This is a genomic window from Leclercia adecarboxylata (assembly GCF_006874705.1).
In the GTDB taxonomy this organism is placed as follows: Bacteria; Pseudomonadota; Gammaproteobacteria; order Enterobacterales; family Enterobacteriaceae; genus Enterobacter; species Enterobacter adecarboxylatus_C.
This window is the reverse complement of the sequence record NZ_CP035382.1, coordinates 976019-1090362: the sequence shown is the minus strand read 5'-3', so window position 1 is coordinate 1090362 and position 114344 is coordinate 976019. Positions and strand designations below refer to the sequence as shown.

Here is a 114344-nt window from a genome sequence, read left to right as displayed (position 1 = left end):
AGTCAGCGGATAGCGCCGTTGGGTGGCGAGCAGCAGCGGCACGATGATGATGACCGGCGTCACCTCCATCAGCCAGGTGGTTCGGTCCGCGGTATAGAGACCGGTATAAATCAGGATCAGCAGTAAAAGCAGCGCGCCGACCTTTAATCCAGAGGAGAGTGCAGTTTGCGTCATGTGAGTTAACTGTTGAGTAAAAACAGACACTATCGACCGACGCGGCGAAAAATACAATGTCTGGCAGCTGAGCATAAAAAAACGGGGCCATTCGTGGCCCCGTTGATCGTTCATAACAATCAGAACGACTTGCGTAAACGCAGACTGAAGGTGTGCGCCTGGTAGCGGTCGCCGGCCTGCAGATCGTAACGCGCGTCGAGGCTCAGATCGTTGGCGTCATACAGGGTGGTGCCCACTGCTACGCCCGCCATATTTTCCACCGGAGAGGCCCCTTTGGTGATAAAGCTGGTTTCACCGATAGCATCGGCGGCGTAGGTCGCATGGCTGCTGACCTGACGGTTATCGTACTGGTGGATCCAGGAGACCTGGGCGAACGGCGTCAGGTTACCCAGGCCGGTGGCGAAGGTCTTCCCGATGCGGGCACCGATATCGCTCACCACAGACTGCGCGTGGGTGCTGCTGACATCCAGCGCCATGCCGTTGCCGCCGGTTTCGCTGTAACCATCCACATGCTGATAGCCGTAGGTCAGGCCCGCCAGCGGGGTCAGGACCACGTCAGCCGGCAGGGCAATTGGATAGCCAAGCTCGCTTTGCAGGGTGATGGACTGACCGTTGAACTTGCCGTGAGCAGCGCCGGAGAAGCCGGTGAAATCAGCGCGACGCACGGAGCTGTAGTTCTGACGGTTCAGACCTGCGGAGAGGTTCAGGTACCACGGATTGCCGGTGTAACCCGCGTAAGCAATTACCCCATAGTTATCGGCGGTAGAGTTGTTGCCGCTCAGGTTGTCTTTACCGTGCACGGAGGTGTTGCTGTAGTTCAGGGCTGCGCCCAGACGCCAGTCGTCACCCAGCGCGCGGTCGGCACCGATGATCAGGCCGCCAAACTTCGCGGTGTAGCCGCTGACGTTGTCGGTGCTGTCCTGGCGAGCGTAACCGCCGAACGGCTGACCCCAGACGATCCAGTTGTTGGCGTAGTCATCACCGGTTGCCACGCCGCTGGCGCCGGAGGCCTGCGGGTTACGTACGGCATCGATGTGAGCACCCACTACGGCCTGAGCAGTAGAGGTCGCAACGGTGGCTGCGGAGCTGGTGTTCAGGTTCTGGCTGGTAGAAAGACGCTCCCCGACGCGGTTCGCTTCCTGTTTATCTTCAATCGCCAGGGAGGCGTTGTACAGATTCAGCAGCTGTGGGGAGGCGATACCGGAGTAGTTCGCCAGCCCGCCGAGTGCCGCCGTGGCGCTCGGAATAGTGGCATAACCCCGTTTGGTCGGCTGAGCAGGTGCAGGTTCCGCTGGCGCAGGCTGCGTCGGCGGCGTTGGCACCGTGACGACCGGGGCAGTGACGTCGGGCTCTGTCACGACCGGCGGGGTGACTTCGGGTGTTGGCTCTGGCTGAGGCTCTACCGGCTCGATGATGACCGGCTCTGCACCCAGGGTTAACACCAGGGCCTTGCTTTCATCCAGTTCAGCGACGCTGCCGTTGACCGTACCGCGATAGCCGAGGGCTTTGTAATTCAGCCGATCGGCGTGGTAATCGGTCTCTGCGCCTGCGGCATTGATGACCACATAACGCTGGCCTTCGGCGAACTGGTAAGTATTGCCGGTGCGCAGCAGATTAACGCTGGAACCCGCATCGATAATAGCATTGCCGGTGACGTTGAGGCGGCCATAGCCGGTATCGGCCAGCAGATCGCCGCGAGCATCCGCCAGATCGGAGACACCGGAAATCAGCGTCGCGGCGGCTTTCTGGTGGTAATCGCCGGCGATGTTGATGCTGTTGTTTACCTGCAGGGAAGCCGCTTCGTTCACCACGGTGCCGTTTGATACAGGCTGCTCATCGCTCATCTGGAGTGACATCAGGCCGAATTCAGGCGTGCTGGTAACGATATTATCGTTCAGCAGCAGCGAGCCGGTGCCGAATATCACGTCGGAACCCTTAATGGTCCCTGTCGCGCCCTCGAGGCCGGTCAGCGTGCCCATGGTGGTGGTGCCACCGTTAATGTTTAATGTTGTCGCGTTTAAGGCGTAAATCTCACCAGCAATAACGCCACTGTTGGTCAGGGTCACGCCATCGCTGCTATTGCTACCGACCAGCAGCGCATAATAGCCGCCCGTTAACAGGCCATTGTTAACAATCTGCGTCGTTGCGCTCTGGTTGTAGTAGTTCCAGATATAGATCCCGCTCGAGTTGCCTGACAGCTCACCGTTGTTGATGATTGAACCAAGGGCGCCGTTGCTATAGATAGCGGTAAAATTGCCGGTGATTTGGCCGTTATTTTCAATGGTGTCGATAGTGCCATAGGTATTAATACCGGCGAAGCTGCCATTAATTTTATTATCATTGACGATGGAATTAATGGTGCTCTGGTTATATATCCCGGAACTGCCGTAATTATCGGTCGCACCACCGTCAATCGTACCGGTGTTGTGCAACGTGCCAATCGTACCGTTATTAAAAATGGCGCTGTTTTGGCCGCTGTTGACGTTATTTTCGGCTGGGGTGAAGGAGATCACACCCGCATTGGCTAAGGTATCAATGGTTCCCTGGTTACTGATGGCGCGGGAACCAGAGATCTTACCTTCTGCGGTATTGATTAAGGTATTAATGGTCCCGGCATTGTCTATCGTGCCATTGTTATAAGAATTGAAGTCGTAGTTATTGTTGTAAGTATTCTGAACGCCCTTCATGGTGCCGCTGTTGGTGAGGGTGTTAATCACCCCCGATGCGCTTACCGCAACCACTTTGCCATTCTGGTACTGATTGAGGCTGGAAATGGTTCCGTTATTGTTAAGCTCACCCACGGTTCCATCAATCTGCACAACACTGCTGCTCAAAAATAATGGAACACTGACAACGTCGCTGATGGTGCCGTCATTGGTAAGCGTTGTGACAGTCACTCCCGAATTAACGGTTAAGGCCGAATCCGGGGCGCCCGTTACGCTCCCCGTCTGGGTGATATGCACTAACTCTTTTGCGTCAGCGATCTGAACGCTGCTTGCCGGTGTGTCGATAATTAATTCATGAGATGTGGCGTAGGCCTGCGCGGTCGTTGATGCCACCAGCAGAGAGATCAGCTGGCTAAGACGTTTCTTTTCCATGGTGTACCATCATAAAGTTGCGATGTTTGTGCAAAATGCAATTGTGATTTCTTCGGATTAATCCGATATCTTCGGGCGCAGAATATACAATTTGTTGCCGAAAACAATAAGCACTGCTTAATTATTTCCGGTTGAATTCATTCCACATATTTGGTCATGTTGATAATTTGAGTTAAGGCTGGTGCGGTATGAGGATATATCCTCACATTTTGCAGGGAACGATATTGATTAGTTTATCTTTATTATTGTCAGGGTGTATTACCGCCGAGCCGCTCAGTGCTGCGCATAAAATAGCCAATGAAAGTGGTCTGATCAGTGAGAAATTTGACACAGATCCATTCCCTGTTGTTACCTGGCACCGGATTACGCCACCAGTGCAATCCCTGCGGGTCTATATCGAAGGAGATGGCTTTGCCTGGAAGAGCCGCACAACGCCCTCTGATAATCCGACGCCGCGTCATCCGATCGGCCTGATGCTGGCCGCGGCGGACAGTCAGGCAAATGTGTTTTATCTTGCCCGGCCCTGCCAGTTCATCGGGCCGCCGCTGCCGGCTAACTGCCGCGTAAATATCTGGACGCAGGAGCGCTTCTCGCCTGCGGTAATAGATGCGATGAACGAGGCGCTCAACCAGATGGTCCTGCGCTATCCGGGCGTGCAGCTCGATATGGTTGGCTACTCCGGGGGCGGCAATATCGCCGCCCTGCTGGCGGAACGCCGGGATGATGTGCGCTCCCTGCGCACGGTAGCAGGCAATCTCGACGTGGCGTATGTTAATGCCCTGCATCGTGTCACCCCGATGCCCGCAGCCGAGAGCGCCATCGATCGTGCTCTCGCGCTTCGCGCCCTGCCGCAGATCCACTACAGCGGCGAAGCCGATACCACCGTGCCACCCGCCGTCGCCCGACGTTTTCAACAGGCGGTGGGGGGAAGATGTGTGCAAACGGAGGTAGTCAGCGGGATGAAGCATGGTTCGGACTGGGCAGCCATCTGGCCGCGACTGCTGGCGCAAGGTTTGCCGGACTGCTGATGTGTGATCAACGTTGAATGACTTCAGGACGAACAATGAAAAAGAAAGAGTTTGTGACCCAGGATCTGCTGAGCAAAATCTATCAGGACACCACGGCGGGGCCACGTAAACTCCCCCCTGAACGGCAGCTGGCCGAAGAGTATGGCGTCTCGCGTTTCACCATCCGCCAGGCGCTGGAAAAACTGGTCAGTATTGGCGTGGTGCGGATCGTGCAGGGATCGGGGATCTGGATCAACGAGCACGCGCGCAATAATCCACTGATCTACAACTCGATCACGGAAAAGCGATTCGATCAGATGCGCTACCGGATGATCAGCCTGCATAAGACGAGGCCAGATCGTGCGGCGCAGCAGATCTTTGGCATCGATGAAGAGAGTTTTATCTGGCACTTTTGCCGCCTGCGCTACGTCGATGACCAGCCCGTACAGCTGGAAGTGTCCAGCATGCCGGCCGCCGATTTTCCCGATCTCAATCAGCAGGCGATTGAGCGTTCCATTCAGCAGTACGTATTAAATAAAGGGATGAACATTTCCCATATGTTGACCACCTACCGGGCGGTCAGCGTCAGCCGCGAGCAGGCGGTGATCCTGGGCTGCAAAAAAGGCAGCCCGGCAATGCATATTAATAATCGCGGGATACTGGAGGGGGGCCGGGTATTTGAGGTAAGCGATATTATCGATATCAACTACACCTGCACCTGGGTCAGCCCCTATAACCGCGATAATTTCGCCTGGCGACAAAATCAGGGCGTATGAAGGGTGCCGTCCGGCAGGCGGCTTTGCGTCCACTCGTGCGGGCGATAGACCACCGGATACGCCAGGGCCAGCTCTTCATTAAAGCCGGTGCCGATGCCGGGCGCTGTCGGCGGATAGACAAACCCGTCCTTCACCTCAGGCGCGCCAGGGAAGACGCTGTCGGTGGACCTGGAACGCGGAATAAATTCCTGAATAGCCGCATTATGCAGGTGAATGTTCAGGTGCGTATTCACCGCCACGCCGATGGGCGTCATATCGCCGGGGCCATGCCAGGCGAGGCGCACGCCAAAGGCCTGACACAGATGCGCCAGCTTCAGTGCCGGGGTGATGCCGCCGATCTGCGAGATGTGGCAGCGAATAAAGTCGATACGGCGATTGACGATCAGGTCGTGCCATTCAGCCGGATTATTGAAGAGTTCGCCCATCGCCAGCGGCACACAGCTCTGCTGGCGAACCTGTTCCAGCCAGGCGCTCTGCTGTGGCGGCAGGATATCCTCGATAAAATAGGGCTGATAAGGCTCAAGCTGTTTTGCCAGCTGCACTGCCTGCTGCGGGAATAAACGCTCGTGAACATCGTGTAAGAAATGGAGCTTCCGGCCATATTTTTCGCGCAGGGCGCGGAACATCTCCACGGTATTTGCCATGTACTCATGCTGATCGAACCAGGCACCCGGCGTCGGGTTCTCCGGGGCATGCAGCGCCGATGGCGTGCCGCCATAAAAACCGAGCTGACAGCGGATATGGCGATAGCCTTGCGCTACAAGTTTATCAACGGAGGCAAAGAGTTCCTCCAGCGTCTCGCCGCTGGCGTGGCTGTAAGCCGGGATCGCATCGCGGGATTTTCCGCCCAGCAGCTGATACAGCGGCATGCCGGCCAGTTGCCCTTTAATATCCCACAGGGCCATATCCACGCCGGAGATCGCGTTGTTCATCGCCGGACCGTTACGCCAGTAGGCGTTCACGTTCATCATTTGCCACAGATCTTCGATGTTATTGGCATCCCGGCCAATCAGCAGCGGTTTGAGATACTCATCCACCAGAGTTTTAACCGCCAGCGGGCGCTGCTGAAAGGTGGCACAGCCGTGTCCGACGGGGCCATGCTCCGTGGTAACGCGAACGGTGACCAGATTATGACGGTCCGGACGGGTAATAAAACACTCGATATTTTTGATAATCACAGGCGTCACGGGAAACTCCTTTGCGGCTCTGTGGAAATATGGAATGGGAATATCATCGCCCTAAAAATGTTTGCCGGTAAACCGTTTTTTTATTATTTATTTTGGTCAGTTATTTGATTCTATTTTAATTAAAAACCATACCAATTTTGGATTGATGGCGGTTTTATGGCTCTTTACATGGTTAAATGTGAGCGATATCAACTTTTATTGGTTTGTTTTGCCTGGTTGGTTTATCTATTCTCGTGGCATCAATAAAACAACAACCATACCGGCAGGAGTCTTTATGGGGACGCAAGAAGCCATCAACAATATTATTCGTCTGGTCGGCGGCCAGGGGAATATTAATAAAGTCTGGCACTGTATGACGCGGCTACGGTTTGATCTCATCGACGATAATAAAGTCGACCAGACCGCGATCAAAAATCTGCCGGGGGTGCTGGGCGCGCAGTTGCAGAGCGATCAGTTTCAGGTGATCATTGGGCCGAAGGTGAACAGCTGGTACGAGCAAATGCTTAATGTGCTCGGTCAGGGAGCTGATACAGCGCCGACGGCGACAAAGGGGCGTAAAAGCCTGGTTTCCCTCTTTATGGATACCGTCTCGGGGGTGTTTGGTCCGATTGTCCCGGCCATTGCCGGTGCCGGGATGATAAAAGGCTTGCTGGCCGGGCTGATCGCGCTGAAGGTGGTGTCGGCGAAAAGCGATACCGTCATGGTTATCGACCTGATTGCCAGCGGCGTCTTCTATTTCCTGCCGTTCTTCCTCGCCGTGTCGGCGGCGAAGATCTTCAAGACCAATGAGTATCTTGCCGCGGCGGTTGCCGCCTGTCTGATGTATCCCTCCTTAATAGAAGCAGCGAAAGCGCTGGCGACGCATCAGGAAGGGGCGGTCAGCGTCCTCTGGTTAATGAATGCGATCCCGGTATCCGTCTTTAACTATGCCTCGAGCGTCATTCCGGTGATCTTCTCAGTGCTGGCATTGAGCTATATCCATCGCTGGGTAGACAGCATCATGCCGGATGTATTGAAAACCGTGTTCACGCCGACGCTTACTCTCTTTATAGGCGCTTTGGCGGCGCTGGTGGTGATCGGTCCGATTGGCATCTGGCTGGGTAAAGGACTCGCCTTCTTTATAGAAGGGCTGTTTGGCGTGTCGGCCAGCTTCGCCGGACTTATCGTCGGGGCCATCCGTCCGGTGGCGATCCTGACCGGTATGCATCACGCGATGACGCCGATTGCCCTGCAGAACTTTAGTGACCGCGGCTACGACATGCTGATGCCGATGATGTTTATGGCCAATATGGCAATTGCCGGGGCGACATTCGCTATCTGGCGTCTGAGCCGGGATCGTCAGGAGAAGACCGTTACGCTGTCGGCGGCCATCTCTGCGCTGCTGGGGATTACCGAACCGGCACTCTTTGGTGTCCTGACGCGCTACAAGAAGGCCTTTATTGCCGCCACGGTGGCCAGCTCGCTGGCATCAGCCTTTATTGCCTTCTTCGGCGTGCGTCTTTATGGCTACATTCTGTCGAGCATCTTCAGTTTGCCTGCTTATATAGGTCCGTACTTTGTCTTTGCATTGGCAGGCGTGGCGATATCTTTGGTTCTCTCCTTTATGTTAACCACCATTCTGGTGAAGAAAGAGCAGGCCGCAGCGTGATTCAGAACCCGTTTTAGCGTATGTGTCGCAGGGAATATCAGCGCGTTTGTGGATAACTCTGTGGGCAAATGCGTATAAGGCGGGGTTTTGCTGGGGAATGCAGCAGTCAGTCATTTTTCTGTCATTTAAGGGTTGCGGCCCCGGGAGAACTCCCTATAATGCGCCTCCATCGACACGGAACAACGGCAAACAAGCCGCCGGGTCAGCAGAGAAAAGCGTGAAATTATCGCTTGACTCTGGAAGAGGAAAGCGTAATATACGCCACCTCGCAACGGTGAGCGAAAGCCGCGTTGCACTGCTCTTTAACAATTTATCAGACAATCTGTGTGGGCACTCAAAGTGACATGGATTCTTAATGTCTTCGGACAATAAATGAATACCAAAGTCTCTGAGTGAACATACGTAATTCATTACGAAGTTTAATTCACGAGCATCAAACTTAAATTGAAGAGTTTGATCATGGCTCAGATTGAACGCTGGCGGCAGGCCTAACACATGCAAGTCGAGCGGTAGCACAGGGAGCTTGCTCCTGGGTGACGAGCGGCGGACGGGTGAGTAATGTCTGGGAAACTGCCTGATGGAGGGGGATAACTACTGGAAACGGTAGCTAATACCGCATAACGTCGCAAGACCAAAGAGGGGGACCTTCGGGCCTCTTGCCATCAGATGTGCCCAGATGGGATTAGCTAGTAGGTGGGGTAATGGCTCACCTAGGCGACGATCCCTAGCTGGTCTGAGAGGATGACCAGCCACACTGGAACTGAGACACGGTCCAGACTCCTACGGGAGGCAGCAGTGGGGAATATTGCACAATGGGCGCAAGCCTGATGCAGCCATGCCGCGTGTATGAAGAAGGCCTTCGGGTTGTAAAGTACTTTCAGCGAGGAGGAAGGCGGTGAGGTTAATAACCTCATCGATTGACGTTACTCGCAGAAGAAGCACCGGCTAACTCCGTGCCAGCAGCCGCGGTAATACGGAGGGTGCAAGCGTTAATCGGAATTACTGGGCGTAAAGCGCACGCAGGCGGTCTGTCAAGTCGGATGTGAAATCCCCGGGCTCAACCTGGGAACTGCATTCGAAACTGGCAGGCTAGAGTCTTGTAGAGGGGGGTAGAATTCCAGGTGTAGCGGTGAAATGCGTAGAGATCTGGAGGAATACCGGTGGCGAAGGCGGCCCCCTGGACAAAGACTGACGCTCAGGTGCGAAAGCGTGGGGAGCAAACAGGATTAGATACCCTGGTAGTCCACGCCGTAAACGATGTCGACTTGGAGGTTGTTCCCTTGAGGAGTGGCTTCCGGAGCTAACGCGTTAAGTCGACCGCCTGGGGAGTACGGCCGCAAGGTTAAAACTCAAATGAATTGACGGGGGCCCGCACAAGCGGTGGAGCATGTGGTTTAATTCGATGCAACGCGAAGAACCTTACCTACTCTTGACATCCAGAGAACTTAGCAGAGATGCTTTGGTGCCTTCGGGAACTCTGAGACAGGTGCTGCATGGCTGTCGTCAGCTCGTGTTGTGAAATGTTGGGTTAAGTCCCGCAACGAGCGCAACCCTTATCCTTTGTTGCCAGCGGTCCGGCCGGGAACTCAAAGGAGACTGCCAGTGATAAACTGGAGGAAGGTGGGGATGACGTCAAGTCATCATGGCCCTTACGAGTAGGGCTACACACGTGCTACAATGGCGCATACAAAGAGAAGCGACCTCGCGAGAGCAAGCGGACCTCATAAAGTGCGTCGTAGTCCGGATTGGAGTCTGCAACTCGACTCCATGAAGTCGGAATCGCTAGTAATCGTAGATCAGAATGCTACGGTGAATACGTTCCCGGGCCTTGTACACACCGCCCGTCACACCATGGGAGTGGGTTGCAAAAGAAGTAGGTAGCTTAACCTTCGGGAGGGCGCTTACCACTTTGTGATTCATGACTGGGGTGAAGTCGTAACAAGGTAACCGTAGGGGAACCTGCGGTTGGATCACCTCCTTACCTTAAAGAACCTGCCTTTGTAGTGTCCACACAGATTGTCTGATGAATGATGAACTTCTAAATGTACTTCCGAGTGCATTGAGAAGTTTTGCTCTTTAAAAATCTGGATCAAGCTGAAAATTGAAACGACACGCCGTGTCTGTTCTCCGTAATAAGAGCAGATAAGCGGTGTGTCAGAGTCTCTCAAATTTTCGCAATCATGAAGTGAAACATCTTCGGGTTGTGAGGTTAAGCGACCAAGCGTACACGGTGGATGCCTAGGCAGTCAGAGGCGATGAAGGACGTGCTAATCTGCGATAAGCGTCGGTAAGGTGATATGAACCGTTATAACCGACGATTTCCGAATGGGGAAACCCAGTGTGTTTCGACACACTATCGTTAAGTGAATACATAGCTTAACGAAGCGAACCAGGGGAACTGAAACATCTAAGTACCCTGAGGAAAAGAAATCAACCGAGATTCCCCCAGTAGCGGCGAGCGAACGGGGAGCAGCCCAGAACCTGAATCAGCGTATGTATTAGTGGAAGCGTCTGGAAAGTCGCAGGGTACAGGGTGATACTCCCGTACACAAAAATACATGCACTGTGAGTTCGAAGAGTAGGGCGGGACACGTGGTATCCTGTCTGAATATGGGGGGACCATCCTCCAAGGCTAAATACTCCTGACTGACCGATAGTGAACCAGTACCGTGAGGGAAAGGCGAAAAGAACCCCGGCGAGGGGAGTGAAAAAGAACCTGAAACCGTGTACGTACAAGCAGTGGGAGCACCCTTGTGGTGTGACTGCGTACCTTTTGTATAATGGGTCAGCGACTTATATTCTGTAGCAAGGTTAACCGTATAGGGGAGCCGAAGGGAAACCGAGTCTTAACTGGGCGTTAAGTTGCAGGGTATAGACCCGAAACCCGGTGATCTAGCCATGGGCAGGTTGAAGGTTGGGTAACACTAACTGGAGGACCGAACCGACTAATGTTGAAAAATTAGCGGATGACCTGTGGCTGGGGGTGAAAGGCCAATCAAACCGGGAGATAGCTGGTTCTCCCCGAAAGCTATTTAGGTAGCGCCTCGTGAATTCATCTCCGGGGGTAGAGCACTGTTTCGGCTAGGGGGCCATCCCGGCTTACCAACCCGATGCAAACTGCGAATACCGGAGAATGTTATCACGGGAGACACACGGCGGGTGCTAACGTCCGTCGTGAAGAGGGAAACAACCCAGACCGCCAGCTAAGGTCCCAAAGTCATGGTTAAGTGGGAAACGATGTGGGAAGGCACAGACAGCCAGGATGTTGGCTTAGAAGCAGCCATCATTTAAAGAAAGCGTAATAGCTCACTGGTCGAGTCGGCCTGCGCGGAAGATGTAACGGGGCTAAACCATGCACCGAAGCTGCGGCAGCGACACTATGTGTTGTTGGGTAGGGGAGCGTTCTGTAAGCCGTCGAAGGTGTGCTGTGAGGCATGCTGGAGGTATCAGAAGTGCGAATGCTGACATAAGTAACGATAAAGCGGGTGAAAAACCCGCTCGCCGGAAGACCAAGGGTTCCTGTCCAACGTTAATCGGGGCAGGGTGAGTCGACCCCTAAGGCGAGGCCGAAAGGCGTAGTCGATGGGAAACAGGTTAATATTCCTGTACTCGGTGTTACTGCGAAGGGGGGACGGAGAAGGCTATGTTGGCCGGGCGACGGTTGTCCCGGTTTAAGCATGTAGGCGGAGGTTCCAGGTAAATCCGGAGCCTTACTAACGCTGAGGTGTGATGACGAGGCACTACGGTGCTGAAGCAACAAATGCCCTGCTTCCAGGAAAAGCCTCTAAGCATCAGGTAACATCAAATCGTACCCCAAACCGACACAGGTGGTCAGGTAGAGAATACCAAGGCGCTTGAGAGAACTCGGGTGAAGGAACTAGGCAAAATGGTGCCGTAACTTCGGGAGAAGGCACGCTGATATGTAGGTGAAGCCCCTGCGGGTGGAGCTGAAATCAGTCGAAGATACCAGCTGGCTGCAACTGTTTATTAAAAACACAGCACTGTGCAAACACGAAAGTGGACGTATACGGTGTGACGCCTGCCCGGTGCCGGAAGGTTAATTGATGGGGTTAGCGGCAACGCGAAGCTCTTGATCGAAGCCCCGGTAAACGGCGGCCGTAACTATAACGGTCCTAAGGTAGCGAAATTCCTTGTCGGGTAAGTTCCGACCTGCACGAATGGCGTAATGATGGCCAGGCTGTCTCCACCCGAGACTCAGTGAAATTGAAATCGCTGTGAAGATGCAGTGTACCCGCGGCAAGACGGAAAGACCCCGTGAACCTTTACTATAGCTTGACACTGAACACTGGTCCTTGATGTGTAGGATAGGTGGGAGGCTTTGAAGCGTGGACGCCAGTCTGCGTGGAGCCATCCTTGAAATACCACCCTTTAATGGCTGGTGTTCTAACGTAGACCCGTAATCCGGGTTGCGGACAGTGTCTGGTGGGTAGTTTGACTGGGGCGGTCTCCTCCTAAAGAGTAACGGAGGAGCACGAAGGTTAGCTAATCCTGGTCGGACATCAGGAGGTTAGTGCAATGGCATAAGCTAGCTTGACTGCGAGAGTGACGGCTCGAGCAGGTGCGAAAGCAGGTCATAGTGATCCGGTGGTTCTGTATGGAAGGGCCATCGCTCAACGGATAAAAGGTACTCCGGGGATAACAGGCTGATACCGCCCAAGAGTTCATATCGACGGCGGTGTTTGGCACCTCGATGTCGGCTCATCACATCCTGGGGCTGAAGTAGGTCCCAAGGGTACGGCTGTTCGCCGTTTAAAGTGGTACGCGAGCTGGGTTTAGAACGTCGTGAGACAGTTCGGTCCCTATCTGCCGTGGGCGCTGGAGAATTGAGGGGGGCTGCTCCTAGTACGAGAGGACCGGAGTGGACGCATCACTGGTGTTCGGGTTGTCATGCCAATGGCACTGCCCGGTAGCTAAATGCGGAAGAGATAAGTGCTGAAAGCATCTAAGCACGAAACTTGCCCCGAGATGAGTTCTCCCTGAGCCTTTAAGGCTCCTGAAGGAACGTTGAAGACGACGACGTTGATAGGTCGGGTGTGTAAGCGCAGCGATGCGTTGAGCTAACCGATACTAATGAACCGTGAGGCTTAACCTTACAACGCCGAAGCTGTTTCGGCGGATTTGAGAGATTTTCAGCTGATACAGATTATTCACTGCGCCTGCGGGTGGGGTGACAACAGAATTTGCCTGGCGGCTGTAGCGCGGTGGTCCCACCTGACCCCATGCCGAACTCAGAAGTGAAACGCCGTAGCGCCGATGGTAGTGTGGGGTCTCCCCATGCGAGAGTAGGGAACTGCCAGGCATCAAACACGCGAAAGCCCATCCTCACGGATGGGCTTTTTGCGTTGCGGCGGAAAAACCCGCCGGGCGGCTGCGCCTTACCCGGCCTACAAGCTATTATCCTTTCTGCAGTAGAGTTACCTTTCATGTAAATGAGATTTATTATCAATAATGCTTTACAGGCGAAACATAAAGATGTATTTTAAATGCATGTTTAAAGCCGGAGGTACTTATGAGCCATCACAGAATTCCCAAAAACTGGACCATCAAACGTTCCACTCCCTTCTTTACTAAAGATAATGTCCCCGCAGCGCTTCTGAGCCATCACAACACCGCAGCCGGAATTTTTGGCCAGCTCTGTGTAATGGAAGGGACTGTAACCTATTACGGCTTCGCCAATGAAGAGGCGACGGAGCCAGAAGTAAAAGTCGTGATTAACGCAGGCACCTTTGCGACCAGCCCACCGCAGTACTGGCACCGTATTGAGATGACCGACGATGCGCAGTTTAATATCAATTTCTGGGCTGAACCGGCGTTCTCCGGTGAAGAAGTTTACAGCGCGAAAAAGGCATAATCCCGATGCTCCCTTATCCTTAATAAGGGAGCCCCTTCATACGGTGTGAAAGCGTTATGATCACTTTCTTCAGACACTCTTCAACGCGGGTCGACTACGGCGAACAGGAATCCTGTGGGGAGCAACTTCTGCTGTACGTGGCTGAATACCAGGAATATCTCTCCTGTGAAGCCCCATTTTTCCCAACCATACCTCACGATCGACTGGCCGATCCTGCTTCAGCGGATCCATTTTCAGGAGGATCGCTGTGAAGATCGTTGCTATTGAGGCCAATATTGCTGCGGGGAAAAGCACCCTGCTGGTACCTCTGGCGGCGGCGTTAACAGAAAAGACAGGCGCAAACTGGAGTGTAATAAAGGAGCCCGTGGATGAAGATCCGGTATTTCTTGAACTGCTTCAGGTGTTCGTTGAGAACCCGCACGATGCTGACGCCAGAGTGGCCTTTCAGCTCTATATCACCGCTTCCCGCCTGCGTCTGTTAAACAACATCCCGGAAGGCAACTACGTTATAGAACGTTCCCTGTTCAGCGACATCGTGTTCTGCCATGTGAATTTCCTGATGACTGAACAGCCATCGGCCCGGTATATGTCTTATTTCTACCAGATTAAGGATAACCTGCAGCGCTATCCGCATATCGATTTGGTGGTCTATATCGATCGCGACGCCACGGCCTGTTTTAACGACTGTATGGCGCGAGCACGGCCTGGGGAGGATAAATACACGCTGGACTACTTTGAGGACGTTAAAGCCTTTCACGACGCCTGTCTGCCGCAAATTACCCGTCAGTATGGCTCAACGCTGCTGACGCATCGGGTTCGGTCGGGGTTTGCATGCCCTGAAGCGCTGGCAGATGCGGTGATAGGGAAGCTGAAGAAGTTATAAGATTCTGTTTCTCCAAAAGCAAAAAACCAGCCCGTAGGCTGGTTTCTTTAAATAGTGGTGCCCGGACTCGGAATCGAACCAAGGACACGGGGATTTTCAATCCCCTGCTCTACCGACTGAGCTATCCGGGCAACGGGGCGAATTAAACCCGATCCGCCTCGTGCCGTCAATGGAATTTGTTGATTTCGCTACTGACCGCACACTCTGTCGCCAGTTTGCTGCGATCTCAGGCAAAAAACGCGGTCCACAGGGCGGAAAGCGGCATGGCGATCACCAGCGCAGGCAGCATATTGACTACCGCAAACATCTTAATTCCGCAGATCCGCAGCCCGGTTGCCAGCAGCAGCAGACCACCAACGGCGGTAAAGTCCGCCATCATTGCCGGCGTGGTCAGCGGTAAGATTAATGTGGCGCAGGTCGCGAGGGCGAGCTGGATAAGCAGCATCGGCACGCAAATCGCGGCAACCGCGATACCCAGGGTGGTCGCAAAAATGGTGGCAGTAAAGAAATCCAGGAAGGCTTTAGCGATAAGAATGCTGGGGTCGCCGGTCATCCCCTCCTGCATCGAGCCAAAAATCCCCGTGCCGCTGGCGCAAAACAGAATGATGATGGCGACATAGTTCTGGATAAACGCGTCGTGTCCACCGCCTTTCTGCTTCCCACGGGAAAGCAGATTTTTCGCTTTGCTGACGGCGCCGTTAATCCCTTTCTCCAGATAGCAGAACTCTCCAATCAACGCTCCGAGCAGCGTTGCCAGCACCATCACCGGCAGGTTGGCGCACTTGATGACCAGCAGAATACCAATCCCCAGTGAGGCGAGGCCAAAGATTGAGGGCATCGAAGAGCGAATACGCTCCGGTAATCGCTGGCTTAGCACCGCGCCAAGTACGCCGCCCAGCAGCACGGCTCCCGCATTAATGAACGGTCCAATAACCACTGTGAACTCCTGTTATTTACTCATTGATATTGCATTATTATTACTCTTTTCAGTGAGTAATCGCCAAGTTAATCCCATATTCTGCATAATGATTCCTTCTTGCGCCCCCTGGCGAAAGGTGACATTATTGCGCGAATTTTCTCCTCTCAGATACGAGGCCGCCAATGCACAGACTCTCTCTCGCTCAAATGGCTGGCCGTATCGACACATCTTATTCTACGCTCACCATGCGGTGAGGGTAACGCAGGCTCACTGCAGGACAACAGTAAAACCAGACGCGTTCTGCTTTTACTGATGTCTGGCGGTCGGAGCTGAACTCCGGTCAGACACATTCGTTGGGCAGGGGGACTCCCTGTCCGGGGCTTTTTCACGCCTTGCACGGGTATTTGCGCTTATGAAATCAATGAAAATTGCCGTCAGCCGCGAGCTGGCGTCCGCCTTATCCACACACCGGGAAGTGGTGACGCTGGATAACACAGATTTTACGGATGTGGCGGCAGTCGTCATTACCGTCGCTGAAAGTCACAGCGGCATCCTCGCATTACTGAAACGAACCGGTTTTAACCTGCCTGTATTTATGTTCTCGCCACAGCCTGTTGAAACCCCTGCGGGTGTCGATGCTGTGATCGATGGCAAAGCGCAGGAGTGGTTAGAGCTGGAAGCCGCGGCCTGTCGCTATGAAGAGAACCTGCTGCCGCCGTTTTTCGACACTCTCAGCCAGTACGTGGCGATGGACAACAGCACCTTTGCCTGCCCGGGGCATCAGCACGGGGCATTCTTTAAGAAACACCCGGCAGGCCGCCAGTTCTTCGATTTCTTTGGTGAGAATGTCTTTCGTGCCGATATGTGCAACGCCGACGTGAAGCTGGGCGATCTGCTGATCCATGAAGGTTCTGCCAAGCATGCGCAAAAGTTCGCCGCGAAGGTATTTAACGCCGACAAAACCTATTTCGTCCTCAACGGCACCTCGGCCGCCAATAAGGTGGTGACCAATGCGCTGCTCACCCGTGGCGATCTGGTGTTGTTTGACCGCAACAACCATAAATCCAACCACCATGGCGCGCTGATCCAGGCCGGAGCGACCCCGGTTTATCTCGAAGCGGCGCGTAACCCGTTTGGCTTTATTGGCGGCATTGATGACCGCTGCTTTGACGAGGCGTACCTGCGGGAGCAGATCCGCGAAGTGGCTCCGGAAAAAGCCCGTGAAGCGCGTCCGTTCCGTCTGGCAGTGATCCAGCTCGGCACCTATGACGGTACCATCTATAACGCCCGCCAGGTGATCGACAAGATCGGCCAGCTGTGTGACTACATCCTGTTTGACTCCGCGTGGGTGGGTTACGAGCAGTTTATCCCGATGATGGCGGACAGCTCGCCGCTGCTGCTGGAGCTCAACGAGAAGGATCCGGGGATTTTTGTCACCCAGTCGGTGCACAAACAGCAGGCCGGGTTCTCCCAGACCTCGCAGATCCACAAAAAGGATAACCATATCCGCGGTCAGGCGCGTTTCTGCCCGCATAAGCGCCTCAACAACGCCTTTATGCTTCACGCTTCCACCAGCCCGTTCTATCCGCTGTTTGCAGCTCTCGACGTTAACGCCAAGATCCATGAAGGGGAGAGCGGACGTCGGCTTTGGGCCGAGTGCGTTGAGCTGGGTATCGAGGCGCGCAAGGCGATTATCGCCAACTGCAAGATGATTAAGCCGTTTATCCCGCCGGTGGTGGCCGGGCGTCCGTGGCAGGATCATCCTACCCATGCGATTGCCAGCGAGCTGCGTTTCTTCAGCTTTGAGCCGGGGGCCAAATGGCACGGCTTTGACGGCTATGCCGAGGAGCAATACTTTGTCGACCCGTGCAAGCTGCTGCTGACCACGCCGGGTATCGATGCTGAAAGCGGGGAGTATACTGACTTTGGCATCCCGGCGACCATTCTGGCGCACTACCTGCGTGAGAAAGGCATCGTTCCGGAGAAGTGCGATCTTAACTCCATTCTGTTCCTGCTCACTCCCGCGGAGAGCGCAGAGAAGATGGCGCAACTGGTGGCGATGCTGGGCCAGTTTGAACAGCACATTGAGGACGACACCCCGCTGGCGGATGTCCTGCCGACCATCTGGAAGAAATACCCGGTGCGCTACCGGGACTACACCCTGCGTCAGCTCTGCCAGGAGATGCACGATCTGTACGTCAGCTTTGACGTGAAGGATTTGCAGAAAGCGATGTTCCGTAAAGAGAGCCTGCCCACCGTGGCGATGAACCCGCAGGATGCTAACCAGGCCTTTATTCGCGGTAACGTCGAGCTGGTGCGCATCAGCGAAGCCGAAGGGCGTATCGCGGCGGAAGGGGCGCTGCCATACCCGCCGGGCGTGCTGTGCGTGGTGCCGGGCGAACTCTGGGGTGGGGCGGTGCAGCGTTACTTCCTGGCGCTGGAAGAGGGCGTCAATTTGCTGCCCGGTTTTTCACCGGAACTGCAGGGCGTTTACAGCGAGAAGGATGCGGACGGGATTAAGCGGTTGTACGGGTATGTACTGAAGTAAAAAAATTCCCCCCTCGCAGGAGGGGGGAACCTAACAGATTAATGCGCGACGGTCTGCGCACCTGTTGGAGTACGAACATGTTTGTACTTGAACAGCGCCATGAAGGCGAAGGCCAGCACCAAAGAGTAGCCTGCGAAGATCAGCCACACCGGCTGCCAGTCAGTAATACCGTTAGTGGTATACATCTCCACAACCTTACCGCTCACCACGCCGCCGAGAATACAGCCGAAGCCGTTGGTCATCATCAGGAACATGCCCTGGGCGCTGGCGCGGATTTCCGGACGAACCTCTTTCTCCACAAACACGGAGCCGGAGATGTTGAAGAAGTCGAAGGCGCAGCCGTAGACAATCATCGACAGCACCAGCAGCACGGTACCGAAGGCTGACGGGTCGCCGTAGGCAAACAGACCGAAGCGCAGCATCCACGCGAAAATACTGATCATCATAACGTTCTTAATGCCGTAGCGGCTCAGGAAGAACGGGATGGTCAGGATGAACAGCGTTTCGGAGATCTGGGAAATCGACATCATCACCGACGCATGCTCTACGATAAAGCTCCCGGAGAACAGCGGGTCGTTATCGAAGCTGTGCAGGAAGGTATTGCCGAACATGTTGGTGATCTGCAGCTCCGCACCCAGCAGCATGGAGAAGATAAAGAAGATCGCCATGCGTTTGTTTTTAAACAGCGCGAAAGCATCCAGGCCGAGCATGGTGCTCCAGCTCTGGTTTTTCTGCTGGTTAGAGACCGGAATGTGCGGCAGGGTCAGGGTGAACAGCGCCAGCACCACGGAGAGTACCGCCCCGATATAGAGCTGCATGTGGCTCAGTTCGAAGCCCGCGAAGCTCACGCCCCACATCGCCATGATAAAGCCGATGGTGCCCCAGATACGGATCGGTGGGAAATCGGTGACGATATCCATACCGGCGTCTTTCAGACGGTAGTAGGAGATGGTGTTGATCAGGCCCAGCGTTGGCATATAGGCCAGCGAGTTAAGCAGGATCACCATAAACATCGCCCCTGGCGTGGTGACCTCGGCCGCCATAAACAGCGTACCCGCCCCCACCAGATGGCAAAGCGCATACACCCACTTGGCGCTTATCCATTTATCCGCCACGATCCCGAGCAGGGTCGGCATAAAGACGGCAGCGATACCCAAAGAGCTATAGACCGCGCCGATAGAGGCACCGTCGAATTTGAGCGTGACAAACATGTAGGAGCCGAGCGTGGTTAGCCAGCTCCCCCACAGACAGAACTGCAGAAACGACAAGATTTTAAGCTGCAGCTTAAGGTTCATGTTACTTTCCTCACAAGAGAGCGGGCTGTATGTTGGTGTAGAAACATTTGGGTTTTGTATTTGATGCAATTCTATCAGCGAGTGGCGTGATGTTTTGTTACCTCCCGCAAAAAAATGCAATCAACATTAATTTGCAGTTTGGATTGTGATGCAAATAACACTTTCCTATGGATGAGGCCTGCACTGCTGGAGAGGATCTTTACCCTCTCCGGGGAGGAGAGGGTAAAAGAGAGAAGGCTACTTTCTACGATAGTTCTTTTGCGCCGTATTGACCTTATAAAGATAGCGGCGTGACTCGGCGGCGGGGTGACGGGTGGTCAGGGTCTGGTAAACATCCCCTGGCGACATGCTGTTGATAATGCTCGCCGCCTTCAGTTTATCGCTGGAGAAGACCCGCAGCACGCTGCCCGCACCGCCGTTATAGGCGGTGATGACCGCATAGCGACGCGAGGTCGGGTTATCAATGCCGCTCAGGTAGACGTTGTTCAGCATCGCCAGATAGGCGGTGCCGGTATCAATATTGCTGGCGGGATCAAAGAGATAACTGCGGCCTGGCATGCCAGATTTTCCCTGCGCGCGGAACACATCTTTTCCGGCGCTGTGCTGAACAACCTGCATCAGGCCCAGGGCGTCGGAGCGGCTCACCGCATACGGGTTAAACGACGATTCGGTCTGCATAATCGCCAGGATCAGCGACTCATCGACACCGTATTTACGCGATGCCTGACGGACCATCCCCACATATTTGTGCGCACGTTTATCGAGGTGGTTTGGCACCAGGTTAATGGTCACGCTGTAGATAACGCGCAGGCCGTTGCTGCGGCTTTTCAGGCGGGTTTGTAGCAGATAGTTGGCAAAGTTGTTGGCACGACCTTCCCAGCGAATGGACTGACCGGTTTGATCCACCACCTGGCCGTACAGGAACGGCTCTTTCGAGATGGTGATGTCGTCGGCGTCGGAGTAAAGGTCGATAGAGCCCGGATCGTCACCCATCAGCAGGGTTTTGACGATCGCCTCACGTAAACGTGCCGCAGGATCGGTTCCGGCGATGGTCTCGACGGTGATGGTACCCTCGTCAAAGTTGATGTGGCTTCGGGTCTGGTAAGCGTCGGTGTATTTAACGTAGTCTTTCGGTCCGGCGATCAGAACTTCGTTAAATCCCCAAATGTTTTCGATGTTGTGGGCAAACTGCCCCATCAGAATGTCAAAACCGTTGGTGTCCTTCACCCAGGCTTCGTTATAGCTATCGCCTTTATTACTGGAGGAACACGAAACAAGTAACGGTGCAACAAGAGCAAGCGCTAAAAATTTTTTCATCATTCCGGGAGTGCGTGTTGTGTTGTTTTTGGGGCTGTTTTGCCGGGTGGCGCTTCGCTTACCCGGCCTGGTTATCGTGGGCCCGTGCAAGCGTAGCGCCGCCGGGCATCAGCCTGCACGATATTATTTTTCCGGTGGCGTGTAGCCTTCGATGTGGACGTCTTTGCCTTCAAACAGGAAATTCACCATCTCCTCTTCCAGCTGCTTGCGGTGTTCAACGTTCATCATGTTGAGCTTGCGCTCGTTAATCAGCATGGTTTGCTTGTGCTGCCACTGCGCCCACGCCTCTTTTGAGATCTCGTTATAGATGCGCTTACCCAGGTCGCCCGGATAGAGCTGGAAGTCCTGGCCTTCTGCGTCGCGTTGCAGGAAGGTACAAAAAATTGTTCTGGCCATACTGATTCCTCTTTGTCGCCCGGAGCTAAACCGTTGCCCCGACACGTAATTGCTGTAACAGGCGCTCTACGGGAGCTGCCAGCCCCACTGACGGCGGTTGCGCTAAGTTATACCAGAGAGCGGTGCCTTCATCCATGCACGAGGTGAATGAGGACACGGGAAGCCACATTGGAACAATATCCAGATGGAAGTGGCTAAAGGTATGGCGAAACGCGTTGAGCTGCACAAGAGTATCGGCAGGGATGCCGCGTTGCGCCAGCCAGTCGCGAAGCCCATCCTCATCTTCAAACTGCGGGAAGCAGAATAAGCCGCCCCATAAACCGCTTGGTGGGCGCTGGGCGAGCCAGACCGTCTCCTCGTGCTGCATCAGCAGAAAATAGCCGGTGCGCTCGGGCAGCGTCTGCTTCGGCTTTTTACCGGGATACTGCGCCCAGCTGTGGTTGGCATAGGCCACACACAGATTATTCAGCGGGCAGAGTTCGCATTTGGGCTTCGAGCGGGTGCAGACCATCGCCCCCAGATCCATCATCGCCTGGTTAAAGCGTTCAACGCCGCGAGCGGGAGTGACCGCCTCGCTGATTTCCCACAGGCGCTTTTCCACCTCCTTCTTGCCCGGCCAGCCGCCAACGGCATAGCAGCGTGCCAGCACGCGCTTCACGTTGCCGTCGAGAATGGGGAAGTGTTTCCCCAGCGAAAGGGAGAGAACGGCCCCGGCGGTAGAGCGGCCGACGCCCGGCAGGGCAGCCACTTCCTCGAAGGTTTCCGGGAATTTACCCCCGTGCAGCGACACCACCTGCTGGGCGGCTTTATGCAGATTGCGGGCGCGGGCGTAGTAGCCGAGCCCGGTCCACAGATGCAGCACCTCATCAAGCGGGGCGTTCGCCAGATCGGTCACGGTGGGAAAACGCGCCATAAAGCGCTCAAAGTAGGGGATAACGGTAGCGACCTGCGTTTGTTGCAACATCACCTCGGAGAGCCATACTTTGTAGGGTGTTTTTTCAGTTTGCCAGGGCAGGGTTTTACGCCCGTATTTGTCGTACCAGTCCAGCACCTGGGCTGAAAATTGAGAGGCTTGCATGGTCTTCGCTTCGCGATATCAGGGACGCAGATTGCAGCACAGCGGCATGCGGCTGTAAACCGGATCTTTCCCATGCTTGCATCCCATCATTAACTTTGGATAATGCCGTTTCCCGAACATTCTCACAAGCAGACTACTCTTTTATGAAAAACGACGTCATATCACCGGAATTTGATGAAAACGGCCGCCCGCTACGCCGTATTCGCAGCTTTGTCCGCCGTCAGGGGCGCCTGACAAAGGGGCAGCAACATGCGCTGGATAACTACTGGCCGGTGATGGGCGTAGAGTTCACCGAACAGCCGCTCGACTTTGTTGAGCTGTTTGGCCGCGACGCGCCGATTACGCTGGAGATCGGTTTCGGCATGGGCGCTTCGCTGGTGACCATGGCAAAAGCGCGTCCGGAGCAGAACTTCCTCGGTATCGAGGTTCACTCACCGGGCGTGGGTGCTTGCCTGGCGACGGCCCATGAAGAGGGCGTCGAGAATCTGCGGGTGATGTGTCATGACGCGGTAGAAGTGCTGCACAAGATGATCCCTGACAATTCTCTGAACATGGTTCAGCTCTTTTTCCCTGACCCATGGCACAAAGCACGTCATAATAAACGCCGTATCGTTCAGGCGCCGTTTGCCGAACTGGTCAAAAGTAAACTGAAGCTGGGTGGCGTTTTCCACATGGCCACCGACTGGGAACAGTATGCGGAGCATATGCTGGAAGTGATGTCGACGCTCGACGGGTATAAAAACCAGTCGGCGAGCAATGATTATGTGCCGCGTCCTGACTCACGTCCGGTAACGAAATTTGAACAGCGTGGCCATCGTCTTGGTCACGGCGTATGGGACTTAATGTTCGAGAGGGTGAAATAATGGCAAAGAACCGTAGCCGTCGTCTGCGTAAGAAAATGCATATCGAAGAATTCCAGGAAATTGGTTTTTCGGTTGCATGGCGTTTCCCGGAAGGCACCAGTGTAGAAAAAATTGATGAAGACGTAGATGCTTTCATCAATGAAGTTATCGAGCCGAACAAGCTGGCATTTGACGGCAGCGGCTACCTGGCGTGGGAAGGTTTGATCTGCAAACAAGAGATCGGCCAGTGCACCGAAGAGCATCAGGCTATCGTACGTAAGTGGCTGGAAGACCACAAATTCGAAGACGTGCGCATCAGCGAACTTTTCGATATTTGGTGGGACTAATAGAGCATCAGGGGCCAGCAATTGCTGGCCCGTTTTGTATGAGGGAGAATATATGATGCGCAAAACGCTGCTCGCTACGGCTTTAATGACCACGGCTCTGACCGCTCACGCAGACTACAAATGCGAAGTCACGCCGCGTGACGACGTGATCTTGAGCCCGCAAACCGTGCAGGTAAAAGGTGAGAACGGCAATCTGGTGATCACTCCGGATGGCAACGTCATGTTTAACGGCAAGCAATACACGCTGAGCGCAGCCCAACGTGAACAGGCGAAAGATTACCAGGCCGATCTGCGCAGCGCGCTACCATGGATCGACGAAGGCGCTCTGACCCGTGTGGAAAAAGGCCGTGTCGCGCTGGATAAGATCATTGCTAAAGAGGTAGGGGAGAGCAGCAATATGCGCTCGCGCCTGACCAAACTGGACGCGCAGTTAAAAGAGCAGATGAACCGGATTATTGAACATCGTACCGATGGCCTGACGTTCCACTATCAGGCGATCGATCAGGTACGTGCCGACGGCCAGCAGCTGGTAAATCAGGCGATGGGCGGCATTCTGCAGGACAGTATCAACGAGATGGGCGCTAAAGCAGTGCTGAAAGGCGGCGGCAACCCGCTGCAGGGCGTGCTGGGTAGTCTGGGCGGGCTGCAAACTTCCATTCAGAACGAGTGGAAGAACCAGGAAGCGGATTTCAAGGAGTTTGGCAAAGACGTGTGTAAACGCGTGGTTTCGCTGGAAGAGAGCCGCAAGGGGCTGGTCAGCGGCCTGAAATAAGCCACATTATCCAGCAAAGGGGATCTCCCTTTGCTGGTCTGAACTACATCAATCCCAACAGTTGCGGGATACACAACGAAATTGCCGGGATGTAGGCGATAAGCATTAGCGCTATCAACAGGGCCGCGTAGAACGGCAATAACGGTTTGATCAGCTGCTGTATATTTACCCCTGAAATTGAACAGCCGACAAACAGCGCACTTCCCACAGGCGGTGTCAGCAGGCCAATACAGAGATTGGCCACCATCATGATGCCAAAATGCACCGGATCCATCCCCAAATCCTGGGCTATAGGCAAGAAGATGGGCGTGAAGATCAGGACCGCAGGGGTCATGTCCATAAAGATCCCCACAATCAGCAGCACGATGTTTATCAACAGCAGAATAATCAGCGGATTATCAGAAATGCCCATAAGGGTATCGCTGATTAAGTAAGGGATATCCGCGTTGGTCATTGCCCATGACATGCCCACGGAAAAGCCGATCAGCAGCAGGACTATGGATGTCATCACCACCGACTCCAGAATAAGCCTGGCTAAATCTCGCCATTTCACTTCACGATAAATCAGCACCGACAGGATGAAGGTGTAGATCACGGCAATGGCTGAGGCTTCGGTAGCCGTAAAGATGCCGCCAAGAATACCCCCCATAACGATGATCACCAGCAGCAGGCTCGGCAGAGCATCGAGCAACGCTTTTAGCGCCTGTGCGCAGGTGGGACGCTTGGCCAGTGGCCGGCCGCGGCGCTTAGCAATGACCGCGCAAACGAGCATAATCGCCAGCCCCATCAGGATCCCCGGCAGATAGCCCGCCATAAATAAAGAGGCTATCGAGACGCCGCCTGCGGTGAGGGAGAAAACAATCAGCACATTGGAAGGCGGAATGAGCAGGCCGGTGATACAGGATGAGACGTTTACCGCGGTGGTGAAGGCGGGATCGTAACCCTGCTTTGTCTGGATGGGATGAAGCGTACCGCCAACGGCCGCGGCCGCCGCAACCGCGGAACCTGAGATAGAGCCAAACATCATATTCGCCAGCACGTTCACATGGCCGAGCGAGCCGGGCACCCGACCCACCATCACCTGCGCCAGCCTGATCAGCCGTATGGCGATCCCGCCGCTGTTCATCAGCGTGCCCGCAAAAATAAAAAAGGGGATCGCCAGCAGCGAGAAATTATCTAAACCGTTCGCCAGGCGCTGGGAAACCGTAATGACGGCGATCTCCCATGGAAACATCAGCAGCATGGAGGCCACGGTGGCGATACCGATTGAAAAAGAGATCGGTATCCCGATGAAAACCAGCACAAAAAAGCTGCCAAAAAGCATCAGCGCTACTGCGTTTTCCATTATATCGTCTCCGGAGATGTACTCTTAAAATGTAGAAAGCTCTGACACACGAAGTTCAGGGCATAAAACATCATCACCATGCCGCTAAGCGGCAGTATGAGATACACGTAACCCATCGGGATCTGCATCGCTGCGGAGACCTGCGCCGTCTCAAAGGTTTTACTTATCAGCCTGATGCCTCCCGTCACGATGACCAGGCCGGCAAAAACAAAAATCATCACATTCACAAACAGGTTCAACAGGGCCTGCTTAGGACGGCTGAGTGATAACGCGAGAAGATCGATTGAGAGGTGTCGCTGAGCGCCAACGGTATAGGCCGCGCCGAGCAACCCAACCCATATCATTAAAAACCGTGCCAGCTCATCGGTGAGTGTGCTGGGCTGGTTAAGGACGTAGCGGCTGATTACCTGCCACACGACACAGACGACCAGTGCAACCATTACTATCACGCAAAAAGCAGCAATGACGCGGTCTACCGCAGCCTTAAGGCGGTTTAATATCATGGCGAATATCCCGTTAAAACAGGGTCTGAACAGACCCTGTGAAAAATTACTGCTTCGCAGCGTTTTCAAACTTCGCCAGCAGGGCGGCTTGTTTGGGATCTTTTTTGAAATCATCGAACAGCGGCTGAACTGCGGCGCGGAAAGGGGCTTTATCCACTTTAACGATTTCACCACCCATCGCTTTTGCCTGAGCGCGGGTATCGGCATCAATCTGCTCCCACAGTTTTTGCTGATAGGTTTGAGAGTTAAGGGCGGCTGTCGCCAGAATGTGTTGTTGTTCAGCTGTCAGGGCATTCCAGGTTTTGGTGGCGATAACCAGAAAGTCCGGGATAGCTGCATGTTCATCCTCAGAGAACACCTTAGCGATTTCAATATGGCGCGTTTGTACCCATGACGGAACGTTATTTTCCGCCCCGTCAACCACACCCTGCTGCATGGCGGTATAGACTTCGCCGAAGGAGACCGGGGTTGGCGAGCCGCCCATTAGCTCCACCATTTTGATCGTGGTTGGGCTTGGCTGAACACGAATTTTGAGCCCCTTCAGATCCGCCGGTTTAGTAATGGGTTTTTTAGCATAGAAACTTCGGGTACCCGCGACATAAGCGGATAAAGCAAAGAAGCCTCTCTCTTTAGTGGATTCCATAATATCTTTGCCGATCTCGCCAAATACAACGGAATTAAAATGCTGCTGATCGTTAAATAAGAAAGGTAAATTATAAATAGCATAAATATTGTCAAAGGATTCCAAATCACTGGCCGATCCTTTGGTCATATCCAGCGCGCCATTTTGTAGGAGCTCCATTGTTTCACGGGCATTCCCCATTTGACTGCTGGGATATATCCGCACGGTCATTTTGCCGTCGGATAACTGGTGTACATCTTTCGCCAGGGCTTCAAATGCGCGATGGACGACGTGGCTGCGTTCAAGGTTATGTGCGAGTTTAAGGGTCACTCTCTCTGCTGCGCTGGCAGGAAAAGTGAATAAGGTCATCAGAAAGGCCCATAACAATAAAAATAGATGCGTTCTTTTTTCCATTATTAAGCTCCATGCTAAAAGATGTCAGAATGAATTCCGTTACGCGATGCTCTTATTTGTATGACAGATTTACAAAGTTGTCGTACATCTGGCGCAATCATAATCACAATTTTCAGCTGGGGTAGTGCTTTATTATTAAAATGTGCGCTGGATTGGAGAAATAAAACGAGAGAGATTAATGGTTTTAGTAATAATATCCGGCAGGCGCCCGGTTATGATTAAAATATCGTGCAGGATAGTCGGTTTTACCGATATATATGAATAATGCGCCCGAAGGCGCATCGAAAATTACTCAGCAAGGAACAGCTCCAGCAGGGAATTGAGAAACAATTTACCCTGCTGAGTGATCTGCCAGTCGTGTTCGCACTCGGTCAGATAACCTTTGGCGATGGCTTCATCCAGCTGAGGACGAATCACCGTTTCAGGTAACCCGGTATACAACGCAAACTCCGCTCGCGGCGCGGCTTCCAGCAGACGGAAGCGGTTCATAAAGAACTCAAACGGCTTATCTTCGGCCTCGACGTCATGGCTGCGCTCCAGATAGCGCCCTTCCATATAGCCACGCGGATGGCGCGTTTTGGCAGTTCGCAGAATGCGACCGTCCGGGAAGGTCACTTTGCCGTGGGCACCGCAGCCAATCCCCAGGTAGTCGCCAAAACGCCAGTAGTTCAGGTTGTGCTGACACTGGTAGCCCGGCTTTGCGTAGGCCGAGGTTTCGTACTGCTGATACCCGGCGGCGGTCAAAAGCCTATGGCCCTGCTCGAAAATATCCCACAGTGCGTCATCATCAGGCAGCACCGGCGGGCGCGAACCAAACAGCGTGTTCGGCTCAATGGTCAGCTGATACCAGGAGAGATGCGGCGGGTTCAGTTCGATGGCCTGGCGCAGATCGTCCAGCGCTTCTTCCAGGGACTGATCCGGCAGGCCGTGCATCAGGTCGAGGTTAAAGCTGCGCAGGCCCAGCCCGGTCGCCAGATGTGCAGCGCGCTTTGCCTCACCCGGGCCATGAATACGCCCCAGACGCTTTAACTTCGGCTCGCTGAAGCTCTGTACCCCAATGGAGATCCGATTTACACCGGCACGCTGATACTCGACAAATCGATCGGCCTCAACCGTACCCGGATTGGCCTCCATGGTAATTTCTGCATCCGCTGCCAGATTGAGGCGCGCACGCACGCCATCCAGCAGCGTCTGCATCGCCGGGCCCGAGAGCAGGCTCGGCGTACCGCCACCAATGAAGATAGTCTTAACTTCACGTCCCTGCGCGTAAGCTACGTCGGCGTCCAGATCGGCAAGCAGATGCTGAACGTAATCGTCATGAGGCACTTCGCCTTTCAGCGCATGCGAATTGAAATCGCAGTACGGGCATTTCTGCACGCACCACGGGATGTGAATATAAAGACTCAGAGGTGGCAAATTAGCCATTACGTAACGCTTCCAGTAACAGTTTCAGTGCGCGCCCACGATGGGAGATCGCGCTTTTCTCTTCGCGGGTCAGTTCCGCAGCGGTTTTGCCCTCGGTCGGGACAAAGAAAATAGGATCGTAGCCAAAACCGCCGTTGCCTGCCGCCTCGCGGGCGATGACACCCGGCCAGCTGCCGTGGCAGACAATCGGGGTAGGATCCTCGGCATGACGCATATAGACCAGCACGCAGTGGAACTGCGCCTGGCGCTGCTCATCCGGTACATCCTTGAGCGCGTCCAGCAGCTTTTCGAGGTTCTGCCGATCGCTGGCATCGACGCCGGAATAGCGGGCGGAGTAGATCCCTGGCGCACCGCCAAGCACGTCCACCGCCAGACCGGAGTCATCGGCAATGGCCGGCAGACCGGTCACCTGCGCCGCGTGGCGCGCCTTCAGAATGGCATTTTCGATAAAGGTCAGGCCGGTCTCTTCGGCCGAGTCCACGCCCAGCTCGGTCTGCGCGACCACATCCAGACCGAAATCATTTAACAGCGAGGCCAGCTCGCGCACCTTACCGGCATTACCGGTAGCGAGAACAACTTTTTGCATGTGTTAATCCTGTTGTATCAGAGCCGCGACTTCCGTCGGGATTTGTTGCGGATTAAGAATTTTGACCTGCTTGTGGCGGCCCAGTTCCCCCTTCTCGATCAGCACCTGGCTTTTCGCGACGCGAAACTGTTTTGCCAGATACTTCACCAGATGGGCATTGGCCTGGCCATCCACAGGAGGGGCGGTGATGGCGACTTTTACTTCGTCGCCATGCAGCCCGATGATAGTGTCGCGGCTGGCTTTCGGCTGAATATACAGCCGTAAAACCAGCCCGTCGGCGCAGGTGCTGACAGCACTCATAACGCCATCCACAGCCCCGGCAGCAGGATGTTGCCCGTGGACTGCAGCAGCTCAGCGATACCCATGTTGATCACGTACAGCAGCAGCACGAGGATCATCGGGGAGAAGTCGATCCCGCCCATGGCAGGCAGCAGGTTACGGATCGGGCGCAGCAGCGGCTCGGTAAGCTGAATAAGGGAATATTCTACCGGGCTACGACCACGGCTGACCCAGCTCATGATCGCCATCACCATTAGCACCCAGAACACCAGCAGGCCGATCGTTTTTAGCAGGATTAACACCGCCGCGATCCAGATGATCGGCTGGAAGGTGATGACCATAAACAGCACGATCGCTTTTACCACGCACAAAATCAGCGCCACCAGCAGAGAGGCGCTGTCAATCGGGCCCATCGGCGGGATCACCCGGCGCAGCGGCCCGATAATCGGCTGGGTCACTTTGACGACAAACTGTGAGAAGGGGTTGTAAAAATCACAACGGGCCCACTGCATCCAGACGCGCAACAAAAGCACCATCGTATACAGTTCAATGACGGTTGAGAGCAGGAAGGTCAACGTCTTCATGGCGTTCCTCAGGTTTCCTTATTATTAGGTGTAATCGCGCGCACCGAAAATTGCTGTGCCGATGCGCACCATGGTGCTGCCAGCCGCAATCGCGGCAGCCATATCGTCCGTCATGCCCAGTGAAAGCGTGTCGACCGTTGGGAAGCGTGTTTTAAGCGCCTCAAATGCTACAGCCATTTGCCGGGCGACGGCAAACTGCCTGTCGTAATCTGACTCCGGGGCCGGGATCGCCATTAACCCGCGAAGCCTGAGGCCAGGCAGCATCGCCACCTGATCCGCCAGTTGTTCCAGTTCCTCCAGAGCAATACCTGACTTGCTGTTTTCATCGCTAATGTTGATTTGAATCAGCACGTTAAGCGGTGGCATCTCTGCCGGGCGCTGCTCGCTCAGACGGCTGGCGATACGCAGACGATCCACCGTATGACACCAGTCAAAATGCTCCGCCACCAGCCGGCTTTTGTTCGACTGTAATGGCCCGATAAAGTGCCACTGCAGATCCGCGGTGCCTTTTTCCCGGAAATGGCGGATTTTTTCCACCCCTTCCTGCACGTAGTTTTCACCGAACATGCGCTGGCCTGCATCGATCGCTTCTGCGATGGCGCTCGCAGGCTTGGTTTTACTGACTGCAAGCAACGTAACTTCTTCTGAACTACGGCCGCAAACTGTTGCCGCGGCTGAGATTTTGTCCCTGACCTGTGCCAGGTTATGCGCAATGTCGTTCATTTTCCGAGGATCATTAAATGGATATGGAAGAAATTGTGGCCCTTAGTGTAAAGCATAACGTGTCGGATCTACACCTGTGCAGTAACGCACCACCGCGCTGGCGGCGGCGAGGAGAAATGGAATTCGCCCCTTTTCCGGGGCCGGATGTGGTGATGCTGCTCAAACGCTGGCTCAGCGACGAACAGCAGGGGGCATGGTGCGCCCAGGGGCAGGTGGACTTTGCCGTTACACTGAAGCACCACCGGCTGCGGGCCAGCGCCTTCGCCCATACGCAAGGGTGTTCGCTGGCGCTCCGGCTGTTGCCCGAAAATTGCCCTCAGCTGTGTACCCTGGACACGCCGCGAGCGATCCCCGAGCTGCTCACCAGCGATAACGGGCTGATTCTGGTAACCGGGGCCACCGGCAGCGGTAAATCCACCACGCTTGCGGCCATGGTCGACTTTCTCAATCACCACAGCGACGGTCATATCCTGACCCTGGAAGATCCGGTGGAGTTTATCCATCAGAGCAAGCGTTGTCTGGTGCAGCAGCGGGAGATTGGCCTGCATTGCCCCTCTTTTGCCGATGGGCTTCGGGCTGCGCTGCGTGAAGATCCTGACGTGATCCTGTTAGGCGAACTGCGCGACAGCGAAACGATCCGCCTTGCGCTCACCGCCGCAGAGACCGGACATCTGGTGCTGGCGACCCTGCATACCCGGGGGGCCGCCCAGGCGATAGAGCGGCTGGTGGATGCCTTCCCGGCCGAGGAGAAAGAGCCGGTACGTAAGCAGCTGGCCGGCAGCCTGCGGGCGGTGCTGGCGCAAAAGCTCGAAAGGGATAACCAGCAGGGACGCGTCGCGCTGTTCGAGCTCCTGGTTAACACCCCTGCGGCGGCCAATTTGATCCGCGAAGGTAAAACCTGGCAACTGCCCGGCGTGATCCAGACCGGGTTGCAGGCAGGGATGCAGAACTTTGAGCAGAGCCGTGCTGAACGCAGGGCACAGGGGCGGCTTTAATACGGCAGAGAATGAATTTCGCGGCCTTGTATCCTTCTCCATGGGCGGTAAAATCGAGCCTCTGATTGCACACCTTGAAAGCGGCTATGTCATCACAACCGAACCAAAGTCTTATCGACGGCATTCGCTGTCTGCAATATCTGGTTTCCAGCGGCCGCGCCATCGGCTGTCGTGAACTTGCGCGGCTAATGGGGATCAACACCACCCGTGTGAACCGTTTGCTGATGACCATGGCCTCTATTGGCCTGACCATGCAAGACGAGCACCGACGCTACCTGCCTGGTCCCGGCATTCATGCCCTGGCGGCCCAGTCAATTCGCGGCTCCGAGCTCTTCTCCCGTGCCTTGCCCCGGCTGGAACGCAATGCGCCACGCGATATCGTGGTGGCGCTGGGCGTGCTGTGGGAGGATCAGGTGATCTATATCTGGCACTCCGTGCCCGGCAGCCAGACCACCCAGGCGCTGGCCGGTTTCCACATGCTGCCTGCCTGGCAATCAGTGATAGGCATGTCGCTGCTGGCGAGTGAGACGGACGAGGCGCTGATACCGCGCTTTACGCCCGAGCAGTGGCAAAACCTTGCCCCGCATGTGGCGCAGCAGCGTCAGCAGGGGCATGTGGTCTGGCACCATGATGACGGCGAAGTGTCGATGGCTATACCCGTGGGCGTGCATCATGCCGCGCTGGCCTTTGCCGGTATGTGGAATGTTGAGGATGAGCATGTCCGCACGCGTCTGGCTGAGCTGACGGCGCTCAACGCCACGTTGCTGGAAGAGTAAGGGGTATTTGCCCGGCGTACCGGGCAAAGGGAAGGGGATCAGTAACCCTGCTCGAAGAAGCTTTCGAGGATAATCACCGCCGAGGCGGAATCGACGCTGCCTTTAGTGAGCGCGCGAAAACCGCCGTGCTCAAACAGGCCGGCGCGGGCTTCTACCGTGCTCAGTCGTTCATCGTGCAGCTTAATCGCCACGCCAAAACGGCCATGAATTTTATTGGCAAAATTGCGTGCGCGTGCAGTCAATGGCTGTTCGGTGCCATCCATATTCAGCGGCAGCCCGACAATCACTACCTCCGGCTGCCACTCTTTCAGCAGACGCTCAATCAGGTTCCAGTCCGGCGTGCCGTTTTGCGCCTTCAGCGCCGTCAGCGGACGGGCGGTGCCGGTGATGCGCTGGCCGATCGCCACGCCGATACTTTTGGTGCCGAAATCAAACGCGAGAAGCGTGCCGCTCATCAGGCATGCCCCGCTACGCCAGGCATGGTCTGGATATCAATGCCAATCAGCTTAGCCGCATCACGCCAGCGATCGGCGATAGGCGTTTTAAACAGGATGTTTAAATCTGCCGGGGCCGTCAGCCAGGCGTTATCCAGGATCTCCTGCTCAAGCTGGCCTTTTTCCCATGAGGAGTAGCCAAGCGCCACCAGCACATCGGCTGGCTGCTTTTCCGTGCCCAGGGTTTCCAGCACGTCGCGGGAGGTGGTGATCACGGTGTTGTCAGAGATACGGATACTGGAGGAAAAACCTGGCGGCGTATGCAGAATAAAGCCGCGATCTTCCGCCAGCGGGCCGCCCAGCATCACCGGTTTGTCGAGACGAATTTCTGGAACTCGTTCGTCCTGGGAAATTTTTAATTTGTCCAGAATGCCTTCAACAGACAGATTTTCCAGCGGTTTATTGATGATAATACCCATCGCGCCATCTTCGCTGTACTCGCAGATGTAAACGACCGCACGACGGAAAATCGGATCCTGGAGAGCAGGCATGGCAATAAGAAAGTGATGCTGTAAATTCATTGTCAGAGGTTCTGTTTCCTGGTTTAAAAAGCGACAGCACCCAGTATGCGTACAAACCTGAATGCTGTCACTAACAGTATTGGCTGGGTTATTACTGCTTCAGACGTTTTTCGATCGCATCCATCAGCATGCCGGTAATAGATACCGGGAACACGGCTTCGATTTCGCGAATACAGGTCGGGCTGGTAACGTTCACTTCCGTCAGGCGATCGCCAATGATGTCGAGGCCAACAAAGATCAGCCCTTTGGCTTTTAACATCGGGCCGACGCGGCGGGCAATTTCCCAGTCGCTTTCGGTCAGCGGACGCGGTTCGCCACGGCCACCGGCCGCCAGGTTACCACGGGTTTCGCCGCCCTGTGGGATACGCGCCAGGCAGTACGGCACCGGCTCACCATCCACCACCAGCACGCGCTTGTCGCCGTCGACAATCGCCGGGATATAGTTCTGCGCCATGCAGTAGCGGGAGCCATGCTCGGTCAGGGTTTCGGCGATCACGCCGAGGTTCGGGTCGCCCTCTTTAACGCGGAAGATAGACGCACCGCCCATGCCGTCCAGCGGTTTCAGGATGATATCGCCGTGTTTCTGCCAGAAGGCTTTCAGCTGCGTTTTGCTGCGCGTCACCAGCGTCTCTGGCGTCAGGTCGGAGAACCAGGCGGTGTAGAGCTTCTCGTTGCAGTCGCGCAGGCTCTGCGGTTTGTTGACGATCAGCGTCCCTTTCTCTTCTGCACGCTCAAGGATATAGGTGCAGTAGATGTATTCGGTGTCGAACGGCGGATCTTTACGCATCAGGATGACGTCGAGTTCGGCGAGGGGCAGATCCTGATCGGAGCCGAATTCGTACCATTTATCGTAATTCTGCTCGACGTTGACGATGCGGGTGCGCGCACGGGCTTCGCCGTTAATCAGATACAGGTCGCTCATCTCCATATAGTGGAGCTGATAGCCGCGACGTTGCGCTTCCAGCAGCATAGCGAAGCTGGAATCTTTCTTGATATTGATGCTTGTGATGGGATCCATCACGATGCCGAGCTTAATCATTGTCTTCTCCGTTAATGCTTCAACCTAAATCGCCAAAACGCACCTGCAGGGCGGTAATGGCGGTTAGCGCGGTGGTCTCAGTACGCAGAACGCGGGGTCCTAACAGAATATCAGTAAACTGGTAGCGTGCGGTCATGGCGATCTCATCCGCCGACAGGCCTCCTTCCGGGCCAATCAACAGCCGCACGCGTTCAACCGGCAGCGGCAGGGTGTTGATGCTGGCGCTGGCGCGAGGATGCAGGTTGAGCTTCAGACCCTGTTCCTCTTCCGCACACCAGGCTTCAAGATCCATTGCCGGGCGGATCTCCGGGACGCGATTGCGGCCACACTGTTCACAGGCGGCAACGGCGATCTTCTGCCACTGCTGGAGCTTCTTATTCAGACGTTCAGCATCCAGTTTAACGCCGCAGCGTTCAGAAAAAAGTGGCGTAATGAGGCTTACACCCAGTTCGATCGATTTCTGGATAGTGAATTCCATTTTTTCGCCGCGCGACATCACCTGGCCTAAGTGAATATGCAGCGGCGATTCACGATCGTCGATTTCGCCACGCAAGATACTCACCTGCACGCTTTTTTTATCGGCGCGGGTGATTTGTGCCTCAAACACCTGGTTTGAACCATCAAACAGCTGAATCGCCTGACCTGCGCCCATGCGCAGCACGCGGCCAACGTGGTTGGCCGCCTCTTCAGAGAGGGCAATTTCACTGCCTGCGACAATCATTTCGGGATGATAAATACGAGGAACACGCATAGTTAAGAAGTCCATCAAGAGCTGAGTCCCTTGCACATTCTGTTCTCTCTTCCCTGTGGGAAGAGGGTGAGAGTGAGGGGTACGCAAAGAAACAATTGCCGCTAGTGTAGGTTAGCTCTTTTGCGCCTGGCAAGCGCGCTGGACGTACGGGTTGTGATTCCCCTGCACTTTGGCAATGCGCTCATCGCGCTGGCACTCCCAGGCGGTCACCGGATAGAGTTTATCCCAGGCGTTAAAGAGCTGGGTTTGCTGGCGGGAGAGATTGAGGTCATAGCGATCGCGCATATAGAAGTAGGTGCGGGCGATGCTGCCCCGGGCGCGGGCTGGCGGTTCGGCGAGCTTCTCTTTGAAATCCACCTTCATCGCACACTGACCATACTGGCCTTCACCGCCGTTCCACTGGCTGTACATAAAGTTGCCGCGATCGCCATTCACTTCGCCCACGGCGGGTTGCAGGTTATGCATATCGCTCTCTATCTGGCGATAGACCGGGTCTTTGGCGCAGTTTTTACGCCCGCCATCCTGCCAGCACTGACGCTGGTGGCCAAACTGCCAGGCCGGGACCACATGTTCCCATTCGATACGGCTGGCGCGGTTCTCATTTTTACGCACTTTGTAGCCGCAGGAGGCCAGATCCACGACCCCTTTTTTGCCCTGCCAGTTAATTTTGCAGCCACAGTAAAAATCGCCCGCGACGTCAGCATTGACCTTCACGCCTGCGGCTTTTGCCCGAGAAAAGCTGTGGATACCTTCGGCCAGCGCATGGCCTGAGAACGCGGTCGTCAGAAACGCGACCGCGAGAGAGAAATTACGGGACATCGTGAACTCCGTGTCAAAACGAGCCCGCAACGTAACGAAAGTTGTTCCTGTATGCAATCAGGTAGAGCAGGAATGTTCCTGATAATTCTGCCGCTTACTCCGCAATAAGGGGTTCGCCGCACTTCACGCAGCGGTAGGTGACTTCGCCGCGCACCACCCGGTTATGGCGACGCACGGTGAGCTGGTGCTGCTGGCACTGGCAGCGGTAAGGGAAGGTATTGCGCCGTACTGAATCAAGCTCGAACAGGTGCGTGCGACGAGCTGGAACGCCCAGCACCGCTTCCATCATCCATTTCCACTCTTTGCCGTGGGGCGCCACGCGGCCAAAGTGCTTCCACACCAGCAGGTGCGCCAGCTCATGCGGGATCACTTCGTCGATAAAAGCCTGCTGGTTTTCCAGCATCAGGACCGGGTTGAGGCGGATCTCATACGCGTCCAGCCAGGCGGTGCCGGCTGCGGTGCCGCGCTGCTGCCAGACCAGTTTCGGTTCAGGGTAGTTCCGGGCGAGCTTAAGGTTGGCCTGCGCCAGGCTGTCACGCAGGCTGCGCATGGCGGCTTGCTGGAGCGCAATGGGGAGACGGGGTGTTTTCATAACGGCAGAGCATAGAGCCTGTAGCGGGGCGGTGCAAGCGGCTTCCTCCCGGACGGGAGGAAGCCGGAAGGATCAGTCGTGAGCGCCGATTTCGCGCAGCGGACGACCTTTCATCAGGTTACGTTCAATACGCTCCAGCGACACATGTTTGGTTTCAGGAACCAGCCACAGCGTCAGTACGATAAACACCACGTTCAGACCGCCGTACACCCAGAAGGTATTGGCATTGCCCAGGGTATCGAGCATGGTCAGGAAGGTTGCGCCGACGATCATGTTGGCGATCCAGTTAGTGGCGGTGGAGCAGGTGATGCCGAAATCGCGTCCTTTCAACGGCTGGATCTCGGAACACAGCACCCAGATCAGCGGGCCTGCGCTCATTGCAAAACCAACGATAAACATCAGCAGCATTCCGACGGCCACGTACTGCATGGCTGGGGATTCGATACCGACATGCAGCATCGTGCCCAGGACGCCCATACCAACGGCCATGACCAGGAAGCCCAGCGTCAGCGTCGGTTTACGGCCCCAGCGATCCACCAGACCGATGGCGATAAAGGTCGCCAGCACGTTGGTCAGACCGACGATCACCGTGCCCCACATCTGCTCGGTGGTGTTGCTGTACCCCGCCAGCTCAAAGATTTTTGGCGCGTAATACATGATGACGTTCATCCCGGTGAACTGCTGCATCACCTGCAGCAGCACGCCAAGGAACACCGCCCGGCGGAAGTTGCTGTTCTCTTTAAACAGCGCCCAGCCACTCTGTTTGACCTTCAGGCTTTCGCGGATCTCTTCCAGCTCGCGTTTCGCTTCTTCACTGGTATCGCGCAGGCGCAGCAGCACGCGCTCCGCATCGTTAAAGCGCCGTTTGGCCGCAAACCAGCGCGGGCTGTCAGGGAGGAAGAAGACGCCGATCAGCAGCAGGATCGCCGGGATAATAATCACCCCCAGCATCCAGCGCCATGCGCCGCTGTAGCTGAACGCGGTATCGGACAGGTAGGCCCCGAGAATACCGATGGTGATCATCAGCTGATACATGGAGATCATGCTGCCGCGAATTTTCTCCGGCGCGATCTCAGACAGGTAAAGCGGGGCGGTGTAAGAGGCGACGCCTACCGCCAGGCCCAGCAGCACGCGGGAGACAATCAGCACTTCCACGTTAGGGGCCGCTGCGGAAAAGAGAGAACCGGCGACAAACAGAATGGCACCAATCATCAGGCTCTTTTTACGCCCGAGCTTGAAGGAGAGCCAGCCGCTGCCGACCGCGCCGACCGCCGCACCGAACATCATCGAGCTCACCACCCACTCCTGGGTGTGGGAGTTGATCTGGAATTCATCCGTTATGAACGGTAAGGCCCCGGCAATGACGCCGATATCAAGACCGAAAAGTAATCCTGCCAGGGCAGCAAGGAAGCAGACGAAGAACGTCATCGTCTTGTTGGACGTCCGCCCCTGTTTTTTATTGTCAGGCATTTTGCCCTCCATTTGGCTTAGCTGTTTCATCAATGTAAAGATTTGATTAGGAAACAGTAAAAGTATGTCAGAGGGGGAGGTGTGACAAAGAGAGTATTCCGAAAGGAGGCTGATTTTATCTGGATGTAAGCGATTTCATGGAGGGCGTTATGTAGCAGAAAACAAAAAGGCCAGCACGGGGCTGGCCTTTCAGGAACGCTGTCAGTCGATTATTTCAGACCGGCAGCGTCACGCAGCTGGGCGGCTTTGTCGGTTTTTTCCCATGGGAAATGTTCGCGACCAAAGTGACCGTATGCAGCAGTTTCTTTGTAGATTGGGTGCAGCAGATCCAGCATCTGAATCAGGCCGTATGGACGCAGGTCGAAGAACTCGCGCACCAGCAGGGTCAGCTGTTCTGAAGGCACTTTCTCAGTACCAAAGGTTTCAACCATGATGGAGGTTGGCTCAGCCACGCCGATGGCGTAGGAGACCTGGATCTCACAGCGGTCAGCCAGACCCGCAGCAACGATGTTTTTCGCAACATAACGTGCTGCATAGGCTGCGGAACGGTCTACTTTAGACGGATCCTTACCGGAGAAGGCGCCGCCACCGTGACGCGCCATGCCGCCGTAGGTATCAACGATGATCTTACGACCGGTCAGACCGCAGTCGCCCATTGGTCCACCGATAACAAAGCGGCCCGTTGGGTTGATGAAGTATTTGGTAGAGGCGTTCAGCCACTCGGTCGGCAGAACCGGCTTGATGATCTCTTCCATCACCGCTTCCTGCAGGGATTTCTGGTCGATATCTTCAGCGTGCTGCGTGGACAGAACCACCGCGTCGATGCCGACAATTTTGCCGTCGTCGTACTGGAAGGTCACCTGGCTTTTCGCATCCGGACGCAGCCACGGCAGAGTGCCGTTTTTACGCACTTCAGCCTGACGCTGCACCAGACGGTGAGCATAGGTGATTGGCGCTGGCATCAGCACGTCGGTTTCGTTGGTGGCGTAGCCAAACATCAGGCCCTGATCGCCCGCGCCCTGCTCAAGCGGATCGGCACGGTCAACGCCCTGGTTGATGTCCGGGGACTGTTTGCCGATGGCGCTCAGTACGGCGCACGAGTTGGCATCAAAGCCCATATCAGAATGCACATAGCCGATTTCACGCACGGTGTTACGGGTGATCTCTTCGATATCAACCCATGCACTGGTGGTGATTTCACCGCCAACCATCACCATGCCGGTTTTGACATAGGTCTCACAGGCGACGCGCGCTTTTGGATCCTGCTCGAGGATCGCATCCAGCACCGCATCAGAGATTTGGTCAGCAATTTTATCAGGATGTCCTTCTGATACGGACTCGGACGTAAACAGGTGTTTTGCCATGTTTTAATTTACCTAAGGAGAATTTGTTTAGCTCAAACTGTCGTGTGGGATAGCCGTGGCAGGGTTTTCCACCAGAACTTGCAGATGATGACACTGGCAGTCTGAGTGTTAATCAGTATGGATGGATTAACATCTGGATGGCTATTTTAGGTCACTTCTTAGCCCCATTTCCAGTTTTTTTTGAATCCATGCGCACGCCATTGAAAACCCGACTGGAAATTTTTGCTGACGGTCCCGGCAATGCGCACATTTATATTTTGCATTTTCCCTGTCTTGTCGGTATAAAACGCGGCGCGCGGCTCATACAAAAAAGCACACGACGATTCTTCGTGTCGCCACTTCCAGCCGGGTAAAGCAGTGAACTTTTAGCTTTAACTTGTCGCGGGTTTGCTTAAGCTTGCGTGGAGGTGATACGAGATAATGAACCGTCGTTTTCCGCTTAGTCAGTTCTGCCTTTCAGGCCGGAACATGTTCCCCGCCATTCGCATTTCTAATCTGCAAACCTGCCGATGTTATACCCATCTCGGCGCTTCTCAGGATTCCAGGGCAGGCACTACGCTTTGTGAAGTCTGAACAAGGGCGCTCTTGTAAATACAAGAGTTTTCTCGTGGTTTCGCCGGACCTTGTCATACAGAGTTCGGATACGTGTTTTACAATGATATGAATAAGAAACCGGTCGCACGCCCCGGCTTTCAGCATTCTGTGCTGGAAATCCGGTCGGATAATGGGTTGTTATCGCAGATTGACGCTGCGATAGTAGTCAACTGTTTTACACTGAATAGTAAGAGTTGAGGTTCGCTATGTCTGACGACATGTCTTCGTTTTCGCCTTCGTCAGCAGGCGAACAGGGTGTACTACGTTCTATGCAGGAGGTTGCGATGAGCTCCCAGGAAGCCAGCAAGATGCTGCGCACTTACAATATTGCCTGGTGGGGCAATAACTACTACGACGTCAACGAACTGGGCCACATCAGCGTTTGCCCGGATCCTGACGTACCGGAAGCGCGCGTCGATCTCGCCAAACTGGTGAAAGCGCGTGAAGCGCAGGGGCAGCGTCTGCCTGCACTGTTCTGCTTCCCGCAGATCCTGCAACACCGTCTGCGTTCCATCAACGCCGCCTTCAAACGCGCGCGAGAATCTTACGGCTACAACGGCGACTATTTCCTGGTCTATCCGATCAAGGTGAACCAGCATCGTCGCGTTATCGAATCCTTAATTCACTCCGGCGAACCGCTGGGGCTGGAAGCCGGCTCCAAAGCAGAGCTGATGGCGGTACTGGCCCATGCCGGCATGACCCGCTCGGTGATCGTCTGTAACGGCTATAAAGACCGTGAATACATTCGTCTGGCGCTGATCGGCGAGAAGATGGGCCACAAGGTCTATCTGGTCATCGAGAAGATGTCCGAAATTAATATCGTGCTGGAAGAGGCCGAGCGTCTGAACGTGGTGCCACGCCTTGGCGTGCGTGCGCGTCTGGCCTCGCAGGGTTCCGGTAAATGGCAGTCCTCCGGCGGCGAAAAATCCAAATTCGGCCTCGCGGCGAATCAGGTTCTGCAGCTGGTCGAAATCATGCGTGAGCGTGGTCGTCTGGACAGCATTCAGCTCCTGCACTTCCACCTCGGTTCCCAGATGGCCAACATCCGCGATATCGCTACCGGCGTGCGTGAGTCGGCCCGGTTCTACGTGGAGCTGCACAAGCTGGGCGTGAACATCCAGTGCTTCGACGTCGGTGGCGGCCTGGGCGTGGACTATGAAGGGACCCGCTCGAAGTCCGACTGCTCGGTGAACTACGGCCTGAACGAATATGCCAACAACATCATCTGGGCGATTGGCGATGCCTGTGAAGAGAACGGTCTGCCGCACCCGACGGTGATCACCGAGTCCGGTCGTGCGGTTACCGCGCACCACACGGTACTGGTGTCTAACATCATTGGCGTTGAGCGCAACGAATACACCGAAGCGACCCCGCCGGAAGACGATGCACCGCGCGCGCTGCAAAGCATGTGGGAAACCTGGATTGAGATGCACGAGCCGGGCACCCGCCGTTCCCTGCGTGAGTGGCTGCACGACAGCCAGATGGACCTGCACGATATTCACACTGGTTATTCATCCGGTACATACAGCCTGCAGGAGCGTGCCTGGGCCGAGCAGCTGTATCTGAACATGTGCCATGAAGTGCAGAAACAGCTCGACCCGAGCAACCGCGCACACCGTCCGATTATCGACGAGCTGCAGGAGCGTATGGCGGACAAGATGTACGTCAACTTCTCGCTGTTCCAGTCGATGCCGGATGCCTGGGGTATCGATCAGCTCTTCCCGGTACTGCCGCTGGAAGGGTTGAATCAGGTACCTGAGCGCCGCGCGGTGCTGCTGGATATCACCTGTGACTCCGACGGGGCTATCGATCACTATATCGACGGTGACGGTATCGCCACCACCATGCCAATGCCGGAGTACGATCCGGAGAACCCGCCAATGCTGGGCTTCTTTATGGTCGGGGCATATCAGGAGATTCTGGGTAACATGCACAACCTGTTCGGGGATACCGAAGCGGTTGACGTGTTTGTCTTCCCTGACGGCAACGTGGAAGTGGAGCTCTCTGACGAGGGTGACACCGTGGCGGATATGCTGCAGTACGTGCAGCTCGATCCGAACAAGCTGCTGACCCAGTTCCGCGATCAGGTGAAAAAGACCGATCTGGACGATACCCTGCAGAAACAGTTCCTGGAAGAGTTCGAAGCCGGGCTGTACGGCTACACGTATCTGGAAGACGAGTAAATGCCGATGCCCGGTGGCGCTACGCTTACCGGGCCTGCGAGCTATACTCACTTGAACCCGTATGAAATAGCGGCGATAATCCGCCGCAACAGGCACTATTCAAATCAATCCCTTCCTCGTCGGGTTTAACGACGCGGAGGGGATTTTTTTTCATCTATTTTTAATGCTTCGACGTTATAAAGAGGTCAGGACATGAGCACTTTAGGACATCAGTACGATAACTCCCTGGTATCTAACGCTTTTGGTTTTTTACGCCTTCCGATGAACTTCCAGCCGTATGAGAGCGATGCGGACTGGGTGATCACCGGGGTGCCATTTGATATGGCGACATCCGGCCGTGCCGGTGGTCGTCATGGCCCGGCGGCCATTCGTCAGGTCTCCACTAACCTGGCCTGGGAGCACAACCGTTTCCCGTGGAACTTCGACATGCGCGAGCGCCTGAACGTGGTTGACTGCGGCGATCTGGTGTATGCCTTCGGTGACGCGCGTGAAATGAGTGAAAAACTGCAGGCCCACGCTGAGAAGCTGCTGGCTGCCGGTAAGCGTATGCTCTCCTTCGGCGGCGACCACTTCGTGACCCTGCCGCTGCTGCGCGCGCACGCGAAGCACTTCGGTAAGATGGCGCTGGTGCATTTCGATGCCCATACCGACACCTACGCGAACGGCTGCGAATTCGACCACGGCACCATGTTCTTCACCGCGCCGAACGAAGGCCTGATCGATCCTAATCACTCGGTGCAGATCGGGATTCGTACCGAGTTCGATAAAGACAATGGCTTCACCGTGCTGGACGCCGGCCAGGTGAACGATCGCGGTGTGGATGACATCATCGCGCAGGTGAAGCAGATCGTTGGCGACATGCCGGTGTACCTGACCTTCGACATCGACTGCCTGGATCCGGCCTTTGCTCCGGGCACCGGTACCCCGGTGATCGGCGGCCTGACCTCCGATCGCGCCATTAAGCTGGTACGCGGCCTGAAGGATCTGAACATCGTTGGCATGGACGTGGTAGAAGTGGCGCCTGCTTACGACCAGTCCGAGATCACCGCGCTGGCCGCGGCGACCCTGGCACTGGAAATGCTCTACATCCAGGCGGCGAAAAAAGGCGAATAATAGAGAGGCCGGGACATGTTGCCCGGCCTGTTTATCGAGGTTACTTAATGCCGTCTGCGGACATGCGATCGCGAATATGCTGCGCACGCGCTGCAGAGGCAGGGTGATCGTCAAACATTGAGCTTTGACGCCCCGCTTCCTGCTGGGCCAGTTTTTCGAAGCTGGTGGCTAAACCTGACGGATTGATGCCGCGTTTGCGCAACAGATCGTAAGAGTAGTCATCGGCTTCAGATTCCTGACGCTGGGAGAACTGGGAGTTGACCAGTTTTTCACCGAGATCGCCAAGCTGCGACTGGGAGAGGCTCCCGACAATGCCGCCGGCAGACGCTGCCGCCACGCGAACGGCGTTGGTGCCAAGCGCAACCTGCATCCCTTTCTTCACGTGGCCAAGCGCAACGTGACCCATTTCATGCCCGATAACCGCTTCGACTTCGTTGTCGTTCATCATGTCCATCAGCCCGCTGTAGACGCGGATGCAGCCGTTGGCCATGGCGAAGGCGTTGACGTCTTTAGCCATGTAGACCTTATAGTTCACCGGCTGGCCATTGATGTTGTCACCAAGAGCAGAAGCAATCTTATCCAGACGCTGAGCGTAAGTGCTGCCTGCCGGCGCGATGGTGGCTTTACCGTCCATCTCCTTACAGGCCTCATCGCTTAATGTTTTAACCTGAGCATCGCTGAGGGAGTAGGCCTGAAAAGCCTCTGCCCCGGAGCTCATCAGACCGCCAGAGTCCATATTCTGACACCCGCTCAGCAGGAGCGTCGTTCCCAGAGCCAGCACTATTGCACGCATTTTCATTAGGTTGCTTCCGCACTCGTTAAACACGATAAATTCTGAAAGTACATCACGGCAGCGAAGCCGGAGTATGGCTAAGTATAAAGAATATAAACGGAGGCGGGCGAGAAGATTGCGCAACGTGCGAGCCTGTTCCAGAGATTTCTTAACCGGCAAAAGAATGGTCCATGTACATGCTTTGTCGCTTGGGTTACATTGTTGGCACTTTTTTCTGGCGTAGCCCAAAACGCGCTGTCGTCAAGCCGAAACGGGTATGGCCTTCAACATCCGATCTGGAGTCAAAATGTCCTCACGTAAAGAGCTTGCCAATGCTATTCGTGCGCTGAGCATGGATGCTGTACAAAAAGCTAAATCCGGTCACCCGGGTGCCCCGATGGGTATGGCTGACATTGCCGAAGTGCTGTGGCGTGATTTCCTGAACCACAACCCGCAGAACCCGGCCTGGGCTGACCGCGACCGCTTCGTGCTGTCCAACGGCCACGGCTCCATGCTGATCTACAGCCTGCTGCACCTCACCGGCTATGACCTGCCAATCGAAGAGCTGAAAAACTTCCGTCAGCTGCACTCCAAAACCCCGGGTCACCCGGAAGTGGGTTACACCGCAGGCGTTGAAACCACTACCGGTCCGCTGGGTCAGGGTATTGCTAACGCAGTGGGCATGGCGATTGCTGAGAAGACGCTGGCGGCGCAGTTCAACCGTCCGGGTCACGACATTGTTGACCACTTCACCTATGCATTCCTCGGCGACGGCTGCATGATGGAAGGTATCTCTCACGAGGTATGCTCCCTGGCCGGTACCCTGAAGCTGGGCAAACTGGTTGCGTTCTATGACGACAACGGCATCTCCATCGACGGCCACGTTGAAGGCTGGTTCACCGACGATACCGCAGCACGTTTCGAAGCCTACGGCTGGCACGTGGTGCGTGGCGTTGACGGCCACGATGCTGAAGCGATTAAACGCGCAGTAGAAGAAGCCCGTGCTGTGACCGACAAACCGTCCCTGCTGATGTGCAAAACCATCATCGGTTTCGGTTCCCCGAACAAAGCCGGTACCCACGACTCACACGGTGCCCCGCTGGGTGACGCTGAGATCGTTCTGACCCGCGAACAGCTGGGCTGGAAACACGCCGCGTTTGAGATCCCGTCTGAGATCTACGCGCAGTGGGATGCAAAAGAAGCCGGCCAGGCCAAAGAAGCGGCCTGGAACGAGAAATTTGCTGCCTACGCGAAAGCCTTCCCGCAGGAAGCGGCTGAATACACCCGTCGTATGAAAGGCGACATGCCGTCTGACTTCGACGCGAAAGCGAACGAGTTCATCGCTAAACTGCAGGCGAACCCGTCCAAAATCGCCAGCCGTAAAGCGTCCCAGAATGCGATCGAAGCTTTCGGCCCGTGGCTGCCAGAGTTCCTCGGCGGCTCCGCTGACCTGGCGCCTTCTAACCTGACTATCTGGTCTGGTTCTAAAGCGATCAATGAAGATGCTGCCGGTAACTACATCCATTACGGTGTACGTGAATTCGGCATGACCGCGATTGCCAACGGTATCTCCCTGCACGGCGGTTTCCTGCCGTACACCTCCACCTTCCTGATGTTCGTGGAATATGCCCGTAACGCAGTGCGTATGGCTGCGCTGATGAAACAGCGTCAGGTGATGGTCTACACCCACGACTCTATCGGTCTGGGCGAAGATGGCCCGACTCACCAGCCGGTTGAGCAGGTCGCTTCCCTGCGTGTTACCCCAAACATGTCTACATGGCGTCCATGTGACCAGGTTGAATCCGCGGTAGCGTGGAAATATGGCGTTGAGCGTCAGGACGGCCCGACCGCACTGATCCTCTCCCGTCAGAACCTGGCTCAGCAGGATCGTACCGAAGAGCAGCTGGCGAACGTCGCCCGCGGCGGTTACGTGCTGAAAGACTGCGACGGTCAGCCACAGGTGATCTTCATCGCGACCGGTTCTGAAGTTGAACTGGCCGTTGCGGCATGGGATCAGCTGGCAGGCGAAGGCGTGAAAGCTCGCGTGGTTTCCATGCCGTCTACCGATACCTTCGACAAGCAGGACGCGGCTTACCGTGAATCCGTGCTGCCGAAAGCCGTTTCTGCCCGTGTTGCTGTCGAAGCGGGTATCGCTGACTACTGGTTCAAATACGTGGGCCTGAACGGCGCTATCGTCGGCATGACCACCTTCGGTGAGTCTGCTCCGGCTGAGCAGCTGTTCGAAGAGTTCGGCTTCACCGTTGAGAACGTGGTCGCGAAAGCGAAAGAACTGCTGTAATTACATAAGCAGAGCACATGAAGGGTCGCGAAAGCGGCCCTTTTTTATGGCAATAACCGACCCGCCTCCAGACGAACCACGCGCGAAAAATGACGTCGGGTAAAGCCCGCGTCATGGCTGATCGCCACGACGCTGGTTCCGCGCTGACGACACACCGTCAGCCAGTTTTCAAATACCGCCAGCCAGTGGGGATCAAAATCCCGGCTGGGTTCATCCAGCAGCAGAACCTCTGGCGCCCTCGCCTCGAGACTGGCGACGGCCACCATCCGCCGTTGTGCCGTGTGTAGATCAAGCGGATGGGCGTCGGCAACCTCCTCTAGCCGGCACAGCTGTAAGGCGTCCTGAGTACGGCGCGCAATGTCAGCCGCCGGTAATTTTTGCAGCTTCAGGCCAAACGCCACCTCTTCGGCAACCCTGCTGTGGAAAATCTGGTTTTCCGCCTCCTGAAACAGCACGCCAATATGACGGGCGCGCTGGCGGTTTTTCAGCTGCGCTATCGGGTCAGCTTTAAAGGTCACCGCGCCAGAGGAGGGGATGAGAAGCCCTGCCATAATGCGCAACAGCGTGGATTTTCCCGCGCCATTATCACCCGTTAGCGCCAGCCATTCGCCCTCCCTGAGCGTAAGCGATATGTTGCGCAGGCACTCATCTGCCGCGCCTGGCCAGCGATATCTGACCTGATTCAGGATTAACATAAGGGATGTAAAGCTCCGTTGCGCAGCTGCCAGACCTGCTGACAGTGGATAATAAAAGGGGAAGGATTGCGCTCGAAAAGCACAATCAGAGAGCGGTGTTCCAGCGCCCAGTGGCGCAGCCGTTCCAGCAGCCTGTCGGCGGCTTGCGAGGTCAGGCGGCTGAAGGCTTCATCGAGAATTAACAGTCTGGGCTGCATGGCGAGCGCGCTGGCGATCACCACGCGCTGGGTTTCGCCGCCGGAGAGCGTGCCGGGATGACGATGGCGCAAAGGCTGACAGTCGGTCAGGGTGAGCGCTGCGTCAATGCGCTGCAAAATTTCCGCTTCGTCGAGGCAGAGGTTTTCCGGGCCAAACGCCACCTCCTCCTCAACGCTGAAAGTACAGCCGGAAAGCTGCAGATAAGGCGACTGCTGCACCAGCTGGATGGCGGATGAACGCTCCACGAGGGATAACTCTCCGACCAGGGTTCCCAGCAGCAGCCCCTTGCCTTCAATCTTGCCGGGCAGGAAGTCCGGATACCAGCCTGCCATAAGCTGCGCCAGAGTGCTTTTTCCGCTGCCGTTATCACCCAAAATTGCCACCATTCCCGGCCCGGAACAGTGGAAATCCAGGCATGAAGGCGAGTGGGTAGCATGGAGGGGGAGAAAGCGAAACTGCTCTAGCGTAACCATAACCAGACCCCCGTTTCCGTCACCATCAGCAGAACCATGCCGTAGCGCGCCAGGCGCTGTAGGGTACTGTCATGCGGAGCCCACAGCGTGGTGCGCGTGCGATGCAGGCGAAAGCCCCGCATATCCAGCGCGGCACCGCGTACGGCTAAATCATTGAGTGCATTGTGGGTGAGCGGCACAATCAGGGCGGGAATTGCGGCAAGACGCTGATACCAGGCTTCGTCCAGCGGTACGCCGCGTGCTCGCTGGGCCTCATGGATTATCGTCAGCTGGCGTTTAAGCTGTTCAACCACCAGCAGCGGGCCGGCAAACAGGTAGGCCACGCCAGGCGGCAGACGGGAGGCAAACAGCGCCCGGATAAATCGTTGAACCGGCACGTATGCCATCCACAGCTGCGACGTCGAGACAATGGCCAGAATGCGCAGCCACAGCGTGATGGCGTGCGCCCAGCGCTGCGGATCGCGAGGCTCGCCGCTGACCCACTCCACCAGCATGCCGCCATGTACCAGCCATAAACCCATTCCAAAAGGGATCATCAGTAAGGCAACATATTTTGCCCGCCGTCGGGTGAGTTTAAGCCCCACCAGGCAGAGAAAAGTGGCCCCGCTGTACACGGGCAGCAGGGTCTGGGGTGGCAGCAGCAAGGTGCTGCAAGCCGCCAGTGCCCATAGGGTTAACGAGGTAAACGGATGCATCTAACGTACGGCTGCCATTGTCGGGAAATGGCGCGTGGTGCGTAGAGGCAGCTGGCGCAGCAGGATCCACACCAGCACTGCGGTAAGCACTTTATCAACCAGATTGGCACCCAGCACGGTGATGGCGACAGACTCCACCAGGTTTTGCCCGACGGCCTGCAACCAGGCGACAAACAGGTCGGCACCGCCACCGGTTACGCCGCCAAAGAGAGCGGTGCGTAACGGCACTGCTACCAGCGTGACGGCGAGGGTAATAACAATCCCGCTAACGACCACTTTCGGCAGGGTGCGAAACCAGCCTGCCCGCGCCAGCCAGCCGGCAACCAGGCCGATCACCATAGCCACAGGCGCAAAGGCAGCGGCAATAGGATCGGTTAACACCCCCCACAGCAGGTTGGTCAGCAGACCGGTCAACATGCCGATAACCGGGCCGAGCAGCACGGCGCTGATCAAGGTGCCGATGGAGTCGAGAAAAATAGGTAGCTTAAGCATGCTGATCAGCTGACCGCCGATCATGTTGATGGCAATAGCGATCACAATCAGGACCAGAGCCTGGCTGGAAAACGGGCGACGGGACATAGAGAAACCTCTTGCTGAGTGGTCAATTAACGGGGGGAGATATGCAGTTCGTCATAGCCGGAAAGCGGGCAGGGCTGGCGGCTGAATACCAGCTCTTTCAGCTCGCCGATCACTAACTCAAGGGTGGTGCGCACGGTACAGCCCGGCATCATATGGCCTCCGAGCATTCTCCCTTGCGGATCTGAAACGCTGAGGTGCAGATGTTCACCGGTCAGCTCGAGCGTGCCATTGAGGGAGATAATTTCCCAGGTACCGGTGAGCAGGGTGGTGGCCTCCTGTCCGGCATAGCGCAGCGCGACGTCGGTCAGGCTACCGGTACAGCCGGCAATCCAGGCGGCGAGTAGTTGATTCTGTTGCACAAAGGCGTGCAACTGCGAAAACATCTCCTGGCCGGGAAGCAGACGAAGGGCATAAAAGCGGGCTTCTGATGAAGAGGCGTGAAGCATAGTCATAATTTGCAGGACTCCGAGACTCGGACGTGCCGCACATAGTATCGGCGCCGGGGGATGTGCTTTCTGATATAAATCAGGATTTACGCCGCGACAACGAAAAGATCTTGCTACGCTTATTCACGATTCTGGAATATGGAATAAAACCGGCGATAATTGCACGCTAAATGTGACGTGCGTCATATAGCTGGCTTATTGGTCTGGACAGAGATTTCCTTTATTCCATGTTTCGCTTATTCTAGCTGAAGCGTTTCAGTCGATTAAACGTTCGACAAATGACCAATCAGTTGGAGTTTGTGACAGGCGAGGATTCCCCTCAGAGCGTTGCTGGATTACTCTGTCAGCCACCTCGAATCAGGGAAAGCTTTGCAGGAGACTTATGACCGTACGCGTAGCGATTAATGGTTTCGGTCGCATCGGACGCAACGTGGTTCGTGCTTTATATGAATCCGGGCGTCGGGCGGAAATGACCGTGGTGGCCATCAATGAACTGGCGGATGCCGCAGGCATGGCGCATTTATTGAAGTATGACACCAGCCATGGGCGCTTTGCCTGGGACGTTCGTCAGGAGAGAGAGCAGCTGTTCGTTGGTGATGACGTGATTCGTGTGCTGCACGAGCAGACGATCGACGCCTTACCTTGGCGTGAGCTGGGCGTGGATGTGGTGCTCGACTGTACCGGCGTCTACGGCAATCGCGGACATGGCGAAGCCCATCTGGCGGCTGGCGCGAAGAAAGTGCTCTTCTCACATCCCGGCAGTAACGATCTCGATGCCACGGTGGTTTACGGCGTTAACCATCATGAGCTGCAAGCGGAACACCGCATCGTCTCCAATGCCTCCTGCACCACCAACTGTATTATTCCGGTCATCAAACTGCTGGACGATGCCTATGGCATTGAATCGGGCACCGTGACCACGATTCATTCCGCCATGCACGATCAGCAGGTCATTGACGCATACCACCCGGATCTGCGACGCACTCGCGCGGCGAGTCAGTCCATTATCCCGGTGGACACCAAACTGGCGGCCGGTATTACCCGAATTTTCCCCCAGTTTGAAGACCGTTTTGAAGCTATCGCCGTGCGTGTTCCTACCATCAACGTGACGGCGATCGACCTCAGCGTGACCGTGAAAAAACCGGTAAAAGCCTGTGAGGTCAACCTGTTGCTGCAAAAAGCGGCACAGCAAGCATTTCATGGTATAGTTGACTATACGGAATTACCGTTGGTCTCAGTAGATTTTAACCACGATCCGCATAGCGCCATTGTTGATGGCACCCAAACGCGCGTGAGTGGGGCGCATCTGATCAAAACGCTGGTCTGGTGCGATAACGAATGGGGCTTTGCTAACAGGATGCTCGACACCACGTTAGCCATGGCCGCACAAGGTTTCAGGTAAGGCGCGTATTGCGTCTGCAAAACTTTAAGAATCAACGAGAGGATTCACCATGTCTGTAATTAAGATGACCGATCTGGATCTGGCAGGTAAACGCGTTTTCATCCGTGCGGATCTGAACGTACCGGTTAAAGATGGGAAAGTGACCAGCGACGCGCGTATCCGTGCATCTCTGCCAACCATCGAACTGGCACTGAAGCAGGGTGCGAAAGTGATGGTAACCTCCCACCTGGGTCGTCCGACCGAAGGCGAGTACAACGAAGAATTCTCTCTGCTGCCGGTTGTTAATTACCTGAAAGACAAACTGTCCAGCCCGGTACGTCTGGTTAAAGACTACCTGGACGGCGTTGAAGTTGCTGAAGGTGAGCTGGTTGTTCTGGAAAACGTTCGCTTTAACAAAGGCGAGAAGAAGGACGACGAAACCCTGTCCAAAAAATACGCTGCCCTGTGCGACGTGTTCGTAATGGATGCTTTCGGTACTGCTCACCGTGCACAGGCTTCTACTCACGGTATCGGTAAATTCGCTGACGTCGCCTGTGCAGGTCCACTGCTGGCTGACGAACTGGAAGCGCTGGGCAAAGCCCTGAAAGAACCAGCTCGTCCAATGGTGGCTATCGTTGGCGGTTCTAAAGTGTCTACCAAACTGACCGTTCTGGACTCTCTGTCCAAAATCGCTGACCAGCTGATCGTCGGTGGCGGTATCGCCAACACCTTCGTTGCCGCTCAGGGCCACAACGTAGGTAAATCCCTGTACGAAGCAGACCTGGTTGACGAAGCAAAACGCCTGCTGACTACCTGTGATATCCCTGTTCCGACTGACGTTCGCGTAGCGACTGAGTTCTCTGAAACCGCAACCGCTGAGCTGAAATCCGTCTCTGACATCAAAAATGAAGAGCAGATTCTGGACCTGGGCGACGCCTCTGCAGAGAAACTGGCTGAAATCCTGAAGAATGCGAAAACCATTCTGTGGAACGGCCCGGTTGGCGTGTTTGAATTCCCGAACTTCCGTAAAGGTACTGAAATCGTGGCTAACGCGATTGCAGACAGCGAAGCATTCTCCATTGCTGGCGGCGGTGATACCCTGGCAGCAATCGATCTGTTCGGTATTTCCGACAAGATCTCCTACATCTCCACTGGCGGCGGCGCATTCCTCGAATTCGTGGAAGGCAAAGTTCTGCCAGCAGTAGCCATGCTCGAAGAGCGCGCTAAGAAGTAAGCCATTTTAGGGCAGGGGAACCTGCCCAATTTTCAGCGCGCTTTTAAGAGCACGCCCCTTTCCAAGGCCGAAGATACAGGACTCGCAACATGTCTAAAATTTTTGATTTCGTAAAACCTGGCGTGATCACTGGTGATGACGTTCAGAAGGTGTTCCAGGTAGCAAAAGAAAACAACTTTGCTCTGCCAGCTGTTAACTGCGTCGGTACCGACTCAATCAACGCCGTACTGGAAGCCGCAGCAAAAGTTAAAGCACCGGTAATCGTTCAGTTCTCCAACGGCGGCGCTGCGTTTATCGCAGGTAAAGGCGTGAAAACTGACGTTCCTCAGGGCGCGGCAATCCTGGGCGCAATCTCTGGCGCACATCACGTACACCAGATGGCTGAACACTACGGTGTTCCGGTTATCCTGCACACCGACCACTGCGCGAAGAAACTGCTGCCGTGGATCGACGGTCTGCTGGACGCGGGTGAAAAACATTTCGCAGCAACCGGTAAACCACTGTTCTCTTCTCACATGATCGACCTGTCTGAAGAGTCTCTGGAAGAGAACATCGAGATCTGCTCCAAATACCTGGCGCGCATGGCCAAAATGGACATGACTCTGGAAATCGAACTGGGTTGCACCGGTGGCGAAGAAGACGGCGTGGACAACAGCCACATGGACGCTTCTGCCCTGTACACTCAGCCAGAAGACGTTGATTACGCTTACACCGAGCTGAGCAAAATCAGCCCGCGTTTCACCATCGCTGCCTCCTTCGGTAACGTACACGGCGTGTACAAACCAGGCAACGTGGTGCTGACCCCAACCATTCTGCGTGATTCTCAGGAATACGTTTCTAAGAAACACAACCTGCCGCACAACAGCCTGAACTTCGTCTTCCACGGCGGTTCCGGTTCTTCTGCTCAGGAAATCAAAGACTCCGTAAGCTACGGTGTTATCAAAATGAACATCGATACCGACACCCAATGGGCAACCTGGGACGGTATCCTGCAGTACTACAAAACCAACGAAGCTTACCTGCAGGGCCAGCTGGGCAACCCGAAAGGCGAAGACCAGCCGAACAAGAAATACTACGATCCGCGCGTGTGGCTGCGTTCAGCCCAGTCCTCTATGGTGACGCGTCTGGAGCAGGCATTCAAAGAGCTGAACGCGGTTGACGTTCTGTAATTTGTGCTGCTAAAAGCCTCAGAAAGCCCGCGTTAATCGCGGGCTTTTTTTATGCTTTTTCAACTGGCTACAGGCACTATTTATGTGATCTGTTTGGCAAAACTCCCCGCTTTTGTTTACCCTTTACTAACTTGCCTGCCTCGATGGGGGATGCATTTTTATGGTCTGGCTTAGATAAGGAATATTGAATGGAAGATCTCGGTGTTGTAGATAGCATCAATAACGCAGGCTCCTGGCTGGTGCGTAACCAGGCATTGCTGTTGAGTTACGCCGTTAACATTGTGGCGGCCATCGCCATTATCGTCGTCGGTATGATCGTGGCGCGCATCATCTCTAATGCGGTTAACCGCGTGATGCGGGCGCGTCATATTGATGCCACGGTGGCGGATTTCCTCTCCGCGCTGGTGCGCTACGGCGTTATCGCGTTTACGCTGATTGCGGCGCTTGGCCGGGTCGGGGTACAAACTGCGTCGGTTATCGCTGTACTGGGTGCCGCCGGTCTGGCCATTGGTCTGGCGCTGCAGGGATCGCTGTCGAACCTGGCGGCCGGGGTACTGCTGGTGACCTTCCGTCCGTTCCGCTCCGGTGAGTATGTCGATCTGGGCGGCGTGGCCGGTACCGTGCTGCAGGTGCAGATCTTCTCAACTACCCTGCGTACCATCGATGGCCGCATCGTGGTGATCCCAAACGGTAAGATCATCGCCAACAACATTATCAACTTCTCCCGTGAGCCGGTGCGTCGTAACGAGTTTATTATCGGGGTGGCCTATGACTCTGATATCGATAAGGTAAAGCAGTTGCTCACCAACATTATCGAGTCTGACGATCGGATTCTGAAGGATCGTGACATGATTGTCCGTCTGAACGAACTGGGCGCTTCATCGATCAACTTTGTGGTGCGCGTCTGGAGCAACAGCAGCGATTTGCAGAATGTCTACTGGGACGTACTGGAGCGCATCAAGCGTGACTTCGATGCCAACGGTATTAGCTTCCCGTATCCGCAGATGGATGTAAACTTTAAGCGCGTGAAAGAATCAGAGGAATAAGGTTTTCCCTGTCACCCGGCAGGCGCAATGCGTGCCGGGTTTATTAGTCCAGCTTATTGCCAATTAATATTATCCATTTCCTCTAATTATCCTGCCGCAGTATAGTCTGCCCTCAAGACAGCTTTCTGAGATTGATTTCTATGTTCTCTTTTTATATTCAAGGCCTTATGATTGGCGCGGCAATGATCCTGCCCCTCGGCCCGCAAAATGCGTTCGTCATGAATCAGGGGATTCGTCGCCAGTATCATCTGATGATTGCGCTGCTCTGCGCGATGAGCGATATGCTCCTGATCTGCGCCGGGATTTTCGGCGGCAGCGCGTTGCTGATGCAATCCCCCTGGCTGCTGGCGCTCGTCACCTGGGGCGGCGTCGCGTTTCTGCTGTGGTACGGCTTTGGTGCCCTGAAAACGGCAATGGGCAGCAATATTGAGCTGGCCAGTGCCGAAGTGATGAAGCAGGGGCGCTGGAAGATTATCGTTACCATGCTGGCGGTAACCTGGCTCAATCCGCACGTCTATCTGGATACCTTCGTGGTGCTGGGTAGCCTGGGAGGACAGCTGGATGCCGAACCGAGGCGCTGGTTTGCGCTGGGTACCGTGAGCGCCTCTTTCCTGTGGTTCTTTGGCCTGGCGCTGCTCGCCGCCTGGCTGGCTCCCCGCCTGCGCACCGCCAAAGCCCAGCGGATTATCAACGGCCTGGTCGGCGTAGTGATGTGGTTTATCGCTTTCCAGCTGGCGAAAGAGGGGATTCATCACATTCGTGAACTATTCTACTAAGCGTTGTCTTATGGACATTCGACCAGCAGCCGCTAAGCTTGCTGGCATGCGCCCTGCTACATGGGCACTCTTCGCAACATGGAGGAATAAAAGTGAAGTTGAATGTAATCGCCCTGGCGGCATTAATGGGTTTAGGCGCAACATCCGTTCAGGCCAGTGAGCTGCCTGACAGTCCGCACATTGTCACCTCCGGCACCGCAAGCGTGGATGCGGCACCGGATATCGCGACCTTAGCCATCGAGGTGAACGTGGCGGCAAAAGATGCGGCCACTGCCAAGAAACAGGCCGACGATCGCGTTGCGCAATATCTCTCTTTCCTGGAGCAGAACGGCGTTGCTAAAAAAGATATCAACTCTGCCAACCTGCGTACCCAGCCGGATTATGACTATAAGGATGGCAAAAGCATCCTGAAAGGTTACCGCGCGGTGCGTAGCGTGGAAGTCACGTTGCGTCAGCTTGATAAGCTCAACTCCCTGCTGGATGGCGCGCTGAAAGCGGGTCTGAACGAAATCCGTTCTGTCTCCCTGGGCGTTGCGCAACCTGAGAAGTATAAAGATGAAGCGCGTAAAGCGGCGATCGATGATGCGGTGCGTCAGGCGCAGCAGCTGGCTTCTGGCTTTAACAGCAAGCTGGGTCCGGTTTACAGCGTGCGTTACCACGTCTCTAACTATCAGCCGAGCCCGATGGTGCGCATGATGAAAGCCGAAGCGGCACCGGTCTCCGCGCAGGATACTTACGAACAGCCAACGATTCAGTTTGACGATCAGGTTGACGTGGTGTTCCAGCTGGAGCCAGCGCAGGGTCAGCAGCAGAATGAGCAGGCTCAGCAGAACCAGCCGGTACAGCAGAATCAGCAACAGGATACGGCGACCAAAGCACCGTAAGTTTTGTTTGTCAGCACCGATAACAGGCCGGGTCAGCGTGAATGCGACCCGGCTTTTTTATTAATCCTGGCGCAGGACTTTATGCCCATGAGCCAGCAGCGCATCGGTGACGTTGCGCATCATCCGGCTTTCCGGCGCAAAGCGGTGCCAGTAGAGCATACGGCGCTGGTGTAAGCCCGGAGTCAGGTCGATCAGCTCGCCGCTGTTCAGCTCTTTCTCGATCTGCAGATGCGGGATCATGCAGCAGGTGGTGCCCTGACGTGCCAGCTGCACGAAGGCTTCGGAGGAGTTAACGATATGGCAGGGTACGCTGCCGGGCGGCAGGTCGAAGTTCTGCTGTAAAAACGCCTGATGCATATCATCCAGATGGTCAAAGGCCACGGCAGGCGCTTTCAGCAGTGCCGCGCGGGTGACGCCGTTCGGGAAGTAACGCTCGGCAAAGGCTTTCGAGCCGACGAAAAGATAATCCAGCGCCCCCAGCTGATCCACCAGACAGCTAGGCAGCGCCTGAGGCTGGATACTGACTGCGCCCACCACTTCACCGCGGCGCAGACGCTCCTGGGTACGGGTTTCATCTTCTACCTGTAAATTCAGACGGATAGGCGAATCGGCCAGCACCGGGGCGAGGGCAGGGAGGAGCCAGGTTGCCAGGCTGTCGGCGTTGACCGCCAGAGAGAGCAGCAGCGGCGTGGAGCCGGTCTGTTCATCCCCCAGCCACTCATCTTCCAGCAGCTCAACCTGCCGCAGCAGCGCCAGCAGCTTTTGCCCCTGTTCGGTTGGACGCGGCGGCACGGTACGAACCAGCAGCGGCTGCCCGAACATATTCTCAAGCTGTTTGATTCGTTGTGAAACCGCGGATTGGGTAATGCACAGCTTTTGGGCTGCGCGTTCGAATCCGCGTTCACGAATAACGGCATCAAGCGCCTGTAATGTTCTGTAGTCCGGACGTTTCATTGCTCTGGCTGACTCCCAAAAAATTCAATACTTCGCACTATGACATAAATTTATGTTTGATACAGACGAAATTGGTGACCTCGCAGATCACATGGCACAGGCGAATGCTCTATAATGCGCGTCACGCAAAATCACCACGGGCAAGAGATCATGACGCAGGATGAACTGAAAAAAGCAGTAGGATGGGCCGCTCTCCAGTATGTACAGCCGGGTGCCATTGTCGGCGTGGGCACAGGGTCAACGGCAGCGCACTTTATTGATGCGCTGGGCACGATGAAAGGCCAAATCGAGGGCGCAGTGTCGAGCTCCGATGCATCCACGGAAAAGCTGAAAAGTCTGGGGATCACCGTTTTCGATCTGAACGAAGTTGACCGTCTGGGGATTTATGTCGACGGCGCGGATGAGATCAATGGCCATATGCAGATGATCAAGGGCGGTGGCGCGGCGCTGACGCGTGAGAAAATCATCGCCTCCGTGGCGGACAAGTTTATCTGTATCGCCGATGCCTCCAAGCAGGTGGATATTCTCGGCAACTTCCCGCTGCCGGTTGAAGTGATCCCGATGGCGCGCAGCGCGGTTGCCCGCGAGCTGGTGAAACTGGGTGGACGCCCGGAATACCGCCAGGGCGTAGTGACGGACAACGGTAACGTGATTCTGGATGTTCATGGTCTGGAGATCCTCGACGCCGTGGCGCTGGAGAATGCCATCAACGGCCTGCCGGGCGTGGTAACTGTAGGGTTATTCGCCAACCGTGGCGCGGATGTCGCCCTGATCGGCACCGCCGATGGCGTTAAAACCATCGTGAAATGATCTGACGGGGGGAGCCTCCCCCCGCTAACTTTTTTTGCAAAAGCGATATTCGGTGACTTGTGTCACATTTCTAACCCTCTCCTGACGATCCTGCCGCTTTCTTAATGCTCTGCAGCATTATTCACTGCCAATTGACGCTGTATGACATTTCTTCAGAGTGCCGACGCAAACGTTCATATTGCTGCAATAGTTTTTTTTGATATGTTGGCTGGAGCGGATTTCAATCCAGCACAACAACAGTTCAGACAATCAGACAGGGTCGGGGAAATGGCAAAGGTATCACTGGAGAAAGACAAGATTAAATTTCTGCTGGTCGAAGGGGTGCATCAGAAAGCACTGGATAACCTTCGTGCGGCAGGTTACACCAACATCGAATTTCACAAAGGCGCGCTGGATACCGAACAGCTGAAAGAGTCGATCCGTGATGCCCACTTCATTGGCCTGCGATCCCGTACCCACCTGACCGAAGATGTGATTGCCGCAGCAGAAAAACTGGTCGCGATTGGCTGCTTCTGTATCGGTACCAACCAGGTTGATCTCAATGCTGCCGCGAAGCGCGGTATTCCGGTGTTCAACGCGCCATTCTCCAATACCCGTTCCGTGGCGGAGCTGGTGATTGGGGAACTCCTGCTGCTGCTGCGTGGCATCCCTGAAGCTAACGCCAAGGCCCACCGTGGGATCTGGAATAAACTGGCGTCCGGCTCTTTTGAGGCGCGTGGTAAAAAACTGGGCATTATCGGCTACGGCCACATCGGCACGCAGCTGGGCATTCTGGCGGAATCGCTGGGGATGCACGTCTTTTTCTACGACATCGAAAACAAGCTGCCGCTGGGTAACGCTACCCAGGTTCAACATCTCTCCGACCTGCTCAACATGAGCGACGTGGTGAGCCTGCACGTGCCGGAAAACGCCTCCACCAGGAACATGATGGGTGCGGAAGAGCTGGCGCTGATGAAGCCGGGCTCGCTGCTGATCAACGCCGCGCGCGGTACGGTAGTGGATATCCCTGCGCTGTGCGAAGCCCTGAAAAGCAAACATCTGGCAGGGGCGGCCATTGACGTCTTCCCGACCGAGCCGGCGACCAACAGCGATCCGTTCAACTCGCCGCTGTGTGAGTTCGACAACGTGATCCTGACTCCGCACATCGGCGGCTCCACTCAGGAAGCGCAGGAAAATATCGGTCTCGAAGTGGCCGGTAAGCTGAGCAAATATTCCGACAACGGTTCAACACTTTCTGCGGTCAACTTCCCGGAAGTGTCTCTGCCGCTGCACGGTGGACGTCGTCTGCTGCACATCCACGAAAACCGTCCGGGCGTGCTGACGGCCATTAACCAGATCTTCGCTGAGCAGGGCGTGAACATCGCCGCACAGTATCTGCAAACTAACGCGCAGATGGGTTATGTGGTTATCGATATCGAAGCGGATGAAGATGTTGCCGAGAAAGCGCTGCAGGGAATGAAGGCCATCCCAGGCACCATTCGCGCGCGTCTGCTTTACTGATCCTGCGGTTTGTGGTGTCGGGTGGCGCTTGCGCTTACCCGACCTACAAAGTCCGAGGGTTTATGTAGGCCGGGTAAGGCGAAGCCGCCACCCGGCTTTTTCACCATTCCCAAAGCTTCGACGGCGTCACCACCGCCGGCAGCGGAATATCCCATTTCTCCACCGGTAGCTTTTCAACGCCCTGACAATCATGCGCGTAGCCTACGGGCTGTAAGCCATGCTGCTGCCAGTTCTGCAGCGTGCGATCGTAAAAACCGCCGCCCATCCCCAGACGTTGACCACTCTCATCAAAGGCCACCAGCGGCGTCACCAGCACGTCCAGCTGCTCAAGCGGCAGCACGTCGCGCACGTCCAGCTTCGGTTCGGTGATTTTCAGACGATTCACCACCAGCTCGCTGTGAGGATGATAGTGCAGGAACAGCAGGTTCCCGGGACTGAAGGGGTGGAGTACCGGCAGATAGACCTTTTTCCCGGTGCGCCAGAGTTCATCGATCAGCGGTTGGGTATCAAGTTCGCCATCAAAAGAGAGGAACAGGGCAACGGTATGCGCCATGACGACGGGCGGATAAGCCATCATGCGGGCCGCGGCCTGCTGGGCGAAATGGGCTTGCTGTTGAGGCGTTAAGGCTCTGCGTTGCTGACGGATAAACTGACGAATGTGTTGGCGTGAGGCAGGGACTTCAGGAAGTTGCGTCATGGTAGTCGCTGGGTAGAAAGGTGAGGGAATCTCCGAGATGCCGCCGCAGGCTGTAACCCTTGAACCCTTGGTTCAAGGTGAATGTGTCGTCATAGTTTTAAGGCTTCTCGGACGAACCGAGCATGCTCACCAACCATGGAGCGCCACATTCTTGTGGTATGAAATATCGGCTCAGGGGACTGGCCCGCATGCGAACATCTCAGAGAAATTTTTCCTTCAGGGTCACTCTACCATAGTAGACCACGAAGTGTTATTCAAAGTTTTGCCCCGGTCTGTCTGTTATGCGACCCTGATCAAGCAATGCCTGTTCAATGGTCTGCTGGAGCATTTTAATACGTTGTTCCATGCTCGCCGCGTAATCGCGGGTCTTCGCTTTTTCCTGAGTCAGTTCATAACTGATGTTCAACGCGGCGATGAAGACCAGCTGCTCAGTATTTGTGACTCTAGTGCGTTCTTTTAAATCTTGCAACCGCTGATTCAAATCATCCGCAGCCTGATTCAAAGCATCCCTTTGTTCAGGCGGACAATTCACTCGCAGCGAACGGCCAAAAATTTGGATATCGACGGGTTGTGCAGACATGCCACCTTCCTGCTGTTTGACTGCGCTGCCTTCACATCCGCTTCCGGGGGCTGCGAAGGGGCGACACTATAGCTACCCTGGCGCGTAGAAACAAGCCCTATTCTGGTTCACCAGGGTCCAAAGTGGTAGCATATCATGAATATTCCTCCCATTGATGATGAATGCTCATGTCTATACAGAACGAAATGCCTGGTTACAACGAAGTCAGCCAGTTACTGAACCAGCAGGGCGTGGGTTTAACCCCGGCTGAAATGCACGGTCTGATCAGCGGGATGCTGTGTGGTGGAAACAACGACAGCTCATGGCTGCCGCTGGTTCACGACCTGACGAACGAGGGTCTGGCGTTCGGTCACGATCTCGCTCAGGCGTTGCGCAATATGCATGGCGCAACCAGCGATGCGCTGGAGGATGACGGCTTCCTTTTTCAGCTTTATCTGCCTGATAGCGACGACGTCAGCGTGTTCGATCGCGCCGATGCGCTGGCAGGCTGGGTCAACCACTACCTGTTAGGTCTGGGCGTAACGCAGCCTAAGCTGGAAAAAGTGACGGGCGAGGCGGGAGAAGCTATCGACGATCTGCGTAACATCGCTCAACTGGGCTACGATGAAGACGAAGACCAGGAAGAGCTGGAGATGTCACTCGAAGAGATCATTGAGTACGTGCGCGTGGCGTCTCTGCTCTGCCACGATACCTTTACGCGCGCAAAACCGACCGCGCCGGAAGTGCGCAAACCAACATTACATTAATAAAAATTCCAGGAGGGTGTCATGACTCAGCAAGAGTATCTTCGCCGCCGTCAGGCATTGCTGGCCACTATGCAGCCGGGCAGCGCCGCGTTGATTTTTGCCGCACCGGAAGCCACGCGCAGCAACGATAGCGAATATCCGTACCGCCAGAGCAGCGATTTCTGGTACTTCACCGGCTTCAACGAGCCGGAGTCGGTGCTGGTGCTGATTAAAAGTCACGATACCCACAACCACAGCGTGCTGTTTAACCGCGTTCGCGATCTCACCGCCGAGATCTGGTTTGGCCGCCGTCTGGGCCAGCAGGCCGCGCCGGAAAAGCTGGGCGTGGATCGCGCTCTGGCGTTCAGCGAAATCAACGATCAGCTCTACCAGTTGCTCAATGGTCTGGATACGGTCTACCACGCGCAGGGTGAATACGCGTATGCCGATGAGATTGTCTTTGCCGCGCTGGATAAGCTACGCAAAGGCTCCCGGCAAAACCTGAAAGCGCCCGCAACCCTCACCGACTGGCGTCCTGCCGTCCACGAGCTGCGCCTGTTTAAATCGGATGAAGAGTTGGATGTCATGCGTAAAGCGGGGGAGATCAGCGCCCTGGCCCATACCCGGGCGATGCAAAAATGCCGTCCGGGGATGTTCGAATATCAGCTGGAAGGCGAAATTCAGCATGAATTTACCCGCCACGGCGCGCGCTTCCCGGCCTACAACACCATCGTCGGCGGGGGTGAAAACGGCTGCATCCTGCATTACACCGAAAACGAGTCTGAATTGCGGGATGGCGATCTGGTGCTGATTGACGCCGGTTGCGAATTTAAAGGCTATGCCGGGGATATCACCCGCACCTTCCCGGTGAACGGCAAATTCACCCCGGCGCAACGCGCCATCTACGACATCGTCCTGCATTCGCTGGACACCGCGCTGATGCTGTTCCGCCCCGGCACCTCCATCCAGGAGGTTACCGGCGAGGTGGTGCGCATTATGGTTAGCGGGCTGGTGGATCTGGGGATTCTTAACGGCGACGTCGATCAGCTGATCGCGGAGAACGCCCACCGTCCCTTCTTTATGCATGGCCTGAGCCACTGGCTGGGGCTGGACGTGCACGACGTGGGCGTCTACGGCCCGGAACGTTCGCGTGTGCTGGAGCCGGGAATGGTGCTGACCGTTGAACCGGGGCTCTATATCGCCCCGGATGCCGATGTGCCCGCCGAGTATCGCGGGATCGGCATCCGTATCGAAGATGATATCGTGATCACCAAATCCGGTAACGAAAACCTGACGGCTTCGGTGGTAAAAAACGCCGACGAGATCGAAGCCCTGATGGCGGCGGCGCGCCCATGAGCATCATCATCGTTGGCGGAGGCATGACGGGCGCCACCCTGGCGCTGGCGATCTCCACCCTGACCCAGGGCAAGCTTCCGGTCCACCTGGTTGAGGCCGTGGCACCGCAGTCGAGTGGCCATCCGGGGTTCGATGGCCGCGCCATCGCCCTGGCTGCGGGCACCTGCCAGCAGCTGGCCCGCAGCGGCATCTGGCAGGCGATTGCCGATTGCGCCACCGCTATCGAAACCGTTCATGTCAGCGATCGGGGACACGCCGGGTTTGTCACCCTCGAAGCGCAGGACTATCGCATTGATGCGCTGGGGCAGGTCGTCGAGCTGCACGACGTGGGTCTGCGCCTGTTCCGCCTGTTGCAGGATGCTCCCGGCGTGACGCTGCATTGCCCGGCGCGCGTGGAGCACTTTACCCGCAGCGAAACCTCGGTCAGCGTTACGCTGGATGACGGCAGTACGCTCGAGGGACAACTGCTGGTGGCGGCCGACGGCTCACGTTCGGCGCTTGGCCAGCAGTGCGGGATCCAGTGGCAGCAGCAGCCTTACCATCAGCTGGCGGTGATCGCCAACGTTGCCACCGCCGAGCCGCACCGTGGCCGCGCCTTTGAACGTTTTACTCAGCATGGCCCGCTGGCCATGTTACCGATGTCGCAGGGGCGCAGCTCGCTGGTCTGGTGCCATCCGCTGGAAAAGGCGGAGGAGGTGAAGGGCTGGTCTGACGAACGCTTCTGCGTCGAGCTGCAAAAAGCCTTTGGCTGGCGACTTGGGCGCATCACCCATGCCGGGAAGCGTTCGGTCTATCCGCTGGCATTAACCACGGCGTCGCAGTCTGTCTCCCATCGCGTCGCGCTGGTGGGCAATGCGGCCCAGACGTTACACCCCATTGCCGGACAGGGCTTTAATCTCGGGCTGCGCGACGTGATGAGCCTTGCCGAAACGCTGGCGCAGGCCTTTGCTCAACAGCAGGATTGCGGCGCGTATTCGGTGCTGGGCCAGTATCAGAAACGACGTCAGGCAGATAAAGAGGCCACCATCGGTGTGACCGACGGGCTGGTACATCTGTTTGCCAATCGCTGGGCGCCGCTGGTTGCAGGGCGTAACCTGGGGTTGATGGCGATGGAATTATTCATTCCGGCACGCGATGTGCTGGCGCAGAGGACTCTCGGTTGGGTCGCTCGCTAAGGAGTAAACAAAGTGCAGAATGTTGATGTTGCCATTGTCGGTGGCGGAATGGTAGGACTGGCGCTGGCCTGCGGTTTGCAGGGCAGCGGTCTGCGCGTGGCGGTACTGGAGCAGAAACAACCTGAGCCTGTCGCTTCCGATGCGCCGCCAGAACTCCGGGTCTCGGCGATTAATGCCGCCAGTGAAAAGCTGCTGACCCGCATCGGCGTCTGGTCAGAAATTGTCGCCCAGCGTGCGAGCTGCTACCACGGGATGGAAGTGTGGGATAAAGACAGCTTCGGGCATATCGCTTTTGATGATGAGAGCATGGGCTACAGCCATCTCGGCCATATCATCGAAAATGCGGTGATTCACCATGCGCTGTGGCAGAAAGCGCAGCAGTGTAGCGACGTCACGCTGATTGCCCCCGCGCAGCTGCAGCAGGTGGCCTGGGGCGAAAACGACGCCTTTATCACCCTGCAAAGCGGCGACATGCTGACCGCGCGCCTGGTGGTGGGGGCCGATGGGGCAAACTCCTGGCTGCGCAACAAAGCCGACATTCCGCTGACGTACTGGGACTACCGCCATCATGCGCTGGTCGCCACCATCCGCACTGCGGAGCCGCATCAGGCCGTGGCCCGACAGATTTTCCATAACGATGGCATCCTCGCCTTCCTGCCGCTCAGCGATCCGCATCTCTGCTCGATTGTCTGGTCGCTTTCCCCCGAGAAGGCCCAGCAGATGCAGGAGGCGTCCGCCGACGAGTTCAATCAGGCCCTGTGCGTGGCCTTTGATAACCGGCTGGGGCTCTGCACCGTCGAAAGCGAGCGTCAGGTATTCCCGTTAACCGGTCGCTATGCGCGCCAGTTTGCGGCGCATCGTCTGGCGCTGGTGGGCGACGCGGCGCACACCATCCATCCGCTGGCCGGGCAGGGGGTGAATCTGGGCTTTATGGACGCCGCCGAGCTGGTAAATGAATTGCGTCGTCTGCATCGTGACGGCAAAGATATCGGGCAGCATCTTTATCTGCGCCGATACGAACGCAGCCGTAAGCACAGTGCCGCCATGATGCTGGCGGGCATGCAGGGGTTCCGCGAACTCTTTGCCGGTGCCAACCCGGCGAAAAAACTGCTGCGCGATCTCGGCCTGAAGCTGGCTGATACCCTCCCGGGAGTGAAACCGCAACTCCTGCGTCAGGCGATGGGGCTTAACGATCTCCCGGACTGGCTCCGTTAAAATACACTGCATCCTTCAAGCTGCCTCTGCGTTGGCTGCGTCTGCTCACCCCAGTCACTTACTTGTGTAAGCTCCTGGGGACTCTCAGACTTGCCGCCTTGATGCAACTTGAATGACTTTGTGTATTGACCCCCGTCACACTTTATTCTGTCGGCCTGTGGGTCGGCAGAATTCCCTCGTTTGAAATAATCTAATTTCACCGACTTTTTCGCATTAGATTAACTAATCTGGCTGTTTTTATGTTACGGAAATTTCGCGCATTTTTCCGCAGTAAATATCATCCTGTGCTAAATCCCATCTTATCGACTTTGCTTTTGTGCGGAACGATTCGCATTTTTATAGTGAATAACTCTGTACGCTTTGCTGGCATTTTTGACCATAAGCTAATGTGATGGCCCATTCTGCCTTATGGTTAACCACCGTTTTCGGTGGTAAGTTCAGGTAAAAGAGAACGTTTGCGTCGGCGTCCGGGAGCGATGCCGATGCCGGGTTTTATGGTGGATTTTTCAGCATAAAACGCAAGACAGCCCAGCTTATTCAACGAGGAAAAGATGGCTCAACAGACGCCTTTATACGAACAACACACCTTATGCGGTGCGCGCATGGTCGATTTCCACGGCTGGATGATGCCGCTGCATTATGGTTCGCAGATTGATGAGCATCATGCGGTGCGCACCGATGCCGGTATGTTCGACGTCTCGCATATGACCATTGTCGATCTGCACGGTAGCCGCACCCGGGAGTTTCTGCGTTATCTGCTGGCAAACGACGTGGCGAAACTCACGAAGCCCGGCAAAGCGCTCTATTCCGGCATGCTGAATGCCTCTGGCGGCGTGATTGACGACCTGATTGTGTATTACCTCACCGAAGATTTCTTCCGCCTCGTTGTTAACTCCGCCACCCGTGAAAAAGACCTCGCCTGGATCACCCAACACGCTGAACCTTACGCCATCGACATCACCGTGCGTGATGACCTGTCGCTGATTGCGGTGCAGGGGCCGAACGCGCAGGCGAAAGCCGCGTCCCTGTTCACTGATGAGCAGCGCCAGGCCACCGACGGCATGAAGCCGTTCTTTGGCGTGCAGGCGGGCGATCTGTTTGTCGCCACCACCGGCTATACCGGTGAAGCGGGCTATGAAATTGCGATGCCAAACGAAAAAGCGGCCGATTTCTGGCGTGCGCTGGTGGAAGCGGGCGTTAAGCCGGCAGGTCTGGGCGCGCGCGATACGCTGCGTCTGGAAGCCGGGATGAATTTGTACGGCCAGGAGATGGACGAAGGCGTCTCTCCGCTGGCAGCCAACATGGGCTGGACCATTGCGTGGGAACCGGCCGATCGCGACTTTATCGGTCGTGAAGTGCTGGAACAGCAGCGTGAGAAGGGCACCGAACAGCTGGTTGGCCTGGTCATGACCGAGAAGGGCGTGCTGCGCGGCGAGCTGCCGGTGCGTTTCACCGATGCCAATGGCAACCACTGCGAAGGCATTATCACCAGCGGCACCTTCTCCCCGACGCTGGGTTACAGTATTGCTCTGGCACGGGTGCCGGCGGGTATTGGCGAGACTGCCGTGGTGCAGATCCGCAACCGCGAAATGCCGGTCCGCGTGACCAAACCGATTTTTGTTCGCGCCGGTAAGCCGGTCGCCTAATTATTTTTATCAGGAGAAATTCAATGAGCAATGTGCCAGCAGAACTGAAATACAGCAAAGAACACGAGTGGCTGCGCAAAGAAGCCGACGGCACTTACACCGTCGGGATCACCGAACATGCTCAGGAGCTGTTAGGTGACATGGTCTTCGTGGATCTGCCGGAAGTGGGCGCGACCGTTACCGCGGGCGACGACTGCGCCGTGGCCGAGTCGGTAAAAGCGGCTTCTGATATCTATGCGCCAGTGGGCGGCGAAATCGTGGCGGTTAACGATGCCCTGAGCGACTCCCCGGAGCTGGTTAACAGCGAGCCATACGGCGAAGGCTGGATCTTCAAAATTAAAGCCAGCGACGAAGCGGAAGTTGCCGCTCTGCTGGATGCTACTGCGTACGAAGCTTTACTGGAAGACGAGTAAACCTTTCCCTCTCCCCTCTGGGGAGAGGAGAGTCAACGTAGGCCCGGTAAGCGTTATCGCCACCGGGCAACAGAGTTACAAACAACTACGATTCACTGCACGTTTCAGGAACCATCGCTCATGACACAGACTTTAAGCCAGCTTGAAAACCGTGGCGCCTTCATTGAACGTCACATTGGGCCGGATGCTCAACAACAGCAGGAGATGCTGAAGACGGTTGGCGCGGATTCGCTCAACGCACTGATCGGCCAGATCGTGCCAAAGGATATTCAGCTCGCCACCCCGCCACAGGTGGGTGAATCGACCACTGAATACGCTGCACTGGCGGAACTGAAAGGCATTGCCAGCCTGAACAAGCGCTTTAAGTCTTACATTGGCATGGGCTACACCAACGTGCAGTTGCCGCCGGTTATTCTGCGCAACATGCTGGAAAACCCGGGCTGGTATACCGCCTATACCCCATATCAGCCGGAAGTGTCTCAGGGCCGTCTGGAAGCGCTGCTCAATTTCCAGCAGGTCACCCTGGATCTGACCGGTCTGGACATCGCCTCGGCATCGCTGCTGGATGAAGCCACCGCCGCCGCAGAAGCGATGGCAATGGCAAAACGCGTCAGCAAACTGAAGGGCGCAAACCGCTTCTTCGTTGCCGCCGACGTTCACCCGCAAACCCTCGACGTGGTGCGTACCCGTGCTGAGACCTTTGGTTTTGAGGTGATTGTTGATGACGCTGACAAAGTGCTGGATCACCAGGATGTGTTCGGCGTGCTGCTGCAGCAGGTGGGCACCAGCGGTGAGGTCCATGACTACGGCACCCTGATTACCGAACTGAAAGCGCGCAAAATCGTCGTCAGCGTGGCGGCCGATTTTATGGCGCTGGTGCTGTTAACCGCCCCGGGTAAACAGGGCGCAGACATCGTCTTCGGCTCTGCGCAGCGCTTCGGCGTGCCGATGGGCTACGGCGGCCCACACGCGGCCTTCTTCGCCGCGAAAGATGAATTCAAACGCTCCATGCCAGGCCGTATTATCGGCGTATCAAAAGATGCCGCCGGTAACACCGCCCTGCGCATGGCGATGCAGACTCGCGAGCAGCACATTCGTCGCGAGAAAGCGAACTCCAACATCTGTACCTCGCAGGTGCTGCTGGCCAACATTGCCAGCCTGTATGCCGTCTTCCACGGCCCGGTGGGCCTGAAGCGTATCGCCAGCCGTATTCATCGTCTGGCCGATATCCTGGCCTGCGGCCTGCAGCAGAAAGGTCAAAAACTGCGCCACGCGCACTTCTTCGATACCCTGTGTGTCGAAGTGGCCGACAAAGCGGCGGTGCTGGCGCGCGCCGAAGCCGCAGAGATTAACCTGCGCAGCGACATCCTCAATGCGGTGAGCATTACCCTGGATGAGACCACTACTCGTGAAGATATTCAGATCCTGTTCAACGTCCTGCTGGGTGACGACCACGGCCTGAATGTGGATACTCTCGACAAAGAGGTGGCGCATGACAGCCGCTCTATCCAGGCGACCATGCTGCGCGACGACGCGATCCTCGCCCATCCGGTGTTTAACCGCTACCACAGCGAAACCGAGATGATGCGCTACATGCACTCCCTGGAGCGCAAGGATCTGGCGCTGAATCAGGCGATGATCCCGCTGGGCTCCTGCACCATGAAGCTGAACGCCGCCGCCGAGATGATCCCGATCACCTGGCCGGAATTCGCCGAGCTGCACCCGTTCTGTCCGGCAGATCAGGCGGAAGGCTACCATATGATGATTAACCAGCTTTCCGACTGGCTGGTAAAACTAACCGGCTACGACGCCCTCTGCATGCAGCCGAACTCCGGCGCCCAGGGGGAGTACGCGGGTCTGCTGGCAATCCGTCACTATCACGAGAGCCGCAACGAAGGTCATCGTGATATCTGCCTGATCCCAAGCTCTGCCCACGGTACCAACCCGGCCTCTGCCCAGATGGCGGGGATGGAAGTGGTGGTTGTCGCCTGTGATAAGAACGGCAACATCGATCTGGCTGACCTGCGTGCCAAAGCAGAACAGACCAGCGATAAGCTCTCCTGCATCATGGTGACCTATCCGTCCACCCACGGGGTATACGAAGAGACCATCCGTGAAGTGTGCGAGATCGTGCACCAGCACGGCGGCCAGGTTTACCTCGATGGCGCCAACATGAACGCCCAGGTAGGGATCACCACGCCAGGCTTTATCGGCGCGGATGTATCGCACCTGAACCTGCACAAAACCTTCTGCATTCCGCACGGCGGTGGCGGCCCGGGCATGGGTCCGATTGGCGTGAAAGCGCACCTGGCCCCGTTCGTACCGGGTCACAGTGTGGTGCAGATTGAAGGTATGCTGACCCGTCAGGGCGCGGTTTCTGCGGCACCGTTCGGCAGCGCCTCTATCCTGCCAATCAGCTGGATGTATATCCGCATGATGGGTGCAGAAGGACTGAAGCAGGCCAGCCAGGTGGCGATCCTCAATGCTAACTACATCGCGACGCGTCTGAAGTCTGCCTTCCCGGTGCTCTACACCGGTCGCGATGGCCGCGTGGCGCACGAATGTATTCTGGATATTCGTCCGCTGAAGGAACAGACCGGTATCAGCGAGCTCGACATTGCCAAACGTCTGATCGACTACGGCTTCCACGCCCCAACCATGTCGTTCCCGGTCGCGGGCACGCTGATGGTTGAGCCAACCGAATCCGAAAGCAAAGCCGAACTGGACCGCTTTATCGACGCGATGCTGGCGATCCGCATGGAGATCGATCGCGTTCAGGATGGCGAATGGACGCTGGAAGATAACCCGCTGGTCAACGCCCCGCACACCCAGCACGAGATGGTGGCGGAGTGGAATCACGCTTACTCCCGCGAGCTGGCGGTCTTCCCGGCAGGCGTTGCCAACAAGTACTGGCCGACCGTGAAGCGTCTTGATGACGTCTACGGCGACCGTAACCTGTTCTGCTCCTGCGTGCCAATGAGCGAATACCAGTAACCTTTCTGCCATACTGTAGGCCGGGTAAGCGCAAGCGCCACCCGGCTTTTTTTGTTTCTGGAGAGTCTTATGGCAATTGCACTTGTAACCGGCGCCAGCCGCGGAATTGGCAAAGCTACGGCGCTGCAGCTGGCGAGCGAAGGCTATACCGTGGCGGTGAACTATCACCACAACATCAAAGCCGCCACCGACGTGATCGCGCAGATTGTGAAAGAGGGCGGCCGGGCCTTTGCCCTGCGTGCGGACATCAGCGATGAAGCGCAGGTCATGGCGATGTTTGACAGCCTCGATCGTGAAGGCGAGCCCCTCACCGCGCTGGTTAACAACGCCGGCATTCTGTTTGAGCAGAGCACCATCGAAAATCTCTCTGCCGAACGTATTAACCGCGTGCTGGCCACCAACGTGACCGGGTATTTCCTCTGCTGCCGTGAGGCGGTGAAACGCATGGCGCTAAAGCATGGCGGGAAAGGCGGGGCGATTGTGAACGTCTCGTCCGCGGCCTCACGACTCGGCGCGCCGGGGGAGTATGTGGATTACGCGGCATCGAAAGGGGCCGTGGACTCCCTCACTACCGGGCTAGCGCTGGAGGTGGCGGCACAGGGCATTCGGGTTAACTGCGTCCGTCCGGGGCTGATTTATACCGAAATTCATGCTTCCGGCGGGGAGCCAGGACGTGTGGATCGGGTGAAGTCGATGCTGCCGATGCAGCGCGGCGGCCAGCCTGAAGAGGTGGCGCAGGCGATTGTCTGGCTGCTGAGCGAGAAGGCGTCGTACGTGACGGGCAGCTTTATTGAGTTAGCGGGCGGGAAGTAAATCCCACCCGCATCATTTGTAGGCCGGGTAAGGCGAAGCCGCCACCCGGCGTTACAGAATTAAAGCTCCTCGCCGTTGCTGGCGATCACCGCTTTGTACCACTCAAAGCTCTTCTTACGCGAACGGGACATGTCGCCGGTGCCGTCGTCGTGCTTGTTCACGTAGATAAAGCCGTAGCGTTTGCTGTACTGGCCGGTGGTGAAGGACACGCAGTCGATGCAGCCCCACGGGGTGTAGCCCATCAGATCCACGCCATCATGAGTCACGGCTTTTATCATCTCTTCGACGTGGGCGCGCAGGTAGTCGATACGATAGTCATCGTTGATGCTGCCGTCCTCTTCCACTTTGTCGTAAGCGCCGAAGCCGTTTTCCACGATAAACAGCGGCTTCTGATAGCGCTCATACAGCTCGCACAGGGCGTAGCGCAGACCCACCGGGTCGATCTGCCAACCCCAGTCCGACGCTTTCACGTGCGGGTTCGGGACGCTGCCTTCGAAGCCGGAGATCGCATCGCCGGTGCCGCCTTCCGCTTTCACCGCGTTAGTCATGTAGTAGCTGAAGCCCAGATAGTCGCAGGTGCCTTCACGCAGGATCTGCTCATCGCCCGCTTCCATATTGATGGTAAAACCGCGACGCTCCCACTCGTTCAGGACGTAGGACGGGTAGTAGCCACGCAGCTGCACGTCGGTAAAGACATAGCGTTCACGCATCGATTCCTGAGCAAACATCACGTCTTCTGGCTTGCAGGAGAACGGATAGAGCGCCACCATCGCCAGCATGCAGCCGACTTTCATTTCCGGGTTGATACGGCGGGCGGCTTTCACCGCCAGGGCGCTGGCCACGAACTGGTGATGCAGCACCTGATACATGGTCTCTTCCGGGTTCTGATGCTCGGTATAGACCACGCCGGAGCAGCAGTAGCCGAACAGCGGGGCGCGCCAGTTACGCTGGTTGTTGATCTCGTTGAAGGTCATCCAGTATTTGACCTTGCTCTTGTAGCGCTCAAACACCACTTCAGCGAAATTAACGAAGAAGTCCACCACCTTACGGTTGGTCCAGCCGCCGTACTCCTGCACCAGGTGCAGCGGCATTTCGAAGTGGGAGAGGGTGATTACCGGCTCGATGTTGTACTTCAGCAGCTCATCGAACATGTCGTCGTAGAACTTCAGCCCCTCTTCGTTCGGCTGGGTTTCGTCACCTTTCGGAAAGATACGGGTCCAGGCAATGGAGGTGCGGAAGCATTTGAAACCCATCTCGGCAAACAGCTTGATGTCTTCTTTATAGTGACCATGGAAGTCGATGGCTTCATGGTTCGGGTAGTATTTGCCCTCAACCACTTCCTGGGTGATCTCACGCGGTACGCCGTGTGCGCCGCCGGTCAGCACGTCACAAATGCTTGGGCCTTTGCCGCCTTTGTTCCAGCCGCCTTCAACCTGATGCGCCGCGACCGCGCCGCCCCATAAAAAGTCTTTTGGTAAAGTGAGTTTTTTCATCTTTGCTAATCTCATTTATTGTCTTATTTTTGAGTTTAACAAAGGGTAATAAAAAGTCACGATATAACAATTCACAGAAATTGTAATTTGTCACTTCTAAAAAACAGGGTGTTTTATTCTGTTAATTTCTTCGCCAGTTTGCGTCCCAGTGATTCAAGAATATAAATCACCGGGATTTGCGTCGTAATATCGTAGACGCCTGCGATACGCGTTTGGGGTACATGCCAGGAGAGATTAAAGTCCGCCAGTTTCGCCAGCCGCGAATGTTCGTGGCTGGTGATCGACAGAACCTTGCAGTGATGCAGGCTGAACTGGCTGGCGAAGCGCAGGATCTCTTCGGTTTCGCCCGAGACCGAGAGGACAATCGCCAGGGCGTTTTTCGCCATATCGTTGGTGACCGGGAAATAAGGATCGTCGATATGGTTGCTGAATTTACCAATATTGGAAAAGAACCGCGCACCGTATTTTGCCAGCGAGCCAGAAGTGCCTGCGCCGACAAATATAATACGCTCCGACGATAAGATAATATCCACGGCGTTATTTAAAAGCGTATCAAATTCATCGTTGTTTACGCTTTTGAAAAAACTGATAATCTCACTGGCACCAAAATTGGCCTGCTGCGGTTCGTTTTGTTCGAGATATAATTTAAACCGCACGCGGAATTCAGAATAGCCATCGCAATTGAGTTTGCGGCAAAAGCGCAGCACGGTGGTGGTGGAAACCCCTGCCGCATCCGCCAGTTCGCGGATGGTCATGTACATCACTCGATCGCGGTTTTTAATGACGGTGTTGTAGACCATCATCTCCAGATTATTGAGACTGGCAATGGCGGAATGGGAGAACATGCTCACAGTGGCTAAACTCACTCATCAACTTCATCTTCAGGGAATAATAACATGCAGCCAAACGACATTACTTTTTTTCAGCGCTTTCAGGATGACATTCTGGCCGGACGTAAGACCATCACCATCCGTGATGAGAGCGAGGCGCACTTTAAAGCGGGCGATGTTCTGCGGGTGGGGCGTTACGAAGACGACGTCCACTTTTGTACCATTGAGGTGACAACTACCTCGACCGTGACGCTGGAAACGCTGACCGAAAAACATGCTCAGCAAGAGAACATGACCCTGGGAGAACTTAAGCGGGTCATCGCGGAGATCTATCCGAATCAGACTCAGTTTTATGTCATTGATTTTAAATGTCTTTGATTTTTAACCTGAACAGACGTTAGCTGAAAATATCACTCAAATATATGATTATTTTAAATAAATATTCATATGATATTTATTTTAGCTAACAGGTGTTCACTGGAATCATTCTCAGTTAGCATAGTCAGCGATGCAGTATTCACTTATGTTTTCCCGGAGTTCTCTATGGTTAGCAAGCCATTAACCGCACAGGGATATTCGCTGGCTGAGGAAATAGCCAACAGTATTAGTCACGGAGTCGGTCTGGTGTTTGGCATCGTCGGGCTGGTATTGCTGCTGGTCCAGGCCGTCGACACCAACGCCAGCGCGCTGGCGATCACCAGTTACAGCCTGTATGGCGGAAGCATGATTCTGCTGTTCCTGGCCTCCACCCTTTACCATGCCATTCCGCATCAGCGGGCCAAGATCTGGCTGAAAAAATTCGACCACTGCGCCATCTATCTGCTGATTGCCGGGACCTATACGCCGTTTTTGCTGGTGGGGCTGAATTCGCCGCTGGCGCGCGGACTAATGATCGTTATCTGGAGCCTGGCGCTGCTGGGGATCCTGTTTAAGCTGACCATTGCGCACCGTTTTAAGGTGCTGTCGCTGGTGACCTATCTGACGATGGGCTGGCTGTCGCTAATTGTGGTCTATCAGCTGGCGGTAAAACTGTCGGCGGGCGGGGTGACGTTGCTGGCGGTGGGCGGAATTGTCTATTCGCTGGGGGTGATTTTTTACGTCTGCAAGCGCATTCCCTATAACCACGCGATCTGGCACGGTTTTGTGCTGGGCGGCAGCGTGTGCCATTTCCTGGCGATTTATTTGTATGTAGGGCAGGTTTAATTAAGATTGTTTTTGCCCGGCGGCGCTACGCTTGCACGGGCCTACGGGTTTCGTAGGCCGGGTAAGGCGAAGCCGCCACCCGGCACTAACACCATCACTCTTCCAGCGAATACGGCAGCGGCTCGATGCTCAGGGTATTCACATCTTCGCGCACGCGGAACACGCTGTCAGGCTCCATATCATTATTCATGACGGCCTGCACCAGCAGACGACCATCATCGAGCTGAACGGCGGCGAGCACGGTGCCGGTCCTGCGCCAGTTCTCACCCATTTTCAGCTCCAGATCTTCACCGGCTTCCGGTACACGGCTGGCCTGGCCCGCCAGATACCACAGCGCACGTTTGTTGGCGCCGCGGAACTTCGCGCGAGCCACCATCTCCTGGCCGGTGTAGCAGCCTTTTTTAAAGCTGATCCCGCCGAGCGCCTGCAGGTTGGTCGCCTGAGGAATAAACTGCCCGCTGTTGGCGGCATCGATTACCGGGATGCCCGCTTCAATGTTCAGCGCCAGCCACTGCTGGCTGTTATTCAGCTGGGCTTCGCCACGCAGGGCCTGGGTCACGCGCTCTGCGGTAGCAACATCGGTTACCAGCAGGAAGCGTTCCGCCGGGTGTTCAAACCACAGCAGCGAGGTGGCGCCGTCGTGAGTCACCTGTTTTTCGGCATCCGGCAGTTCGCTGAACAGATTTTTCAACGCCGCGCGCGCCTGGAACCCGGCTACGCCCAGCAGCACCAGCTCGTCATCGGCAGCGATGGTCACTTTTGAGAACACCGCATACTTTTTCAGCTCCGCGAGCTGCGCGTCGCGCAGGCTGCGGCGTTCGATCAGGGCAAACCCGTCCTGACGGCGAAAGAGGCGCAGGTTGCTCCACATCTTGCCTTTTGGATCGCAGTGCGCAGCCAGCAGGTGTTGGTGTTCGGTCATCTGACTGACATCAGCGGTCACCTGGCCCTGCAGGTACTTTTCGCTGTCCAGGCCGACGAGGGTTGCCAGCGCCCAGTCATCAAGGGTCATAAGCGTCAGCGGCAGACGCGCAGAGGCGACAGGCTGGCGCGGGGAGAAAGGTGTAAATGCCATAGTGAGGTCCTGAATTGCATAACGCTTTGTTAATGCCTAATGGTAAAAGAGACTGTAGCCAATGCAAGCGGTTTCAACAGGCTATTCGTGCCCTCGCGCTGTTCTGCGTAGCACGACGCAAAACGGATGAACACGCTTTTTTGTTGTGGTTTTTTCTGGAAGAGTGCGGCAGGAACGTAATATTCCAGTAATGAAACAGCAAAAAACACGTTACACTAAGAGCCGTTTCTTCCCGGTAGATTCTCTTTCTTAACCGATACGAACGAAACACTGCCTGAACTCAACGTTATGCAGGAAAAATGCACATGGACATTACTAACAAAGCCCGCATTCATTGGGCATGCCGTCGCGGCATGCGCGAACTCGATATCTCCATCATGCCGTTCTTCGAATACGAATACGACACCCTGAGCGATGAGGACAAACAGCTCTTCATCCGTCTGCTGGAGAACGACGATCCTGATTTATTTAACTGGTTGATGAATCACGGCGAACCTGCCGACGCCGAACTGCAACGGATGGTGCTTTTAATTCAAACACGGAATCGGGAACGTGGTCCTGTGGCAATCTGATTTACGCGTCTCGTGGCGCGCCCAGTGGATGTCTCTTTTGCTCCACGGCCTGGTTGCGGCTTGCATTCTGTTGATGCCATGGCCGCTGAGCTACACCCCATTATGGTTAATCTTACTGTCGCTGGTGGTGTTCGACAGCGTGCGCAGTCAACGACGCATTAATTCCCGTCAGGGCGAAATCAAACTGTTCATGGATTCCCGACTGCACTGGCAGGGCAGCGAGTGGGAGATTGTCGGCACGCCGTGGATGCTAAATGCCGGCATGATGCTTCGCTTACGCAAAGGCGACGGGAAACGCTACCAGCATTTGTGGCTGGCGGCAGACAGCATGGACGAAGGGGAGTGGCGGGATCTGCGCCGGATGCTGTCGCAGCAACCGACGCAGGGGCGATAGCGGTTAACTAAACTGCTCCGCCATTTCGCCGAGGATCTGCTCGCACCAGTTTTGCAGGCGCTCTTCGCTCAGATCGTATTGATTAGTCTCATCAAGGGCCAGCCCGACAAACAGCTGGCCGTCGGCAATGATCGGTTTCTTGCTGGTAAACTCATAGCCTTCGGTCGGCCAGTAACCGATGAAGGTCACCCCTTTCGGCGCCAGCTTGTCATGCAGCATCCCCAGCGCGTCGAGGAACCACTCGCCATAGCCTAACTGATCGCCCATGCCGTACAGCGCGATAATTTTGCCTTCCAGCTTCAGGGAATCAAGCTGTTCCCAGATGGCTTCCCAGTCTTCCTGAAGTTCACCAAAATCCCAGGTCGGGATACCCAGGATCAGCACGTCGTACTGTTCCATCATCGTCGGGGCGTCGTCTTTGAGATTATGCAGGGTGACCAGTTCCGGACCGATAATGTCGCGAATTTTCTCTGCGGCCATCTCGGTGTAGCAGGTGCTGGAACCATAAAACAGACCAATATTCATCGCTAAAATGTCTCAATACTTGCTATGACTTTGCGAGTAGTGTACCAGAAACAACCCGCATTCAGGCATAATGCCCCCATTGCAGAACGAAAGAGGCTGACGTGGAAAAGGATCTCGCACTCATCGAGCAGTTTCTCGATGCGCTGTGGCTGGAGAAGAATCTTGCCGAAAATACCCTCAGCGCCTACCGACGCGATCTGGCGATGCTGGTGGCCTGGTTGCATCATCATGACCTCTCTCTTACTACGGCCCAAAGTGACCATTTGCAGGCGCTGCTTGCCGAGCGCATGGAGGGGGGCTATAAGGCTACCAGTTCCGCGCGGCTGCTGAGCGCCATGCGGCGTCTGTTTCAGCACTTGTATCGTGAGAAATTGCGCGCCGACGATCCCAGCGCCGCGCTGGCCTCGCCCAAGCTGCCGCAGCGTCTGCCGAAGGATCTCAGCGAAGCACAAGTTGAGAGATTATTACAGTCGCCGGTGGTTGACCAACCGCTGGAGTTGCGCGATAAAGCGATGCTTGAGGTCTTGTATGCGACGGGGCTGCGCGTCTCTGAGCTGGTCGGGCTGACGATGAGCGATATCAGCCTGCGTCAGGGCGTGGTGCGGGTGATCGGTAAAGGCAACAAAGAGCGTCTGGTGCCGCTGGGTGAAGAGGCGGTGTACTGGCTGGAGAGTTATCTCCAGCATGGACGTCCGTGGTTGCTCAACGGTGTCTCCATTGATGTGTTATTCCCGAGTCAACGTGCGCAACAGATGACGCGTCAAACCTTCTGGCATCGCATCAAACATTACGCCACACTGGCGGGTATCGACAGTGAAAAACTTTCGCCGCACGTTCTGCGTCACGCTTTTGCGACCCACCTTCTGAATCATGGCGCCGACCTGCGCGTGGTCCAGATGCTGCTTGGGCACAGTGACCTTTCAACGACGCAAATCTACACGCATGTCGCGACGGAACGCCTGCGGCAGCTACACCAACAGCATCACCCACGTGCGTGATGACTCGTAACAGGAACCAATATGAAAAAGTCTTTAGTGCTGTTCTCTCTGCTGGCAGCCTCATTATCTGGTCTGGCGCATGCTGACGATGCGGCCATCAAACAGTCTCTGGCGAAGCTTGGCGTTACCGGTAGCGATATTCAGCCTGCGCCGATCGCCGGAATGAAAACCGTGATGACCAGCGGCGGCGTGCTGTACGTCACCGAAGACGGTAAGCACTTTCTGCAGGGGCCGCTGTACGATGTGAGCGGCGCCCAGCCGGTCAACGTCACTAACCAGATGCTGATGAAAAACCTGAATGCGCTGGAAAAAGAGATGATTGTCTACAAAGCGGCGCAGGAAAAGCACGTCATCACCGTGTTCACCGACATCACCTGCGGCTACTGCCACAAGCTGCATGAAGAGATGAAAGACTACAACGCGCTGGGCATCACCGTGCGTTATCTCGCTTTCCCGCGTGCGGGCGTGCAGAGCCAGCCTGAGCAGGACATGAAGGCCATCTGGTGTGCGAAAGATCGCAACAAAGCCTTTGATGACGCCATGAACGGCAAAGGCATTCAGGCCGCTTCCTGCAATATCGACATTGCCAATCACTACGCGCTGGGCGTGCAGTTTGGCGTGACCGGTACGCCAGCCATCGTGCTGAGCAACGGGTATGTCGTGCCGGGCTACCAGGGACCGAAAGAGATGAAAGCGTTCCTTGATGCGCACCAGAAACAGTTTGGCGGTAAATAATTCGCGTGAAATCTTCGATACAACTCCGTCGTCGTGAAGTGGACGACAGCGCCGCCTTACCCGCGGATCTGTCGCCTCTGTTGCGTCGACTGTACGCCAGCCGTGGCGTGAAACATGCAGACGATCTTGAGAAAGGCGTAAAAAATATGCTGCCCTGGCAGCAGCTGAGTGGCGTCGATACGGCCACGGAGCTGCTGTACAACGCCTTTCGTGAAGGAACGCGCATCATCGTGGTGGGGGATTTCGATGCCGATGGCGCCACCAGTACCGCGCTGAGCGTGCTCAGCCTGCGGGCGATGGGGTGCGATAACGTCTCCTACCTGGTGCCTAACCGCTTTGAGGATGGCTACGGCCTGAGCCCGGAAGTGGTCGATCAGGCCCATGCCCGCGGCGCGCAAATGATCCTCACCGTCGACAATGGGATCTCGTCCCATGCCGGTGTCGATCGTGCGCACAAGCTGGGGATCCCGGTGCTGGTCACCGATCACCACCTGCCTGGCGACACGCTGCCGGCGGCGGAAGCGATCATCAACCCCAACCTGCGCGACTGCGACTTCCCGTCAAAATCGCTGGCGGGTGTGGGCGTGGCCTTCTACCTGATGCTGGCGCTGCGTACGAAGCTGCGGGATAAAGGCTGGTTTGAGGCGCAGGGCATTGCCGCACCGAATCTGGCGGAATTCCTCGATCTGGTGGCGCTGGGCACGGTGGCGGACGTGGTGCCGCTGGATGCCAATAACCGTATTCTTACCTGGCAGGGCTTAAACCGCATTCGGGCCGGCAAATGCCGTCCGGGCATTAAGGCGCTGCTGGAGATCTCCAACCGGGATCAGCAGCGGCTGGCGGCCAGCGATCTGGGCTTTGCCCTCGGCCCGCGTCTCAACGCCGCCGGGCGTCTGGATGATATGTCGGTGGGCGTGGCGCTATTGCTGTGCGACAACATCGGCGAAGCGCGCGTGCTGGCCAACGAGCTGGACGCCCTGAACCAGACCCGCAAAGAGATCGAGCAGGGGATGCAGGCCGAAGCCCTGATCCTGTGCGAAAAGCTGGAGCGCAGCGGCGAAACGCTGCCTGGGGGGCTGGCGATGTATCACCCGGAGTGGCACCAGGGAGTGGTTGGGATCCTGGCCTCGCGCATCAAAGAGCGTTTTCACCGTCCGGTTATTGCCTTTGCTCCGGCCGGAGACGGCACGCTGAAAGGATCGGGCCGATCCATTCAGGGGCTGCATATGCGCGATGCGCTGGAGCGCCTGCATACGCTGCACCCGGATCTGATGATCAAGTTTGGCGGCCACGCGATGGCGGCGGGCTTGTCGCTGGAAGAGGCGAAATTCGATCGGTTCCAGCGGCTCTTCAGCGAGCTGGTCACCGACTGGCTGGATCCGGCCCTGTTGCAGGGCGAGGTGGTCTCCGACGGTCCGTTAACCCCCGCTGAAATGACCATGGAAGTGGCGCAGATGCTGCGTGATGCCGGTCCGTGGGGGCAGATGTTCCCGGAGCCGCTGTTTGATGGCCGCTTCCGTCTGCTGCAACAGCGGCTGGTGGGTGAACGCCATTTGAAAGTGATGGTAGAACCGGTCGGCGGCGGCCCGCTGCTGGACGGGATCGCCTTTAACGTCGATACCACTATCTGGCCGGACAACGGCGTGCGCGAAGTCGAACTGGCCTACAAACTGGATATCAACGAGTTTCGCGGCAACCGCACGCTGCAAATCATCATCGACCATATCTGGCCACTTTAGCATCACTATTCCGCTATAAAACAGGGCGTGAATCCGGTACAATTCCGCCCTTATCTCCGCATTTTGACTAGTCCATAAAAGAAAACAGACCATGTTTGAAATTAATCCGGTAAAAAACCGCATTCAGGACCTCACGGAGCGCTCCGACGTTCTTAGGGGGTATCTTTGACTACGATGCCAAGAAAGAGCGTCTCGAAGAAGTAAACGCCGAGCTGGAACAGCCGGACGTCTGGAACGAACCTGAACGCGCACAGGCGCTGGGTAAAGAGCGTTCCTCTCTGGAAGCTATCGTCGATACGCTGGATCAGATGGCGCAGGGTCTGGATGACGTGTCCGGCCTGCTGGAGCTGGCCGTTGAGGCCGACGACGAAGAGACCTTCAACGAAGCCGTGGCAGAACTCGACGTGCTGGAAGAGAAGCTGGCCCAGCTGGAATTCCGTCGCATGTTCTCCGGTGAATACGACAGCGCCGACTGCTACCTGGATATCCAGGCCGGTTCCGGCGGCACAGAAGCACAGGACTGGGCCAGCATGCTGACCCGTATGTACCTGCGCTGGGCTGAAGCCCGCGGCTTTAAGACCGAGATCATTGAAGAGTCTGAAGGCGAAGTGGCAGGCCTGAAATCTGTCACCGTTAAAATTATTGGCGATTACGCCTACGGCTGGCTGCGTACCGAAACCGGCGTTCACCGCCTGGTGCGTAAGAGCCCGTTCGATTCCGGCGGCCGTCGTCACACCTCTTTCAGTTCCGCGTTTGTCTATCCGGAAGTGAAGGACGATATCGATATCGAAATCAACCCGGCGGATCTGCGTATCGACGTTTACCGCGCCTCCGGTGCGGGCGGTCAGCACGTTAACCGTACGGAATCCGCGGTGCGTATTACTCACCTGCCGACCGGGCTGGTAACACAGTGCCAGAACGACCGTTCCCAGCATAAAAACAAAGATCAGGCCATGAAGCAGATGAAAGCGAAGCTTTATGAACTGGAGATGCAAAAGAAAAATGCTGAGAAGCAGGCGATGGAAGATAACAAATCTGACATCGGCTGGGGCAGCCAGATCCGTTCTTACGTCCTTGATGACTCCCGCATCAAAGACCTGCGTACCGGTGTCGAAACCCGTAACACGCAGGCGGTGCTGGATGGCAGCCTGGACCAATTTATCGAAGCAAGTCTGAAAGCAGGGTTATGAGGAACCAACATGTCTGAACAACAAGCACAGGGCGCTGACGCGGTCGTCGATCTTAACAATGAACTGAAAACCCGCCGCGAGAAGCTGGCTGCACTGCGCGAGCAGGGCGTGCCGTTCCCGAACGATTTCCGTCGCGATCGTACCTCAGACCAACTGCACGCTGACTTCGACGCTAAAGAGAACGAAGAGCTGGAAGCGCTGAACATCGAAGTGGCCGTTGCAGGCCGCATGATGACCCGTCGTATCATGGGTAAAGCCTCCTTTATTACGCTGCAGGACGTGGGTGGCCGCATCCAGCTGTACGTTTCCCGCGACGATCTGCCGGAAGGGATCTACAACGAGCAGTTCAAGAAATGGGACCTGGGCGATATCCTCGGCGCTAAAGGCAAGCTGTTCAAAACCAAGACCGGCGAGCTGTCCATTCACTGCACCGAGCTGCGTCTGCTGACAAAAGCCCTGCGCCCGCTGCCGGACAAGTTCCACGGCCTGCAGGATCAGGAAGCGCGCTACCGTCAGCGCTACCTGGATCTCATTTCTAACGATGAATCCCGCAACACCTTCAAAATTCGCTCCCAGATTATGGCTGGCATTCGTCAGTTCATGGTAGCCCGCGACTTTATGGAAGTGGAAACCCCAATGATGCAGGTGATCCCGGGCGGTGCGTCCGCGCGTCCATTCATCACCCATCACAACGCCCTGGACCTCGACATGTACCTGCGTATCGCGCCGGAACTGTACCTGAAGCGTCTGGTGGTTGGTGGTTTCGACCGCGTATTCGAGATCAACCGTAACTTCCGTAACGAAGGCATCTCCGTACGTCATAACCCAGAGTTCACCATGATGGAACTCTATATGGCGTATGCGGATTACAAAGATCTGATCGAGCTGACCGAATCTCTGTTCCGTACTCTGGCGCAGAACATTCTGGGCACCACTGAAGTGCCTTACGGTGAAGAGGTCTTCGATTTCGGCAAGCCGTTCGTTAAGCTGACCATGCGCGAAGCGATCAAGAAGTACCGTCCGGAAACCGAGATGGCCGATCTGGATAACTTCGATTCTGCGAAAGCGATCGCCGAAAGCATCGGTATCAAGGTTGAGAAGAGCTGGGGTCTGGGCCGTATCGTGACCGAGATCTTCGAAGAAGTGGCCGAAGCGCACCTGATTCAGCCGACCTTCATCACCGAGTACCCGGCAGAGGTTTCTCCGCTGGCGCGTCGTAATGACGAGAACCCGGAGATCACCGACCGCTTTGAATTCTTCATCGGTGGCCGCGAAATCGGCAACGGCTTTAGCGAGCTGAACGATGCAGAAGATCAGGCGCAGCGCTTCCAGGACCAAGTTGATGCGAAAGCCGCAGGCGACGACGAAGCGATGTTCTTCGACGAAGACTACGTGACCGCGCTGGAGCACGGCCTGCCGCCAACAGCGGGCCTGGGTATTGGTATCGACCGTATGGTTATGCTGTTCACCAACAGCCACACCATCCGCGACGTGATCCTGTTCCCGGCGATGCGTCCGGTGAAGTAAGCGTTAAGATGTAAAAAAAGCCCCGAAAGGGGCTTTTTTATTGCGCCGCGAAGGCTCTGAGTGCCTCGCGAGCCGTACTCGCTTCCATGACCATCCACGGGCTAAAGGCCCAGGGCGTGGCATCCAGCGCGCGGAATAATGCCTCCAGCTCAACCCACTGATAATCCATCACTTCATCATCATTTATTGTTATTTCATTCGTGATGCGAGCGGCAAATACCGGGCAAATTTCGTTTTCAACAATCCCGGAAGGGTCGATTTTACGGTAGCGAAACTCAGGCGCAACGGGGGTGATATTGGCAATTTCGGCACCCACTTCGAAACGGCAGCGGCGGATTATTGCCTGTTCTGTCTCTTCGCCAGACTGCGGATGGCCGCAGACCGAGTTCGTCCAGACGCCGGGCCAGGCTTTTTTGCTCAGTGCGCGTCGGGTAATCAGGCATTCATCATTGGCGTTAAAGAGCCAGGAGGAGAATGCCAGGTGCAGTGGGGTATGAGAGGTGTGTGCGGCATATTTTTCCTGAGTGCCAATCACCATTCCCTGGTCGTTTACCAAAATAACGTGTTCTTGAATACTCATTCGTGCTCCAGTACCAAACATGCCAGATGGTTCAGCACCATCAGCGGCATTATTATACTGCATTCTTATACGAACGGTTTGTCGCCCAGAGCGGAAAAGGGCTGACCCATATCAGTCGGGGCTGCTATCATAGCGCGGCCATTCACGTTGACCGAGGAACTGTTTTGTTTGCAGGAAGCCCGATGAAAAAACCCGTTTCTGCTCTGTTTTGCCTGATCCTGGCCCTGTTGCTGGCGGGATGCGCGGGCAATCAGGCATCGGATTCTGGTCCTGTGTATACCGTTAAACGCGGCGATACGCTGTACCGCATCTCGCGTACGACCGGCACCAGCGTGAGGGATCTGGCGCGTCTGAATAATATTTCGCCACCTTACACCATTGAAGTGGGACAAAAGCTGAAGGTAAACGGCAGCAGCGCCACGGCCAAAAAATCCTCTTCAAAGAGCAAAGGTAAAACCGCCGCGGTCACGCCTTCTTACGCCGTACCTAAGTCCTCCTGGCCGCCCGTCGGGCAGCGCTGCTGGGTCTGGCCTGCCAGCGGAAAAGTGGTGATACCCTACTCCACCGCAGAAGGGGGAAATAAAGGGATTGATATCGCCGGTACCCGCGGGTCGCCTGTGTATGCTTCTGATGCGGGCAAGGTGGTCTATGTCGGCAACCAGCTGCGCGGTTATGGCAACCTGATCATGATTAAGCATGGCGAGGACTACATCACCGCCTATGCCCATAACGACACTCTGCTGGTGAATAACGGACAAAACGTGAAGGCCGGGCAGAAGATCGCCACCATGGGCAGCACCGGCTCCAATACCGTGGCGCTGCATTTCCAGATCCGTTATAAGGCGACGGCGATCGATCCGGTACGCTATTTACCGGCGCCGGGCGGCAAACCGAAGTGCTAAGTGGTTATTAAATCGCCGGTTAGCGTACGGGAGTCTTGTCAGAAGAGGCGTAAGGTCTATAATGCTTTACGCACCTCAAAGCGGGCGTAGTTCAATGGTAGAACGAGAGCTTCCCAAGCTCTATACGAGGGTTCGATTCCCTTCGCCCGCTCCATAATTCCTTTGTCTGTTCCCTTACTCCCTGCAAACCTACGCCAGTAAGATCTGAATCAGCATCTGTACAAAATAGAGCGCACAGGCGATCTGTATTACCCGAAACCCCCATCTGACATAGCGCCATGCGTTGCGTTCCCTGGCATCAGCGTGTGCAATGGCTGGGTCAGCAGATCGTTTTTTTCGCTTTGTTTTGATTGCGTCCCATGCCCAAAAGGCAAGCAATATAACAACTAATCCTTTCAAATAGAGGGGGTTATCCATCGTCATTCAGGCGCTCCGGGCAGTCTGCTGATAAAGAAAACAGACTACCTTAAAGACAATACAATAAACATGGTTATCAGCGATTTATCGCATTACGCCCAAAAAACCATGGATCCCCATATAAATCCCCACCAGCCCAATCAGCACGCTGGAGAAGTAGGGGGCTCTCCTGGCCATCGTATTAAACCCGCTCCAGCGTTTTGCCACCTGACGTACGCTCACCGCGGCCCCTACGCCAACGGTCACCAGGGTAAGCGCCAGCCCCATGCTGAAACTGACCACCAGCGTTGCGCCCAGGGTTAAGGCTTTCAGCTGGATACAGATAAGCAGTACGGTGATGGCGGCCGGGCAGGGGATCAGACCTCCGGTGAGGCCGAACAGCAGGATCTGCCCGTTAGTTACCTCTCTGCCGGCGAAGCGGCGCTGAATATCATGGGCATGAGCGCGCTCGTGGGCATCCTGATACGCCTTCGAATTGACCTCCAGCCCTTCCAGCTCGGCACGATCGTGTTCGTGTTCGTGATGATGATCATGGTGGTCATGGTCATGGTCATGGTGGTGATCATGGTGGTGGTGGTCAGCATGCCCCTGCGTCTCCTCCAGCCAGCTCTTCTCCCCTTGCCATGTGCGCCAGAACATCCACACCGCGGTGCTCAGAATAACGATCGCAGAGATCACCTGTAGCCAGGGCTCAGCCGATTCCGCGGTGAACCTGTTGCTGAGGTACATCCCGCCAAAGGCAATCAGCCAGACGATGGCGGTATGGGAAATCGTCGCGGCCAGCCCAAGCATCACGGCCTGCCGCACCGTGCCTTTAATGGCGATGATAAAAGCCGCCATCATGGTTTTGGAATGGCCGGGCTCCAGGCCGTGTAAAGCACCTAATAAGATGGCGCTGGGAATAAAAAACCAGGCATTACCTTGCTGAAGAAGAGCGGTAAATTCGTTCATGAGAAGCGTTGTTTGTGAGTTGTTGGTGCCCTGATTCTACTCCCCCCCAGTACAGTATACTACCCCCCAGTAGATCGTCGATGTTACAATCAGCGTTGATTTTTCGGTTAACGAGGTGCCACGTGTCGCATACCATCCGTGATAAACAGAAGCTTAAAGCCCGCACCAATAAAATTCAGGGTCAGGTCGCGGCGCTGAAAAAGATGCTGGACGAGCCGCACGAATGTGCTGCGGTGCTGCAGCAGATCGCGGCGATCCGCGGGGCGGTAAACGGCTTAATGCGGGAAGTGATTAAGGGCCATCTCACTGAGCATATCGTTCATGAAGGCGATGAAGTGAAGCGGGAAGAGGATCTTGATGTCGTGCTGAAGGTGCTGGATTCATACATTAAATAAATGTTAACTTTTTGAAGCTGCACGCCAACGCTATGCTTGTTCCCAAACTCATAATAATTACAGAGGCAATGTCATGGATAACGATCTCCTGCAAGCGGGATACCGGGCCTATACCGGTGAGAAAATTGATGTCTACTTCAATACCGGTATTTGTCAGCACGCGGGAAACTGCGTGCGTGGCAGCGCCAGACTCTTCAACCTGAAACGTAAGCCGTGGATCATCCCTGATGAAGTGGATGTTGATACGGTTGTGCGTGTGATCGATACCTGCCCAAGCGGCGCACTCAAATACCGCCACAAATAAGCGAGAACCCATGGAAATTCAGGAAGGCCATAACAAGTTTTATGTGAATGATGCCGATGGCAACCAGGTCGCGGAAATTGTCTTTGTTCCCACCGGCGAACACCTCAGCATTATTGAGCATACCGATGTCGATCCCAGCCTGAAAGGGCAGGGCGTGGGCAAACAGCTGGTGGCGAAGGTGGTAGAAAAGATGCGCGCAGAGAACCGCAAAATCATCCCTCTGTGCCCGTTTGCGAAACACGAATTTGATAACACCCGCGAGTATGACGATATCCGCGCCTGAAACCGCACGGGTACGGCTCCGGCAATGGCGACCAGAGGATCTGGCGCCATTTGCCGCGCTGAACAGTGACCCGGAGGTGATGGGCTGCTTCCCCGCGCTCCTGAGCCGGGAAGAGAGCGATGCGCTGGCAGAGCGCTTTCACGCGCTCATTGACCTCAACGGCTGGGGATTCTGGGCGGTGGAGGAGAAGGCCAGCGGGACCTTTCTCGGCATGGTCGGCCTGCATCATCAGCCTGACCGTTTTTCATTTTCACCCTGCACTGAAATTGGCTGGCGACTGGCAAAACCGTTCTGGCACAAGGGGTTTGCCTGTGAAGCCGCAACGGCCTGCCTGGCGTATGCCTTTGAGGTGCTGGAGCTGGACGAGGTGGTCTCTTTTACCTCCATCCACAACGTCTCTTCTGAGTCGTTAATGCAACGCCTGGGAATGATTAAACAGGGGCACTTTCTGCACCCGTCGCTGCCGGCCGATCACCGGCTTGCCACTCACGTGCTGTATGGCCTTTCCCGGCAGCGTTATCACACTCATCCCCGCTTTAAGCAATAAACATTACCGACACGCATAACACCCCGACAATCAGCGTCAGCACATTGCCGACGGAGCGGTAAGGCTTCAGGGCCGGGATCAGGAAGGTCGACAGGGTCGGCATGATAAACAGGATCATGGCGATAAGCGGCCCGCTGATGGCGTAGATCATCGAGATGGCATTGGGATTAATGCAGCACACCGCAAAAGTGATCAGAGAGACCCCCATCACCGACACGGCCCGATTAAAGGCCCGGCTTTTCTTCACCCCAACCTGATTTAATCCTGATTTCACTATCTCCGTTGCCCCCTCAATCACGCCAAAATAGGTGCCGAGAAACGACTTCGACATCGCGATGATGGCGACAACAATTCCGGAAATCCCAAGCCAGGAAGGGGAGGAGGGCATCATCGAGAGCGCGGAGAGAATAGTGACTCCTTCCTCTTTGGCGGCGACGATATAGGACGGCGGGATCGACAGCAGGCAGCTGAAGACAAAGAACAGCACGCTCAGGCAGATGATCAGGTACGCCACCTTCATGATGCGGGTGCATTTGCCCATCGCGGCGTCGCCATATTTCTCCTGCCGGTCGACGGCAAAGGTCGAAATAATCGGGGTATGGCTGAAGGCGAACACCATCACCGGAATAGAGATCCACACCTGGTGCAGGGTGTGCTTATCCACCGTCATCTGGCTGGTGAGCAGCGAGGGCTGCCAGCTGTGGGTGAGGTACAGCGACACCAGCAGGAAGTAAGCAATCAGCGGAAAGACCAGAAAGCCCATCACCCGGATGGTGACATGACGCCCCATCAAAAAGATCAGATTCAACGCCAGCACGACGCCCAGACTGACCAGCACCCGCACGGTGGTGTCCACCGTTATATGCTTCGCCAGCTGTTCGGTCAGCGAGTTGGTGATCGCCACGGCGTAGATCTGCACCACCACAAAAAAGGCGACAAAGTAGAGCGTGGTGATTAGATTGCCGATCTTTTTACCGTAGTAGTGGGTGACCGCGCCGGTGATCCCTTCGCTGCCTTTTGTTTTTGCCGAGAGGATGAACTGGCATAGCGCTTTGTGGGGCCAGTAGGTGAATGGATATGCCACAAGGGCGGTGATAAACAGGACGACAGCGCCCGCAGATCCCAGCTGGATGGGCAGAAACAGGGTTCCTGCGCCCACGGCCGTGCCGTACAGGGCAAAGCTCCAGAGGGTCTCTTCTTTAGACCATATTTTCGACATGAGAGAAAAGTATCAACTATAAAACCAACAAAAAGGAGACTATTTTACCATAATCATCAGTTGGCGTGGTGGCTGACGCGGGTTTAAGCAGGCCGGAAAGCATTTCCGGCCGGAGGGATTACCAGGTGGCAGGCTGTCGCTGCTGGCGTCGCTTCATGAGGCGATCGCGCAGGGTGTCGTACGCCCAGTTATAGACCATGGTGTACGGCAGGAAGAAAATAAAGAAGCCAATCTCTAAGGTAAACGCCTGCAACAGGCTTACGCCCAGCACCAGCGACACAATGCCGACGCCGATAAAAATAAACCCGACCTCAAAGCCGAGGGCGTGGAGGGCGCGAACTTTGGCGGTGCGGGTAACGATATGCCGCGGCCACAGTCTGTCAAAACCGGCGTTATAGATGATATTCCAGATCATCGCCGTGGTGGCGAGCAGAATAGTCAATCCGCCCATCTCCAGCACCGGACGCTGCATCAGCCAGGCGGTGGTCGGGGCGAGGATCGCCGTGGCGATGCCCTCGAAACAGACGGCGTGGAAGATACGCTCCGGCAGTTTTCGGTGTTGAATATCGTCGTGCTGCATAACCTGATACCTCATTAACCTGCCAGGATGGGCAGAATCAGGTCGCTATTTTTATCGTTAAAACTGATATATAAAAGTTGGATTCCATCGATAAAGTAGATACATCATGCGCTACTCCCCCGAAGCCTTAACGGCGTTTGTCGAGACGGTTGCCGCCGGCTCGTTCTCCGCTGCCGCCCGCCGCCTGCGCAAAAGTCAGTCCACCATCAGCACCGCCATCGCCCATCTGGAAGATGATCTCGGCTTCGCGCTGTTCGATCGCAGCGCCCGTCAGCCGGTGCTCACCGCCCAGGGTAAACAGGTGCTGGGCTACGTTCAGTCGATCCTCGCCGCCAGCGCGCGGCTTGACGAGCTGGCGGTCTCCCTCAGTGAAGAGACCGAAGCGCGGCTGGCCTTTGTGCTCTCCGACACCCTGCACCCGGACGTGCTGGAGGAGATGCTGTTTCGTTTTGACGAGCGTTTTCCCCATACCGAATTCGAATGCCTCATCGGTGAAGAAGAAGATGTCATCGACCTGCTGCAAAAAGGGCGGGCGCACATCGGCCTCACGGAGGCGCGGGAGAGTTATCCCACCGACATTGCCGCCGTTCGCCTGCCGATGCAGACCCACATGGCGATCTATACCTCCGCCACGCATCCCCTCGCCGCGCAAAAGCGCACTGAAGCTGATGAACTGCACGGCTGGCGGGAGCTGCGCCTGAACACCTATCTGGAGCGCGAACCGGTGCTGGCCCAGGGGCCGGTGTGGTCTGCGCCCAACTACCTGATGTTGCTCAGCATGGCGGTGCAGGGCTTCGGCTGGTGCGCGCTGCCCTGTGCGCTGGTGGCAGAGTTTTCCCCTGCGAAAGCCCTGGTGCAGCTCAACGTGCCGGGCTGGCCGCGTTCGGTAGCGATCGATCTGGTGTGGAATAAGCGCTCTCCGCCGGGGACGGCGGGAAACTGGCTGCGGCACTGGCTTCAGCACCAGGCGGATCCTGTGTGATGAATACGACATTCCCCTGATCGGTACCGAAATCTAAAAGGACTACACTTGATGGGGTGAATTAACCGTCGAGAAGAGACATGGCCGCTAAAAATACCATTACGCCCAGGGTACTGATGCTCTCAGCCAGAGACTGGGTGCCTAATAATCCTCATCTGCCGGTGCTGATCTATAAAGGGGCAATATCGGAAGGCGATTTTGCCAGCCAGTTTGAACAACGGTTTGCCGACAACGGATGGCCGCCCCAGTGGCGCGATGGGATTTTCGACTATCACCATTACCACTCGACTGCTCATGAAGTGTTGGGTGTTGCCCGGGGAACGGCGCGCCTGGTGATTGGCGGTCCTGGGGGTGAAGAGATGGAGGTCGAAGCCGGGGACGCACTTTTATTGCCTGCGGGAACCGGGCACTGCCGCTTATCTGCAACGCTCGATTTTCAGGTAGTAGGGGCGTATCCGCCGGGGATGGAGTTCGATCTGTGTAAGCAGGCGGCAACGCCGGCAATCCTGGCGCGTATCGTGGCGCTGCCGTTTCCTGAGTCGGATCCAATTAATGGCAACGAGCCTGCCTTAACCCAGTACTGGAAATCTCCGCCCTTCAGTGGCTGAAGGGCGGTACACCATTACTTGCCGGTGTAAATATCGAAGCTGAAGTATTGTGAGGCGAGCTTTTTGTAGGTCCCGTCCGCCAGGATCGCCGCGATAGCGCCGTTCAGCTCCTGGCGCAGCTGGTCATCCTCTTTGCGCAGTCCAATGGCCGCCCCGGCGCCAAACAGGGCATCGTCCTGCAGCGCATTGCCGACAAAAGCAAACTCTTTACCCTGCGGCTTATTGAGGAAGCTGTATTCCGCCATCACCCCGGAGAGCACGGCGCCATCAATACGCCCGGACTCGAGGTCGCGGATCACCTGATCGGCACCCTGGTAGGCCACCACGTTAACGCCCTTGCCGCGCCACTGCTCATTGGCATAAGTTTCCTGGGCGGAACCCTGCTCAACGCCAATGGTTTTCCCCTTCAGCTGATCCACGCTGTTGCTGGCGAGGCTGTTTTTACGTGCCACCAGGAAAGCCGGGCCGCTGTAGATCTTGTCGCTGAAGGCAATCTGCTCTTTACGCTTGTCGGTGATGTACATCCCGGAGAGGATGGCATCAAATTTACGCGCCTTCAGGGACGGAATGATGCCGTCGAAGTTGCTTTCAACCCAGACGCATTTCGCCTGCAGTTGCTTACAGATGGCATTGCCCAGATCGATATCAAAACCGACCACCTCGCCCTGCGGATTTTTCGATTCAAAGGGGGCAAAGGTCGGATCCACGCCAAAACGCAGCTCTTTGGTCTCTGCTGCCAGGGCAGACGACGTTGCCAGCAGTGCCACCAGCGGTAAAAGGTATTTTTTCATTATCTGTCCCTGTCTTAACGGCAATAGTTTTCAACCAAACGGGCAAAGAAGGAGGCTCCGGTGGTAATGATCTCATCATTAAAGTCGTAGCCTGGGTTATGCACCATGCAGCCGCCTTTTTCCCCTTTCTCGCCGTTGCCAAGCAGGAAATAGCTGCCCGGACGTTGCTGGAGCATAAAAGCGAAATCTTCACTGCCGTTGGACGGGGAGACGCTCTCGAGTACCGCATCCTCGCCAAAGAATTCGACGGCCAACTGGCGGGCGAAGGCGGTCTGTTCCGCATCGTTCACCAGCACCGGGTAGGAGTCATAGATCTCCACTTCGCTGGTGGCGCCGTAGCTGCGGGCGGTGAAGTCGGTGAGCTCCTGAATCCGGCGGATCAGCAGGTCGCGGATCTCCGGCTTCATCGAACGCACCGTCAGCTCCATCACCGCACTGTCCGGGATCACGTTAGAGGCAATGCCCGCCTGGAAGGTGCCGACGGTCACCACCGCGGTTTCACCCGGCGGCACGTTACGCGCCACAATGCTCTGCAGGGACATGATCAGGGCGGCCCCGGTCACAATCGGATCCACGGTGCGTTCCGGGTGCGCACCGTGACCGCCGTACCCTTGTAGGGTAATTTTCACGGTGTCGGCGGAGGCCATAAAGTTGCCTTCATAGAAACCAAACTTACCGGTCGGCAGATAAGGCATATTGTGCAGGGCGAAAATACGGTCGCAGGGGAAGCGGTCAAACAGCCCGTCTTTAATCATTAAATCCGCGCCGCCAATCGCCTCTTCGGCAGGCTGGAAAATAAGGTGCACGGTGCCGTTAAACTGGCAGGCATCCGAGGCAATGTATTTCGCCGCGGCCAGTAAAATCGCGGTGTGGCCGTCGTGGCCGCAGGCGTGCATTTTGCCCGGTACGGTACTGGCCCACGGCAAATCGGTGGCTTCTAAGATCGGTAAGGCATCCATATCGGCGCGCAGGCCGATGGATTTGCTGCCCTGGCCTTTGCTGAGCGAGCCGACCACGCCGGTCTTTCCGATCTCCCGCGTCACCTGATAGCCCCAGCCTTCCAGCTGGCGAGCCACCAGATTGCTGGTATTAAACTCTTCGAGACTTAATTCGGGATTGGCATGTAAATGACGGCGGATGGCGATGATTTCTTCTTCTGATTCTTTTATTTCTGGAATGATACAGTCGGACATTTGTTACTCCAGTGTAAACGCGTGTTTGCCACTCCTAACTTATCGTCGTGCCGTCATAATGCAAATGCGTTCTCTTATAATTAGCGCGGAAATTATAAGTTGTGTGAATACATGCAGGGCTTTACATCCGGGCCTGCAAAATGAGTGCGCGATCCTTTGTGATAAAACTCACTTTTTTTAAACAATTACATCATTAGTTGATAACAATACTCTACTATGTGCGGTGTCATTTTGCGCAGAGGTTGAGATGAAAGACGTCGTGATAGTGGGTGCGTTGCGCACAGCAATTGGCTGTTTCCAGGGAGCGCTCTCACGCCACTCGGCGGTAGATCTGGGCAGCGTGGTGGTCCGCGCGCTGGTGGAGCGCAGTGGCATTGAGGCCCACGAGATCGACGAGGTGATCCTCGGGCAGGTGCTGACCGCAGGGGCCGGGCAAAACCCTGCCCGTCAGGCCGCGCTGAAAGGGGGATTACCCAACACCGTCTCTGCCATTACCATCAACGACGTCTGTGGCTCCGGGCTTAAGGCGCTGCACCTGGCAACCCAGGCGATCCAGTGCGGTGAAGCCGACGTGGTGATCGCCGGTGGTCAGGAGAACATGAGCCGCGCGCCGCACGTTCTGACCGACAGCCGCACGGGCGCTCAGCTGGGGAACAGCCAGCTTATCGACAGCCTGGTGCACGACGGGCTGTGGGATGCCTTCAACGATTACCATATGGGCGTTACGGCGGAAAACCTGGCGCGGGAATATGGTATCTCCCGTGAACGACAGGACGCCTACGCCCTCAGCTCTCAACATAAGGCCCGGGCCGCCATTGACGCAGGCCGTTTCCGGGATGAGATTGTCCCGGTCAACGCGCAGAAGCAGAACGGTGAATATCTGCTGGTGGATACCGATGAACAGCCGCGTACCGATGCCAGCGCAGAAGGGCTGGCGTTGCTCAATCCTGCCTTTGAACTCACCGGTTCGGTCACCGCCGGGAATGCCTCCTCTATCAACGACGGTGCCGCCGCCGTGATGATGATGAGCGAGAGCAAAGCCGAAGCGCTGAATCTGCCGGTGCTGGCGCGCATTAAAGCCTTTGCCAGCGTCGGCGTGGATCCCGCCTTAATGGGAATCGCCCCGGTGCATGCGACGCGCCGCTGCCTGGAGCGGGCAGGGTGGCAGCTGGCGGATGTCGATCTGATCGAAGTCAATGAAGCCTTTGCTGCCCAGGCGCTTTCGGTAGGGAAAATGCTGGAGTGGGATGAGCGCCGGGTCAATGTCAACGGCGGGGCGATAGCGCTGGGCCACCCCATTGGCGCGTCTGGCTGCCGTATTCTGGTCTCGCTGGTGCATGAGATGGTGAAACGTGATGCCCGCAAAGGGCTGGCGACGTTGTGCATTGGCGGCGGGCAGGGTGTGGCACTCGCCATAGAACGCTAATTCGCTTTGATATATATCAACCTAAATAAGCCTCCCGTCACGGAGGCTTATTCGTTTGTGAGCTCCATCATATTTTTACCCTTGTAAGTAGATTCTCAAACTTCCTCGAAATATTTACCGCATTCGCTGAGTCGCTAATAAAAATTTAGTGTGATCCCGAACCGTTAAATTCCGCTTAAAACCCCTCTTTTGTTGATATTGCTCACGCCTGGCTTTGCCAAAAAAAATGAAACAAATAATTACGATCATGATCACTAAAATTACGTATTTAAAAAAATAAAATGCAATTCCATAAAAACGAAACATCATTTTAAACGAGGGTTTGTCCATGTTTAAGAAATCTCTGGTCCTTGCTTCACTTATTGGCGCTTCTTTCGCAGCTCAGGCTGTCACCGTGGATCTGCGTCACGAATACATTGATACTGGTACCAACGCAGACCGCGTGGCAGTTTCACACCGTTTCGAAAATGGTTTTGGTTTTTCAGTAGAAGCGAAATGGAAATCCGGCGGCGATAAAGCTGACCAGCCGTTTTCCGATGTGGTAGGTAATGGTCACGAAGACCAGATTAGCTGGCGCTGGAAAGCAACCCCGAATATTGCGTTAACACCAGGCTTTACCGTTGAAAGTAAAGACAGTTTCACCATTTATAAACCGTATCTGCATGCGCAATATAGCTTCGATAATGGCTTCTACGTTGCCGCACGTTACCGTTATGACTACACCCGTTATCCGTCAAGCTCGAATAAAGACGACGATAAAGTTAACCGTGGCGATGCGTGGGTTGGCTGGGTGATGGGCGACTGGCGTACCGAGCTCAATTACGTATACGCGAAAAGCTCCGAAGGCACTATCCGTAATAACAACAAAGATTACTCCCAGGAATATAACGTCAAGCTGGCGTACAAAATTGATAAAAACTGGGCCCCATATGGTGAAGTGGGTAACGTCGGTGTGAAAGAGACCGATGAGCGTCAGACCCGTCTCCGTGTCGGTGTCGCATATTCGTTCTAATAACAAGCAGTACCTCCGGGATTAACCGGCTCGAACGAGCCGGTTTTTTTATGCCTGCAATTTATGACTTCACCGATCGACAGATAAAAAAAAGCCCTCCATAAAGAAGGGCAAGGCCAGTTACAGGAACACAAACACAAACTTTTATTCACGCAACAGTTCAGGTTGCTCAGGAAGCTTCGCAATATAGAGAGCAGGTTTGCCGTCTTTATCGGAACTAAACAGGACCGCTTTATCATCCGGGGTAAAGGATGGATGCGGATGGGTCACCTGGCGGCTGTTAGCCACGGTTGCCCAGGAGGTATCGTGACGCGCGACGCGGAAGTAAGCTTTTTTCGCCACGTCAAACGCATACAGGTAAGGATCGTTATCGATGGTATAGCCGCTGGTGTCTTTCACATCAACCGGCGTGCCGGAACCATCACCCACCAGCAGCGTGCCGTCAAAGTTACTCATCAGGTGCGAACAGGCCGGCATCTGCATCACTGCGCTGTTCTCGCCGGTATCCGGATTGAAGCTATACACCGTACGGCCTTGTTGGCCTTTCAGGTAAGAGACATACACCAGCGCCGAGCCGTTCGGTACCCAGAACTCGTGGGTGCAGCTTTCGCCTTCAGCATGCTCTTTAACCTTACGCACGTTGCTGCCGTCTTCGTTAACCAGCCACATGCGGGCATCCACCAGATCGTGCGGGCCTTCATGGCAGAACGCGACGGTGTTGTCATCAAACGGACGGTAGATCGGGTGACCGAGCCAGTTTTTCTCTTCGTGGATCACGCTGCTTTCGCCGGTCTGCAGATCGACGCGCAGCAGGCGGCAGTGCGGCCCTTTATGGAAGAAGTCGTGGAAGATTTTCCAGTCGTTCAGCGGGGTCCAGTCGCTCTTCGCAATTTCGATACCCACCAGTTTGGTACAGTCAGAGTTGGCCACCCAGGTGCCGTAGCCGACCCAGTCGTCGCTCACGCGATACACTTCGCGCTCAACCAGCGTCGTCAGATTGACTTCCAGCAGGGTGCGATCATTCTTAACGTAATAGAGGGATTTATCATCCGGCGACAGGAAGCCGCCAAAGGTGTTGTCGCCCGCGCCTTCGGTTAACTGCACCGCTTCGGCCTTTTTCAGATCCAGCAGATAGTAGTTCCAGTGGCCATCGAATTCACCAGCAAACAGCAGATGACTACCGTCGTTGAAAAAACACTTTTGATAGAAGTAGTTACGATGACAGGTAACTTCAGGGGGGGTCAGGCGGGTGACTTCCACGCCTGTATCCGGATCGCGACTGACCTCATAGTTCAGTTTGACCCGCATGCCTTTTGCCATGATGCACTCCTTGAATTCGACGACAGGGTTTTACCTGCAGTCCGATCGGTAAAATATGAGTTTAAAAACTGGGTGTTAAAATATCAAAACATCGTTTCAGTGTGTGTGACTGGTGGCGCACTTCTGAAGGAAAAGCCCGCGAATTCATCATTCTCTTTACATCTGTTCAGATTTTTATCATCCCGGCGTCAATTTTTTATTCTTTTGTAAGTTATTGTTTAATTTAAAAATTAGAGTGGGAGCTTTAAAAATTAGTTTTAAGAAAGCGATGTCAACTCCCTGACAATCGTGATCGCAACTGCAATTTTGAGATTAACTAACAGAAAAAGTGAAACATCGTTTTAAATGTAATTGAAAACCCATTTCACAGCAGATAATATGTGCTCATCACGAAAACGGAACACCGTTTTGTTAATTATCCTGGCCTTCGGGGCCGATAAATTCTGGAGGTTAATGTGGAAGTCAGACAAAGCATCCACAGCGCGCATGCAAAAACGCTGGATACCCAGGGTCTGCGCGATGAGTTTTTAGTTGAGAAAGTATTTGTCGCTGATCAATACACCATGGTGTACAGCCACATTGACCGCATCATCGTTGGCGGCATCATGCCGGTGGCCAAAACGGTCTCCGTCGGTGGTGAAGTGGGCAAGCAGCTCGGCGTCAGCTTCTTCCTCGAGCGTCGTGAGCTGGGCGTGATTAACATCGGCGGCCCGGGCACCATCACCGTTGACGGTCAGTGCTATGAGATCGGCCATCGCGACGCGCTGTACGTCGGGAAAGGCGCGCAGGAAGTGGTCTTCGCCAGCGTCGATAGCGGCAAACCGGCGAAGTTTTACTACAACTGCGCCCCGGCACACACCACCTATCCGACCAAAAAAGTGACCCCGGCGGAAGTCTCACCGGTCACCCTGGGTGACAACCTCACCAGCAACCGCCGCACCATCAATAAATATTTCGTTCCTGATGTGCTGGAGACCTGCCAGCTCAGCATGGGTCTGACCGAGCTTGAGCCGGGCAACCTGTGGAACACCATGCCGTGCCATACCCACGAGCGCCGCATGGAAGTGTACTTCTACTTCAATATGGAAGAAGACGCCTGTGTATTCCATATGATGGGTCAGCCGCAGGAGACGCGCCATATCGTGATGCATAACGAGCAGGCCGTCATTTCTCCAAGCTGGTCTATTCACTCTGGCGTAGGTACGCGTGCCTATACCTTCATCTGGGGCATGGTGGGTGAAAACCAGGTCTTCGATGATATGGACCACGTAGCCGTTAAGGATCTGCGCTAGTCGCGGGCAGTTAAGCACAAACTTGCCTGTTCGTTCAGGCGCTGAAAGATAAAGGATAAAAAATGATTCTTGATGCATTTTCTCTGCAAGGTAAAGTTGCGGTCGTTACCGGTTGTGATACCGGTCTGGGCCAGGGTATGGCGGTCGGCCTGGCGGAAGCGGGCTGTGACATCGTCGGGATCAACATCGTTGAGCCGCAGGAGACCATCGAGCGTGTGACCGCGCTGGGCCGTCGTTTCCTGAGCCTGACCGCTGATCTGCGCAAAATCGACGCCATTCCTGAGCTGCTGGATCGTGCTGTGGCTGAATTCGGTAAAATCGACATTCTGGTCAACAACGCCGGTCTGATCCGTCGCGAAGACGCGATCAACTTCAGCGAGCAGGACTGGGACGACGTTATGAACCTGAACATCAAGAGCGTGTTCTTCATGTCTCAGGCGGCAGCGAAGCACTTTATCGCGCAGGGCAACGGCGGCAAAATCATCAACATCGCTTCCATGCTCTCCTTCCAGGGTGGCATCCGTGTGCCTTCTTACACCGCCTCCAAAAGCGGCGTAATGGGCGTTACCCGTCTGCTGGCGAACGAATGGGCGCAGCACAACATCAACGTGAACGCCATCGCTCCGGGCTACATGGCTACCAACAACACCCAGCAGCTGCGTGCTGATGAAGAGCGCAGCGCGGCGATCCTTGAGCGTATCCCGGCGGGTCGTTGGGGTCTGCCGAGCGATCTGATGGGGCCGGTTGTGTTCCTGGCTTCCAGCGCGTCTGACTACATCAACGGCTACACCGTCGCGGTTGATGGCGGCTGGCTGGCGCGTTAATTCTCGCCACTGCCGAAAAACCTCTGCCCTGGGCGGAGGTTTTTTTTGCCCTGAATTAGCCATTGTCCATATGAATAAAAGAGGAAAATCCATAAGCATTTTACGAAAATGACAGGTGTCACATATTTATTGTTTATAAATCATGTTTTTAACAAAAAGTGGTGAATATTAACCTCTGTTTTAAAGTGTAATGTCCATCACAGATCGCACCCTACCAGCCGATAAATCCATATTTTCACGTTATACGACCTGACACTTTTTCCGGGTTTCTCGTAATTTCGTTTAACGTCTTACGCTGTTCAGGCAGGAAAATATGACATCTATTAATGACTCTACATTTATGCCCCGTGCCCTTCGTGATACCCGAAGGATGAACCTGTTTGTCTCTGTTTCCGCCGCGGTGGCCGGTCTGCTGTTTGGTCTGGATATCGGCGTTATTGCCGGTGCGCTACCTTTTATCACCGATCACTTTACGCTCAGCAATCGCCTGCAGGAGTGGGTGGTGAGCAGCATGATGCTGGGCGCTGCGGTGGGCGCCTTGTTCAACGGCTGGCTCTCGTTCCGCCTGGGGCGAAAATACAGCCTGATGGTCGGGGCGGTTTTGTTTGTCGCTGGTTCGATTGGCTCTGCGTTCGCCTCAAACGTGGAGGTGCTGCTGCTCTCCCGCGTGCTGCTCGGCGTGGCCGTGGGGATTGCCTCCTACACCGCCCCCCTGTATCTCTCGGAGATGGCGAGCGAAAACGTTCGCGGCAAAATGATCAGCATGTACCAGCTGATGGTGACCCTCGGAATTGTGCTGGCCTTTCTTTCTGATACGTATTTCAGCTACAGCGGCAACTGGCGCGCGATGCTGGGTGTACTGGCATTACCGGCGGTATTGCTGATTGTGCTGGTGATCTTTTTGCCTAACAGTCCACGCTGGCTGGCGCAAAAAGGGCGTCACGTCGAGGCGGAAGAAGTGCTGCGGATGCTGCGCGATACCTCTGAGAAAGCGCGGGAAGAGCTGAACGAGATCCGCGAAAGCCTCAAGCTGAAACAGGGTGGCTGGTCGTTGTTCAAAATAAACCGCAACGTCCGTCGCGCGGTATTTCTCGGCATGCTCCTGCAGGCGATGCAGCAGTTTACCGGCATGAATATCATCATGTATTACGCGCCACGTATTTTCAAAATGGCCGGGTTCACCACTACCGAACAGCAGATGATCGCCACGCTGGTGGTGGGGCTGACCTTTATGTTTGCCACCTTTATTGCGGTGTTTACCGTCGATAAAGCGGGCCGTAAGCCGGCCCTGAAAATTGGTTTTAGCGTGATGGCGCTGGGAACACTGATCCTCGGCTACTGCCTGATGCAGTTTGATAACGGTACGGCGTCCAGCAGCTTATCCTGGCTCTCTGTGGGGATGACGATGATGTGCATCGCGGGATACGCGATGAGCGCCGCGCCGGTGGTGTGGATCCTGTGCTCCGAAATTCAGCCCCTGAAATGCCGCGATTTCGGGATCACCTGTTCCACCACCACTAACTGGGTGTCGAACATGATCATTGGCGCCACCTTCCTGACCCTGCTGGATTCTATCGGCGCGGCAGGGACCTTCTGGCTTTATACGGTGCTGAACGTGGCCTTTATTGGTATCACCTTCTGGCTGATTCCGGAAACCAAAGGTGTCACCCTGGAGCATATTGAGCGCAAGCTGATGTCAGGGGAGAAGTTAAGAAACATCGGCGTGTGAGGGTAATGCCCGGCGGCGCTTTGCTTGCCGGGCCTACAAAACCGTAAGCCGGGTAAGGCGTAGCCGCCACCCGGCTTTTTTCACACCCGGGCGAGATAGAGCGCCGGCATTCCTTCTTCGTCCGAGGTGTACAGCACCCACTTATTGTCCGGTGAAAACGAAGGATGCGGGTGGGTCACCTGGCGATCGCCGTCCAGTACTTTCCAGCTGGTGTTGTGCTGGCAGATGGCGGTTTGCGTGCCTTGTTCAATATCGAATACCCAGATAAAGGGATCGTTGAGGCTGATATCGCCGGTATTGTGCGGCGCGCCGTCACCGACGATCAGCGAGCCATCGTGGTTACTCATCAGGTGAGAGCAGGGCGGGATCGCCATCAGCTGGCGATTCTCCAGCGTTTGCGGATCGGCGCTGAACAGGTAGCGCTGCGGATCGTTCTCCTTGTGCGCCACGTAACAGAGCGCTGAGCCGTCCGGCACCCAGAACTCGTGGGTAAAGCTCTCGCCCGCGGCATGCTGGCGTACCTTGCGCAGATTACTGCCATCTTCGCCGATCAGCCACATCCGGGCATCGATCGCGTCGCGCGGGCCTTCATGACAAAATGCCACGGTGCTGTCGTCGAACGGACGGTAAATCGGATGTCCGAGCCAGCGTTTTTCCTGCAAAATCACCCGCCGTTCACCGGTTTGCAGATCGATGTTGATCAGGCGGCATTCCGGGTTGGTAAAGTAGAACGCGCGGAATTTGCTCCAGTCGGTGAGCGGCTGCCAGTCGCTTTTCTTAATCTCGATGCCCACCAGCTTCGTACAGTCAGAGTTCGCCACCCAGGTGCCGTAGGCCACCCAGTCGTTATCGACCTCATACACCACATACTCTTCAAGACTGTCGAGATCGACGCGCCTGAGTTCGCGGCTATTTTTCACGTACCACAGAGATTTATCGTCCGCGGAGAGGAAACCACCGAAGGTGTTGTCTCCGGCGCCGTCGGTCAGCTGGGTCGCTTTTTGCTGCTCAATGTCCAGCAGGTAGTAGTTCCAGTGGCCCTCAAAGGCGCCGCCAAAGATCAGCTTGCTGCCATCGCGGGTAAAGCATTTCTGATAGAAGTAGTTACGGTGACAGATGATGTGCGGAGGCGTCAGCCGTATCACGTCGTGGCCGGTCTGGCTGTCCTGGCGGGTACGGAAATTCAGGGGGATGATTTTTCCTTTCATAGTATGTTCCTTCAGATAAAAAAATACCCCACCGCATAGCGGTAGGGCATTGATAATCTAAGATAATTAGCGCATTGCGCGTTTCAGGATACGTTCAGCCTGGCGCTGGAAGTCAGCAGCAGTCTCTTCTACCGTTTTCTGACCATAGTCGATGTACTGCAGGGAGGTGCCGAACTGGGCCACGATCTGCGGATCGTCAAAGTATGGCGATACGGAGAGTTTAGCTGGCAGAGACTGCGCCAGGCGCAGACCCGCAACCGCCGGATCGTTCTCTTTGATGGTGCCGTCCTCAGTCAGGTATTTCACCGCCACTTTACTCAACGGTACGCCACGCTCCAGGCCCAGGGTTTCAACGCCTTCTTTGCTGTTCAGCAGGAAGTTGATGACTTTCGCTGCGGCTTCCGGGTTCTTAGTGGATTTCCCGATAGAGAGCATCTGGGCGGGTTTAAAGAACAGACCGGCATCCGTTGCGCCCGGCAGCATTGGATAGCTGCCCAGCTCCAGCTTCGCTGGTGGCTTCAGGTTGTCGGAGTATTTCTTGATGGTGGAGTTCCACATGTAGGTCCCGCCCCATTCACCCTCGATCCACGGCTTCATCTCATACATGTTGCTCTTACCGAAGGACGCGTAGTACTTGGTGTCCGGCATCACGTGGCTGTCGATCAGCTTCTTATAGGTCTGGAAGAACTCAACCCACTGCTCTTTGCTGTAGGAGAATTTCTTCGCCTGCTCGTCGACCGCCGGGATGTTGTACTTCTGGATCATGTAGGAGTTCAGCAGCGCCAGCGTATCCTGGTGCTCCAGCACCACCGGATAGTACTGTTTGCCCAGTTTGCTTTCGAAGGCTTTACCCGCCGCCATCAGCTCATCCCAGGTTTTCGGGTATTCAACGCCCGCTTTTTTCCAGGCTTCATCGTTGAAGTAGAAGACGCGCGCGGTAACGGAGATCGGAATACCGTTCAGCTTGCCGTTCACCGTGGTGGACTGCAGCTCTTTAGGATCGAACTGCGTCAGATCGATAACGTCCTTCATTTTGTTCAGGTCGTAGAAGCCGTCGCCGTTTTTAGAGAAGATCGGCAGCCAGTTCCAGTTGGTCTGCATCACGTCCGGCTCGGTGCCGCCCGCAATCTGCGTGGTCAGACGCGACAGGTGACCATCCCAGCCGGTGTATTCCGCTTTAACGTTAATATCCGGGTTCTGTTTGTGGAACTCTTCCAGAGCTTTCAACGTGACCTGGTGACGGCCATTGCCGCCCCACCAGGACATACGCAGATCGGTGCTGTCCGCAGCAAAAGTGGGTAGGGCACTCATTCCAAAAGTAGCGGAGATAACGGCGCTTAAAAGCACTTTTTTCATTTTTATAACTCCATTAGAGAGAGATGTTCTGTTCAGTTTTCGCGTCAAAGATATGACACTTATTCATGTCGAACTTAAAGTACACCTTACGGTGAAGGCCTTTGTTAATCATCGGCTTAGCTTCATCGGAAGGAATTCGGGCAGTCAGTTCGTACTCGCCAACTTTCAGGTAAACGAAGAATTCATGTCCCATGTTTTCGGCGCGGACCATTTCGCCGCTGCAGCTGCCCTGGGCGAAGGGCTCATCGGAAATTGAGACAAAATCAGGGCGGATACCGTAGAAAATGTCCTGATCAACATGCGCGGCGACTTTCTCTTTCAGCTCCGGACTTAACGGCATGGTCTGGTTGCCGATGGTCAGGGAGAGTTGGCCGTCCTGCTGCACCAGTTTGCTGGCGCGGATGTTCATCTCCGGTGAGCCAATAAAGCCGGCCACGAACATGTTTTTCGGTTTGTGGTACAGGTTGTCCGGGGTATCCACCTGCATGATATGGCCGAGCTTCATCACGCAGATGCGGTCGCCCATGGTCATCGCTTCGGTCTGGTCGTGCGTCACGTAGACGGTGGTCGCCGGTTTGCCGGAGGCCTTCAGCTGCTTGTGCAGATCCGAAATACGGATACGCATCGAGGCACGCAGTTTGGCGTCGAGGTTAGAGAGCGGTTCGTCGAACAGGAACACGTCCGGCTTTTTCACAATCGCACGGCCTACGGCCACACGCTGGGCCTGACCGCCGGAGAGCTGGCGCGGCAGGCGGTCGAGCAGCTCATCCAGCTCGAGGATTTTGGCCGCTTCGTTAACCTGAGCCTCAATCTGCGCTTTTGGCAGCTTGCTCAGCTTCAGGCCAAAGGCCAGGTTTTCACGCACGGTCATATGTGGATAGAGCGCATAGTTCTGGAACACCATCGCAATCCCACGCTCTTTTGGCGCCAGGTTGTTGACGATCTTGTCGCCGATGCGCACTTCGCCGCCGCTGATGGTCTCCAGACCGGCCAGCATACGCAGGGTGGTGGACTTCGCGCAGCCGGACGGGCCGACGATCACCATGAATTCACCTTCAGCGATTTTCAGGTCGATAGCATGTACCGCTTTGAAGCCGTTGGAGTAAACCTTTTCCAGTTTGTTGAAAATAACTTCAGCCATGATATTTCCCTCTTAACCTTTAATTCCGCTGCTGGTTACGCCCTGTACGAAGTAGCGCTGTGCCAGGAAGAAGACAATGATGGATGGCAGAATGGAGATGCTCGCCATTGCCAGAATTTCGTTCCACGGCGCACCTTCGGTGACGTCGATGGACATTTTCAGAGCCAGTGCAATCGGGTATTTGTCCACGCTGTAGACGTAAATCAGCGGCCCGATAAAGTCGTTCATTGACCACATGAACTGGAACAGTGCCACGGAGATGATGGCCGGCTTCAGGATAGGTACCACCACGTACCACAGCACCTGAATGGAGTTACAACCGTCAATCTGCGCCGCCTCTTCCATGTCACGCGGTACGCCGCGCAGGAACTGAATCAGCATGAAGACGAAGAACCCTTGCGTAGCGAAGGCCAGCGGCAGGTACAGTGGCATGTAGCTGTTCAGCATGCCCATTTCACGGAACATCAGGTACTGAGGGATCAGCAGCACGGTGCTTGGCAGCAACATGGTGGTGATCAGCGTTGCGAACCAGAACTTCTTCCACGGGATCTCGAAGCGGGCAAAGCCGTACGCCACGATGGTGGAGGAGATAATGGTCAGGATCACTTTCGGGATCACATACTTGAAGGTGTTCAGCATGTAATGACCGAAGTTGTACTCGGTACCGGTTTTCCAGCCGTTAATGAAGCCGTCCCAGGTAGCGTGTGCCGGCCACAGGCTCAGGGTGGTGAAGATCTCGTGGTTCGGTTTGAACGACGCCGAGAACATCCACACCAGCGGGTAGAGCATCAGCAGGCCAACAAACAGCAGGATCACATAGCGAATGCTGGCGCTAATTTTTTCACGACGCAGCGTCCGCGCCACTTCACGTTCTGCGATGCTTCTCGCCGTGGAGAGTTGTTGAATATCAGCCATTTTTGCCTCCCTTATCGGCGGAGTAGAACACCCAGTATTTCGAAGACTTAAAGGCGATAGCGGCGAAGACAGCGACTACCAGGAACAGGACCCAGGCCAGTGCCGCGCCGTAACCCATGTCAAAGTACTTGAATGCGGTGTCGTAGATGTACAGTGAGAACAGGTAGGTGGAGTAGGTTGGTCCACCGCCGGTAATAACATACGGACCGGTAAATTCCTGGAACGCCTGGGTGGTCTGCATGATGAAGTTAAAGAAGATCACCGGTGTAATCAGCGGCACGGTCACTTTCATGAACATCTGCCACTTGGACGCGCCGTCGATCATCGCCGCTTCATATTGCGACTGCGGGACGTTCTGCAGGGCGGCGAGGAAGATCACCATCGCGGAGCCGAACTGCCATACGCGCAGCAGGGTCACGGACATCAGCGCCAGAGAAGGTTCGCCAAGCCAGTTCACCGCGTCAAAACCAAACACGCCAATAAAGCTGTTAAGCAGGCCATCAATAGCAAACAGGGCGCGCCACAGAACGGCAATGGCCACGGAACTGCCGAGGATCGATGGAATATAGTAAGCGGTACGGAAGAAGCCGATGCCGCGCAGTTTAAAGTTCAGAACAAACGCAATACCCAGCGCAAAGGCCAGTTTCAGTGGGATAGTTAAAAAGACATAGGCAAAGGTCACGCCCATGGATTTCCAGAAGAGGGTGTCTTCCGTAAACATGTAGCGATAGTTCTCTATGCCGTTAAATACCGGCGGGCTCATCAAATCGTACTCAGTAAAACTGAGGAAGAAAGATGAAACAAAGGGGAAGGCGGTGAAAAGTATCAACCCAATTATGTAGGGTGATATCCACGCCAGCCCCAACATCTTGTTTTCATTCATACATACCTACCTGGTAATTAATGGTTTAAAACGGAATCTGTACGGGTGCTGCTGGCCGTTGTTTCAATTTTTTAAAACTTATGAACCACCGTTTTCAATTTGTAAAACGACGTTTTAATTTATTTTATTGTGATTTAAATCCACGTCATTCAATAAATAGTGGAAATGTGATCGCGGTCGAAACAGCGTTTCAATAAGGTGAGATGGATGGCATTTTTATCGACTTGCGCGGAAAGGCGATGAGAAAAAACCAGCTAAACAGAGGACTTTGCTCACATATTCTGGGAATTTTCGTCGGCAGAGACAAACTACTAATATTTGTAGCAAAAATGTAACATGGGAATTAAGGTAGCGAGGATATAGTTAACTTGTTGAATGATTACTTTGCTGAGATAAAGCGAAATGCACTTAAGCAGAAAAAAGGGCGATGCGGTTGCATCGCCCTGTTCATTATTTCAGGAAATCTTCACGAACCGGGGTAAAGGTATCCAGCAGGGTGCCCGGCTTCAGGCAAACGCAGCCGTGCATAATGTGCGGTTGCTTATACAGCGTATCCCCGGCGGTAACGACATGCTTCTCTTCACCGATGGTGAATTCGAATTCACCGGATAACACATAGGTCAGCTGCTCGTGCGGGTGGTTGTGCATCGGGCCTACGGCACCCTGTTCGAAATTGACCTCTACCGCCATCATTTTGCCGTCGTGCGCCAGAATACGGCGGGAGACGCCGTTACCCAGATCTTCAAGTTGAGTTTCTTTGTGGAAAATAAACATGCTCATGTCCTGTTATATAGTGAAACATCGTTTCATTTAATTTATCCCAGTGCCGGGTAAAAGGAAATGTGGAACCAGAGAACTGGAAACTCGATCACAAGTTTGCTTCACTGGGTGAAACCGGAAAGGAGAGCACGATGAAAACGATTGGCCTGTTGGGAGGAATGAGCTGGGAATCCACCATTCCGTATTATCGTCTGATTAACGAGGGGGTGAAACAGCGCCTGGGAGGATTGCACTCGGCCAGCCTGCTGCTGCACAGCGTCGATTTTCATGAGATAGAAGCCTGCCAGTCCAGCGGCGACTGGGAGAAGGCCGGAGAGATCCTCGCTGAGGCAGCGCTGGGATTGCAGGGGGCAGGGGCGGAGGCCATTCTGCTGTGCACCAACACCATGCACAAAGTCGCCGCGCAGATTGAAGCGCGCTGCTCTCTGCCGTTCCTGCATATCGCCGATGCTACCGGGCGGGCCATCACCGCGGCGGGCATGAACCGCGTGGCGCTGCTCGGCACCCGCTACACCATGGAGCAGGATTTCTACCGCGGGCGGCTGACGGCGCAGTATGGCATCGAAAGCCTGATCCCGGACGAGGCAGATCGGGCCCGCATCAATCAGATCATCTTTGAAGAGCTTTGCCTCGGCACCTTTAGCGAGGACTCACGCCAGTATTATCTGAGCGTGATCCAGACGCTCGCCGATCGAGGGGCGCAGGGGGTGATCTTCGGCTGCACCGAGATTGGCCTGCTGATCCCGGCGGATGAAAGCCCGATCCCGGTGTTTGATACCGCCGCGATCCACGCCGCCGATGCGGTGGCGTTTATGCTTTCGTAGCGTGCGAGGTTAACAGCCGCTCCAGCGGATCAATAATGGTATCCAGCCCCTGCTGCAGATGGGCGCTAAAGGTATCCACCAGCGCCGAGGCCGGGCGGTGCAGCGGCCTGATCAGGCTCACCGTAAAGGGCACCGGAATACTGAAGCGGCGGATCGCAATCCCGCTGTCGGCATAGTCCAGCGCCGTCAGCGGGTTCACCACCGAAATCCCCACCCCCGCCCGCACCATGGCGCAGATCGAGGCGGCGCTGTGGGTCTCCACCACCATCCGTCGTTTCACCAGATGCTCGGCAAAGAGCGTGTCCAGCAGCTGCCGGTAACTGTCGGTGCGCGACAGGCTGATGTAGTTCTCGCCCTGAAAATCCGCCGGGGTCAGTACCGCTTTTTCAGCAAGCCGATGTCCGGCAGGCAGGACGCACACCTCATCTAATGAGAGCAGCTCATGGCGGGCGGTACCCGCCGGGGTGGCGAGGGTTTCGGTCAGCCCAAGATCGTGGCGCTGGGCCGAGAGCCACTCCTCCAGCAACGGCGACTCCTGCGGGACGATGGTCAGGTTCACGTCCGGGTAGCGGGCGAGAAACGGCTGCAGCAGGGCGGGCAAAAACGACTGGGAGAAGACCGGCAGGCAGACGATGGACAGCTCGCCCTGGCGAAACTCGCGCAGGCTGTCGGCGGCGCTGACGATGCGGTCCAGCCCGTACCAGGAGCGCTGCACCTCCTCGAACAGCCGCAGCCCCTGCACCGTGGGGTGCAACCGCCCGCGGGTACGCTCGAACAGCGTCAGGCCGATCACCTTCTCGAAGCGAGCCAGCTCGCGGCTCACCGTCGGCTGGGAGGTGTGCAGCAGGCGCGCGGCTTCGGTCAGGTTTCCGGCGGTCATCACCGCGTGGAAAATTTCAATATGGCGTAAATTTACAGCGGGCATGGGAGGCGACCTGGTTGCGCGTAATCCATATCATTTTTGCATAGACTGGCGATAAAACGATATTTTTTATTCTCTTCGCGCTGTGGCGTAATCATAAAAAATCGACTTCCCGGAGAGCACCATGCCACGCCCGCTGAACAACACCGATACCGATCTGAACGCCGACAATTTGCTGCGCCTGCCTGCGGAGTTTGGCTGCCCGGTCTGGGTTTATGACGCGCAGATTATCCGCGACAAAATTGCCGCCCTGCATCAGTTCGACGTGGTGCGTTTTGCCCAGAAAGCCTGCTCCAACATCCATATTCTGCGTCTGATGCGCGAGCAGGGCGTCAAGGTTGACTCCGTATCGCTGGGTGAAATCGAGCGCGCGCTGGCGGCGGGCTACGATCCAAAGATCGACCGCGACGCCATCGTCTTTACCGCCGACCTGATCGACAGCGCCACCCTGGCCCGTGTGCATGAGCTGCAGATCCCGGTCAACGCCGGTTCGGTGGATATGCTGGAGCAGCTGGGACAGGTGTCGCCGGGCCATCGCGTCTGGCTGCGCGTCAACCCGGGCTTTGGTCACGGCCACAGCCAGAAGACCAACACCGGCGGCGAAAACAGCAAACACGGCATCTGGTACAGCGATCTGCCTGCGGCACTGACCGTACTGCAGCGCTATAACCTGAAGCTGGTGGGGATCCATATGCACATTGGCTCCGGCGTGGACTACGGTCACCTTGAGCAGGTGTGCGGCGCGATGGTGCGTCAGGTGATCGAATTCGGTCAGGATCTGGAGGCGATCTCCGCAGGCGGTGGCTTATCTATTCCCTATCGCGAAGGGGAAGAGGCGATCGATACCGATCACTACTATGGCCTGTGGAACGGCGCGCGCGACAAAATTGCCGCTCATCTGGGGCATGCGGTGAAGCTGGAGATCGAGCCGGGGCGTTTCCTGGTGGCGGAATCCGGCGTGCTGGTGTCCCAGGTGCGCAGCGTGAAGGCGATGGGCAGCCGTCACTTCGTGCTGATCGACGCGGGCTTTAACGATCTGATGCGTCCATCCATGTACGGCAGCTATCACCACATTACGGCCCTCGCGGCCGACGGCCGGGATTTAACCCAGGCGCCAGTGGTAGAGACGGTAGTGGCAGGCCCGCTGTGCGAATCCGGGGATGTCTTCACCCAGCAGGAGGGCGGGAAAGTGGAAACCCGCGCGCTGCCGCAGGTTGTGCCCGGGGATTACCTGGTGCTGCACGATACCGGTGCCTACGGCGCGTCCATGTCCTCAAACTACAACAGCCGTCCGCTGCTGCCGGAAGTGCTGTTTGATAAAGGTGAGGCGCGGCTGATCCGCCGTCGTCAGACCATTCAGGAACTGCTCGCCCTCGAACTGTTCTGATCGAACCAGGGTCCCGTCGCTACCGAGTCACGTAACACCAGCGTGCCGGTAAAGGGCGGGATCGCTTCGATCGGCTCGCTTTTCGCCAGCCGGATCGCCTGATCGATGGCGGTGGTGATCATGTTATCGATCGGCAGATAGACGGTAGATAACGCGGGCTCCAGCCACCTGGCGCAGGGCGCGTCATCAAAACCAAATAACGACACATCCTGCGGAATATGCAGCCCGGCCTGGTGCAGTGCCTTCGAGGCCCCCAGCGCCATATCGTCATTACAGGCAAACAGGGCGCTGAAGGGCACCTTGTCGTTCAGTAACTCCTGGCACAGCTCATATCCGCGGGTCATTCCCGAATCGCCATACTTCACCCGGCTCTCATCCCAGGGAATGCCGTGCTTTTCCAGCGCCTTGCGATAGCCGGTCAGACGCGCCTTGCCGGTGGGGGTGTGGATCGGTACCGTCATGCAGGCAATCTCCCGGTGCCCCTGGCTTATCAGGTACTCCACGGCGCTGAAGGCGGCTGCCTGCTGTTCGAAGAACACGCAGCGCTCCCGGGCCTGGCTGACGTCGCGGTTAATCACCACCAGCGGCATCTTGACGCTGTTGATGAGCTTCATGATCGCTTTTTCGCTCATGTAGCGGGTGTAGAGCACGATAGCATCGCACTGGCGATCGGCCAGCATCTGCACCGCTTCCTCTTCCCGCTCCGGGGTATCGTGACCGTCGGTGACAATCAGCTGCTTGCCGTGCGTTTCGGTCTGACGTGAGGCCTGCTGCAGCAGGCGCCCAAAGTAAAAACCGTCAAAGGTCGAAACCACCAGACCAATGCTGTTGCTGGTCCGGTTCGCCAGCGATCGCGCCAGAAAATTGGGGCGGTAGCCCAGCTCTTCCATCGCGTTAAAGACCTGCTGACGGGTACTCTCTTTGACCTGACCTGTGCCGTTCAGTACGCGCGACACCGTGGCTTTCGACACGCCCGCGCGCAGTGAGACATCCAGCATTGTTGCCATTTGCTCTTCCTGCTTCCACGTTATGCACGCAAGTTTATCACAGACGTTCAGCGGCATAAGCCGGGCGGGAGGGGCAAAACCCTCATCAGGATCACGCTTTCTGGCAACGGGTGTGGGGTCAGGCAAAAGTGGCATACCAAAGTGATTATAAATCACACTCTGGGATACCTCTTGCCGCGTTGAGAGCTTAATCACAGAACAATTCGTGACTGGAAGCTATTTTTGGTATGCCAATAGAAGCCGGCTGTACACCTTATCCCAATAAAGGCCCTTTTACTGAGGTATTACCCCATGGCATTACAGGAAAAACTGATCAACTCTCTGGGCAGTTTCGCCACAAAGTTCAACAGTTATCGCTATATCATGGCGATAAAGTCCGCCTTCATCACCTTAATGCCGGTCATCATCGTGGGCGCATTTTCGGTGCTGATCTCCAATATGGTGCTGGATCCGAAAAACGGCTTAGCCAGCTTTCAGTCGCTCTCGTTTCTCGCCACGCTGAAGCCGATCACCAGCGCCCTGAACTATGCCACGCTGAACTTCCTCAATATCGGGGCCGTGTTCCTGATCGGCATCGAACTGGGGCGTATCAACGGCATTAAATCCCTCTTCCCGGGGCTGCTGGCGGTGATCTGCTTTATCTGCGTCACGCCAACTACCGTTGAGATGATGGTCGACGGCGAAATGCACATGGTAAAAGATGTGCTCCTGCGCCAGTTCTCCGATACCCGCAGCCTGTTCCTCGGCATGTTCATCGCCATCCTGTCGGTAGAGATCTACTGCTGGCTGGAAGGCCGGCCGGGGCTGAAGATCAGGATGCCTGACACCGTGCCGCCGAACGTGTCGGCCTCGTTCTCGGCGCTGATCCCGGCGATCATTACCACCACCCTCATCGCCACCTTCGGCTTTGTGTTCCATCAGGTGACCGGCATGTACCTCTACGATGCGGTCTACCAGGTGGTGCAACAGCCGCTGGAGCGGGTGGTGCAAAGCCTGCCGGGGATCCTGCTGCTGATGTTTGTCGCCCAGCTGTTCTGGGTGATCGGTATCCACGGTAACCAGATGATCAAACCGATCCGCGAGCCGCTGCTGCTGGGGGCGATCACCGTCAACATGAGCGCCTTTGAGCAGGGCAAAGAGATCCCGAACATCATCACCATGCCGTTCTGGGACGTCTACATGAGCATCGGCGGCTCGGGTCTGACCATCGGCCTGCTGATCGCGGTGATGATTGGCACCAAACGTAAAGAGATGAAGGAGATCGCCAAGCTCTCCATCGGCCCGGGGATCTTTAACATCAACGAGCCGGTGATCTTCGGTATGCCAATCATGCTCAACCCGATTCTGGCGATCCCGTTCATCATCACCCCATTAGTGACCGGCTCCATCGGCTACTTCGCCACCGTCACCGGCTTTGCCGGTAAAGCCGTGGTGATGGTGCCCTGGACCACGCCGCCGCTGATCAACGCCTGGCTCTCTACCGCCGGTTCGATGGGCGCAGTGGTCACGCAGGGTGTCTGCATTATTACTGCGGTGCTGATCTACCTGCCGTTTGTGAAGATCGCTTCACGCCGTGCCGAGCAGGCCGCGATTCAGGCCGCTAACCAGGAGGCAACGAATAACGCATGACCATTAAACAGATGAAAATCCCCGGGGACTTTATCCTCGGGGCGGCGGCCTCCGCCTGGCAGACCGAGGGCTGGAGCGGCAAGAAAGCGGGGCAGGATTCGTGGATCGATCTCTGGTACAAAAACGATCGTCAGGTGTGGCATAACGGCTACGGTCCGGCAGTCGCTACCGATTTCATTAACCGTTTCCGCGAAGACGTCGCGCTGATGAAGCAGGCCGGGCTGACCCACTACCGCACCTCCATCAACTGGTCGCGTTTTCTCACCGACTATGAAAACGCCACCGTCGATGAGGAGTACGCCGCATATTACGACGCCCTGTTTGCCGAGATGCATCGCCAGGGCATTGAGCCGATGATCTGCCTCGAGCATTACGAGCTGCCGGGCACCTTGCTGGAGACCTACGGCGGCTGGGCGTCGAAGCATGTGGTGGAGCTGTTTGTCCGCTATGCCGAAAAGGTCTTTGCCCGCTATCACCATCTGGTGAAGCGCTGGTTTAGCTTCAACGAGCCGATTGTGGTGCAGACCCGGGTCTATCTCGACGCGCTGCGCTGGCCCTACGAACAGAACACCAGCACCTGGATGCAGTGGAATCACCACAAGGTGCTGGCGACGGCGAAGGTGGTGAAGCTGTTCCGCGAGAAGGGCTACAGCGGCAGCGTGGGCTGCATTCTCAACCCGGAAGTGACCTATCCACGCTCACGTGCGGCCCATGACGTAAAAGCGGCGGAGATCTACGATCTGTTCTACAACCGGGTATTCCTCGATCCGCTGGTGCACGGGCACTACCCGCAGGAACTGTTCACCCTGCTGGAGAAACATCAGGTGCAGTGGGAGTACAGCCCCGAAGAGCTGGCGCTGATTGCCGACAACACCGTTGACGAGCTGGGCATCAACCTCTATTACCCGCACCGGGTAAAGGCTCCGTCCCGGGCCTGGCACCCCGAGACGCCGTTCCACCCGGCGTACTACTACGAGCCGTTTGAACTGCCGGGGCGGCGGATGAACCCTTCCCGCGGGTGGGAGATCGCCCCGCGCATCATTTACGACATGGCGATGCGGATCAAAAACGACTACCGCAACATCGACTGGTTCGTGGCCGAAAGCGGGATGGGAGTTGAAAACGAGGCCCAGTACCGTAACCACGACGGCATCATCGAGGACAACTACCGCATCAACTTTATCAGCGAGCATCTTTATTACACCCTGCTGGCGCGGGAGGAGGGGGCGAACTGCCACGGCTACATGCTGTGGGCCTTCACCGACAACGTCTCGCCGATGAACGCCTTTAAAAACCGCTACGGCCTGATTGAGATCGATCTGGCGGATAACCGCGCCCGACGCGCCAAAAAGTCGGCCAGCTGGTTCCGGCAACTGCGTGATGAGCGCGTCCTGACCCTGACCCTCGATGACGAATGGAAGTAGGCGCAGATCGCGACGCTTCTGGTAACATAGTGCGCAAACTGGCCGCATTAACTCAGAGTACAGGTGATAACGTGGATAAGGCTGTCGTCCCGGCGGAAAAGAAGCAGTACCAGGAGATTGGCGAGGATTTACGCGCCCAGATCATCCAGGGGCATTATCCCGTGGGCTCGCGTCTGCCGCCGGAGCGCAATATTGCGGAAACCTACGGCGTCAGCCGCACCATCGTGCGGGAAGCGCTGCTGATGCTGGAGTTACAGGGCACCGTGGATATCCGTCAGGGCTCCGGCGTCTACGTGATGCGCATTCCCGAAGAGCATGAGAACGAGGAAGAGCGTCTGTTAAAAAGCGACGTTGGC

Annotated in this window: 110 protein-coding genes, 2 tRNA genes, 3 rRNA genes and 1 other RNA gene (2 of these 116 running past the window's edge); 61 read left to right on the top strand and 55 right to left on the bottom strand. The window is 55.7% G+C overall.

Annotated features, from left to right (window positions below; translation table 11 throughout):
- Positions 1-174, bottom strand: the beginning of a protein-coding gene (locus ES815_RS06115; protein WP_142487071.1) for a DUF2238 domain-containing protein. 444 nt of this gene lie to the left of the window's left edge; only the first 174 of its 618 coding nucleotides appear in the window; its start codon is at positions 172-174; its stop codon lies beyond the left edge, outside the window.
- Positions 175-293: 119 nt separating this feature from the next.
- Positions 294-3272 carry an autotransporter outer membrane beta-barrel domain-containing protein gene (locus ES815_RS06110; protein ID WP_142487070.1) on the bottom strand — a complete coding sequence of 993 codons (2979 nt, stop codon included), beginning with the start codon at positions 3270-3272 and terminating at the stop codon, positions 294-296.
- Positions 3273-3646: 374 nt separating this feature from the next.
- Between ES815_RS06110 and ES815_RS06105 the strand changes: the two genes are divergently transcribed.
- Together ES815_RS06105 and ES815_RS06100 are read left to right on the top strand one after the other, a co-directional pair.
- Entirely contained in the window at positions 3647-4300 is a 654-nt protein-coding gene (locus ES815_RS06105) for an alpha/beta hydrolase (RefSeq protein WP_312845907.1), read from the top strand.
- Between the two features lie 35 nt (positions 4301-4335).
- Entirely contained in the window at positions 4336-5055 is a 720-nt protein-coding gene (locus ES815_RS06100) for a GntR family transcriptional regulator (RefSeq protein ID WP_142487068.1), read from the top strand.
- On the opposite strand, the gene ES815_RS06095 is transcribed toward ES815_RS06100, so the two are convergent.
- Entirely contained in the window at positions 5043-6242 is a 1200-nt protein-coding gene (locus ES815_RS06095; RefSeq protein WP_142487067.1) for an enolase C-terminal domain-like protein, read from the bottom strand. The two genes, ES815_RS06100 and ES815_RS06095, sit on opposite strands and share 13 nt — an antisense overlap.
- 274 nt (positions 6243-6516) lie before the next feature.
- On the opposite strand from ES815_RS06095, the gene ES815_RS06090 reads away from it, so the two are divergent.
- The 6 genes from ES815_RS06090 to ES815_RS06060 all read left to right on the top strand — a co-directional run bounded on the left by ES815_RS06090 (position 6517) and on the right by ES815_RS06060 (position 14645).
- The gene (locus ES815_RS06090; RefSeq protein WP_142487066.1) at positions 6517-7890 is read left to right on the top strand and encodes a PTS transporter subunit EIIC; all 1374 of its coding nucleotides are present in this window, start codon (positions 6517-6519) and stop codon (positions 7888-7890) included.
- Positions 7891-8331: 441 nt separating this feature from the next.
- Positions 8332-9871, top strand: a 16S ribosomal RNA gene (locus ES815_RS06080).
- Positions 9872-10097: 226 nt separating this feature from the next.
- A 23S ribosomal RNA gene (locus tag ES815_RS06075) occupies positions 10098-13003 on the top strand.
- 91 nt (positions 13004-13094) lie between these two features.
- Positions 13095-13210, top strand: a 5S ribosomal RNA gene (gene rrf, locus ES815_RS06070).
- The 16S, 23S and 5S rRNA genes sit together here, the layout of an rRNA operon.
- Positions 13211-13420: 210 nt before the next feature.
- The gene (locus tag ES815_RS06065) at positions 13421-13762 is read left to right on the top strand and encodes a DUF1971 domain-containing protein (protein WP_142487064.1); all 342 of its coding nucleotides are present in this window, start codon (positions 13421-13423) and stop codon (positions 13760-13762) included.
- A 247-nt stretch (positions 13763-14009) separates the two neighbouring features.
- The gene (locus ES815_RS06060; protein ID WP_142487063.1) at positions 14010-14645 is read left to right on the top strand and encodes a deoxynucleoside kinase; all 636 of its coding nucleotides are present in this window, start codon (positions 14010-14012) and stop codon (positions 14643-14645) included.
- A gap of 55 nt (positions 14646-14700) precedes the next feature.
- On the opposite strand, the gene ES815_RS06055 is transcribed toward ES815_RS06060, so the two are convergent.
- Both ES815_RS06055 and ES815_RS06050 read right to left on the bottom strand, forming a co-directional pair.
- Positions 14701-14776, bottom strand: a tRNA-Phe gene (locus tag ES815_RS06055).
- 95 nt (positions 14777-14871) lie between these two features.
- Positions 14872-15582: a DUF554 domain-containing protein gene (locus ES815_RS06050; protein WP_142487062.1), complete on the bottom strand. Its 711-nt coding sequence runs from the start codon at positions 15580-15582 to the stop codon at positions 14872-14874.
- Positions 15583-15976: 394 nt separating this feature from the next.
- On the opposite strand from ES815_RS06050, the gene ES815_RS06045 reads away from it, so the two are divergent.
- The gene (locus tag ES815_RS06045) at positions 15977-18112 is read left to right on the top strand and encodes an ornithine decarboxylase (RefSeq protein ID WP_142487061.1); all 2136 of its coding nucleotides are present in this window, start codon (positions 15977-15979) and stop codon (positions 18110-18112) included.
- Between the two features lie 38 nt (positions 18113-18150).
- Here the strand turns inward: ES815_RS06045 and ES815_RS06040 are convergent, their stop codons facing one another.
- From ES815_RS06040 to mutY, 4 genes are all read right to left on the bottom strand, one after another.
- On the bottom strand, positions 18151-19407 hold the full coding sequence (locus ES815_RS06040) for a nucleoside permease (protein ID WP_142487060.1): 1257 nt from the start codon (positions 19405-19407) through the stop codon (positions 18151-18153).
- 237 nt (positions 19408-19644) lie between these two features.
- Positions 19645-20724, bottom strand: coding sequence for a membrane-bound lytic murein transglycosylase MltC (gene mltC, locus ES815_RS06035; RefSeq protein WP_142487059.1), 1080 nt, complete (start codon positions 20722-20724; stop codon positions 19645-19647).
- 123 nt (positions 20725-20847) lie between these two features.
- A complete protein-coding gene (locus ES815_RS06030; protein WP_142487058.1) occupies positions 20848-21120 on the bottom strand; it encodes an oxidative damage protection protein in 273 nt (90 codons plus the stop codon).
- 25 nt (positions 21121-21145) lie between these two features.
- Positions 21146-22198 carry an A/G-specific adenine glycosylase gene (mutY, locus tag ES815_RS06025; protein ID WP_142487057.1) on the bottom strand — a complete coding sequence of 351 codons (1053 nt, stop codon included), beginning with the start codon at positions 22196-22198 and terminating at the stop codon, positions 21146-21148.
- A 143-nt stretch (positions 22199-22341) separates the two neighbouring features.
- Between mutY and trmB the strand changes: the two genes are divergently transcribed.
- The 3 genes from trmB to ES815_RS06010 are packed head-to-tail and all read left to right on the top strand — an operon-like array spanning position 22342 to position 24159.
- Complete coding sequence (trmB, locus tag ES815_RS06020) at positions 22342-23061, top strand: tRNA (guanosine(46)-N7)-methyltransferase TrmB (protein ID WP_142487056.1); 720 nt, start codon at positions 22342-22344, stop codon at positions 23059-23061.
- A complete protein-coding gene (locus tag ES815_RS06015) occupies positions 23061-23387 on the top strand; it encodes a YggL family protein (protein ID WP_142487055.1) in 327 nt (108 codons plus the stop codon). Before trmB ends, ES815_RS06015 begins: the two co-directional genes overlap by 1 nt.
- Before the next feature lie 52 nt (positions 23388-23439).
- A complete protein-coding gene (locus tag ES815_RS06010) occupies positions 23440-24159 on the top strand; it encodes a DUF2884 domain-containing protein (protein WP_142487054.1) in 720 nt (239 codons plus the stop codon).
- A 43-nt stretch (positions 24160-24202) separates the two neighbouring features.
- On the opposite strand, the gene ES815_RS06005 is transcribed toward ES815_RS06010, so the two are convergent.
- The 8 genes from ES815_RS06005 to ES815_RS05970 all read right to left on the bottom strand — a co-directional run bounded on the left by ES815_RS06005 (position 24203) and on the right by ES815_RS05970 (position 30640).
- On the bottom strand, positions 24203-25504 hold the full coding sequence (locus ES815_RS06005; protein WP_142487053.1) for a TRAP transporter large permease: 1302 nt from the start codon (positions 25502-25504) through the stop codon (positions 24203-24205).
- Entirely contained in the window at positions 25504-26007 is a 504-nt protein-coding gene (locus ES815_RS06000; protein WP_142487052.1) for a TRAP transporter small permease, read from the bottom strand. The genes ES815_RS06005 and ES815_RS06000 overlap by 1 nt, the downstream gene beginning before the upstream one ends.
- Positions 26008-26053: 46 nt before the next feature.
- The gene (locus ES815_RS05995; protein ID WP_409518831.1) at positions 26054-26998 is read right to left on the bottom strand and encodes a TRAP transporter substrate-binding protein; all 945 of its coding nucleotides are present in this window, start codon (positions 26996-26998) and stop codon (positions 26054-26056) included.
- 333 nt (positions 26999-27331) lie between these two features.
- Entirely contained in the window at positions 27332-28468 is a 1137-nt protein-coding gene (gene hemW / locus ES815_RS05990) for a radical SAM family heme chaperone HemW (RefSeq protein ID WP_142487050.1), read from the bottom strand.
- A complete protein-coding gene (locus ES815_RS05985) occupies positions 28461-29054 on the bottom strand; it encodes an XTP/dITP diphosphatase (RefSeq protein ID WP_142487049.1) in 594 nt (197 codons plus the stop codon). The genes hemW and ES815_RS05985 overlap by 8 nt, the downstream gene beginning before the upstream one ends.
- 3 nt (positions 29055-29057) lie before the next feature.
- Complete coding sequence (gene yggU / locus ES815_RS05980; RefSeq protein WP_103822821.1) at positions 29058-29354, bottom strand: DUF167 family protein YggU; 297 nt, start codon at positions 29352-29354, stop codon at positions 29058-29060.
- Positions 29351-29917 (bottom strand): YggT family protein, encoded by a 567-nt coding sequence (locus ES815_RS05975; RefSeq protein ID WP_142487048.1) that lies wholly within the window; start codon positions 29915-29917, stop codon positions 29351-29353. The genes yggU and ES815_RS05975 overlap by 4 nt, the downstream gene beginning before the upstream one ends.
- A 24-nt stretch (positions 29918-29941) precedes the next feature.
- Positions 29942-30640 carry a YggS family pyridoxal phosphate-dependent enzyme gene (locus ES815_RS05970; protein WP_142487047.1) on the bottom strand — a complete coding sequence of 233 codons (699 nt, stop codon included), beginning with the start codon at positions 30638-30640 and terminating at the stop codon, positions 29942-29944.
- 17 nt (positions 30641-30657) lie between these two features.
- Here ES815_RS05970 and ES815_RS05965 point away from each other — a divergent pair, with 17 nt between their 5' ends.
- Positions 30658-31635: a type IV pilus twitching motility protein PilT gene (locus ES815_RS05965; RefSeq protein WP_142487046.1), complete on the top strand. Its 978-nt coding sequence runs from the start codon at positions 30658-30660 to the stop codon at positions 31633-31635.
- A gap of 86 nt (positions 31636-31721) precedes the next feature.
- Positions 31722-32411: an IclR family transcriptional regulator gene (locus tag ES815_RS05960; RefSeq protein WP_142487045.1), complete on the top strand. Its 690-nt coding sequence runs from the start codon at positions 31722-31724 to the stop codon at positions 32409-32411.
- Positions 32412-32449: 38 nt separating this feature from the next.
- Here the strand turns inward: ES815_RS05960 and ruvX are convergent, their stop codons facing one another.
- The 8 genes from ruvX to metK form a co-directional block, all read right to left on the bottom strand.
- The gene (ruvX, locus tag ES815_RS05955) at positions 32450-32866 is read right to left on the bottom strand and encodes a Holliday junction resolvase RuvX (RefSeq protein WP_142487044.1); all 417 of its coding nucleotides are present in this window, start codon (positions 32864-32866) and stop codon (positions 32450-32452) included.
- Positions 32866-33426, bottom strand: a complete 561-nt coding sequence (locus ES815_RS05950) for a YqgE/AlgH family protein (RefSeq protein WP_142487043.1) — start codon at positions 33424-33426, stop codon at positions 32866-32868. The genes ruvX and ES815_RS05950 overlap by 1 nt, the downstream gene beginning before the upstream one ends.
- A 91-nt stretch (positions 33427-33517) precedes the next feature.
- Positions 33518-34465 carry a glutathione synthase gene (gene gshB / locus ES815_RS05945; RefSeq protein ID WP_142487042.1) on the bottom strand — a complete coding sequence of 316 codons (948 nt, stop codon included), beginning with the start codon at positions 34463-34465 and terminating at the stop codon, positions 33518-33520.
- Positions 34466-34484: 19 nt separating this feature from the next.
- A complete protein-coding gene (rsmE, locus tag ES815_RS05940; RefSeq protein ID WP_142490023.1) occupies positions 34485-35216 on the bottom strand; it encodes a 16S rRNA (uracil(1498)-N(3))-methyltransferase in 732 nt (243 codons plus the stop codon).
- Positions 35217-35327: 111 nt separating this feature from the next.
- The gene (gene endA / locus ES815_RS05935) at positions 35328-36035 is read right to left on the bottom strand and encodes a deoxyribonuclease I (protein ID WP_142487041.1); all 708 of its coding nucleotides are present in this window, start codon (positions 36033-36035) and stop codon (positions 35328-35330) included.
- A gap of 94 nt (positions 36036-36129) precedes the next feature.
- Entirely contained in the window at positions 36130-36627 is a 498-nt protein-coding gene (locus tag ES815_RS05930) for a SprT family zinc-dependent metalloprotease (protein WP_142487040.1), read from the bottom strand.
- A 72-nt stretch (positions 36628-36699) separates the two neighbouring features.
- Positions 36700-38097: a sugar porter family MFS transporter gene (locus ES815_RS05925; protein WP_142487039.1), complete on the bottom strand. Its 1398-nt coding sequence runs from the start codon at positions 38095-38097 to the stop codon at positions 36700-36702.
- A gap of 209 nt (positions 38098-38306) precedes the next feature.
- Positions 38307-39461, bottom strand: coding sequence for a methionine adenosyltransferase (gene metK, locus ES815_RS05920; RefSeq protein WP_142487038.1), 1155 nt, complete (start codon positions 39459-39461; stop codon positions 38307-38309).
- A 660-nt stretch (positions 39462-40121) separates the two neighbouring features.
- On the opposite strand from metK, the gene yqgB reads away from it, so the two are divergent.
- From yqgB to speB, 3 genes are all read left to right on the top strand, one after another.
- Entirely contained in the window at positions 40122-40253 is a 132-nt protein-coding gene (yqgB, locus tag ES815_RS05915) for an acid stress response protein YqgB (RefSeq protein ID WP_127472193.1), read from the top strand.
- Between the two features lie 8 nt (positions 40254-40261).
- Complete coding sequence (speA, locus tag ES815_RS05910; RefSeq protein WP_142487037.1) at positions 40262-42238, top strand: biosynthetic arginine decarboxylase; 1977 nt, start codon at positions 40262-40264, stop codon at positions 42236-42238.
- A 192-nt stretch (positions 42239-42430) separates the two neighbouring features.
- Complete coding sequence (gene speB, locus ES815_RS05905; protein WP_142487036.1) at positions 42431-43351, top strand: agmatinase; 921 nt, start codon at positions 42431-42433, stop codon at positions 43349-43351.
- Positions 43352-43391: 40 nt separating this feature from the next.
- Here speB and ES815_RS05900 read toward each other — a convergent pair whose 3' ends face one another.
- Entirely contained in the window at positions 43392-44150 is a 759-nt protein-coding gene (locus ES815_RS05900; protein ID WP_142487035.1) for a M48 family metallopeptidase, read from the bottom strand.
- A 280-nt stretch (positions 44151-44430) separates the two neighbouring features.
- Between ES815_RS05900 and tkt the strand changes: the two genes are divergently transcribed.
- Entirely contained in the window at positions 44431-46422 is a 1992-nt protein-coding gene (tkt, locus tag ES815_RS05895; protein ID WP_142487034.1) for a transketolase, read from the top strand.
- A 44-nt stretch (positions 46423-46466) separates the two neighbouring features.
- Here the strand turns inward: tkt and ES815_RS05890 are convergent, their stop codons facing one another.
- The 5 genes from ES815_RS05890 to ES815_RS05870 are packed head-to-tail and all read right to left on the bottom strand — an operon-like array spanning position 46467 to position 49514.
- Complete coding sequence (locus tag ES815_RS05890) at positions 46467-47117, bottom strand: ABC transporter ATP-binding protein (RefSeq protein ID WP_142487033.1); 651 nt, start codon at positions 47115-47117, stop codon at positions 46467-46469.
- Complete coding sequence (locus ES815_RS05885; RefSeq protein WP_142487032.1) at positions 47111-47788, bottom strand: ABC transporter ATP-binding protein; 678 nt, start codon at positions 47786-47788, stop codon at positions 47111-47113. Before ES815_RS05885 ends, ES815_RS05890 begins: the two co-directional genes overlap by 7 nt.
- On the bottom strand, positions 47776-48483 hold the full coding sequence (locus ES815_RS05880) for an energy-coupling factor transporter transmembrane protein EcfT (protein ID WP_142487031.1): 708 nt from the start codon (positions 48481-48483) through the stop codon (positions 47776-47778). Before ES815_RS05880 ends, ES815_RS05885 begins: the two co-directional genes overlap by 13 nt.
- A complete protein-coding gene (locus ES815_RS05875) occupies positions 48484-49062 on the bottom strand; it encodes an ECF transporter S component (protein ID WP_142487030.1) in 579 nt (192 codons plus the stop codon). It abuts the gene before it with no gap.
- A 26-nt stretch (positions 49063-49088) separates the two neighbouring features.
- Complete coding sequence (locus ES815_RS05870; RefSeq protein WP_142487029.1) at positions 49089-49514, bottom strand: PPC domain-containing DNA-binding protein; 426 nt, start codon at positions 49512-49514, stop codon at positions 49089-49091.
- Positions 49515-49890: 376 nt separating this feature from the next.
- Here ES815_RS05870 and epd point away from each other — a divergent pair, with 376 nt between their 5' ends.
- From epd to ES815_RS05840, 6 genes are all read left to right on the top strand, one after another.
- Complete coding sequence (gene epd / locus ES815_RS05865) at positions 49891-50910, top strand: erythrose-4-phosphate dehydrogenase (RefSeq protein WP_142487028.1); 1020 nt, start codon at positions 49891-49893, stop codon at positions 50908-50910.
- A 49-nt stretch (positions 50911-50959) separates the two neighbouring features.
- Entirely contained in the window at positions 50960-52123 is a 1164-nt protein-coding gene (gene pgk, locus ES815_RS05860) for a phosphoglycerate kinase (protein WP_032613905.1), read from the top strand.
- 89 nt (positions 52124-52212) lie between these two features.
- The gene (fbaA, locus tag ES815_RS05855; RefSeq protein WP_142487027.1) at positions 52213-53292 is read left to right on the top strand and encodes a class II fructose-bisphosphate aldolase; all 1080 of its coding nucleotides are present in this window, start codon (positions 52213-52215) and stop codon (positions 53290-53292) included.
- Positions 53293-53480: 188 nt separating this feature from the next.
- On the top strand, positions 53481-54338 hold the full coding sequence (locus ES815_RS05850) for a small-conductance mechanosensitive channel MscS (protein ID WP_142487026.1): 858 nt from the start codon (positions 53481-53483) through the stop codon (positions 54336-54338).
- A gap of 140 nt (positions 54339-54478) precedes the next feature.
- A complete protein-coding gene (gene argO / locus ES815_RS05845) occupies positions 54479-55114 on the top strand; it encodes an arginine exporter ArgO (protein WP_142487025.1) in 636 nt (211 codons plus the stop codon).
- Positions 55115-55206: 92 nt separating this feature from the next.
- Positions 55207-55998, top strand: a complete 792-nt coding sequence (locus ES815_RS05840) for an oxidative stress defense protein (RefSeq protein WP_231600411.1) — start codon at positions 55207-55209, stop codon at positions 55996-55998.
- Positions 55999-56058: 60 nt separating this feature from the next.
- Here ES815_RS05840 and argP read toward each other — a convergent pair whose 3' ends face one another.
- The gene (argP, locus tag ES815_RS05835; RefSeq protein ID WP_106994367.1) at positions 56059-56952 is read right to left on the bottom strand and encodes a DNA-binding transcriptional regulator ArgP; all 894 of its coding nucleotides are present in this window, start codon (positions 56950-56952) and stop codon (positions 56059-56061) included.
- A 150-nt stretch (positions 56953-57102) separates the two neighbouring features.
- Between argP and rpiA the strand changes: the two genes are divergently transcribed.
- A complete protein-coding gene (gene rpiA / locus ES815_RS05830) occupies positions 57103-57762 on the top strand; it encodes a ribose-5-phosphate isomerase RpiA (protein ID WP_142490022.1) in 660 nt (219 codons plus the stop codon).
- Positions 57763-58029: 267 nt separating this feature from the next.
- Positions 58030-59262 (top strand): phosphoglycerate dehydrogenase, encoded by a 1233-nt coding sequence (serA, locus tag ES815_RS05825; protein ID WP_142487024.1) that lies wholly within the window; start codon positions 58030-58032, stop codon positions 59260-59262.
- 100 nt (positions 59263-59362) lie between these two features.
- On the opposite strand, the gene ES815_RS05820 is transcribed toward serA, so the two are convergent.
- The 3 genes from ES815_RS05820 to zapA all read right to left on the bottom strand — a co-directional run bounded on the left by ES815_RS05820 (position 59363) and on the right by zapA (position 60539).
- The gene (locus tag ES815_RS05820; protein ID WP_142487023.1) at positions 59363-59959 is read right to left on the bottom strand and encodes a 5-formyltetrahydrofolate cyclo-ligase; all 597 of its coding nucleotides are present in this window, start codon (positions 59957-59959) and stop codon (positions 59363-59365) included.
- A gap of 25 nt (positions 59960-59984) precedes the next feature.
- Positions 59985-60168, bottom strand: a non-coding RNA gene (gene ssrS, locus ES815_RS05815) — 6S RNA.
- 41 nt (positions 60169-60209) lie between these two features.
- The gene (gene zapA / locus ES815_RS05810; protein ID WP_142487022.1) at positions 60210-60539 is read right to left on the bottom strand and encodes a cell division protein ZapA; all 330 of its coding nucleotides are present in this window, start codon (positions 60537-60539) and stop codon (positions 60210-60212) included.
- Between the two features lie 167 nt (positions 60540-60706).
- On the opposite strand from zapA, the gene ES815_RS05805 reads away from it, so the two are divergent.
- The 8 genes from ES815_RS05805 (at position 60707) to ES815_RS05770 (ending at position 70876) form a co-directional block, all read left to right on the top strand.
- Complete coding sequence (locus tag ES815_RS05805; protein WP_142487021.1) at positions 60707-61285, top strand: YecA family protein; 579 nt, start codon at positions 60707-60709, stop codon at positions 61283-61285.
- A 21-nt stretch (positions 61286-61306) separates the two neighbouring features.
- Complete coding sequence (gene pepP / locus ES815_RS05800) at positions 61307-62620, top strand: Xaa-Pro aminopeptidase (protein ID WP_142487020.1); 1314 nt, start codon at positions 61307-61309, stop codon at positions 62618-62620.
- Positions 62617-63795, top strand: coding sequence for a 2-octaprenyl-6-methoxyphenyl hydroxylase (ubiH, locus tag ES815_RS05795; protein ID WP_142487019.1), 1179 nt, complete (start codon positions 62617-62619; stop codon positions 63793-63795). Before pepP ends, ubiH begins: the two co-directional genes overlap by 4 nt.
- Before the next feature lie 12 nt (positions 63796-63807).
- Positions 63808-65010 (top strand): FAD-dependent 2-octaprenylphenol hydroxylase, encoded by a 1203-nt coding sequence (gene ubiI / locus ES815_RS05790; protein ID WP_142487018.1) that lies wholly within the window; start codon positions 63808-63810, stop codon positions 65008-65010.
- Between the two features lie 551 nt (positions 65011-65561).
- Entirely contained in the window at positions 65562-66656 is a 1095-nt protein-coding gene (gene gcvT / locus ES815_RS05785) for a glycine cleavage system aminomethyltransferase GcvT (protein ID WP_142487017.1), read from the top strand.
- 23 nt (positions 66657-66679) lie between these two features.
- Positions 66680-67069 (top strand): glycine cleavage system protein GcvH, encoded by a 390-nt coding sequence (gene gcvH / locus ES815_RS05780; protein WP_039029826.1) that lies wholly within the window; start codon positions 66680-66682, stop codon positions 67067-67069.
- A gap of 120 nt (positions 67070-67189) precedes the next feature.
- Positions 67190-70063 carry an aminomethyl-transferring glycine dehydrogenase gene (gcvP, locus tag ES815_RS05775; protein ID WP_142487016.1) on the top strand — a complete coding sequence of 958 codons (2874 nt, stop codon included), beginning with the start codon at positions 67190-67192 and terminating at the stop codon, positions 70061-70063.
- Positions 70064-70132: 69 nt separating this feature from the next.
- Positions 70133-70876 (top strand): SDR family oxidoreductase, encoded by a 744-nt coding sequence (locus ES815_RS05770; RefSeq protein WP_142487015.1) that lies wholly within the window; start codon positions 70133-70135, stop codon positions 70874-70876.
- Positions 70877-70935: 59 nt separating this feature from the next.
- Here the strand turns inward: ES815_RS05770 and ES815_RS05765 are convergent, their stop codons facing one another.
- Positions 70936-72369 (bottom strand): 6-phospho-beta-glucosidase, encoded by a 1434-nt coding sequence (locus ES815_RS05765; RefSeq protein WP_142487014.1) that lies wholly within the window; start codon positions 72367-72369, stop codon positions 70936-70938.
- Between the two features lie 113 nt (positions 72370-72482).
- Positions 72483-73214: a MurR/RpiR family transcriptional regulator gene (locus ES815_RS05760; RefSeq protein WP_142490021.1), complete on the bottom strand. Its 732-nt coding sequence runs from the start codon at positions 73212-73214 to the stop codon at positions 72483-72485.
- 51 nt (positions 73215-73265) lie between these two features.
- Here ES815_RS05760 and yqfB point away from each other — a divergent pair, with 51 nt between their 5' ends.
- Positions 73266-73577 (top strand): N(4)-acetylcytidine aminohydrolase, encoded by a 312-nt coding sequence (yqfB, locus tag ES815_RS05755; protein ID WP_142487013.1) that lies wholly within the window; start codon positions 73266-73268, stop codon positions 73575-73577.
- Between the two features lie 165 nt (positions 73578-73742).
- The gene (gene trhA, locus ES815_RS05750) at positions 73743-74402 is read left to right on the top strand and encodes a PAQR family membrane homeostasis protein TrhA (protein WP_142487012.1); all 660 of its coding nucleotides are present in this window, start codon (positions 73743-73745) and stop codon (positions 74400-74402) included.
- 94 nt (positions 74403-74496) lie between these two features.
- Here the strand turns inward: trhA and ygfZ are convergent, their stop codons facing one another.
- Entirely contained in the window at positions 74497-75477 is a 981-nt protein-coding gene (gene ygfZ / locus ES815_RS05745) for a tRNA-modifying protein YgfZ (protein ID WP_142487011.1), read from the bottom strand.
- A gap of 305 nt (positions 75478-75782) precedes the next feature.
- On the opposite strand from ygfZ, the gene sdhE reads away from it, so the two are divergent.
- A complete protein-coding gene (gene sdhE / locus ES815_RS05740; RefSeq protein ID WP_142487010.1) occupies positions 75783-76049 on the top strand; it encodes an FAD assembly factor SdhE in 267 nt (88 codons plus the stop codon).
- Positions 76030-76443 (top strand): protein YgfX, encoded by a 414-nt coding sequence (locus ES815_RS05735; protein WP_142487009.1) that lies wholly within the window; start codon positions 76030-76032, stop codon positions 76441-76443. Before sdhE ends, ES815_RS05735 begins: the two co-directional genes overlap by 20 nt.
- Positions 76444-76446: 3 nt before the next feature.
- Here ES815_RS05735 and fldB read toward each other — a convergent pair whose 3' ends face one another.
- Positions 76447-76968 (bottom strand): flavodoxin FldB, encoded by a 522-nt coding sequence (gene fldB, locus ES815_RS05730; RefSeq protein ID WP_142487008.1) that lies wholly within the window; start codon positions 76966-76968, stop codon positions 76447-76449.
- A 101-nt stretch (positions 76969-77069) separates the two neighbouring features.
- Here fldB and xerD point away from each other — a divergent pair, with 101 nt between their 5' ends.
- The 5 genes from xerD to lysS all read left to right on the top strand — a co-directional run bounded on the left by xerD (position 77070) and on the right by lysS (position 83157).
- Positions 77070-77966, top strand: a complete 897-nt coding sequence (xerD, locus tag ES815_RS05725) for a site-specific tyrosine recombinase XerD (protein ID WP_142487007.1) — start codon at positions 77070-77072, stop codon at positions 77964-77966.
- Positions 77967-77987: 21 nt separating this feature from the next.
- Positions 77988-78701 (top strand): bifunctional protein-disulfide isomerase/oxidoreductase DsbC, encoded by a 714-nt coding sequence (gene dsbC, locus ES815_RS05720; protein ID WP_142487006.1) that lies wholly within the window; start codon positions 77988-77990, stop codon positions 78699-78701.
- 5 nt (positions 78702-78706) lie between these two features.
- Positions 78707-80440: a single-stranded-DNA-specific exonuclease RecJ gene (recJ, locus tag ES815_RS05715; RefSeq protein WP_142487005.1), complete on the top strand. Its 1734-nt coding sequence runs from the start codon at positions 78707-78709 to the stop codon at positions 80438-80440.
- A gap of 91 nt (positions 80441-80531) precedes the next feature.
- A protein-coding gene (gene prfB / locus ES815_RS05710) for a peptide chain release factor 2 (protein WP_142487004.1) occupies positions 80532-81630 on the top strand; the annotation gives its coding sequence in 2 pieces (ribosomal slippage) (positions 80532-80606 and positions 80608-81630; 1098 coding nt in all).
- A gap of 9 nt (positions 81631-81639) precedes the next feature.
- A complete protein-coding gene (gene lysS, locus ES815_RS05705; protein WP_142487003.1) occupies positions 81640-83157 on the top strand; it encodes a lysine--tRNA ligase in 1518 nt (505 codons plus the stop codon).
- Between the two features lie 37 nt (positions 83158-83194).
- On the opposite strand, the gene idi is transcribed toward lysS, so the two are convergent.
- Complete coding sequence (gene idi, locus ES815_RS05700; protein WP_142487002.1) at positions 83195-83737, bottom strand: isopentenyl-diphosphate Delta-isomerase; 543 nt, start codon at positions 83735-83737, stop codon at positions 83195-83197.
- A 164-nt stretch (positions 83738-83901) separates the two neighbouring features.
- Here idi and actS point away from each other — a divergent pair, with 164 nt between their 5' ends.
- Together actS and ES815_RS05690 are read left to right on the top strand one after the other, a co-directional pair.
- Positions 83902-84639 (top strand): amidase activator ActS, encoded by a 738-nt coding sequence (gene actS, locus ES815_RS05695; RefSeq protein WP_409518823.1) that lies wholly within the window; start codon positions 83902-83904, stop codon positions 84637-84639.
- Positions 84640-84719: 80 nt separating this feature from the next.
- Positions 84720-84793 (top strand) — tRNA-Gly (locus tag ES815_RS05690).
- A gap of 35 nt (positions 84794-84828) precedes the next feature.
- On the opposite strand, the gene ES815_RS05685 is transcribed toward ES815_RS05690, so the two are convergent.
- Both ES815_RS05685 and ES815_RS05680 read right to left on the bottom strand, forming a co-directional pair.
- Positions 84829-85062, bottom strand: a complete 234-nt coding sequence (locus ES815_RS05685; RefSeq protein WP_231313711.1) for a hypothetical protein — start codon at positions 85060-85062, stop codon at positions 84829-84831.
- Between the two features lie 78 nt (positions 85063-85140).
- A complete protein-coding gene (locus ES815_RS05680; RefSeq protein WP_142487000.1) occupies positions 85141-86007 on the bottom strand; it encodes a nickel/cobalt efflux protein RcnA in 867 nt (288 codons plus the stop codon).
- Positions 86008-86129: 122 nt separating this feature from the next.
- Between ES815_RS05680 and rcnR the strand changes: the two genes are divergently transcribed.
- The 4 genes from rcnR to ES815_RS05660 all read left to right on the top strand — a co-directional run bounded on the left by rcnR (position 86130) and on the right by ES815_RS05660 (position 87536).
- Positions 86130-86402, top strand: coding sequence for a Ni(II)/Co(II)-binding transcriptional repressor RcnR (gene rcnR, locus ES815_RS05675; RefSeq protein ID WP_142486999.1), 273 nt, complete (start codon positions 86130-86132; stop codon positions 86400-86402).
- A 73-nt stretch (positions 86403-86475) separates the two neighbouring features.
- Positions 86476-86706 carry a 4Fe-4S mono-cluster protein YjdI gene (yjdI, locus tag ES815_RS05670; RefSeq protein ID WP_103792598.1) on the top strand — a complete coding sequence of 77 codons (231 nt, stop codon included), beginning with the start codon at positions 86476-86478 and terminating at the stop codon, positions 86704-86706.
- A 10-nt stretch (positions 86707-86716) separates the two neighbouring features.
- A complete protein-coding gene (locus ES815_RS05665) occupies positions 86717-86989 on the top strand; it encodes a GNAT family N-acetyltransferase (protein WP_142486998.1) in 273 nt (90 codons plus the stop codon).
- The gene (locus tag ES815_RS05660) at positions 86970-87536 is read left to right on the top strand and encodes a GNAT family N-acetyltransferase (protein WP_142486997.1); all 567 of its coding nucleotides are present in this window, start codon (positions 86970-86972) and stop codon (positions 87534-87536) included. The genes ES815_RS05665 and ES815_RS05660 overlap by 20 nt, the downstream gene beginning before the upstream one ends.
- Here ES815_RS05660 and ES815_RS05655 read toward each other — a convergent pair.
- A complete protein-coding gene (locus ES815_RS05655; RefSeq protein ID WP_142486996.1) occupies positions 87526-88755 on the bottom strand; it encodes an amino acid permease in 1230 nt (409 codons plus the stop codon). The two genes, ES815_RS05660 and ES815_RS05655, sit on opposite strands and share 11 nt — an antisense overlap.
- 118 nt (positions 88756-88873) lie before the next feature.
- The gene (locus ES815_RS05650) at positions 88874-89335 is read right to left on the bottom strand and encodes a multidrug/biocide efflux PACE transporter (RefSeq protein WP_142490019.1); all 462 of its coding nucleotides are present in this window, start codon (positions 89333-89335) and stop codon (positions 88874-88876) included.
- A 106-nt stretch (positions 89336-89441) separates the two neighbouring features.
- On the opposite strand from ES815_RS05650, the gene ES815_RS05645 reads away from it, so the two are divergent.
- Positions 89442-90317, top strand: a complete 876-nt coding sequence (locus ES815_RS05645) for a LysR family transcriptional regulator (RefSeq protein ID WP_142486995.1) — start codon at positions 89442-89444, stop codon at positions 90315-90317.
- 80 nt (positions 90318-90397) lie between these two features.
- Positions 90398-90925, top strand: coding sequence for a cupin domain-containing protein (locus ES815_RS05640; protein ID WP_142486994.1), 528 nt, complete (start codon positions 90398-90400; stop codon positions 90923-90925).
- A gap of 14 nt (positions 90926-90939) precedes the next feature.
- Here the strand turns inward: ES815_RS05640 and ES815_RS05635 are convergent, their stop codons facing one another.
- Positions 90940-91716 (bottom strand): ABC transporter substrate-binding protein, encoded by a 777-nt coding sequence (locus ES815_RS05635; RefSeq protein WP_142486993.1) that lies wholly within the window; start codon positions 91714-91716, stop codon positions 90940-90942.
- Positions 91717-91730: 14 nt separating this feature from the next.
- Entirely contained in the window at positions 91731-92909 is a 1179-nt protein-coding gene (locus ES815_RS05630) for a M20 aminoacylase family protein (protein WP_142486992.1), read from the bottom strand.
- A gap of 247 nt (positions 92910-93156) precedes the next feature.
- On the opposite strand from ES815_RS05630, the gene ES815_RS05625 reads away from it, so the two are divergent.
- Entirely contained in the window at positions 93157-94335 is a 1179-nt protein-coding gene (locus ES815_RS05625; RefSeq protein ID WP_142486991.1) for an acetyl-CoA C-acetyltransferase, read from the top strand.
- Between the two features lie 328 nt (positions 94336-94663).
- Positions 94664-95347 (top strand): porin, encoded by a 684-nt coding sequence (locus ES815_RS05615; RefSeq protein WP_142486989.1) that lies wholly within the window; start codon positions 94664-94666, stop codon positions 95345-95347.
- A 144-nt stretch (positions 95348-95491) separates the two neighbouring features.
- Here ES815_RS05615 and ES815_RS05610 read toward each other — a convergent pair whose 3' ends face one another.
- Positions 95492-96667: an oligogalacturonate lyase family protein gene (locus tag ES815_RS05610; protein ID WP_142486988.1), complete on the bottom strand. Its 1176-nt coding sequence runs from the start codon at positions 96665-96667 to the stop codon at positions 95492-95494.
- A gap of 455 nt (positions 96668-97122) precedes the next feature.
- On the opposite strand from ES815_RS05610, the gene kduI reads away from it, so the two are divergent.
- The 3 genes from kduI (at position 97123) to ES815_RS05595 (ending at position 100512) form a co-directional block, all read left to right on the top strand.
- The gene (kduI, locus tag ES815_RS05605; protein ID WP_142486987.1) at positions 97123-97959 is read left to right on the top strand and encodes a 5-dehydro-4-deoxy-D-glucuronate isomerase; all 837 of its coding nucleotides are present in this window, start codon (positions 97123-97125) and stop codon (positions 97957-97959) included.
- 62 nt (positions 97960-98021) lie between these two features.
- Complete coding sequence (gene kduD / locus ES815_RS05600; RefSeq protein ID WP_032613810.1) at positions 98022-98783, top strand: 2-dehydro-3-deoxy-D-gluconate 5-dehydrogenase KduD; 762 nt, start codon at positions 98022-98024, stop codon at positions 98781-98783.
- A 313-nt stretch (positions 98784-99096) separates the two neighbouring features.
- The gene (locus tag ES815_RS05595; RefSeq protein ID WP_142486986.1) at positions 99097-100512 is read left to right on the top strand and encodes a sugar porter family MFS transporter; all 1416 of its coding nucleotides are present in this window, start codon (positions 99097-99099) and stop codon (positions 100510-100512) included.
- An 80-nt stretch (positions 100513-100592) separates the two neighbouring features.
- Here ES815_RS05595 and ES815_RS05590 read toward each other — a convergent pair whose 3' ends face one another.
- The 6 genes from ES815_RS05590 to ES815_RS05565 form a co-directional block, all read right to left on the bottom strand.
- A complete protein-coding gene (locus tag ES815_RS05590; RefSeq protein WP_142486985.1) occupies positions 100593-101720 on the bottom strand; it encodes an oligogalacturonate lyase family protein in 1128 nt (375 codons plus the stop codon).
- 66 nt (positions 101721-101786) lie between these two features.
- A complete protein-coding gene (locus ES815_RS05585) occupies positions 101787-103076 on the bottom strand; it encodes an ABC transporter substrate-binding protein (protein ID WP_142486984.1) in 1290 nt (429 codons plus the stop codon).
- Between the two features lie 13 nt (positions 103077-103089).
- A complete protein-coding gene (locus ES815_RS05580; protein ID WP_142486983.1) occupies positions 103090-104217 on the bottom strand; it encodes an ABC transporter ATP-binding protein in 1128 nt (375 codons plus the stop codon).
- A 12-nt stretch (positions 104218-104229) separates the two neighbouring features.
- Positions 104230-105132 carry a carbohydrate ABC transporter permease gene (locus tag ES815_RS05575; RefSeq protein WP_032613800.1) on the bottom strand — a complete coding sequence of 301 codons (903 nt, stop codon included), beginning with the start codon at positions 105130-105132 and terminating at the stop codon, positions 104230-104232.
- Positions 105125-106015 (bottom strand): carbohydrate ABC transporter permease, encoded by an 891-nt coding sequence (locus ES815_RS05570; protein ID WP_032613798.1) that lies wholly within the window; start codon positions 106013-106015, stop codon positions 105125-105127. The genes ES815_RS05575 and ES815_RS05570 overlap by 8 nt, the downstream gene beginning before the upstream one ends.
- A 450-nt stretch (positions 106016-106465) precedes the next feature.
- Entirely contained in the window at positions 106466-106789 is a 324-nt protein-coding gene (locus ES815_RS05565) for a cupin domain-containing protein (protein WP_142486982.1), read from the bottom strand.
- A 137-nt stretch (positions 106790-106926) separates the two neighbouring features.
- On the opposite strand from ES815_RS05565, the gene ES815_RS05560 reads away from it, so the two are divergent.
- Positions 106927-107619 (top strand): aspartate/glutamate racemase, encoded by a 693-nt coding sequence (locus tag ES815_RS05560; RefSeq protein ID WP_142486981.1) that lies wholly within the window; start codon positions 106927-106929, stop codon positions 107617-107619.
- Here the strand turns inward: ES815_RS05560 and ES815_RS05555 are convergent.
- Complete coding sequence (locus ES815_RS05555; protein ID WP_142486980.1) at positions 107606-108544, bottom strand: LysR family transcriptional regulator; 939 nt, start codon at positions 108542-108544, stop codon at positions 107606-107608. The two genes, ES815_RS05560 and ES815_RS05555, sit on opposite strands and share 14 nt — an antisense overlap.
- Positions 108545-108665: 121 nt before the next feature.
- Here ES815_RS05555 and lysA point away from each other — a divergent pair, with 121 nt between their 5' ends.
- The gene (gene lysA / locus ES815_RS05550; protein ID WP_142486979.1) at positions 108666-109928 is read left to right on the top strand and encodes a diaminopimelate decarboxylase; all 1263 of its coding nucleotides are present in this window, start codon (positions 108666-108668) and stop codon (positions 109926-109928) included.
- Here lysA and ES815_RS05545 read toward each other — a convergent pair.
- Positions 109898-110935, bottom strand: a complete 1038-nt coding sequence (locus ES815_RS05545) for a LacI family DNA-binding transcriptional regulator (protein ID WP_142486978.1) — start codon at positions 110933-110935, stop codon at positions 109898-109900. The two genes, lysA and ES815_RS05545, sit on opposite strands and share 31 nt — an antisense overlap.
- A 291-nt stretch (positions 110936-111226) precedes the next feature.
- On the opposite strand from ES815_RS05545, the gene ES815_RS05540 reads away from it, so the two are divergent.
- The 3 genes from ES815_RS05540 to ES815_RS05530 form a co-directional block, all read left to right on the top strand.
- On the top strand, positions 111227-112564 hold the full coding sequence (locus ES815_RS05540; protein WP_142486977.1) for a PTS sugar transporter subunit IIC: 1338 nt from the start codon (positions 111227-111229) through the stop codon (positions 112562-112564).
- Positions 112561-113988 (top strand): glycoside hydrolase family 1 protein, encoded by a 1428-nt coding sequence (locus ES815_RS05535; RefSeq protein WP_142486976.1) that lies wholly within the window; start codon positions 112561-112563, stop codon positions 113986-113988. The genes ES815_RS05540 and ES815_RS05535 overlap by 4 nt, the downstream gene beginning before the upstream one ends.
- A gap of 71 nt (positions 113989-114059) precedes the next feature.
- Positions 114060-114344, top strand: the 5' end (the start) of a protein-coding gene (locus ES815_RS05530; RefSeq protein WP_142486975.1) for a GntR family transcriptional regulator. 489 nt of this gene lie beyond the right edge of the window; 285 of the gene's 774 nt are visible here — the first part of the coding sequence; the start codon lies at positions 114060-114062; its stop codon lies off the right edge, out of view.

Bases quoted from the DNA above. Each gene is read 5' to 3' on its own strand.
- ES815_RS06110 (WP_142487070.1), bottom strand. From the start codon at position 3,272: ATGGAAAAGAAACGTCTTAGCCAGCTGATCTCTCTGCTGGTGGCATCA.
- ES815_RS06100 (WP_142487068.1), top strand. From the start codon at position 4,336: ATGAAAAAGAAAGAGTTTGTGACCCAGGATCTGCTGAGCAAAATCTAT.
- ES815_RS06090 (WP_142487066.1), top strand. From the start codon at position 6,517: ATGGGGACGCAAGAAGCCATCAACAATATTATTCGTCTGGTCGGCGGC.
- ES815_RS06065 (WP_142487064.1), top strand. From the start codon at position 13,421: ATGAGCCATCACAGAATTCCCAAAAACTGGACCATCAAACGTTCCACT.
- ES815_RS06045 (WP_142487061.1), top strand. From the start codon at position 15,977: ATGAAATCAATGAAAATTGCCGTCAGCCGCGAGCTGGCGTCCGCCTTA.
- ES815_RS06040 (WP_142487060.1), bottom strand. From the start codon at position 19,407: ATGAACCTTAAGCTGCAGCTTAAAATCTTGTCGTTTCTGCAGTTCTGT.
- mltC (WP_142487059.1), bottom strand. From the start codon at position 20,724: ATGAAAAAATTTTTAGCGCTTGCTCTTGTTGCACCGTTACTTGTTTCG.
- ES815_RS06030 (WP_142487058.1), bottom strand. From the start codon at position 21,120: ATGGCCAGAACAATTTTTTGTACCTTCCTGCAACGCGACGCAGAAGGC.
- mutY (WP_142487057.1), bottom strand. From the start codon at position 22,198: ATGCAAGCCTCTCAATTTTCAGCCCAGGTGCTGGACTGGTACGACAAA.
- trmB (WP_142487056.1), top strand. From the start codon at position 22,342: ATGAAAAACGACGTCATATCACCGGAATTTGATGAAAACGGCCGCCCG.
- ES815_RS06015 (WP_142487055.1), top strand. From the start codon at position 23,061: ATGGCAAAGAACCGTAGCCGTCGTCTGCGTAAGAAAATGCATATCGAA.
- ES815_RS06010 (WP_142487054.1), top strand. From the start codon at position 23,440: ATGATGCGCAAAACGCTGCTCGCTACGGCTTTAATGACCACGGCTCTG.
- ES815_RS06005 (WP_142487053.1), bottom strand. From the start codon at position 25,504: ATGGAAAACGCAGTAGCGCTGATGCTTTTTGGCAGCTTTTTTGTGCTG.
- ES815_RS06000 (WP_142487052.1), bottom strand. From the start codon at position 26,007: ATGATATTAAACCGCCTTAAGGCTGCGGTAGACCGCGTCATTGCTGCT.
- ES815_RS05995 (WP_409518831.1), bottom strand. From the start codon at position 26,998: ATGACCTTATTCACTTTTCCTGCCAGCGCAGCAGAGAGAGTGACCCTT.
- hemW (WP_142487050.1), bottom strand. From the start codon at position 28,468: ATGGCTAATTTGCCACCTCTGAGTCTTTATATTCACATCCCGTGGTGC.
- ES815_RS05985 (WP_142487049.1), bottom strand. From the start codon at position 29,054: ATGCAAAAAGTTGTTCTCGCTACCGGTAATGCCGGTAAGGTGCGCGAG.
- yggU (WP_103822821.1), bottom strand. From the start codon at position 29,354: ATGAGTGCTGTCAGCACCTGCGCCGACGGGCTGGTTTTACGGCTGTAT.
- ES815_RS05975 (WP_142487048.1), bottom strand. From the start codon at position 29,917: ATGAAGACGTTGACCTTCCTGCTCTCAACCGTCATTGAACTGTATACG.
- ES815_RS05970 (WP_142487047.1), bottom strand. From the start codon at position 30,640: ATGAACGACATTGCGCATAACCTGGCACAGGTCAGGGACAAAATCTCA.
- ES815_RS05965 (WP_142487046.1), top strand. From the start codon at position 30,658: ATGGATATGGAAGAAATTGTGGCCCTTAGTGTAAAGCATAACGTGTCG.
- ES815_RS05960 (WP_142487045.1), top strand. From the start codon at position 31,722: ATGTCATCACAACCGAACCAAAGTCTTATCGACGGCATTCGCTGTCTG.
- ruvX (WP_142487044.1), bottom strand. From the start codon at position 32,866: ATGAGCGGCACGCTTCTCGCGTTTGATTTCGGCACCAAAAGTATCGGC.
- ES815_RS05950 (WP_142487043.1), bottom strand. From the start codon at position 33,426: ATGAATTTACAGCATCACTTTCTTATTGCCATGCCTGCTCTCCAGGAT.
- gshB (WP_142487042.1), bottom strand. From the start codon at position 34,465: ATGATTAAGCTCGGCATCGTGATGGATCCCATCACAAGCATCAATATC.
- rsmE (WP_142490023.1), bottom strand. From the start codon at position 35,216: ATGCGTGTTCCTCGTATTTATCATCCCGAAATGATTGTCGCAGGCAGT.
- endA (WP_142487041.1), bottom strand. From the start codon at position 36,035: ATGTCCCGTAATTTCTCTCTCGCGGTCGCGTTTCTGACGACCGCGTTC.
- ES815_RS05930 (WP_142487040.1), bottom strand. From the start codon at position 36,627: ATGAAAACACCCCGTCTCCCCATTGCGCTCCAGCAAGCCGCCATGCGC.
- ES815_RS05925 (WP_142487039.1), bottom strand. From the start codon at position 38,097: ATGCCTGACAATAAAAAACAGGGGCGGACGTCCAACAAGACGATGACG.
- metK (WP_142487038.1), bottom strand. From the start codon at position 39,461: ATGGCAAAACACCTGTTTACGTCCGAGTCCGTATCAGAAGGACATCCT.
- yqgB (WP_127472193.1), top strand. From the start codon at position 40,122: ATGAATAAGAAACCGGTCGCACGCCCCGGCTTTCAGCATTCTGTGCTG.
- speA (WP_142487037.1), top strand. From the start codon at position 40,262: ATGTCTGACGACATGTCTTCGTTTTCGCCTTCGTCAGCAGGCGAACAG.
- speB (WP_142487036.1), top strand. From the start codon at position 42,431: ATGAGCACTTTAGGACATCAGTACGATAACTCCCTGGTATCTAACGCT.
- ES815_RS05900 (WP_142487035.1), bottom strand. From the start codon at position 44,150: ATGAAAATGCGTGCAATAGTGCTGGCTCTGGGAACGACGCTCCTGCTG.
- tkt (WP_142487034.1), top strand. From the start codon at position 44,431: ATGTCCTCACGTAAAGAGCTTGCCAATGCTATTCGTGCGCTGAGCATG.
- ES815_RS05890 (WP_142487033.1), bottom strand. From the start codon at position 47,117: ATGTTAATCCTGAATCAGGTCAGATATCGCTGGCCAGGCGCGGCAGAT.
- ES815_RS05885 (WP_142487032.1), bottom strand. From the start codon at position 47,788: ATGGTTACGCTAGAGCAGTTTCGCTTTCTCCCCCTCCATGCTACCCAC.
- ES815_RS05880 (WP_142487031.1), bottom strand. From the start codon at position 48,483: ATGCATCCGTTTACCTCGTTAACCCTATGGGCACTGGCGGCTTGCAGC.
- ES815_RS05875 (WP_142487030.1), bottom strand. From the start codon at position 49,062: ATGTCCCGTCGCCCGTTTTCCAGCCAGGCTCTGGTCCTGATTGTGATC.
- ES815_RS05870 (WP_142487029.1), bottom strand. From the start codon at position 49,514: ATGACTATGCTTCACGCCTCTTCATCAGAAGCCCGCTTTTATGCCCTT.
- epd (WP_142487028.1), top strand. From the start codon at position 49,891: ATGACCGTACGCGTAGCGATTAATGGTTTCGGTCGCATCGGACGCAAC.
- pgk (WP_032613905.1), top strand. From the start codon at position 50,960: ATGTCTGTAATTAAGATGACCGATCTGGATCTGGCAGGTAAACGCGTT.
- fbaA (WP_142487027.1), top strand. From the start codon at position 52,213: ATGTCTAAAATTTTTGATTTCGTAAAACCTGGCGTGATCACTGGTGAT.
- ES815_RS05850 (WP_142487026.1), top strand. From the start codon at position 53,481: ATGGAAGATCTCGGTGTTGTAGATAGCATCAATAACGCAGGCTCCTGG.
- argO (WP_142487025.1), top strand. From the start codon at position 54,479: ATGTTCTCTTTTTATATTCAAGGCCTTATGATTGGCGCGGCAATGATC.
- argP (WP_106994367.1), bottom strand. From the start codon at position 56,952: ATGAAACGTCCGGACTACAGAACATTACAGGCGCTTGATGCCGTTATT.
- rpiA (WP_142490022.1), top strand. From the start codon at position 57,103: ATGACGCAGGATGAACTGAAAAAAGCAGTAGGATGGGCCGCTCTCCAG.
- serA (WP_142487024.1), top strand. From the start codon at position 58,030: ATGGCAAAGGTATCACTGGAGAAAGACAAGATTAAATTTCTGCTGGTC.
- ES815_RS05820 (WP_142487023.1), bottom strand. From the start codon at position 59,959: ATGACGCAACTTCCTGAAGTCCCTGCCTCACGCCAACACATTCGTCAG.
- zapA (WP_142487022.1), bottom strand. From the start codon at position 60,539: ATGTCTGCACAACCCGTCGATATCCAAATTTTTGGCCGTTCGCTGCGA.
- ES815_RS05805 (WP_142487021.1), top strand. From the start codon at position 60,707: ATGTCTATACAGAACGAAATGCCTGGTTACAACGAAGTCAGCCAGTTA.
- pepP (WP_142487020.1), top strand. From the start codon at position 61,307: ATGACTCAGCAAGAGTATCTTCGCCGCCGTCAGGCATTGCTGGCCACT.
- ubiH (WP_142487019.1), top strand. From the start codon at position 62,617: ATGAGCATCATCATCGTTGGCGGAGGCATGACGGGCGCCACCCTGGCG.
- gcvT (WP_142487017.1), top strand. From the start codon at position 65,562: ATGGCTCAACAGACGCCTTTATACGAACAACACACCTTATGCGGTGCG.
- gcvH (WP_039029826.1), top strand. From the start codon at position 66,680: ATGAGCAATGTGCCAGCAGAACTGAAATACAGCAAAGAACACGAGTGG.
- gcvP (WP_142487016.1), top strand. From the start codon at position 67,190: ATGACACAGACTTTAAGCCAGCTTGAAAACCGTGGCGCCTTCATTGAA.
- ES815_RS05770 (WP_142487015.1), top strand. From the start codon at position 70,133: ATGGCAATTGCACTTGTAACCGGCGCCAGCCGCGGAATTGGCAAAGCT.
- ES815_RS05765 (WP_142487014.1), bottom strand. From the start codon at position 72,369: ATGAAAAAACTCACTTTACCAAAAGACTTTTTATGGGGCGGCGCGGTC.
- ES815_RS05760 (WP_142490021.1), bottom strand. From the start codon at position 73,214: ATGTTCTCCCATTCCGCCATTGCCAGTCTCAATAATCTGGAGATGATG.
- yqfB (WP_142487013.1), top strand. From the start codon at position 73,266: ATGCAGCCAAACGACATTACTTTTTTTCAGCGCTTTCAGGATGACATT.
- trhA (WP_142487012.1), top strand. From the start codon at position 73,743: ATGGTTAGCAAGCCATTAACCGCACAGGGATATTCGCTGGCTGAGGAA.
- ygfZ (WP_142487011.1), bottom strand. From the start codon at position 75,477: ATGGCATTTACACCTTTCTCCCCGCGCCAGCCTGTCGCCTCTGCGCGT.
- sdhE (WP_142487010.1), top strand. From the start codon at position 75,783: ATGGACATTACTAACAAAGCCCGCATTCATTGGGCATGCCGTCGCGGC.
- fldB (WP_142487008.1), bottom strand. From the start codon at position 76,968: ATGAATATTGGTCTGTTTTATGGTTCCAGCACCTGCTACACCGAGATG.
- dsbC (WP_142487006.1), top strand. From the start codon at position 77,988: ATGAAAAAGTCTTTAGTGCTGTTCTCTCTGCTGGCAGCCTCATTATCT.
- lysS (WP_142487003.1), top strand. From the start codon at position 81,640: ATGTCTGAACAACAAGCACAGGGCGCTGACGCGGTCGTCGATCTTAAC.
- idi (WP_142487002.1), bottom strand. From the start codon at position 83,737: ATGAGTATTCAAGAACACGTTATTTTGGTAAACGACCAGGGAATGGTG.
- ES815_RS05685 (WP_231313711.1), bottom strand. From the start codon at position 85,062: ATGACGATGGATAACCCCCTCTATTTGAAAGGATTAGTTGTTATATTG.
- ES815_RS05680 (WP_142487000.1), bottom strand. From the start codon at position 86,007: ATGAACGAATTTACCGCTCTTCTTCAGCAAGGTAATGCCTGGTTTTTT.
- yjdI (WP_103792598.1), top strand. From the start codon at position 86,476: ATGGATAACGATCTCCTGCAAGCGGGATACCGGGCCTATACCGGTGAG.
- ES815_RS05665 (WP_142486998.1), top strand. From the start codon at position 86,717: ATGGAAATTCAGGAAGGCCATAACAAGTTTTATGTGAATGATGCCGAT.
- ES815_RS05660 (WP_142486997.1), top strand. From the start codon at position 86,970: ATGACGATATCCGCGCCTGAAACCGCACGGGTACGGCTCCGGCAATGG.
- ES815_RS05655 (WP_142486996.1), bottom strand. From the start codon at position 88,755: ATGTCGAAAATATGGTCTAAAGAAGAGACCCTCTGGAGCTTTGCCCTG.
- ES815_RS05650 (WP_142490019.1), bottom strand. From the start codon at position 89,335: ATGCAGCACGACGATATTCAACACCGAAAACTGCCGGAGCGTATCTTC.
- ES815_RS05645 (WP_142486995.1), top strand. From the start codon at position 89,442: ATGCGCTACTCCCCCGAAGCCTTAACGGCGTTTGTCGAGACGGTTGCC.
- ES815_RS05640 (WP_142486994.1), top strand. From the start codon at position 90,398: ATGGCCGCTAAAAATACCATTACGCCCAGGGTACTGATGCTCTCAGCC.
- ES815_RS05635 (WP_142486993.1), bottom strand. From the start codon at position 91,716: ATGAAAAAATACCTTTTACCGCTGGTGGCACTGCTGGCAACGTCGTCT.
- ES815_RS05630 (WP_142486992.1), bottom strand. From the start codon at position 92,909: ATGTCCGACTGTATCATTCCAGAAATAAAAGAATCAGAAGAAGAAATC.
- ES815_RS05625 (WP_142486991.1), top strand. From the start codon at position 93,157: ATGAAAGACGTCGTGATAGTGGGTGCGTTGCGCACAGCAATTGGCTGT.
- ES815_RS05615 (WP_142486989.1), top strand. From the start codon at position 94,664: ATGTTTAAGAAATCTCTGGTCCTTGCTTCACTTATTGGCGCTTCTTTC.
- ES815_RS05610 (WP_142486988.1), bottom strand. From the start codon at position 96,667: ATGGCAAAAGGCATGCGGGTCAAACTGAACTATGAGGTCAGTCGCGAT.
- kduD (WP_032613810.1), top strand. From the start codon at position 98,022: ATGATTCTTGATGCATTTTCTCTGCAAGGTAAAGTTGCGGTCGTTACC.
- ES815_RS05595 (WP_142486986.1), top strand. From the start codon at position 99,097: ATGACATCTATTAATGACTCTACATTTATGCCCCGTGCCCTTCGTGAT.
- ES815_RS05590 (WP_142486985.1), bottom strand. From the start codon at position 101,720: ATGAAAGGAAAAATCATCCCCCTGAATTTCCGTACCCGCCAGGACAGC.
- ES815_RS05585 (WP_142486984.1), bottom strand. From the start codon at position 103,076: ATGAAAAAAGTGCTTTTAAGCGCCGTTATCTCCGCTACTTTTGGAATG.
- ES815_RS05580 (WP_142486983.1), bottom strand. From the start codon at position 104,217: ATGGCTGAAGTTATTTTCAACAAACTGGAAAAGGTTTACTCCAACGGC.
- ES815_RS05575 (WP_032613800.1), bottom strand. From the start codon at position 105,132: ATGGCTGATATTCAACAACTCTCCACGGCGAGAAGCATCGCAGAACGT.
- ES815_RS05570 (WP_032613798.1), bottom strand. From the start codon at position 106,015: ATGAATGAAAACAAGATGTTGGGGCTGGCGTGGATATCACCCTACATA.
- ES815_RS05565 (WP_142486982.1), bottom strand. From the start codon at position 106,789: ATGTTTATTTTCCACAAAGAAACTCAACTTGAAGATCTGGGTAACGGC.
- ES815_RS05560 (WP_142486981.1), top strand. From the start codon at position 106,927: ATGAAAACGATTGGCCTGTTGGGAGGAATGAGCTGGGAATCCACCATT.
- ES815_RS05555 (WP_142486980.1), bottom strand. From the start codon at position 108,544: ATGCCCGCTGTAAATTTACGCCATATTGAAATTTTCCACGCGGTGATG.
- lysA (WP_142486979.1), top strand. From the start codon at position 108,666: ATGCCACGCCCGCTGAACAACACCGATACCGATCTGAACGCCGACAAT.
- ES815_RS05545 (WP_142486978.1), bottom strand. From the start codon at position 110,935: ATGGCAACAATGCTGGATGTCTCACTGCGCGCGGGCGTGTCGAAAGCC.
- ES815_RS05540 (WP_142486977.1), top strand. From the start codon at position 111,227: ATGGCATTACAGGAAAAACTGATCAACTCTCTGGGCAGTTTCGCCACA.
- ES815_RS05535 (WP_142486976.1), top strand. From the start codon at position 112,561: ATGACCATTAAACAGATGAAAATCCCCGGGGACTTTATCCTCGGGGCG.